Raw genomic sequence first — 84,656 nt, 5'->3', positions numbered from 1 at the left:
TAGCCTGGGCGGTGTCGAGGGGGGCTGCCTGGCGCTGGGCATCTACGGTGGCTGCCTGGCGCGTCATCGCTGTCTGGGGCTGCGGGGTGGCTGCGGGTGCCTGGGCTGCAAGCTGCTGCTTGCGATACTCGTCGGGTACGATCTGCGGCAACGCCCTCGGGGTGTTGTCGTCAGCCTTATAAGGTACGGTAATCTTGTCTGCAAATCGCATCTTGTACTGCAAGAAGGCGTTGAAGATGCCTTGGGTGTAGAGGGTGAGCGCTGCATCGGAGTTGAGGAAACGCTCTTCGTCGGGGGTGGATATGAAGCCGAGTTCCAGGAGGCAGCTGGGCATCGACGAGAGACGCAGCACGGCCAGATTGTTCTGGTGGGCGCCGGCATTGATACGTCCGGTGGCGCGGCACACCTCTCGCTGCATGAGTTTGGCAAGCTCCACACTGCGCTCGCGGTTCTTGTCGGCGATAAACTCAAACATGATGTCGCTCTCGGCAGAGTTCTGGTCTATGCCTTTATACACCTGCTTGTAGTCTTTCTCCATCAGGATTACGGAGTTCTCTCGCTTGGCGACATCGAGGTTTTCCATGATGCCCTTGTTGCCGGTGCTGGCTCCACGGCCCAACGTCCAGGTCTGGAAACCACGTGCCGAGCGGCTGCCTTCGACGGCGTTGATATGGAATGACATGAAGAGGTCGGCCTTGTTGCGGTTGGCGATTTCGGCACGGTCTATCAACTTGATAAACACATCACGCTTACGGGTATAGATGACTCGCACATCGGGGCAACGCTCCTCGACCATTCGGCCGAAGGCGAGGGCATAACGCAGGGTAAGCGTCTTCTCATTGGTTACGGCTCCGGGTGCACCAAAGTCGTGACCGCCGTGGCCGGCGTCAATGACCAGGGTAAATCGGCGCCCGTCGGCCATCATCGGGATGGTAAGGAGCGCCAGCAAGAGAGCCAAGACTGTTCGCTTAATCATATCTACATGAATAACAATGCAAAATTAACAAATATTCATCATAAAACCGCCAGCGGCTGTCAAGTTTTATCATTTATTAAGTGTCTTCGGCGCCGTTACCATAAACCCGACGGAGCCATTAGTTTACAGACATGGCCAAACGCAGCCCGAGATGGCCATATTTTTCCTCTGGGGGCATCCCACCACGAGGGCGATGATATACTTTCAAATAGTCATATTTATCATCTTCCCAGACCGAGCCACCTCTAAAACAACGGCCATCTTTGTATGTACTTCTATCCGGTCCTTGGGGATTGGTAGTGGGACTATGGCGATAATAATCATCGTTATGCTTGTCCTGGCACCATTCATTCACATTTCCAGTCATATCATAAAGACCCAGTTCGTTGGGCTTTTTGGTTCCCACCTCTTTCTTGTCACCCAATGAACTCCAAGAATACCGCTTGGCATTACCTGCATGCCATCCTATTTCATCAAGATTGTAGCTTCCGCTATATCTATAACCACGACTGCGCTTGCCGCCACGTGCAGCATACTCCCATTCGGCCTCTGTAGGCAGACGGAAGTGGCGTCCGGTCAATTCGCTTAGCTTCTCTACGAAGTCCTGACAGTCATACCAGTTCACTTGTTCAACCGGATAGTTGTCTCCCGACGGATACTTTGACGGATTACTGCCCATCACAGCGGTCCAAAGCGCCTCGGTGACCTCATACTTGCAGATATAAAACGAGCTGAGGGTAACTTCATGTGGCACATCTTTAGCGTACTCGTCATTCCTATCCCTATCTGGATTACCCATCATATACGTACCGCCCTCTACCAGCACCATATCGGCCATGAGTTTCTTGAGGTGGGAGCGCAGAGGCTCTGCCAGCGAGTTGATGGGGTCTGCCTTCTTCGGATGGGCAGGCTTGGGCCTTACGGCACTTCTGCCGCGACTCTGGGGTTTCCTTACTGTTGGCTTGGGTTTGGTTGCCGCCGGTCTGCGGATAATTCCCTGCGCAGAGACTGTCACTGCGACCAAACACGACATGAGTATAATGATAATCGATTTCATAGATAAAAGTTTTAGTTTGACTTATATGAGAGTGGAAATGAAAGATGGCGTAGGCGCACCGTAGTCCATGACCGCTTGGGGCACCCCCGCCGCAGAGGCTCTGCTCCCGGCGGTAAACATGGTCATCACGCATGCAGATACAGATGACTCGCACATCGGGGCAACGCTCCTCGACCATTCGGCCGAAGGCGAGGGCATAACGTAGGGTAAGCGTCTTCTCGTTACCATAAAACCCGACGGAGCCATTAGTTTACAGACATGGCCAAACGCAGTCCGAGATGGCCATATTTTTCCTCTGGGGGCATCCCAGTATTGCGTGTATATACTTTCAACTCGTCATACTTCTCATCATCACAGAACGAGCCACCTCTAAAGCAACGGTTATCTTTGTATGTACTTCTATCCGGCCCCTGGGGATTAATGGATGGACTATGATGATAATATTCGATGTCTAATTTGTCCTGGCACCATTCACTCACATTTCCAGTCATGTCATAAAGGCCCAGTTCATTGGGCTTTTTGGTTCCTACTTCCCTCTTGTAGTAATGTGCATTACCTACATGCCATCCTATTTCATCAAGAGCGTAGCTACCGCTATATCTATAGCCACGACTACGCTTGCCGCCACGTGCAGCATACTCCCATTCGGCCTCTGTAGGCAGACGGAAGTGGCGTCCGGTCAATTCGCTTAGCTTCTCTACGAAGTCCTGACAGTCATACCAGTTTACTCGTTCAACCGGATAGTTGTCTCCCAACTTATCTCTTGACGGATTACTGCCCATCACAGCGGTCCAAAGCGCCTCGGTGACCTCATACTTGCAGATATAAAACGAGCTGAGGGTAACTTCATGTGGCACATCTTTAGCGTACTCGTCATTCCTATCCCTATCTGGATTACCCATCATATACGTACCGCCCTCTACCAGCACCATATCGGCCATGAGTTTCTTGAGGTGGGAGCGCAGAGGCTCTGCCAGCGAGTTGATGGGGTCTTCCTTCTTCGGATGGGCAGGCTTGGGCCTTACGGCACTACTGCCGCGACTCTGGGGTTTCCTTACTGTTGGCTTGGGTTTAGTTGCTGTTGGCTTGGGTTTAGTTGCTGCCGGTCTGCGGATAATTCCCTGCGCAGAGACTGTCACTGCGACCAGACACGACATGAGTATAATGACAATCGATTTCATAGATAAAAGTTTTAGTTTGACTTATATGAGAGTGGAAATGAAAGATGGCGTAGGCGCACCGTAGTCCATGACCGCTTGGGGCACCCCCGCCACAGAGGCTCTGCTCCCGGCGCTAAGCATGGTCATTGTCAAAGTGGAGTTCCACACCGGCGCCACCCATATTGGTACCCATAGGCGGGTTGAGCTTGGTGAGCCTGATGTCGAGGCTCTTGATAAAGGCGAAGCGACGGAAGATGCGGTCGGCAATGCGGTAAGCCACGCGCTCGAGCAGATTGCTGGGCACCTGCATCTCCTGTTCGAGCACACGGTAGACATCGGCATAGTTGACGGTGTCGAGCACATTGTCGCTGAGCATAGCTTGGTCGACAGGATATTGCAGGCGCACGTCCATCAGATAGTCGTTGCCCACAATACGCTCCTGCGCCTCCACACCGTGATAGGCGTGAAAGCGCAGGTCTTGCAGATAAATATAACTGGAGTTGAGTTTCATCTTAGTGATTGCTATTATTATATATAAGGTGTCAACGATTATATATAAGGCATCAACCGCAACGGCTGGCACCGCAGTTGGTGCAGATGAGGCAGCCCTCCTGGTAGACAAGGGTTTCCTGTCCGCAGGCGGGGCACATCTGTCCCTTGGCCTGGGTGCCATCGGCGATATACTTCTTGAGCGCGCGCTCCACGCCGTTCTTCCAAGTGTTGATGCTTTCATCATTAAGCTGGAGCGAACCCACAAGTTTGATGACGTGGTCGATAGGCATACGGTAGCGCAGCACACCCGAGATGAGCTTGGCATAGTTCCAGTACTCGGGGTTGAACTTCTGAGACAAGCCCTCGACAGTAGTCTTGTAGCCACGCTTGTTTTCAAACTGGAAGTCATAGCGATGGCTGCCGTCCTCGTTGGTCTGCTTGATTATCTTGCCACGGGTGACGGTCTTGGGCAGCACGATACCTTCCTCATCGTCCTGCAGACCGGTGAAGATTTCATAGGGATAGCCGTCGAGCAGTCCTACAAAAGCCACCCACTTCTCGCGGTTGTTCTGGAAGCGCACCACATCGCACACGAGTTCCTTGGGACGGGTCTCGGTGACAGCCGGACGCTGGCAGGGCGAAGCCGCAGCCTCGGCCTGATGGTTCTTCTCCTTCTTCTTGTCCTTCTTGCTTACCGACATCATCACGCCCGAGCGGCTGCCGTCGCGATAGATGGTACAGCCCTTGCACCCGGAGCGCCAGGCTTCGACGTAGAGACGGTTGACGAGAGCCTCGTCGACCTCGTTGGGCAGATTGACGGTCACGGAGATAGAGTGGTCTACCCACTTCTGGATGGCGCCCTGCATCTTGACCTTCATGAGCCAGTCCACATCATTGGCAGTAGCCTTGTAGTAAGGCGAGCGAGCTACCAGCTGGTCTATCTCTTCCTGCGAGTAACGCTTGTGGATATCCATGCCGTTGACCTCCATCCAGGTGAGGAACTTGCGGTGGTAGACGATATACTCCTCGAAGCTGTCGCCTACCTCGTCTACATAGTCCACATGCACGTCGGCGTCATTGGGGTTGACCTTACGGCGGCGCTTGTAGACGGGCATGAATACGGGCTCGATACCCGAAGTGGTCTGCGTCATGAGCGACGTAGTGCCTGTCGGCGCAATGGTAAGACAGGCTATATTGCGACGGCCATACTTGACCATATCGGCATAGAGCTCGGGGTCGGCCTCACGGATGCGTCCGATGAAGGGGTTGGCTTCCTCGCGGTGGGCATCGTAGATGGCAAAGGCGCCACGCTCGCGCGCCATGTCGACCGAGGCACGATAGACGCCAAGGGCGAGGGTACGGTGTACCTCGACGCTGAAGTCGGTAGCCTCCTGGGTGCCGTAGCGCAGGCCCATGGCAGCGAGCATATCGCCCTCGGCGGTGATGCCCACACCGATGCGACGGCCCTGACCGCTCTTGTGGCGTATCTTTTCCCAGAGATGATACTCGGCCTCCTTGACCTCATCGCTCTGGGGATCATGCTTGATTTTGTCCATTATCTGGTCTATCTTCTCCATCTCCAGGTCTACGATGTCGTCCATGATGCGTTGGGCAGCGCGGGCATGACGACGGAAGAGGTCGAAGTCGAAACGGGCTTCGGGGGTGAAGGGGTTGACCACGTAGCTGTAGAGGTTGACACACAGCAGTCGACAGCTGTCGTAGGGACAGAGAGGTATCTCGCCACAGGGATTGGTACTCACTGTGCGGAAGCCGAGGTCGGCATAGCAGTCGGGGATGCTCTCGCGGAGAATGGTATCCCAAAAGAGCACACCTGGCTCGGCGCTCTGCCATGCGTTGTGTACTATCTTCTCCCACAACTGGCGGGCATTGATGGTCTTTGTCATCATCGGCTGGTCGCTGTCGATGGGGAACTGCTGTACATAGTCGCTCCCGTCGACGGCTGCCTGCATGAAGGCGTCGTCGAGCTTCACGCTCACGTTGGCGCCAGTCACCTTGCCCTCGGTCATCTTGGCGTCGATAAACGCCTCAGAGTCCGGGTGCTTGATACTCACCGAGAGCATCAGCGCTCCACGGCGTCCGTCCTGCGCTACCTCACGTGTAGAGTTGGAGAATCGCTCCATAAAGGGCACCAGTCCGGTAGAGGTGAGGGCAGAGTTGTTGACGGGAGAGCCCTTGGGGCGCAGCTGGCTCAGGTCGTGACCCACGCCGCCGCGGCGCTTCATGAGCTGCACCTGTTCCTCATCGATGCGCATGATGGCGCCATAAGAGTCGGCATCGCCGTCGAGGCCTATCACAAAGCAGTTGCTCAGCGAGGCCACCTGATGGTTGTTGCCGATGCCCGTCATGGGGCTGCCGGCAGGCACTATGTATCTGAAATGGTCTATCACATCGAACACCTCCTGGGCGCTCATCGGATTGTCATAGTTGTTCTCTATTCGCGCGATCTCATTGGCTATTCGCCAGTGCATATCTGTGGGCGTCTGCTCATAGATGTTGCCCGCGCTGTCTTTCATGGCATACTTGTTGACCCATACTCGGGCTGCCAGCTCATCGCCGTCAAAGTAGGCGAGCGTGGCACGGTATGCTTCATCGTAAGAATATGTTTTCAGTTCGCTCATAACAAGTTGGATAATTATTATAATATGTCGGACTACAAAGCTACTACATTTTTTCAACATGAGCGAGCGTTTTCATGGAATTTTTCATAAAAGAAATCGATTATTTGTTTTCCGTTTTGGAAAACTTTAGATAACTTTGTCGCAGAAAAGTTTTCCAAAAAGATGACACAGTTTACTTCCAGGCGTTCCATACGCCGCTATACCCAGCAGCCCATTGACGAGGCGCTGCTCCATCGGCTGCTCAGCGATGCCGAACGTACCCAGACGATGGGCAACCTGCAACTATATTCGGTCGTAGTGACCCGCAGCGACGAGATGAAGGCGCGGCTCGCTCCCGCCCATTTCTCCCAGCCTATGGTGACCCAAGCCCCCGTGGTGCTCACCTTCTGTGCCGACTACAGGCGCACCACCCTGTGGGCAGAGCAGCGACAGGGCCATCCCGGATACGACAACCTGCTGAGTTTCATCAATGCCGCCACCGACGCACTGCTCTACTGCCAGACCTTCTGCAACATGGCAGAGGCCGAGGGGCTGGGGCTCTGCTTCCTGGGTACCACCGTCTACTGCCCCGAGGCCATCATCGACACCCTGCAGCTGCCCCCGCTGGTATTCCCCGTCGCCACCATCACTCTGGGTTGGCCCGACGAGCATCCGGCGCAGACCGACCGTCTGCCGTTGAGCGCCATCGTGCACGAGGAGACCTACGCCGACTATACGCCCGAACGCATCGACGCCGCCTATGCCGAGAAGGAAGCCACCGAGGAGAACCGCCACTTCGTGGAAATCAACAACGTGCAGACCCTCGCCCAGATATTCACCGACATCCGCTACACGCGCAAGGACAACGAGGCCATCTCTGCCACGCTCATCAAGGCGCTACGCCGACAGGGATTTCTCGACGACAGCCAGCCATAACCCAAACCCAGCACCCCACCCCACAAGACACGGGCAAGCCTCTATCCACAGAGACTTGCCCGTGTCTGCTGTTATAGGGAACAGCAGCAGGCGGCAAGGCTGCCAAGGCTGACGGCAATCCATGCATAGTCTTACGCCAAGCCATATCGGTCGCGCCCGAAGCCCATTGACTCGCGCCCGAGAGCTCTTGGCTGGCTCGTATCAGAAGGTACGAGGCCACGTAACGAAAGGCACGGACCCACGTTTCAAACGACACGAGCCCTCGTTTCAATCGATACGAGCCGCCAGAGTTACCCTCCAGCACAGACAAGTTACCCACCAGACCGCCGGAGATAATCTCTGTACTCAAGTGATGACCTTGTGAAAGAAGGAGTATACTAACGGGAATGGCGGAAGCAAATCGGGGCGCGCTGCCGAGGCCCTCCGCGCAACCTGAAGTACGGGATAAAATGCAGAACGCAAATGCCACGGGGGTGGGCATTTGCGTTCTGACTGTTATAGTAAGTTCTGATTCTGCGTATGTCGTGGCCTTAACTGCGGCTGATCTGAAGACCCTTGTCGCTGAGCGACATATCGACGAAGCGGGCATTGGCATTGATACGGTTCTCACGGAGAATCTGCTTGATGCGGGCTGCAGCCTCGGGGTCTTTAGCCACCATGTAGAGGTAACCACCTCCACCGGCTCCGGGCAACTTGTAACCGAGGCAGAGGTCATCGATGAGCGAGGTAAGGCGAGCCACCTCGGCAGGGTTGGTACCGCTGTCGAGCAGCTGGTTCTGCTGCCAGGTCTTGCGGACCAACCGGCCCATCTCATCGAAGTTCTCGCGCTGGATGGCTTCAAACATATCGATGGTATGTTGCTTCATCTCGCGGAGCAACGCCAGTTCGTCGTGCTGGTTGAGGAACATGCGGCGCACAATCTCTGCCAGTATCTTCTTGGCGGTGCGGGTGATGCCCGTATAGTAGAGCAGATGACACGCGCGGTACTCGGGCTGGGTGTAGAGAGATGACGGCAACCAGCGCACTACTGGGTTCTGGTCAAAGCCCTTGCCCGTCTGCAGCAGCTTGATGCCCTGGAGCAGACCGCCAAACTGGTCTTGCCATCCGCCGCCAGTGGTAAGGAGCTGTTCGAGCACAAGGGTGCGGCGGCCAATCTCGTTCTTGTCCCACATGAGACCACAGAAGTCGTTGATGGCACTAAGTACGGTCGACGCCAAGAGGCTGCTCGTGCCCAAGCCCGACCCTGCGGGAATAGCAGAGAGCAGCGTCACCTCGATACCACAGCCGAAGGCGGCAAGCTGCTGCGCCAACGACTGATACTGCTCAGCCGAATACTCGGGCAGGAAGCCCGCCAACGCCAGTGCAGCTTTGGGTATTGAGAACGGACTGCCCACATGGTGGAAGTCGCGCAGCTCTTCAAAAGTGGTGATGACCTCAGAAGCGCCGAGGTCGATACTGCGCAGGATGATATGATGGTCGCGGCAGGGCTTGACATAAGTCTGCAGAGGCGGCTGACCATTGAGCTCGATGGCGAGGTTGATGACATTGCCGCCCTCCATAAGGCAGAAGGGAGGGGTGTCGGTCCAGCCACCGGCGATGTCGATGCGCACAGGGCTGCGACCCCATACTATCTGGTCGGAGTAGACCGAGAGACGGGGATGCTGCTTCTGGGCGAGCACGGTCTGGGTGAGGCCTTCGCGCAGCAGACTGAAGGCGCGGCCCTCGCTCTCGGAGCCGTCCTTACCATTGAGTCGCTGCAACTCGGAGCGGAACATGGCATCGTGGATGCGGGTGAGCAGAGGCTCGTCGGCAGGCAGAGGTGTAGGCTCGGCTATGTGGTTGGCGGCAAACTCATGGGCGGCATCGTCGAGGTCTACCTGGTAGAACACGCTGTGGGCGTAGTTGTGGGAGAGGAACGACCAGTTCTGCGCACGGTTTTCCCTGCGCTGCTCGACGAGACGACGCAGATTGGCCTGGGCCGAAATCTCGTCGGCGCTGAGACGCTGGGCCTCGTTCCATACCACGCGGCCACCCTGCTGATAGGGCTCGTTGAGCATCCATCTCAGCACAAGGCCGGCGTCGTTGATATTGTCGACCACGGGGAAGATGCGGGCCGACTGCAGGTCGTCCTTGCCCTCGATGGCGGCGGCATCGATGCCGCGCTCTTCGGCCCAGCGGGTGAAAGGTTCACCCAAGTATTCGGTCACACCATCGGTGATGTCGCCGCGGAACTTGTCGTTGAAACCATAGGGGCGTATGGCGTAGCTCTCGTCGCCGATGGGCACGATGTCGACACACTGGCCGGGACGGAGTTCTATCTTCCACTGGTTGCGGGGCACACCAGTGATGATATTCTCATGGGCTATGGTCCACTGGGCGCTCACACAGCTGTTTTCAATCCAGAGGTTCTGGTTGTGTTCGGTAATCTTAATCTCCACTTCAGAGTTCTGGGTGAACATGGAGGGATGGGGCTTGAGCGAATGGTGCATAATCTCGCGCTGGTCGTTGACGATATTCTGGATGTCAAGCATAGACGAGACTATCTCATGCGACGTACCGAAGTGATAGAACTCTCCGCCGGGCAGAGGCAGTATGGCCACCTTGAGGTCGTTGACCTCGGGGTCGTCGATGGTGGGGTCGGTGCCGAGACTGCAGCCAAACTCGCCGTACATGTCATAGTTGGTCACCTCGCCGTCGCGCATAGAGCGGCGCATGAGCACCTTGACGGCGCGGTCTGACAACAGCCACACGCCGATGTCGGTCAGATAGAAATGCTCTTTCTGCAGCTGACCCAGCGTCTGCATCGATGGCTTCTGAAGCATACACTTGAGCTGGGTGGGAGTCTGGCGGGAAGAGACAAAGACGCCGTGGTCCTTGGCTATTTCGGGTCCGAGCCACAGGCCATAGCACACCACGTCGGCATCGGGGATGGGCTGGAGCGCCTGGGTAGCGCGGATGTAGACATCGCCGCTGACAATCATCGTGCGCAAACCCTCGGGCGCCTGGTTCATGATGCGCTGATAGAGGGGCACCTGCAGGGAGAGCAGGTCTTGAGACAGGCGCTGGCCGCGCTCCCATCTGAACACGGGAATGGGCGTGAGTATCTTGCCCGAAGGGGCGTATGAGGGCAGTCTTCGGCTCTGTCCGCCGGCATGGAGCAGCAGACGACGGTCGGCAGCGAGCCACTCGTCGAAGCTACGGCCATTGCCATGGGCTTCGTAGCACGCCTGGAGCAGCCAGGTGGTGCCGCCACCCGAGCCGAGCTTGCGGCCCACGGGGTCGTTGGTGCAGAACCATTCGGTATCAGACAGACCGGTTATGTCATGGAAACATCCCACCAGATTGGGGGGCAGGGAGAGCAGTTTCTTCATATCTTATAGAGTATTAATGTGTCGTTTGATTATTCTTCTTGCGGCGCCAGGTGTCGTAGAGTCCGCCCACGATGATGAGCAGCAGCACCACATAAGCCACATAGGCTATGGTCTCAGTGGTATCGACGCTCTTGGGGAAGAAGGCGAGCTTGACCTGATGCTTGCCGGCAGGCACGCGGAGCGCGCGCAGGATGTAGTTGACGCGGCCCAGCTCGGCAGGCTGTCCGTCGATGGTGGCGGTCCATCCGGGATAGTAGACCTCGGAGAAGACGAGCACGCCGCCCTTGTCAGAGCTTACCTCGTAGGTCAGCTGGTTGGGCTCATAGGCGAGGAGTTTGGCCACAGAGTTCTTGTCTTGCGCCACAGCCTCGCCCAGCACGTCGGCAAAGCGCTTGTCGGCCACAGCCTCGTGGCGCAGGTCAATCTGGCCTATGCGCTCTATCTCCTGGTTGGCGTTGTCGGCAAAGGTGAGCCGGTCTACAAACCATGCGTTGCCGTAGGCATAAGGATTGAGCAGAGGCACGGTCTGTCCGCCCTGCAGGGGGACGATGATATACTTGGTGTTGAGCATATTGAGCACGGGGAAGAGCGAGTCGCCGTTGACGCGGGTCATGTCGCCGTCGCTGTCGGCCACTGCCTTCATGATACGCGACATCTGGGGATTGATGTAAGCCTCTATCATCTCCTGGTAGCGGCGCAGCTTGGCGGCATGATAGCCTCCGATGCTCTTGTGGTAGTAAGAGGTCTCGTTCTCGTTGAAGGTATTGGTGGCGAGATTGAGCACACGATAGTCCAGACCCTTGTCCTTGAGGATGAGCTGGTCGGTGTGGCTCATGGGCTGGGGTGCCTCGCGCACGCTCTTCTCTACAAACATGCCGTCATTGAGGTAGCGCTTGTTGACCTGCCACATGTCTACCAGGCAGAGCACTCCCACGCCGGCAATCATGTAGGCAGCCTTGAGCTTGTTGATGCGGTAGAGCAGCAGCATCACCACGCCCACGGTAACAATCCAGAACGAGCGCCAGCAGTCGGCGGTCATCACGGCCTGACGCATCTCGGTGAGATTGGCCATAAGGGCGTGACGATACTCGTCGGGTACCTGGCCGAGCGCCACACGCTCGGACGAAGAGATGAAGTCGTTGAAGAAGAAGCCGGGCATGAGGGCGAAGAGCAGAGCCACGCCGGCGGTGAGGCCGAAGCTCACGTAGACCCAGCGCATATTGCGGGTGAGCACCTGCGGGTCTTCCACGATGCGGCGCAGCGCCATCATGGCGAGCAGAGGGATGGTAAACTCGGCTATCACAAGGATAGACGCCACGGTGCGGAACTTGGCGTAGAGGGGCACGTAGTCGAGGAAGAAATCGGTAAAGGGCATGAAGTTGCGACCCCACGAGAGGAGTACACTCAGCACGGTGGCTGCGAGCAGAGCCCACTTCATGGGCCCCTTGACGATGAAGAGACCGAGGACGAAGAGCATGAGCACAAAGGCACCCACGTAGACGGGGCCGCTGGTACCGGGCTGCTCGCCCCAGTACTGTCCTATCTGCTGGTAGATGGGGTAGAACTCAGGGTTGGCCTTCTCCATAGCGGTCTCATTGGCTGCGAGGGGCACAGAGGCGCCTCCCTTGACATTGGGGATGAGCAGCGTCCATGTCTCGTCGATGCCGTAGCTCCACTGGGTGATGTAGTCGCGGTCCAGTCCACTGCTGGTCTGGTTGGCGGCGTTCTTCTTGACCAGCTCGCTCTTTCCGCGCATGCTCTCCTGGCCATACTGCCAGGTGTGGTAAAGGTTGCTCAGATTGATGCAGATGCCCAGCGCGGCGCCCACGAAGCAGACGGCGGTGGCTTTGGCAAAGCGGTCGAGGCGGTGGCTGCGGATGGCCTCAACGAGGAAGGCTATCACCATGAAGAGGATGATGAACAGATAGTAGTAGGTCATCTGCACGTGGTTGGCCTTGACCTCAAAAGCGGTGAAGATGGCTGTGAGCAGCAAGCCGCTCAGGTAGCGTCCGCGATAGGCCAGCACCACGCCGGCAATCATGGGCGGCAGATAGGCCAGCGCCATCACCTTCCAGATGTGGCCCGCGGCGATGATGATGAAGAAGTACGACGAGAACGCCCAGATGATGGATCCCAGCACAGCCAGCTCCTTGCGGAAGTCGAAGGCGCGCAGCAGGATGTAGAAGCCCAAGAGGTAGGCAAAGACGTACCACACATTCTCGGGAAGCCACAGATGGTAGGCGTCCATGACCTTCTGCAGACCGTTGGTACTCGAATACGACGGCGCAGTCTGATAGGTGGGCATGCCGCTGAATGTGGCGTTGGTCCAGCGCGACACTTCGCCGGTGCGGGCGTGATATTCCGACTGCTCCTGACCAGCTCCGCGACCCGCCGACGAGTCGTGGCGGTAGAGGATGCGGCCGTCAAGGTCGGCAGGCATGAAATAGACAAACGCTATCAGCGCAAACAAAACTACTGCGGCTGCATCGAGCCAGTATTTCTTCAGTATATTCATTGTTGTTGGTATTGTTTACTCCTCGCCCGTTAAGGGCTGTAAGTATTAATGTATTATAAATCGCTGCAAAGATAATGAAAATATGAGAATAAGCCAACATAATCGGCAATTAACGTGACTTTTGCCCTTCTGCCGGCGGCCTGGCGAGCATCCGCTGCCACCGTCGGCGTGGCGGCAGGGGCGACGGGCGGCGACGGCTACCTGTCGGCGAGCAGTTTGTCCATCAGCCGTGGCATGGCGTAGCCCTCGCGCTCGTCGGGGGTGGCCCAGCGATATTCCTTCAGCAGCTGCTCTATCGGCGGGAGGCCATAGGGCAGCGGCTCATGGTCTGTCAGACGGGTGGCATCGATACGGATGAGCTGGGCATAGATGGTCTGGTGGGTGAGCACATGCTTGACCACGCGCCCGGCATCGTCGAGCGACGCGGCGTCGCCCTCTACGAGCACAGGTTCCCACAGCGAGCGCCAGATGTCATCGGTGCCACGGCGGTGGAAGAGCACCTCGTGCGCGCGCGTAATATAATAATAGGTGAAGTAGCGGTCGCGTTGCTTCACGCGGCCCTCCTTGACGGGGAAGGAGGCCGTCTGCCCGAGGCGGCGAGCCTCACACATGTCGGCAAATGGGCAGCTGCCGCAAGCGGGACCTTTGGGTTTGCACTGCAGGGCGCCAAAGTCCATCATGGCCTGGTTCCAGTAGCCTGCCTCGTCGGTCGGGCAGAGCGCGTCAGCCAACTGCTGAAACTCGTGCTTGCCCTGGGTAGAGTCGATGGGAGTAGAGATGGCGAAGATGCGGGCAAGGATGCGATAGACATTGCCGTCGACGGCGGCATGGGGCAGCCCGAATGCCATCGAGGCGATGGCGGCTGCGGTGTAGTCGCCCACGCCCTTGAGGCGGCGTATCTCCTGATAGGTATCGGGAAAGGCTCCGCGCTCCACTATCTGCCGCGCTGCGGCGTGGAGATTGCGCGCCCGCGAGTAGTAACCCAGTCCTTGCCACAGCTTGAGCACCTCGTCTTCGCTGGCGGCCGCCAGGTCTGCCACGGTGGGATAGGCGTGCATGAACCGCAACCAGTACTTCGTGCCCTGGCTGATGCGTGTCTGCTGGAGGATAATCTCGGAAAGCCAGATGGCATAGGGGTCGCCGCATCCGCGCCAAGGGAGTTCGCGCCAGTGGCGATGAGCCCACTTGAAGAGAGCGGCCGAAAATGCTTTATTGTCCATAATCGTCACAAAATTACGCATTTTTTTCACCTTACTGGCGGCTTTCTCGCTTTTTCTGCCTATCTTCGCAGCAAATAATCAGAAAACCATCAAGCGTATGACCACCACCCTCTTCTCGCGCCCGCTATGGGCCATAACCCTCATGTCGGCTCTCGTGCTGACTGGTTGCAAACCCAAGACTTCGGCTGCCGACGCCACACCGCAGGAAAAGCGGGCGGCAGCGGCTCTGGCCCAGCCTGCCACGGAGCAGGAAATCAAGACGCGCTGTATCTCGATAGAGCGCGCCATAGACATAGCCGACCTCATAGAGACGAGCGGCACGGCGGTGAAGGGACTGCGCGAGGCTGGGAAGGTGGACGAGATGATGGGCGAGATGGGCTATGTGCGCAGCGCCATCAACGAAATCTACCAGGTGGGACGCGCCACCATCTACACCCAGGGCTGCGACGCCGACGAGATGGGGAGCATGGTCAACGTAAGTAGCGACAAGGCCACGCTCATAGCCATAGCCGGTGCAGGTCAACCTGCCACGGCTCCGCTCGTGAGTATTTCGATGACCGACGAAGAGGTGTGGAACAAGCTGCGCCACGAGATGGGCGCGCTGGGATTCCAGGGTCCTGAAGGCGAGTTGTCCAACGGCCACGGCTACAAGATTTTCGCCGACCGCTTCTTGAGCGGCAACGGTTTTGTCATCCACTTGAGCAGAGAGCAGTGAGCCGATGACAGAAGCATGAGTAGCCCATCGTGGACGCTACGCACCCCTGGCAACTCTGTAGGAGTTGCGCTTCCCCAGCCCAGGGTTGAGGCGTGCAGCGCCTCTACCCATGACGGCGGTATTATTAGCCCATCGTGGACGCTACGCACCCCCGGCAACTCTGTAGGAATTGCTGCTTCCCCAGCCCAGGGTTGAGGCGTGCAGCGCCTCTACCCTGGGTATTGATACAAAAAAGGATAGCAACGCTGTAAGTGTTGCGCTTAGCCGAAGGCGTTATTCTCAACCTGATAATATCCACCTACCCATTCCTACTCATTATCCTGCTGCGGGTAACGCCTACGGCTAATCGCAACTCCTTCAGAGTTGCCACATTACTTATGCTGCACCCAGGGTAGCTGGCTGCGCCCGCAACCCTGGGCTATGAAATCGCAACTCCTACAGAGTTGCTACTGCTTGTGGAGGTTCCGAGTAGGAGCCCCTCCCCTGCCCCTGTATGGAAGTCCAATTTTGCTGTGTTTAAGGTGATTGTATGACACTCATTCGCCTTGGAAACGGCTGGAATGGGGCCTCTTATTGGCTTCTTCCCCTTGGGATTTTCTGGAATGGGGCTTGCAGGCGGACGCTACGCATCCAACGACAACTCTGCCGAGCATGCAAACAAATGGAAGGCGAAGCATGAAACGGGAAATGCAAACGCGGAAATAGTGGTATCGGTGCATGAAACCGTAAAATCAAACCACGAAATGAGCGCCGAGGGCATGGGCAGGACTTTCTGCCCTACCCCGAAGATGGCGACAGCCGTGGCGGGGCATCCCGACATGGTCAATATGGGTACGGAGGCGGCGGTTAGGGTTATTTAACTATTATTTAGGCCCACATATAGGCTTATTGGCGTAATTTTGCAGAACAAATTAAAGACAGAGATTATGAAGATAGCAATAATCGTGGCTATGGACAAGGAGTTTGCCCAACTGGCAAAACTGCTGGACCACGCCACGACCACAGAGCATCACGGCAGAACTGTGGTGACGGGAGAGATGGGGCGCCACACACTCATACTGCAACAGAGCGGCATAGGCAAGGTCAACGCTGCCATCTGCACGGTGGAGATGATAAACCGCTACAAGCCAGAGCTGGTGATATCGACCGGCGTGGCTGGCGGCGCCGACCCCACACTCGACGTGCAGAACGTGGTGGTGGGCACCGAATATGCCTATCACGATGTGTACTGCGGCGACGACAACGACTACGGTCAGGTGCAGGGCATGCCGACACGCTATAGTGCCGCTGCATGTGTGGCAGAAGCCATAGACAGCACCATGGCAGAGAGCGAGGTGACGCTGCGCAAGGGTCTCATCGTGAGCGGAGACTGGTTTGTGAACAGCCGCGAGAAGATGCGCGAAATCATGGGCCACTTCCCCGAAGCCCAGGCTGTGGATATGGAGAGCTGCGGCATCGCCCAGACCTGCCACATCTATGGCGTGCCCTTTGTCTCGATGCGCATCATCAGCGATGTGCCGCTGCGCGACGACAAGGCTGCCATGTACGTGGACTTCTGGGACCGTCTGGCCGACAACTCATTCGGCGTGACGCGCCGCTTCCTCGACAACATAAGATAAACCACAACAAGAGAAATATGGAGAAGATACCAAGTTTTACGATAGACCACGAGCAGCTGCTGCGTGGCATCTATGTAAGCCGCAAGGACCAGGTGGGCGGCGAGGTGGTCACCACCTTTGACATACGCATGAAGGAACCCAACCGCGAACCGGCTCTGCACGTGGGCGCCATCCACACGATAGAGCATCTGGCCGCCACCTATCTGCGCAACGATGAAGAATGGCGCGATCGCGTCATCTACTGGGGCCCTATGGGTTGTCTTACAGGGTGTTATCTGCTGTTGAGAGGCGACCTGAAGAGCAGCGATATCGTGGGGCTGATGAAGCGCACGTTTGAGTTTGTGGCCAACTTTGAAGGCGAGATACCCGGCGCTGCACCGAGAGACTGTGGCAACTGGCTGCTGCACGACCTGCCGATGGCCAAATGGGAGTCGCGCAAGTATGTGGATGAGGTGCTGACAGACATCAAGCCCGAAAACATGACATACCCTAACAAGTAAGTCGACAGAGACCGCTCCTGACGACCGCGACGCCAGCCGCGCCGTGGCAGGAGGCTGAGAGAGGGTCGGAAAAGAAATATCCGCAATGCCCAAAAGGGAGGCATTGCGGATATTATCGTATAGGGCGAGGCTGTAGAGACCTCGGGAGCGTCGAGTCAGCCCAAGTCGAGGTCTACCTCTACGGGGCAGTGGTCGCTACCCATAATCTGGGTGTGTATCTTGGCTTCTGCCACCTGGGGGGCGAGGCTCTCGGAGACGAGGAAGTAGTCGATGCGCCACCCGGTGTTCTTCTCACGGGCACGGAATCGGTAGGACCACCAGCTGTAGGTCACCTCGTCGGGATGCAGACGGCGGAAGGTGTCGACAAAGCCGCTGTCGAGCAGACGGGTCATGGCCTCGCGCTCCTCGTCGGTAAATCCGGCGTTGCGGCGGTTGGTCTTGGGATTTTTGAGGTCTATCTCCTCGTGGGCCACATTCATGTCGCCACAGACGACGACGGGCTTGTGGGCGTTGAGGCGGAGCAGATAGTCCTGGAAGTCGCGCTCCCACTGCATGCGGTAGTCCAGACGGCGCAGCTCGTCCTGTGAATTGGGCGTATAGACCGTGACGAGATAGAACTGGGGCATCTCGAGCGTGATGACGCGACCCTCGTGGTCGTGCTCGTCGATGCCTATGCCATAGGCGACGCTCAGCGGCTCGTGGCGGGTGTAGATGGCTGTGCCAGAGTAGCCCTTCTTGTCGGCATAGTTCCAGTAGGAGTGGTAGCCATCAAACTGGAGGTCGAGCTGGCCGGCCTGCATCTTGGTCTCCTGCAAGCAGAAGAAGTCGGCGTCCAACTCGCGGAAGATATCTTCAAAGCCCTTGCCCACACAGGCACGCAGGCCATTGACATTCCATGAGATAAGTCGTATCATAACGTAGTGTTTGAGGGTTAGAAACCGCGGCTCTCGCCACGGAGGAGGTTCATAAACTCTTCGCGGGTCTTGGCCTGGTTGAAGGCACCACTGAAGTCGCTCGTGGTGGTGATGGAGTTCTGCTTCTCGACGCCACGCATCTGCATGCACATGTGCTTGGCCTCGACCACGACCATCACGCCCAGCGGGTGTAGGGTCTCGTCGATGCACTCCTTAATCTGCTGGGTGAGCCGCTCCTGCACCTGCAGTCGGTGGGAGAAGATATCGACCACCCGGGCTATCTTGCTCAGTCCGGTAATGTAGCCATTGGGGATGTAGGCTACATGAGCCTTGCCGTAGAAGGGCAACATGTGGTGCTCGCACATAGAGAAAAAGTCGATATCCTTGACGATTACCATCTGGCTGTACTCTTCCTTGAAGAGGGCATCGGTCAGCACCTTCTTGGGGTCCTGCTGGTAACCTCGGGTGAGCACTTGCATGGCTTTGGCCACACGCATGGGAGTCTTCTGGAGTCCCTCGCGCTGTGGGTCTTCACCCAGAAGGGCAAGGATGTCATGATAATGGGAAGCCAGCTCGTCGAGCCCGGGCCGGTATTCTGGTTCTATTGTCATTGTAGTTGTCTGTTAGCAATCAGTATTGGACGGTGATTTTTCCCTTGACGATGGTGGCCGACTTGTAACCCATCTTCTTGAGTTGTCCGAGCATCCACGCCGCTTCCTCATAGTTGCGGTAGTTGCCCACACGGCAAATCCATCGGGGCGAATAGAAATGCACGTAGACGGGTTGGTTAGGGAATTTCATCTTTATGGCGTTGCGGACACGCTCAGCCGCGATGCGGTCTTGGCGGGTGTTACCTCCGGCGTAGGCCTGTACACGGTAACCGTTAATCTTGTAACCGTTGCGCATGACCTTCTTGCTCATATCCACGGCAGGTGTCTCTTCTTCGTTTTCGTTGTGATTGGCGGATGGGCTGTGGGGCGCATCCTTGTGGGGCTTGTCGCCGTGGGCAGCCACGGGCTTGTCGCCGGGCTTACGGGCGTCGGCAGATGTTGTGGGGTGATTGGTCTTGGTCTGAGTCTTGGCGTCGGCAGCTGGCGTCTGAACCTTGCCATTGACGAGCCTGTCTATCTCCTCACTCTGGGTCACGGTGACAGTACCTTTGCCCGCCTCGGTCTTGCGGATATGTTGCATGAAATTCTGCGCGCGGGCAGAAGTCAGCGAGCCGATGATGGCGACGAGAATGATGGCAAGTAATCTACTCATTTATCTAAGGATTAAGTAAAAGGGCATCGGGCTTCCCCCGACCCGTAGGTCATGAAGCCAGATGCCCTGTAATGGTTTAGCGATTATTTCTTCCAAGCGTCGATGATGCCCTTGAAGTCAGCAGCCTTCAGAGAAGCGCCACCGATAAGACCACCGTCGATGTCGGGCTTGGCGAAGAGCTCAGGAGCGTTGGAAGCCTTGCAGCTACCGCCGTAGAGGATTGATGTCTCGTCGGCAACTTCCTGACCGTACTTCTCGGCAACGATAGAACGGATGTAAGCCAGCATCTCCTGAGCCTGGTCAGAAGTAGCAGTCTTGCCGGTACCGATAGCCCAGATGGGTTCGTAAGCCAGGATGATGTTCTTCCACTCCTCAGCAGTGAGGTTGAATACAGAACCGTCGAGCTCGGCCTTTACAACCTCGTTCTGACGCTCTGCCTCGCGCTCCTCGAGAGTCTCACCGCAGCAGAAGATAACCTTCAGGCCGTTGGCGAGGGCGAGCTGTACCTTCTCCTTCAGCATCTCAGCGGTCTCGCCGTAATACTCGCGACGCTCTGAGTGGCCGAGGATAACATACTGAGCTCCGGTAGACTTAACCATAGCGGCAGAAACCTCACCGGTGTATGCACCCTTCTCCTTGTCGGCGCAGTTCTCAGCACCCAGACCCACTACGTTGGCGTCGAGCACCTGGGCTACGCTTGCCAAGTGGATGAAAGGAGTACAGATTACTACATCGCAGTTAGGCTTGTTCTGTACCAAAGCCTCGTTAATCTCCTTTGCGAGAGCTACGCCCTCCTGCAGGTTCAGATTCATCTTCCAGTTACCTGCTACAATTTTCTTTCTCATTTTCTTGTTGTTTTTATTGAAGTTAAAGTATCTCATTTTTGATTCCTTATTTCTCACCCAGCGGCTCCAGGCCCACAGCCTGTCGGCAATGACGAGCAGCACGAGGGGCAGGACAAACCAGGAGAGGATGGAGGCTATCTTGCGCGCCACGCTGACATCGTCCATCTGGCCTATCTCTATCTGGGCGAGCGGGCCGTTGAGTTCTTCCGACTTGGGCAGCCCGTTGTGGCTCCACTTGCGTATCACGGTGCCGTCCTTGATGAGCACCAGCCCCGGGTTGCTGCGTATGACGGTCTTCAGCGTGGTCTCGTCGCTCATGCAGAAGGGGTACTCGGCTCCGGTGATGTCGCGCCAGTGCTGTATGGCATCCTCGCCACTCGCCGTGAGGCAATAGAACGGCACTCCTTGCGCCTGACAGTACTCGTAGAGTTGGTCTATGTCGCCGAAATTGGTATCATCGGCACTCTCGAGATGGGGCGAGACGAGCAGGAAGGTATATCCCTTGTCGTCGAGTATCTGCTGGGTGATGTCGTCACCGGTAGCATTGTCGGTAATGGTAAAGTCGTGGATGGGAGGCACATAGCCTTCTTCCACCAGTTCACTCTTGCGTTCTACGAATGTCCATGTGGAGTCGGGATAGTTGTCGAGGGTAAACTCGCGATGCTCCCCGTTTTTCTCCATCACAAAGGTATTCTCGTAGCGGGGCATCTTGGCGCCCTCGGGTATCTCCATACCCTCGCGGATGTTGGCTCCCACATGATAGGGGCGGAAATCGAAGCGCGGCAGCAGGTACAGGCTGTAGATGCTGGTGGCTACGATATAGATGACGGTATAGTTGACGACTATCCACTGGTTGTTCTCCGACACGAAGCGGAACATACGCTCGCGGCAGCGGCACACCACTACGGCACAGGCCGTGAGCACCACGTTCTTGAGCAGTGTCTGCACATTGGTGAGGGTGATGGCGTCGCCGAAGCAGCCACAGTCGCTCACGGGGTTGGCTATCGCTATCCACACCGTGATGAGGGTCATCACCGCCATAAACGCCAGTATCACCCGGGTGGTAAACCGACGGCGTATGGCGAAGAGGATGAAGATGCCCAGCGCAAACTCGAGAGCTGCCAACGCCACCGACGAACCCAGCGTGAGCCAGTCGGGCACGTAGTCGCCAATCGAAAGCGCCGTAAGATAATCGCGTATCTTGTACTGGGTACCCAGAGGGTCGATGGCCTTGACATATCCCGAGAAGATGAATGTCACTGCCAGCACCGCACGGCAGATATTGGTCGCTATGGTCTTAAGCCTGTTCACTCTCTTTCAACTTGATGGCACCAAATACGGCATAGTTGATTACATCCATATAGTTGGCGTCTATGCCTTCAGACACGAGCACCTGGCCATGCAGGTCCTCGATTTCCTTGATACGTTCTATCTTGGTGAGAATAAGATCGGTATAACTGCTCACACGCATAGAACGCCACGCCTCATCGTAGTCGTGGTTCTTGCGTATCATGAGTTCCAGGGCTTCAGCGGCATAGTGGTCGTAGAGACCGAGAGCCTCGGCGGGGGTGATATCCACGCTGTCGGCAAAACCTCGCGCAAGCTGGATAAGCCCTATAATGCCATAATTGATAAGGGCGATAAACTCCGGACGGATGCCCTCGCCTACCAGCGACTCTTTCTTGATCTCGAGAGAGCGTATGCGCTTGGCCTTGATGTACAACTGGTCGGTAAGCGATGATGGACGCAATATGCGCCATGATGCTCCGTAGTCGTGGAGTTTCTTTTCAAAAAGCGAGCGACACTCGCTGACCGTATCCTTAAACTGGTCTTCTGTATTTACTGCCATATATATATAATAGGTAGTGCAAAGTTACTGATTTATCAAGAAACAGCAAAACTTTGCCGACACGATTTGCCGTGCCCGTATTATTTTTCCTGTTGGCGGCGGTGTATCACGCGCACCGTACCCACAAGCACATCATAGCGCACCTGCAGCGAGTCGCGGCGTATGCCAATGAAGTTGCGCTCGCGGATGGTCTTGGCAGCCTCCATCTCGGCGATGGTCGCCTGGAGAGCCGAGTCGGTGCGGGCGATGTCGGCCTGGGCGATGCGCAACGACGCATCCTGCCAGATGGGGAGCACACGGCGACGGGCCTCAACCTCCTTGGGATAGCGCTGGCGCAGCGAGGTGATAGAGTCAAGCACCGTCTGATACTTGCCATCGGCATAGAGCTGCTCTATCTGGGCCACAAGCGCTGCGGCATTGTCACTCTCTGTGGGGCCACACGACAGCAGCATCACAGCAGCTACTGCCGTCAAAAAGAATACCTTTGCTTTCATACATGCAAACTTACACAATTTTTCTGAGGTGGGGAAACAAATGGCATAAAAGTTTTCGGGCTGACTGCCAAACCAGACCTGGCTGCGCCCAGACCATTCTGCCGACCCGCACGGCCACACCTGCGCCTGCTTCACCCCACCCGGCACAGTCTGTGACCGCAACCAGGACGCCCACAAGCCGACGGGGGCGAGATTTTCAGCCATCCACTTGCGAGGACGGCTTAAAATGAGTAACTTTGCAGTAACCTATCGGCGACGCCAGGTAACGGCGCGCCTCAGCAGACATAGATTATGAGAAATTATACTGACGCTGAGCTGGCTCAGCTACTTGACAAGGATATATTCAAGACCATCGGCCGCGTAGCCGACCACCTGCACATGGAGTGCTATGTGGTGGGCGGATACGTGCGCGACCTGTTTCTGGAGCGGGCTTCCAATGACATCGACGTGGTGGTCGTGGGAAGCGGCATCCGTGTGGCCGAAGAACTCAAGGGCCAACTGGGACGCAAGGCGCATCTGTCGGTATTCCGCAACTTCGGCACCGCACAGGTGAAGTACCGCGACCTCGAGGTAGAATTTGTGGGTGCGCGCAAGGAAAGCTACAGCCACGACAGCCGCAAGCCTCATGTCGAGGACGGAACGCTGGAAGACGACCAGAACAGACGCGATTTCACCATCAACGCCCTTGCCATCTGCCTCAACCACGACCGCTTCGGCGAGCTCGTAGACCCCTTCGACGGCGTGTACGATATGGAGGACGGCATCATACGCACCCCGCTCGACCCCGACATCACCTTCTCTGACGACCCGTTGCGCATGCTGCGCTGCATCAGGTTTGCCACCCAGCTCAACTTCTACATCGAAGACGAGACCTTCGACGCCCTGGGCCGCAATGCCGAGCGCATCAAGATTATCAGTGGCGAGCGTGTCATGGAGGAGCTCAACAAGATTATGGCCACGCCCACCCCGAGCAAGGGATTTGTAGACCTGCACCGCTGCGGCCTGCTCCAGATACTCATGCCCGAACTTACCAATCTCGACATTGTGGAGACGCGCAACGGCAAGAAGCACAAGAACAATTTCTACCACACTCTCGAGGTTCTGGACAATGTGGCGCGCCACTCCGACAACATCTGGCTGCGCTGGGCAGCCCTGCTCCACGACATAGGCAAGACCAAGTCGAAGCGCTGGGACCCTCTGCAGGGATGGACATTCCACAACCACAACTTCATAGGCGCCAAGATGGTGCCCCCGCTCTTCCGCAGACTCAAACTGCCGATGGACGCCAAGATGAAGTATGTCCAGAAGATGGTGGACCTGCACATGCGCCCCATCGTGATAGCCGACGAAGAGGTGACCGACAGTGCCGTGAGACGACTCATCAATGATGCCGGCGACGACATCGACGACCTGATGATACTCTGCGAGGCCGACATCACCAGCAAGAACCATGAGCGCAAGCAGCGCTTCCTCGACAACTTCGCCGCCGTGCGCGTGAAGCTCGCCGACCTCAAAGAGCGCGACTACAAGCGCTTGCTGCAACCTGTCATCGACGGCAACGAGATTATGGAGATGTTTCATCTGCAGCCCAGCCGCGAGGTAGGAACCCTCAAGCAGGCGCTGAAAGACGCCGTGCTCGACAACCGCGTGCCCAACGAGCGCGAACCGCTCATGGCGCTACTCATGGAGAAGGCCCGCAGTATGGGCATCGTCTGACTGGGCCACGGCCCATATATAATAAGGTATAGGAGAACAACAATGCCTCTGCCCCCGTCGGAGCAGGGCTATAGAAAAGACAAGAGGAAACGGACTGCCGTTTCCTCTTGCTTGTTTATATGGGTGATGACAGATGCCGTCGGCACCTCACGCCCCTCACGCAGCCCAAGTCTGCCCGAGCCTCGCCCGAGACCGCTTAGCGCATATACCACACCCCATTGTGGTACACCATGGGCACCACAATCTCCTCGCGGGTGCTGTCGGCGAAGGTGAGCATCACAAAGGCGTTGCCCTGATGGCGCGCAGTGTCGACCAGAGCGCCTACGGCAGCGACGTCACAGATGCCGCCACGCTCCTTCTGCTGCTGGGCCACATACATACGGGCATTGGCGATGAGCTGTTCGCGATAGCTGTCGGGAATACTGTCGGGGCGGTAAGTGCCGTCGACAAAGTGGTCATACCGGCCATGGAGCAGATGGTCGTAATAGACCTTGGCGGTCTGCGCCACCACGTCGTCGGACTTGGGCTCAGGGCCACAAGCCACGAAGAGCACGGCCACTACAGCCGCGAGTGTGAATATCAGTTTGCGCACGTTGACGGTGATTGCATCTTCCCCCGACACAAGGCCGGGGGCAGACTTTGGTTATTATTTCTGGCGTATGAACACGTTGATGGGGCATCCGTGCATAGACCAGTTTTCGCGTATCTTGTTCTCGAGGAAGCGACGGTAAGGCTCCTTGATATACTGGGGCAGATTGGCATAGAACACAAACGAAGGGATTTGCGTGTTGGGCAACTGCGTACAGTACTTGATTTTGATATACTTGCCTTTGGTCGATGGGGGTGGCGTAGCCTCGATGATAGGCAGCATCACCTCGTTGAGCTTGGATGTTACGACATGGGCCTTGCGGTTCTGGTAGACCTCCTTGGCGGTCTCGAGCACGCGGAAGATGCGTTGCTTGGTAAGGGCAGAAGCAAAGATGATGGGGAAATCGACAAAGGGAGCCATACGGTTGCGTATGGCGTTGGTGAAGGTATCGATGACCTTCTGGTCCTTGTCGGCCACGAGGTCCCACTTGTTGACCACCACCACGAGCGACTTGTTGTTCTTCTGGATGAGCTGGAAGATGTTCATATCCTGCGCCTCGATGCCTCGGGTGGCGTCAATCATCAGGATGCAGACGTCGCTGTGCTCGATGGCACGGATGGAGCGCATCACGGAGTAGAACTCCAGGTCCTCAGACACCTTGTTCTTGCGGCGTATACCGGCGGTATCGACGAGATAGAAGTCAAAGCCGAACTTGTCAAACCGTGTGTAGATACTGTCACGGGTGGTGCCGGCAATCTCGGTGACGATGTTGCGGTCTTCGCCGATGAAGGCATTGATGATGCTGCTCTTGCCGGCATTGGGTCGGCCTACGACGGCAAAGCGGGGGATATCGTCTTCCACATCCTCCTTGGCCTCCAAGGGCAGACGGTCGAGGATGGTGTCGAGCAGGTCGCCCGTACCGCCACCAGTGGCGGCGCTGATGCAGAAGGGATCGCCCAGACCGAGGCTGTAGAACTCGGCAGCCTCATAGTATTCAGCACTGTTGTCTACCTTGTTGGCCACAAGGATTACGGGCAGCTTGGCACGGCGCAGGATGAGCGCCACATCCTCGTCCCAGTCGGTGAGACCGGTCTCGACATCTACCAGGAAGAGCACCAGGTCGGCCTCTTCGGTGGCGACGAGCACCTGCTTGCGGATAGCGTCCTCGAAGACGTCGTCAGAGTTGACTACCCATCCACCGGTATCGACTACCGAAAATTCTTTTCCATTCCATGAACATTTGCCATACTGGCGGTCACGCGTAGTACCAGCCGTGTCGCTCACTATGGCGTGCCGGCTCTGCGTGAGTCGGTTGAAGAGAGTAGATTTGCCCACATTGGGGCGACCTACGATAGCTACTAAATTTGCCATTTCTGTGTTTGTTTGTTTTGCTGAAGTTTAACATTCTCCGGCCCTCGCCCTTGGTCGGCGAGAGTACCCCCTACGTCTCATCAGGGGGGAGTGATATATTATTCGGGGTTATACCCGAAGTTGTTCAGTTCGCGCTGGGAGTTGCGCCAGTCCTTGTCGACCTTGACAAAGACCTCGAGGAAGATTTTCTTGTCGAAGAACTTCTCCAGGGCCTTGCGCGCCTCGCTGCTTACCTTCTTGAGCGCCACGCCCTGATGCCCGATTACGATGCCTTTCTGTGAGTCGCGCTCCACATAGATGACGGCATTGATATGTATATTGGTGTCGGTCTCCTTGAATCGCTCCACTGCGACCTCTACTGAGTAGGGTATCTCCTTGTCATAATACAGGAGAATCTTCTCGCGGATGATTTCGGAGACAAAGAAGCGGGCGGGCTTGTCGGTGAGCTGGTCTTTGCCGAAATAGGCGGGCGACTCGGGCAGCAGTTCCTTGATGCGCTTCATCAGCGGGGCGGTGCCAAACTTGTTTTTGGCCGACACGGGCAGTATCTCTGCATTGGGCAGCAGCGCGTGCCAGCGCTCCACGATGTCGCCGAGGGTCTTCTGGTCGCTCTGGTCTATCTTGTTGATGAGCAGCAGCACGGGTATGGTCATCTTGGCCACCTTGGCGAGGAAGTCGGCGTTCTTCTCGGGGTTTTCCACCACGTCGGTGACATAGAGCAGCACGTCGGCATCGGCAAGGGCCGACTCCGAGAAGGCCAGCATCATCTCCTGCATCTTGTAGTTGGGCTTGAGCACTCCGGGAGTGTCGGAGAAGACTATCTGGCAGTCGTCGTCGTTGACGATGCCCATGATGCGGTGACGGGTGGTCTGGGCCTTGAAGGTGGCGATGCTGATGCGCTCGCCTACGAGCTGGTTCATCAGCGTAGATTTACCCACGTTGGGGTTGCCTACGATATTTACAAATCCTGCTTTGTGCATAGTTACATCCAAAATAGACTGCAAAATTAACCATAAATCCTGAGATAGAGGCACTGAGAGGCAAAAAAGTAGTCTGCAAGGGGTCAAAAAAGTGCTTGCCGACGCCTTTGCCCCACCCCTCTGCGCGTCGGGCTCACCCATAGGCGGGCAGAGAAATATCGCCGCTATCGACAAAATAGTCGGGGAGATGCTTGGCAGAGAGGGAGAAAAGAGATAACTTTGCTTGCAGACAACAGAGTGATTATGCAACCTAAGATATGTTTTGTCACCACAGGCGACATACGCGTCAACGCCACCGCCAAGCGCGCGCTGGGCATGGCGCGTCCGCTCGATGGACTGGGATGGAAGGTGGCGGTAGTCCTGGAAGACACCGCCGAGAACCGCCACCGCGCGGCATTGGAGTGTGGTGACGCCACAGAACTGGTGTTCTTCCGCCAGCACTCGGCGACAGACGAGATAAGGACCAAGAGCGCCATCGTAGCCCGTCTGCATCCCGACGTGCTCTACATCAGCGCGCCGGTGGTGCGCAACATGGTAGCCGCGCCGCGAGGCTGCCGACGGGTGGTGGAGCACTCGGAGCTGGCGTCTCACAATGCCGACGTACACGGACTGATGTGGCTCAAGGTGATGGCTATGGAGCTGTGGTCGATAGTCCAGGCCGACGCGCTGGTCTGCGCCAGCCGCTATCTGATGGACATCTTCGGGCGCCGGGCGCACCGCATGCTGTGCCGCACGCCCCGGCTCTACCTGCCCTACGCCTACAACACCGCCGTGTGCCACCCCATGGTTATAGACCGCACCACGGTGGCCGACGGGCGCTATGCCGGGCGATGGATATGCTGCTACATGGGCAGCCTCACCGACAACTATGGCGCGCTGACCATGACCGACGCCATAGACCGTCTGCGCAGCAGCCACCCCGAGGTGCTGCTCATCCTCATGGGTCGCGGCGACGCCGAGGACGAGGTGCGCAGGAGAATACGGGAGCGGGGCATGGAGCGCCACATCATGCTCACGGGATACGTGAGCGAAGAGGAGATAGACTTCTACTTCTCGCTCGCCGACGCCTTCATCTCGCCGATGCACGACACGCCCCAAGACTGGGCGCGGTGTCCCAGCAAGCTCTATATGTATCTGCCCTACGACCGCCCCATCGTCACCTGCCGTGTGGGAGAGCCGCTCGCCACGCTGGGCGACAAGGGCGTATACTACCAGTCTGGCGACGACGACGACATGGCGCATCAGATAGGGAAGCTGATAGACTCTGGCGCGACCAGACTGGGCATCGACGCCAGCCGCCACACATGGCAGGCGCGCGCAGAGGTGTTTGACCGATGGATAAGAAAGGAGACAGGATTATGCGAATAGTGTTCTGGCAAAACTGTATAAGCCCCCACCAGATGCCGTTTATCACCAGGCTCGCCGACGACCCTCGCGTAGACGAGGTGGTGGTGGTGGCAGAGGTCGACGTGCCCCCCGAGCGCCGGCAGATGGGGTGGGACTCGCTCTACGACGCCAACAACCGCTCGTGCCGCATCTATCTGCATCCCGGCGACGACGACATACGCCGGCTGCTGGACCAGAGGGCGGCGGAGAGCTGGCATATATTCATGGGCATCAGAGCCTTCGGCTACGTGTTCCATTGCCTCCGGCTGAGCATGGACTACCCCGTGAGGCGCGCCATGATGTCTGAGCGCCCCAACACCTACGCCCTGGGACTGGCCAACGGCAAGCCGCTGTGGCTGCACCGCCTGCGCTTCATGCTGCGCGACAGGAGATACGCCGGGCATATAGAGCGCGTGTTTGCGATAGGCGCGATGGCGGCCGACTATTTCGGCTCGGCCAGCAAGCATTGGCAGGTGAGCCGGTTCGCCTACTGCACCGAGACGCCCGTCATCGCCACGCCCCCACCCCATGACCAGCGGCTGCGGCTGCTGTTTGCGGGCTCGCTGGAGTGGCACAAGGCTCCGCTCACGCTGCTCAAGAGTCTGCTGATGACCAGAGATGGCGACGCCGCAGTGGTTTTTCATCTCGACATCATAGGCAACGGCAGTCAGCGGCGCAGCTTGCAGCAGTTTATCGCTACCCACTGTCTCGCCAACCGCATCGACATGGTGGGCACGGTGGCCCACAACCGCATGGCAGAGTGGATGGGCAGGAGCGACGTGCTGGTGCTGCCGAGCGTCTACGACGGCTGGGGAGCGGTGGTCAACGAGGCGCTGCTTGCCGGCAGCTATGTCATCGTGAGCGATGCCTGTGGCGCTGCCGACCTGCTGGGCGACAGCAGGTTGGGCAGGGTCTTCCATGCCGGCGACGCCAAAGGACTGGCGCGCATCATCGCCGACTGCCACTGCCGCCTCAACAGCATACGCGCCGACCGTCAATGGCGCCGCCAATGGGCTATAGAGCACATCAGCGGCCCACGCATAGCCCGATACTTCATCGACTGTCTCTGCGGCGATGACATCGAGCCGTTATATTAACTCTTATCACACAAGCAACTGTATATCATGGACATCGAACAACTACGCGACTATTGTCTCTCGCTGCCTCTGGTGACCGAAGACATGCCCTTCGGCGACACCACGCTGGTTTTCCGCGTGAGGGGTAGGATATTTGCGCTCACCGACCTGGAGCGCCCCACGCTGGTGAGCCTCAAGTGCGACCCCGAACTGGCCATAGCCCTGCGCGAACGCCATGAGGGCATAGCCGGCGCCTACCACATGAACAAGAAGCACTGGAACCAGGTGGCGCTCGACGCCCTCCTCCCCGACACGATGATAGAGAGCATGGTGCGCCACAGCTACGGCGAAGTGGTCAAGAAGCTCACGCGCCGCGAGCGCACCGACTATCCCGAGCTGACGAGCATAGACACGAGGGTGGTCGATTAGACTAAGCCCAAAGCCACGCTGATAGCCCCCGCCTGCGCACCGACCATCACCGCCAGCGCACCGACCATCACCGCCAGCGCACTGGCCCTCACCGCCAGCGCACCAATCGTCCTCACCACCACACAGCTCGCAACCACCATACCACAGAATTTTCTACTCAGCGCACCGACCCTCCTCGCCAGCGCACCGACCCTCCCCGCCATAATTCTCAAAAGAGTAAAGTACATGACTGCCAACGCCGTCACCACCCTGACGAGCTCGTATCGGACGACGCGGATGCTCGTATCGGACGGAACGGATGCTCGTATCGGACGGTGCGGATGCTCGTGCCTTCCGACACGAGCCGCCAAAGGTGATCTCGGCGCTCGCCGGGATGGTCATAAATTCTGCAGAGATGGTCACGAGACTGACAAAGGTCATCTGGAGTATCGCAAAGACCATCGGCGTGCTACGCTGCGGCCATCCGCTTGGTTGTGAAGAGCTATGGGGAAAACAGGAAGAAGATGAGGGAACGGGTGCCGCCGACGGCGGCGCTTGGGAACGAAAAAAGCGTGTCGACATTGCCGGTTGGTTTTGTCTACACGCTTTTATGATTGACCACAAAAAGAGTGGTATGCTGTTTACTTCTTTGCTACATCCGAGCCGTTGTAAGCCCACTTGTAGTATGAGGCTCCATGAACGAAGCCGGCACCAAAGGCGGTGAACACAATCTTGTCGCCCTTCTTGAGCAGATGCTCATTGTCCCAAAGGGCCAATGGAATGGTGGCGGCACTGGTGTTGCCATAATGGTCGATATTGATCATCACGCGGTCGAGATTGAGCTCGGCACGCTTGGCTACAGCCTCGATGATACGGAGGTTGGCCTCGTGAGGTACAACCCAATCGACATCCTCGCCCTTGAGGTTGTTGCGCTTGAGTATCTCCAGCACGTCGTCGCTCATGTTGGTTACCGCATAGCGGAACACGGTGCGTCCCTCCTGATAGAGGTAGTGCAGACGATGATCGACGGTGAAATGAGATGCAGGGCAAACCGAACCACCTGCCTTCATGTGCAGGAAGGGAAGGCCCTTGCCATCAGTGCGCAGATAGGAGTTCTGCACACCCACACCTTCCTCTGTAGTAGCCTCGACCAGTACTGCGCCGGCACCATCGCCGAAGAGCACACATGTCTGGCGGTCAGTATAATCAATTAGTGAAGACATCTTGTCTGCACCGATGACGATTATCTTCTTGTAGCGACCACTCTGAATCATCGATGCAGCTACATCGAGCGAGTAGAGGAATCCGCAACAAGCAGCCTCAAAGTCGAAGGCGAAAGCGTTCTTCAGCCCCAACTTGCCTACCACAATCGACGCGGTAGAAGGGAACTTGTAGTCAGGAGTGGTGGTGGTAACGATAAGTGCGTCGATGGTATCAGGATCAACGCCTGTCTTGGCGATGAGCTGCTTGGCTGCCTTGCGGGCCAGATAGCTTGTACCAAGACCTTCCTCGGTGAGGATGCGGCGCTCCTTGATGCCAACGCGAGTCATTATCCATTCATCGCTGGTATCGACCATGCGCGACAACTCCTCATTGGTGAGGATATAGTCGGGCACGTAACCACCAATGCCTGTGATAATTGCGTTTATTTTCTCCATTATTCAGCTGCTTCCTTAACGACAGCTACTTTACCACGATAGTAACCGCAAGTACTGCAAACGGTATGATATACATAGTAAGCGCCACAGTTAGGACATACGGCGAGTGTAGGAGCTACTGCCTTGTCATGAGTTCTTCTCTTAAGTGTACGAGTCTTCGACTGTCTTCTTTTAGGATGTGCCATTGTTGTGTAATTTTTAATTTAATCTTTAATATTCAGTTGCCTAAGGGCCTCCCAACGAGGGTCTACGTTATGCTCTTCATCCTCTTCACCACTTCGGGAGGTGGAAAGTTCATCAAGAACCTTCATCATGGCAGGGTTGCATTTTCCAGGTGCATGCACATGCCTGATAGGGATATTCAGAACGATAAATTCGTAAACAAACCATGCGACATCGAGTATTCCTTCGTCCTCGTTGACAGTCACAAGGTCATCGTCTTCGGAGTATTCGTCCCCAAATTTGACTACGAGCCTCTCGTCACAGGCGACAGGCTGAAGCATGTCGTCGAGACACAGGTCGCAAGGTACTATAACCTGACCTTTTATATCAAACATCAACTCAAAGAAGCTCTCATTCCGGCTGATAGTCAATCGCAAATCAAGCTGACCACGCTTAATGTCCGGGGCCTCAATGGCCTCAAAAAAAGCGTCGTCAAGTTTGATGTCGACGGTGGTCAAACCTTCTTGCAAACCTTTCAAGTCGATTTTCAAAGGTGCCAAATTGTACATTTCGGCTGCAAAGTTACTAAAATTCAGATAAACAGCAAAGGAATTGTCAGTTTATTTTACGCTCCCATTCAGCACTTTAGCATATTCGGCGATGGTCGGCAGCCCGCCATACTATACCTTATTATATATAGGGGGCATGGTTCAGGTAAGGTAGCCCACGATGAGACTGCCATTGTAAATCCACAGCCAAAGGGCGAACATGATGGTGACAGCGCGCACCGCCACGCCCATGCGGCCGTGGGCAGAACGGAGCAGGTAGGCCATGGCGAGGGGGATGATGAAGGCCCACTGGGCGGTCATGATATACACCTCGTTGATGCCGAAGCCCAAGACGATATGGACAAACATGTCGAAGGCGAACCAGGAGAATGCCATCCAGAAGAAACGGCTGCGGCGCGACGCCCAGATGCCCGCTGCAAAGAGCAGGGCGACAAGAGCCTCGACGCAGTAGTAGCCCCAGTGATCGTAGGGGACTATCATAGGACGGTTGTCCTTGAGGATATCCTGGAGGAGGACATTGCGGTGGAGCTGGATGGACTCGCCAAAGAGGTTTTCGACAATGCTCGCCCAGCGGTCGGTACTGCGGTCGGTCCAGGCCATAAATCCCTTCTTGGACATGGGGTCGCCAATCTTGGGATTGGCATGGTTGCGGCGGTATTTCTCCTGAGCCAGACGGCGGAGTATCTTGTTGACTCCCTGCTGGATAAGTCGGGGGTCGTGGGTAGTGGCTGTGTCGGCATAAGCCCTATAGAGGCTGTCGCGGAACGCCTTGTCCTGTGCCTTGAGCTTGGCCTTGGCGGCTATCTCTAAAGGCTCTGCCCAAGTGTGGTGTTCCAACTTGGCGACGCCCCATATCAGCGCCGACGGCAGGGCTATGGCGAGCAGCATGTAGCGCCACCGGAAGAGACGGCGGCCGTTGACGAAGAGCGCCGAGAGAAAGACCTTGACGCCATTGTTGAGCGACACGCCCGCCATGAGGAAGAACATCACCACCGTCTGCCATATCTTCATCGCGGCGCCCGTCTGCAACTGTCGGCCAGCCACATAGAGCACCACCATCATCATGCAGAGGGTGAGGTTGAAATGGTCGGGCACCATCACGGTGAGCATGATATACGCCATCGAGTAGAAGAAGGCCATGAGGAGCCACGCATCGGAGCGGGTGAGCCCCACGATTTCGCGCATGATGCGGAAGAAGAACACGGTGCCGTAGAACCCGAAGAACACCTCGACCACTGCCACCACGATGACGGCACAGTTGACGCCCGTGAGCCAGATGAGGGCCTGGTTGATAAGGTATGGCACGTACATGAAGATGGCAAGCAGCGGGTGGCGTATGATATTATACTGCCAACCGCTCCACTCGGACACCACGGAGTAGCTCCACGCGTCGAAACCTGACATGTGGAACGTGTCGCGAGCCATGTCGTGATAGTTGACACCAAGGGCAGACAACTGCGGGAAATACTGGGCGACGACGAGGGCATTGAGCGTCGCTATCACCACGAAAGCCACCACGGCGACGAGCCGCTCGGTGGGTTTTATCTTGAACATTTTCAGCATAGCATGTATTTGACGATGTGATAACCATTATAGGCATAGAGCCAGAGGGTAAGTGCCACGATGACACCACGGCAGAGGGGACGCCAGCGGGTGGGTCGGGCCAGCAGCGCAGCCATCGCCACGGGGATGACGAATATCCAGTGGGCAGTCATGATATATATCTCGTTGAGCCCAAAGCCTATCCCGACATGGAGCAGCATATCGAGGCCGAACCACGACAGACAGAGCCACAGCAGACGATTGCGCCGACCCATCCAGATGCCTGCCAGAAAGAGCGCGGCGATGATGGCCTCGACGACGTAGTTGACCGCCCAGCGATACTCGATAATCATGGGGCGGAAGCGGCTTTGGTCCTGAAGCAAGTAGTCGGGGTGCAGCTGGATAGACTCGCCGAAGAGATTTTCCACGACCGACGCCACGCGCGGCGAGGTCTTGTCGCTCCACCGCATAAACTCGCCCTGCATAAACGGCTTGCCTTTCTTGGGCTGGTGCTTGGGCTTGGGCTTGGCTGCCACTGGTGCCGGCTGTGCAGGAGACGGCTGCTGCGCCTTGAGCTGTGCCTCCCGCTTCTGCTCGGCACGCTTTTGGGCTATAGCCGCATGGCGGGCGTTCTCGCCGGGAGCCACGAGATAGTGATACTCATAGCGTGCGCCGACCCAGATGACCAAGGCGGGAACCACCACTGCAAGCAGCAGGAACTTGGGGCGGAAGAAGCGGCGGCCGTTGACCACGAGGCCAGAGAGGAAGACCTTCAGCCCGTTGTTGAGGGATATGCCGGCAGTGACCACAAACAGCACTATCGCCGCCGGCAATGACATCTGCAGGCGCCGCGTGATAAGCAAGCCCGAATAATAGAGGACAAAAAGCAGCACGCAGAGGGACAGCACGAAGTGGTCGGGCACCATGGCGGTGACCATGACAAAGGCAAAGGAATAGAGGAAGAACGACAGCAGACGGGCGTCGGTGCGCGCGAGTCCCATCACCTCGACCAGCAGACGGTAGAGGAACAGGAAGGCATACCACGCCGCCGCCACCTGGATGGCAGACATGATGAAGAGCGCACAGTTGATGCCGGTCATCCACATCAGCGCCTGGTTGAGCAGATAAGGTACCCACATCATAAACGCCAACAACGGATGGCGGTACACATTGTATCGCGCGTCCCAGTTGGAGACGACATAATAGGATATAGGGTCAAAGCCCGAGATGTGGAACTTACCGACAAAGAGGTTCCAGTAATGGTCGGTAATCGGGGTGAAGACTCCGTAATAATGGATGATGGTGAGGGCGTTGAGCGCCACCAGCAGCAGCGCCACAGCCAGCATCATCCACCGCTCGTCGCGGCGCAGCCGAAACAGGTGGCTCAGAGATATGGGTGTAGAGATAGGATTATGGGTCATAGACAGTAACGTAAATCTGTGGGCATTACCTCTTGAGAAAAAATCTCACCAGGATAAAGTTGACGGGGACGCAGATGGCAAACATGGGGATGGGTGCCCAACTCTCGTCGACACCGAGCCATATCGCCACATTGAGCACGGCTATCTGCAGGAGATAGTTGACGGCATGGGAGAGGGCGAAGCCGGCGCCATGGCTCACACTGGCCTTGACGCGGAAGGTGTAGCGGGTGGAGGCGGTGAAGTTGAACGCGAAGCTGATGGCATAGGCGATGGTCATGGCCAACGAGGGCGCCAGCCTGGGCAACAAGAGCCAATAGACACCATACTGTATGGCGGTGGCGATGATGCCCACGATGCCAAAGCGTACAATCTCGCCCACCGTCTGGCGTCGGCGGTTATCTGAAGGGCTTGTAGTATCCTTGGTCTGCATAGTCTAACATTTCTTTGTCGCCCCGGCTGTCGCCGAAGGCTGTCAGATGATAATTGTCGCGGTCGGGAAAGACCTCTCTGATACGGCGCACCTTCTCGGGACCATAGCAGTTGGGCGTGGCAAAGCGTCCGGTGAGTCTGCCATCGCGGGTCTCGACCTTGGTGCCCAACACGACAGGCCGGCGGTGGGTTCCGGCGACCTCGTCGAAGAACGGCGCCACCCAGTTGTCGATGCTGGCGCTCACGATGGCCACCTCGGCGCCCTCTGTCAGTGCCCTACCCAACTCGCGGAGTCCCTCTTGGCGCAGCAAATGGCGATGGCTGCGGGCGAAATCGCGGCAGGCGGCATCGAAGCGTGCCTCTTCCCACCCGCCGAAGAAGTGGGCAAAGAGCCTCTGCTTGGCTTTGTAGTTGGGATAGAGGTGCATGAGCATCAGCACTATCCATGGCGAGCAGAGCGCAAAGCCCCACAACATCGCCCATCGGCCACAGGCGTGGCGGATAAAGGCTATCAGCGTGTCGCTATGGGTAAGCGTGCCGTCGAAATCGAAGACAAAGACTTGGCGCATGGGTCAGATATAGATGATGAAGAGGAACGCCAGGAACCACGCAGCCACGATGAGCTGGGTCGAACGGTCTTTGAGTATCACCTTGGTAGGGTCGCCGCTCTTCTTGTCTACCACCGCTATCTGTATATACCTCAACAGACCGAGCAAAACGAAGACACTGGTGAGGTAGAGATAGTCGTTATGGAAATGGGCGAGGGTCTCGGGCGACACGGTGTACATGATATAGCATACCAGCATCACCGAGCCGGTGATGGTGATGGCCTGGTTGATGAAGGTGAGGTTGTAGCGGATGGTATTCTTGCGCGGCGCCACTCCCGTGGCCTCCATACGCAGCACATCGTCGCGCCGCTTGGCAAAGCTCAGGAAGAGGGTGAGCAGGAAGGTCATCAGCACAATCCACTTGCTCAGCACGATGTCGGTGGCGAAACCTCCGGCGAGGATGCGCAGCACAAATCCGAACGCCACGATACACACGTCGATGATGGCCTTGTCCTTGAGGCGTATGCAGTAGAGCACGTTGAGCACCAGGTAGAACACCACTATTCCGCCCACTGCTTTCCACTCGGTGAGCAGCGACAGCATGGCCATAGACAGTGCCACCATCACTCCCATCATGAGGTATGCCTCGCCCACCGATATCGCGCCCGAAGCTATGGGGCGATTACACTTGACGGGATGGGCTCGGTCGGCCTCAACGTCGATGATGTCGTTGAGACAGTAGATGGCCGACGCCGCAAAGCAGAACGCCATCCACGTGACGGCACCTGCGCCGAGCTGGTCGACATCGAAGATGGCTCCACCGAAGAAGATGGGGATGAAGACGAAGAAGTTTTTGACCCAATGGCGTACACGTATGACGCGCAGGGCACCGATAATTTTAGCTCTCATAGCCTAAGGAGTTTGATTACTACATTCAACAACTGATGTATCAGCCACGCCAGGGGTATGGTGATGGCCAGACAGAGAAGGGCGGTGGGCCAGTAGCCCAGCGCCAGCGGTTCTATGTACTTCAAGATGAAGTGGCAGTGCAGGAGGTATATCTCCAGACTTATTCCTCCTACGAATGTCAGCGCCGCAGCTACCCTCTGGGGCAGGCAGTGCAGGTAATGGCAGAGCCAGAGTGTGGCTGCAAGGGTAAGAGGGATATATAGCATGCGTTCGAGGAAGATAGGGAAGCGCCCATGTGCCGTCTGCTCGAGCGCGATGCAGAGTGCCTGCGTGAGCAGGGCGGTGACAGCCACCACGGGCAGCGCGGCGCGGGGCAGGGCATACTGCTCCTTGACCCACTGACCGGCTACGATGCCGATAAAGAAGATGGGCACGCGGCTCCAGAATATCTCGATATGTCCCACGGCTTGATGTACGGGCGGCAGATACTGCACCGCCACACACCAGGCCATCATCAGCACGGGCAGGAGGCTCCACCAGCGGTTGCGCATGACCAGCCTCATGAACCAGGGTGCCCACAGATAGAGCATCAGTGTGGCGGGGATGTACCAGAACGTCAGTTCGTCGTGTATCCAGAAGTCCCAGTTGACGGTAATGTCGCCTATCAGGTCGGGTAATGACGACGAGAACCGCCGCGGTCCGAGATAGTCGGGCAGATAGAACGCCGTCGATGCGAGCAGCCATGCCGGCAGTATGCGCAGCAGGCGGCGACGGTAGAAATGGAGCAATTCGGGACGCTTGGTCCATGCAAACCACAAGCCGATACCGCTCAGGAAAAAGAAGATGTCCACTCCCATGTTGCCCATGCGCTTCAGCCCGAAGAAGGCGCTGCTCCGCGGCAGTGCCACGTGGAAGAGCACAATCATAATGATGGCAATGCCCATCAGCACTCCGCGGTAGCGCGACAGGCTGGCCCACTCTATTCGTCTCGCGTCCATCGTTCAGAGTTTAGGGTTAGGTATCTTGTTCATCAGCAGGCGGAAGAGCCATGCCAGACATATCGAGGCTATCAGGTAGAGCAACAACCCGGTGTAGATGTCGCCGTGGCGACTTATGGGGATAAGCATCTTGCGCACTATGGGGTGACATACGAAGAGTGCTGCTGATATCTGGCCCATCCATTCGAGCCCGTAAAGCACGGGGTGGCCCACTCTCTGCCACCAGCCGGCTATCCACTTGACCATACAGATGGCTCCGACGCAGATGATGGCGGGAGCCACTGCCCACAGGCTGAACAACAGGCTGCAGGCATAGGTGAGCAGACACGACAGGATGAAGCCTGCGCCCCACAATGATGGCGACCAGCGTTCCTGTCGCAGCCCTTCGCCATAGCGGGCATAGAGCAGGCCGAGGCCGAAGGGCAGCATACCGCCCATGAAGTTGTAACGGTAACGGTTGATGGCATCTCCCTCGGGACTCATCATCAACTGCAGTCCCACGCAGACCACCATCAGCGCCACGGTCACGCCCCAGTGACGGCGGCAGAGTACCAGCCGATAGACGATATACAGCTGCAGCATCAGCCCGAAGAACCAGTAGGGTCCGGGCCATATCTGATGGTCGGGGTCGGGCAGCAGGTTGTTGACCATAACCAGCTGGGCCAGCACCTGGGTGACGGTGTAATGCCAGCTGCCGGGGGTGACGGCGTCGACCAGGACAAACGCCACGAAGCCCACGATCATCATCTTCAGCAGTTTCAGGTAATGATAGCGCACAAACTGCCATCTACCGGGCACTCGGGAGCCATCTCCGGGAATGGCGGGAGCCTCATACTTCTTTACCAGACCATAGGCACTGAGGAAGAGGAACACCGGGACGCCGTAGTGACCAAAGAACGACAGCAGATGCACAGGGAGATAGATGTCGGGATGGCTCAGCACCTGGTTGAGCACATCCACATTGTGGCGCACGAAGGTGTATTCGTTCTCCTTGACAATGGGGCTGAGCCAGTGGCAGAAGTTGTGGAGGAAAATGCCAATGATGGCCACACCTCTCAGTACATTGCACTCGGCGCGGGTGAGCAGGGGCTGGGCTGAAGTATTGGATGTCATATTTATCAGTTATTTGAATGGGGTGGAAACAGTGTTGGCTGGTTTCGCAGGCGGCACCAGCTTGTCATAGTCGGTTTTTCCCTTGAGCAGACGGGGGCGCGAGGCGTCGTAGTCATCGCTCAGGATATTGTAGCGGGAGCAGTAATCGGGCGTGGAGATGCCGGCGAGATAGAGCAGCAGATGTGGCAGCGCGTCGGTCATGTATGGACGCTTGCGTGCTTCTACTATCTGCTTGAATATCTGTGGATGACGCACGGCATAACGATGGGTGCAGTAAATCCAGAAGGGTATCTCAAACTCATACTTGGCCAGTCCGTAGTCGATTTCGGCTGAATGGTTGCGGCAGATGATGCCACGGTTTTCCTCGTAGCACTCTTCACCGTGGTCGGGCATATAGATGACGATGGCATCCTGGTTGTCAAAGCGGTGGCAGATAGCGTCGACGATGGAGTCATTATAGAGCACGGCGTTGTCATAGTAGCTCACCATCTTGCGCTGCTTGGCAGAGAGCTCCGGACGCCGTTCCTCATAGTCCGACGCATAGAAGTGGGTGCGCTTGTGGGGATAGCGGTCGCGATAGGCCACATGCTGACCCAAGAGGTGGAAGATATAGAGGTTGCCACGGTTCTTGGCGGTCGAGTCGGCTATCTGGTCATAGTCCGAGAGCAGTCCGTCGTCATACTTGTGCACCTCGGTGTTGCGGGTGTCAAACTGGGCAGCACTCAGCGTGGGATTGTTCAGGAAGAAGCCGCCGCTGAAGTCGTAGACTGCCTCCTTGGCTTTGGGCAGGAATTGGTTGGTGAGGAAGGTGACATGATACCCGGCGCTGCGGAACACCTCGGGGAAAAGGGGATAGTCGCACCACTCGCCCGGCTGCCCCATGACGTGCAGGGAGAAGGTGTTCTTGAACACAAAGCTGGTGAGGTTCCACGGCGACACCACGTCGGTAAACTTCACCAGTCGTCCGCGGCGCTCGCGAGCCGACTGCCGTGGCGTCGTAGGCAGCTCATAGCCATACTGCTGGGAATGGTGCTTGCCGTAGCTTTCACCGATAATCAGCACGATGGTAGGTGAGCGGAAAGAGCAGGTGTCTACCTGTATTTTATCCACGTTCTGCACCAGACGGTTTATCTGCTGTGCGGCGAGCGAGTTGGCATACACGCTGAAGGTGAGCCTCCACAGGGGCGTATAGAGCACGGCGTGCTGCGGGTCGGTGAGCGTATGCTCCACCTCGCCTATCGTACGGGCTGAGAGGAGCTTCGCCAGCGCCGTCTTGTTGTGCCAGCTCGACACCGTGGCCCACACGCCAGCCACCACGACCAGTCCTCCCAACACGGGAGCATACTTCTCGGCTACAGGCAACAGCCGCTGCTTCAGCCAATGGCGCTTCCACACCGCGAGGGCATGAACTCCGATGAGCAGGAACACCCCTCCCACCGGACTGAACACCACCTCGGGCGAGAGGTAGGAGCGCAGAAACTCGCCCGCCTCCCTCGAGTCGGTCTCGTCGACGAGCAGCAGCATCGTGGGGGTTATCGTCGACCGGAATTTCCAGAAGCAATAGATGTCCACGATGGCCACACTGTATACTATTATATATATAAGGCGACGAACCCACATCCTTACCTTGCCTGGAAGGAGCATAAGCAGGGCGCAGACGACATAGATGTCGATGAAGAGTTCGAGATAGAGATTGCCATAGAGGTGTATGCCCTTGATGTTGGGCAGCGTGAGCCACTCGCCCACCACCCCAAGCAGGTACATGGTGACAAAGAATAGGGTGTTGGCCTTGAAGGGGGCAAACAGGAGGGTCAACAGTCTGTCAATGACATGCAATGTCTTCGTTTTTTCTACCATAGATTGCAAACTTACTGAAAAAAAGCCAAACCACGACGGTTATTGCAGAGAAAATTGCTACTTCCGCCGGCTTTATGGCGCTTTCGGGGCATGGCTTAGGCTCCGAAGTCGCCGTGGAGGGTACGGATGATGCGGCGGCGTGCCTTTGCCCAGAACGAGTTGGTGCGGGCATAATAGCGCTCAAACTCTCTACGCGCCTCGAGGTTTTCCTCGATGGGCTCTATCTTCTCCACAGCGAGACGGTGGGGATAGAGCAGCGAGTCGTAGAGCCCTCCGCCACCACAGTTGGTGCCGCTGCCGTCAAAGCCTTCGTTGGCAACGAGCGAGCGACCCACGTTGAGCGACAGGATGTCGGCGAGGAAGAGCGTGGCATTCCAGCGGATGGCCCACGAGTCATTGATACCCTGGGTCTGACGGCGCAGCATACGCGTAAAGCCATACTTGCCGTTGAAGTCAAATCTCCGGGTGAGCCCGCGGGCACGCAGCTCGGCGAGCAGTGCCTTGCCGTCGGGGTTGAAGTGACGCCAGGCGCGCTTCCAAGTAGCCCAACCCCAGCTGCCGGTCCACTTGATGAGAAAGGTATCAGGCAGAGGGGCGTGGGTGAAGTCGCAGGCCTGAATATGGCCCACGCGCTCTTCGTCTTTGTAGGTCTCGAGGGCGTCGTTCATAAACCTCAGGAAGTAGGGAGCCACCACCAGGTCGTCTTCGACCACGATGACGCGTCCGTAGGCGTTGACCACCTGCGTCACACTGTCTATCACGTTGGCGGCGAGACCGTAGTTGCGCTCACGCATCACGAGATGCACCTCTCTGAAGCCATCTACGCTGCGGGCTATCTCCCTCACGCGTTCCACCGGTGCCGGGTCGGTGCCGGGCTTGGCTCCGTCGCAGTAGATGTAGAGGTCCGACTGCGCCGCCTCGGCATTGCGGAGAAGCGAAGCCACCGCCCGCTCCACGTGTTCTGGCCTGTTGTAAGCCAGGAGTATGATAGGGGCTGTTTCCATTATCTGTAATTGTTGATGTCTACGTTGCACGACTCGCTGCGAGTCTTCTCTATCTCGCCCTGCAGGTCTTTGAGCTGGCGCCATATCCTGACAAAACGGCCCAGACGCCACCACTGCAGGGTAATGATGGCCATGAGTTCCTTCTTCCACAGTGCCAGATGGTTTATCCGGTGTATATGCTTGTACTTCTCATTGGGATTGGTCTCCTGCGAGAGGTGATAGACAAACTCGGAATGGATGAAGGCGTCGTGGGTCACCTTGCGCTCTTCGCGGGCATGACTGCCATAGACGCGGGGCAGAAATCCGATGCGGTAGTGATGGTATGCCATGCGGTTGGCCAGGTCTTTGTCTTCGCCGTAGTGCTTGTAGATGGGCGCGAAGAGTCCCACACGCTTCAGGGCAGCCACAGGCATATACCAGATGGCTGCATCGATGAAGGGCACCTGCACCAGCGGAGCCTCGGGTTGGCTGTCCTTGCTCTGCACACCACTGTAGACCGCGAAGCCATGCTCTATCTTGTCGCCGCTGCCGGTGAGGTGGATGGGCGAGAGTATGCCGTAACGGGGATGACGACGGCTCGCCTCAGCCAGTCTGCCTAAGGCGTCGGCGTCTATCCATGCGTCCTGGTTCAGCAGCAGCACGGCGTCGTAGCCATGGTCTATGGCGTAGCACATACCGATATTGTTGGCACGGCCGAAGCCCAGGTTCTCGCTGTTTCTCACGAGCATCACCTGGGGATAGCGTCGCTCTATCTCTGCCACGGTCTCGTCCTTGGAGCAGTTGTCTATCACCATGATGTCGGTGGGAGTCTGCGAGTGGATGAGCGACCCCAGACAGCGATCTACCCACGGCATGAAGTTGTAGGACACGATGATGGTCAGTGTCTTCGTCGCCACGGGCGCAGAGGGCTCCAACTTGTCGGCGGTCGATGCGTCGGTCGCCTCGTAAGGTATCCTGCCGATACATGCCGACGCTGCCGAGAAGGTAGAACGGTGCGAACCGAAGATGCGGCTGGTACGCGAGAGCACATACATCTCGACTACAGCGTTGCGTATGCCGTCGGCGGTAGAGCGGCATGCCTCGGCGTCCATACTGATGATGCGGTCGCCAAACTCGCCACGCATCAGGGTCTTTATCTCTTCCTCGTCGGTGGCGAGATAGAAACGGGTGTCGGCTTGCTGCAGTTCCATACACTCCAGGAAGTCCTCGGTCTTGCTGCCCTGGATAGAGCCGGCATTGTCGGTACGGCGCACGTGCACTCCCACGGTATTGTCGCCGAAGTCGCGGGCTATCCGGTCTATCTCGGCCTGTATCTCTGTCCTGGGGTGGAAGATGTCGTAGGCGTCGACGGGCACGTGGTCCTTGTCGGGGAAGTAGACGCAGCTCGAAATCCACACGTTGTGCGTCTTGCCATCGGCAAAGCAGCGGTCTATCTCGTCCTCGCTCTGCACATTGGCAAACATCCTGACGCCGTGGCTGAGCATGTAGAGGTAGGGGCGGTAGAAGTTCTTGCGGCGGGGACGGTCCCATCGCTTGAGGTCGTCGGCGGTGGCCTCGATGAGTCTCACGCCGTCGGTGTCGATGGGCAGGAAGAGCTGGTCGAAACGGCAGGCCAGTCCGCTGTCCACGACCCAGTAGATGTCGATGTCGCTATGGGTCTGGCGCGCCAGCTTTATGCCGGCACTGATGGCCTTGAGCCGGTTGCCCAGTCCGCCAAAAGGCACCAGGGTGATATGTGAACGGGGTTTCTGTGTCATCGTATTCGTGGTAATGGGATAAACTTGGAGACAAAGGCGCGGCAGGCGGTGAGCAGACGGCGCATGGGGCGTGGGCGCTGGCTCTTGACCATGTTGTGGCGGTACCTGTAGATCTCGGCAGGGCTCCAGTCGGGCTTGTATTGGCTCACCATCTGCAGATAGGTGCCTGCCTCTTCGTGCTTGCCACAGTCGTCCATGCTGTTGGCCATGTCGATGCAGTTGAGGGCGTTGGCGCGACGCAGAATGTCACACACCTCGGGATTGCGGTCGGCGAAGTAGCCGATGAGCAAGTCGCGGTTCTTGCGCGAGATTTCAGCGCGGCGGGCCTTGTCGCCTCCGGTCCAGATGCTGGTGGCCAACTTGCGATAGACAGCCATCACGCGGTGCATGTAGTATACCTTGCCATACTGCAGGGTGAGCAGATGCATCACCAGGTCATAGCTTGTCACGCGGTCCATCCACTCCGGCAGTTCGCCGAAGACGCCGCGACGGTAGCACACCGACACGTTGGTGATGGGGTTGCACAGGGCAATGTCGTTGATGGTCATCTCGTGACGCTGGCCGCCATTGCTCAGACTCTTGGTGCCGTTGGCCTCGTAGTAGTTGACCACCCGGTGGAAGCACATGGCATACTCGGGGTGGCTGTCGAGGAAGTCGGCCTGTATCTGCAGCTTGTGGCGGTCGGTCCAGAAGTCGTCGGCCTCGCAGATGGCGATGTAGCGGCCGGTGGCTTCACGGTAGGTGCGCACGAAGTTGCGCGCCAGACCCACATTGTCGCTATGGTCGAGCAGCCTTATGCGGTCGGGATAGCGCTGCTGCCACTCGCGGCAACGCTCGGCGGTGGCATCGCTGCTGCCATCATCGCCGATGATGAGTTCGTAATCGAAGTCGGTCTCTTGGAGCACCACACTGCGTATGGCCTCATCGACATATTGTTGCTGGTTGTAGGCGAGCATCAGCACGCTCACCTTGACGTCTCTGTTCATAATGTTTCTTTCTTAAGCAGTAAACGGATGGCATCTTTGAGTATCTTGCTGCCGGTGGCATAGGCCAGCAGGGTATATACCGCCGCGCCCACCACTATCTGCAGAGGCAGCAGCAGCCAGGGCTTGTCGACCACCAGACCCACACTCCACACGGCGGCAGCCATTACCATGGCCAGCAGCAGATAGGGAACCGTGTCGCAGAGTTGCGCCCACATGCCATAGCCGGTGTAGCGTTGGGTGTAATATATATTAATAAGGTGTACCACGCCTCTTACCGCCATCAGACCAGCCACCATAGCCAGCACGCTCTCGCGGGCAAGCAGGGCTATCGACACGGCGGTGAGTGCCATCTTGATAATCTCTATGCGCAGTATGCCCGAAGAGCGCCCGCTCACCTTGATGAAGTTGTTGTTGATGGCGGTGAGCACGGTGAAGCAGCCGCCCATGCACAGCAGCTGGAAGAAGGGTTTGGCATCCCACCACTCGCTCTTGAAGAGCAGACGGAAGAGCGCCGGCGCCACCATCACGCCGCCGATGAGCAGCGGGAAGGTGAGGAATGAGGTGAAGCGTATCGACTTACGGTAGGCGTTGATGAGCCTGTCGTGCTGGTTCTGTATGTTGCTGAAGATGGGGTATGTGGCGTTCTGTATGCTGCCGTACACCAGACTCACTATGGGGTCGCATATCTTGTTGCCCTGGGTAAACAGGCCCAGTTCGCGCTTGGGGTAGAGTCGCGGGATGACAAGCGAGTAGACATTGATGAAGACCACGTTGAGCAAGCCCGAGAGCAGCAGACTCGACGCGAAGCCGAAGAGGTCGCGGATGATCGCCATGCTGAAGTAGCACTGGGGCCGCCAGCGGTTGGTGGTCCAGAGCAGCCCACTCTTCACGCCGGCGAGGATTACGGGCTGCCACGCCAGGGTCCACACGCCACAGCCGCAGAGCGCCATCACGATGGCAGCCAGTGATGACACAAGCATCGCCGCCAGATTGACCTTGGCAAGGTGGCGGAACCGTATCTGCTTGTTGAGCAGGGTGGTCTGGATGAGCATGGTGGCGTTGAGGGGCAGACTCAGAAAGACTACCGCCGAGAGTGCCACCAACTGGGGCTCGCCAAAGTATGCCGCTATCCAGGGCGAACAGCCCAAGAGCAACAGATAGAGGGCGCTGCTCATCGCGAGATTGAACCAGAAGACCGATGAGTAGTGGCGGTCGTCGGCATCGTGACGCTGGATGAGGGCGGCGCCAAAGCCGCTCTCGACCACCAGATTGCCCACGGCGGTGAAGATGGCAAGCATGGCCACGAGGGCATAGTCGTCGGGGCAGAGGATGTTGGCTACCACGATGACCATGGCCATCTGCAGGACCTGCTGACCGCCACGGTCGAGCAGGTTCCATATTATGGCTCCTATGGTTTTCTGTTTCAGCGTCTGTGCCATGCTTCAGCGGTGAAGGGAGTTTGGACTCCGGCTATTTCTTGGGATTGAGTATCTTGGCATAGCGCTCGCCGTCGGTGATGAGCTTCATCGCCTCGTCCATCTGCTTGTCGTGGCGCAGCGAGTTCTGGGTGGCACCGCGCTGGAAGTAGTAGGCAGCCATCAGGTCATTGTTGATGATGTTCTTGATGGCCTGCTTGTTGTATTCGAGGTCCTTGGCGACGTTGTGGCTGAGCTTCTTCTTGAGCGCCTCGAACTCGGGTTTGGCGTCGTCATAGTATCCCTCAAAGCGGGTGAGCTGTTCGAGGTCTTTCAGGAATTTCTCGCTGGTGCGGTCATAGGTGAAGCCCGAGTCGAGCACACGCTTCTTGAACTCGGCATAGTCTTCGTCGGAGAGTTCAAAGTCGACAGGCTGAGCCACCGTTGGGTGCTTGGCGATATAGTCTACTTCGTAGTTGAGCAGCACCTCGTTGGAGTCGCGCGCAGCCGCCAGATAGTAGGCGATGTTGGGCAGCGAGTCGCCCTCGACCACCACGTCGGGCGTGATGCCACCGGCATCGAGCACCTCGCGGCCGTTGAGGGTATAGAACTTGCGCTTGGTAGAGTCGGCTATCACCTCCGACGAGCCGCCGTCATTGTGACGATACTTGCGTGCCTGTATGCAGCGGCCGCTGGGTATGTAGTAACGGCTGGTGGTCACCTTCATCTCGCTGTTGTAAGGCAGGTCGATGGGCATCTGCACCAGACCCTTGCCGTAGGTCTTGGTACCGAGCACCACGGCGCGGTCCATGTCCTGCAGGGCACCGGTGACAATCTCTGCCGACGAGGCAGAGTTGCCGTTGACCATCACCACAATGGGTATCACGGTGTCTATGGGCTCGCTGGTGGTCTTGTAGTCGTGGTTGGCACGCTTCAGCTTGCCACGGTTGGACACTACGGTCACGCCCTTGGGCACAAAGAGGTTTACCAGATTGGCTGCCTCGAGTTCCGAACCGCCGCCATTGTTGCGCAGGTCAAGGATAAGTCCCTTAATCTGCTGGTGGCGCATATCGATGAATGCGTTGCGCACAATCTTGGCGCTGTTCTCTGTAAATTCATTGAGCTTGATATACCCTATTCCACCCTGCTGCACGCCGTAATAGGGCACTGCGGGCATCTGGATGGACCGACGCGTAATCTTGAACCGCATCTCCTTGCCTGTAGAGGGTCGGCGTATCTTGAGTTCGAAGGTGGTACCGGCGTCGCCACGCAGATGGTCGCTCACGTAGGCGTTGTCCTTGCCCTTCATTGACTCGCCGTCGATGCTGAGTATCACGTCGCCCTTGCGCAGACCGGCTTCGGCGGCAGGCATGCCCTCATAGGGCTCCTCGATGACCGAGTTGCTGATTTGCGAGTTCCACCTTATTATACTGCCTATGCCCGCATACTTGCCCGTGAGCATGGTGCGCAACTCGTTGGTCTTGTCTTCCGAGTAGTACACCGTGTAGGGGTCCAGACTGCGCAACATGCCGTTGATGGCATTGCCCACCACCTCCTTGGCGTTGAGGGTATCGACATAAAGCAGGTCGAGATGCTTGTATATGGAGTTGAAAACTTCCAAGTTTTTGGCCACTTCAAGATTGTGGTCTTTGTTCTGGGCGTGGACAGAGATGCCCATCGCCAGAAGTATTACTATAAATACCTTTCTCATAATATGCAAAAGTACGAATACCACGGCACATTAGGGCATGAAATGAGCGAAAAAATATTTTTTTTGATGTTTTTGAAAAAAATATGGAGAAATGTTTGGAGGTTTGGGAAAAACCCTGTACCTTTGCACTCGCAATTCAGAAATGATGCACACTGCTTCAATAGCTCAGTTGGTTAGAGCACCTGACTGTTAATCAGGGGGTCGTTGGTTCAAGCCCATCTTGAAGCGCTGAAAGTCCTAAGGAGTTCCTTAGGACTTTTTTGTTATTGGCAGTTCCCGTATCTTCCCCACCGTCCCACTTGCCGGCGCCACCACAGCGCCCACCCGATAAACCAAGGCTCACCCGATAAACCATGGGGATAATTCTGGTCACGGGGCGTGGTGGCGGGCACCGTGGGTGCGGTCGAGTTCTTTGCCTATGTATTTGTAGGGTTGGGTGGTGGCATTGCGGCTGTCGCCCATGAGCGCGCCATAGGGGTAGTAGTGGTTCACCTCCTCCACGTTTCCGTGTGCGTCGGCCACTATGCGGTTGTTGCCCAAGTAGTCCTTGATGTAATAATGGTATGTGGGTTCTCCACTGTCGCCGAAGGACACATATCCACCGTCGAAGAGCAGGCGGCTGAGCACGCCATTCTCATAGACCCTGTTGCCTGCATACTCGCGCCACGTGTGCACCAGCTGGCTGCTGTCGCAGGCTATGCCGAACTCCTCGCCGTCGGGCACGGCCGGGGTGTAGGGATTGAGATAGTAATCTACCCTCAGCTTCTCCCCGTCGGCCGAGTAGGCGTAGTCTATGTGGCTGCCGTCGTCGAAATCTATGCGGCGCGGCAGGCCGTCGCTGCGTGACACGCGTGAGCCGTGCCTGTGCGTCATAACTGTATGCGTACTCCTCCGTGTGCGCATCGCTGCCTGCCCCCATCGCCGTCACCGTCCTGCGCCCCATACGGCCATCGAGGGTGTAGGCGGTCTCCTCCACCACAGCCCTTCCACCGTAGAAGGCCTGCGTGAGCGCCACGCGTCCCTCGGCATCGTAACCCAGCTGTGTCACCCTGCCCCCTGCCGCCCACGGTGCTCACCGAGCCCGTGGCCAGCCCCCTCACGCAGAGCGTATCGGGGATGACAGCCATACCGTCCGGACACAGCGCCTCCAAGAACCCGTATCCGTCGTAATACGAGGCCGTGAGCGCCGGGCGGCCGTAGTAGACGTATGCCGCTATATCGATTGCCATGTGTGCTAGATTTTCATCAATTTTTTTATGATAGTATGAAAAACCATTTTTTATAAGGTGGTGTCATAACTATTTGAATTGTAGTTTTCCAGTTACAAACTCTTCTATATTACTTTTTTATTAACCCGAATTTGGGTTATTATTTATCATGATATATGGTCTGTATTTGCCCGTCATCTTTTTTCAATACAATATGAGCAACACCTCCTTTGGCACTTTTTAGGGTTCCTGTGATTACCCAAAACCTCCCACCCAAAAGGGTTATGCTATAAGGCTTCTCATCATCCATCTCTTTCCTCCCATATTTGGCTGCGAGGATACAATCTGCTATGGTGTATGCCATTTCAGGCGATTCAATCATACCTTTAGTTTGATTATACACGCCTAAGGGATCATAGTCTTTGACATAACTTATGTCTTTGATATTACCCCTGAAATTGATGATATTACTTGGTTTTTCCCCTATATAGACATAGTTTGTTTTGCACCTATTGTTTTTAACCTTTGATATATTGCTTACTAAAACACCGCACCAAAAAGTTGCGAATACGATAATAATGTATATTCCCTTTTTCATAACTCTTGTTAATATATTGTATATTTATTAATATCATTTTCTATTGGTTCAATATAATTGATAGTATTTTCATTCACTCTAGTTGGGTCATTGGGGTCACTTGGCATATCATTACTTACAATTGTTATTTCCCCATTTTGGGGATTGTATTTTTGTAACGACCCATTTGGTGTGACTAAATATGAAACTTTTTTAATTCTATTATCATTTCCTATATCATTATTTCCATTTTCTTTTTTCCGCTCCTCCTTTGATATGAATTTACCGTTTTCGTTCCTCAAGCCAGAAAATTCATTATCATAGTATTTTTTTTCACTATTCACAGAGGATGCCCCATGAGTATGTGCATCTGCTACAACTTCATATAAAGTAGGAAGGCTTGGAGAGCATTCACTTCCGTTTCCTTTATTTGCAAATGTATATGAAAATCCTATGATGCCATTTCTCCCAATTATTTTGTAAATGGAAGAGGCGTATTCTTTTGACTCTCTAATAGATCTTGGATTATAGTATTTTCCGAAATCGGTTGCAGCCAAATCGGCCGATGTAAAAATATCTCCAGGAGCCATCCCATCCGGGTCAACCGCATTTACTGGGTCATCCCCACACGACACGTATGGCGACCATGGGTAATATTTCTCCGCCAAGGCATCCATTACGTTCCATCTTCCCGTCACGGGGTCGTAGTGGCGGGTACCGTGGTCGTACCAGTCCAGTCCGTAGGTGCGGTCGAGCTCTTTGCCTATGTATTTATAGGGTTGCAGGCCGGTGTTGCGGCTGTCGCCCATAACATCGTGCAAAGTTAGTTGGAAACCCTGTGCTTTAGTGCTGCCTTTCACTGAATTCATAAGCATACTTTATTGATATACTTTATTATAATAGCCTCCCATTCTCTTCTGTATCTTTCTCTTTTTTGTGAGGGGGAGTAGCTCTTAGGACTTATCCCCATTTCAAAATAGAATGTACTGCTGTTTTTTTTGTAGATAATTAATTTCTCAAAAAATAGAGGTGGTACGAAATATAAACAATTTTCTTTCATAGTAACTCCACATAGACTTTTTTCCTTATAAGAAAACAGCTCGTCACTTTCTATATTTCCATGTCTTTTTATATATGGATTATTCTCTTTGTTTTCGCAACATTCTGTACACATCCCTTTAGGGCGTGCTATGCACCAATAATCAGTTGCGTCAGCATTCTTGACAAAGACAACTGATGTATATGCATGTGGTCCTTCTGTATATCCTAATGTACAAATAATAAATTCACAGGAATATGAGTTATATAATTTGCAAATACTATCTATTATAGCACTATCCGCTATATTGTACTCTCCTGTTCTTAATTGTACAAAATTGGAAAAATTCTCACTATCCTCTTCACTCCATTGTCTTCTTACAGCCCATGCGCTGTCCCCCCTTGCATCAATGTAGTTCACGGGGTCGTCTCCACACGACACGTATGGCGACCATGAGTAGTATTTCTCCGCCAAGGCATCCATTACGTTCCATCTTCCCGTCACGGGGTCGTAGTGTCTTGCACCGTGGTCGTACCAGTCCAGTCCGTGGGTGCGGTCGAGCTCTTTGCCTATGTATTTGTAGGGTTGGGTGGCGTGGTCATTCTCTCTGCTTCCGGCAATGGCGAAAGCAGGGAGGCTCAGAGTGGTCATGAGCCCCAACAGCATTATGACAATCTGGCGGCGCATGGTCAGGGGTTAAGATGTTTACATTGCAAATATAATAATAATGTACACACGCGCCAAGGAAATCGGCAGGAAAGTGATGGCTGGGGGAGAAAATCGTATGATGCAGCCTGCTCGAGGCCCGATGTGGTCAAGTATATGGCCATCTTCATGTATGGCCCCCTGTTTCGCGCATTTTAACCCAAAACAAAATCCACTCTTCTAAAAAGTTCTAATGATCGATTTGGGTTAAACATGGATAAATCGCCTGCTTGAACACCATATCGTCCCTCGAACTGTAATTAAAAAGGATCTATCGAAGATTTTCTTGGTGAAGCGGTGCCGAAGTCAGGAAAGCGTATCTTGCTTATTCCAAATGGTATTACCATTATCGTATCCATTCTTTGGCTTATTACATATTTCCCATTTTTACGGTCTATATAAACAGCTCTGTAGAGATAGTTACTTAGCTCATTGTCTTGGATATCACCTTTGTAGATATACGTGTCTTGAGTTTTAGCATATTTCCTCTTATAATTCTGAAAACCCTCCCTATAATAGCGTTCGCAATCTCTTAGTGAATCAAATGCCAGCACCACCTTCTTCCCGATTCTCAGAGTATCATGCTTTGTTCGTCGGTCATACAGGGGACGATAACCAGGACCGACAAGAAGACCCTTATAGATATAAGGATATTTATCATAATTCCAGTTCATCAAGATGGGGCGGGTAACAACAAAAGTGTCATAGCGGGAGTGGCTTTCCGTATACGTTTTGATAATTTCACGTAGAGAGCTATCACAGAAAATCTCTTTTATTTCCAAACCTTCTCCTGGCGTACATGCTATGGGGGCTGCAGACATGCCTAAAGAGTGTGTGGACAAGCAGCTAATTACTGAGAGTGTGGACAAGCAGCCAATTACTAATAGGCATGTCACTTTACTTGCAAAAAAAACCTTCGATGTTGATTTAACCATAATGATAATATATTTAATTCATGGAATTTAAGGTCGTTGCCGAATCCAAAACTTTTTCCATCGTTGAAGTCATAATAGAAGCCACGAGTAACCTTGTCCTTTCCTATTACAAGAGCAGGTAGTCCTCCCATTTCTTTTGAGAAAAAACCATCTGCGATCGATGCACGCTCATCGTGCGACCATACGTAGTATTTCTCCGCCAAGGCATCCATTACGTTCCATCGTCCCGTCACGGGGGCGTAGTGGCGGGCTCCGTGGTCGTACCAGTCGAGGCCGTGGGGGCGGGCGAGGTCCTTGCCTATGTATTTGTAGGGTTGGATAGCGTGATTACTCTCTCTGCTTCCGGCAATGGCGAAAGCAGGGAGGCTCAGTATGGTCATGAGCCCCAACAGCATTATGACAATCTGGTGGCGCATGGTCAGGGGTTAAGATGTTTACATTGCAAATATAATAATAATGTACACGCGCGCAAAGAAAATCGGCAGGAAAGTGATGGCTGGGGGAGAAAAACGTATGATGCAGCCTGCTGCCCACCGTTGTGGTCAAATGGCTCAGGTCGACAGGTTTGTGGCGGACGTAGTGGAAAAGGTTACAATCCATATTCATCAAAAAAACCTCGTTGTACTAACTGTAATGGCAAGGGTACTATCAGATGTGGCATCTGTTATGGTTCGTGTACCAGAACTTGTGGCAGATGTAACGGCACTGGAAGAGCGAGGTAGATTTTCGAGGGTATATACAAAAAGGACATAAATCATAAGATTTATGTCCTTTGTCTTTGAGGTACCTAGCAGAGTCGAACTGCTCTACACGGTTTTGCAGACCGTTACCTAACCGATCGGCCAAGGTACCCTGTGCTAAATTGCGAGTGCAAAGATAGTGCAAATAATCGAGCTGTCCAAATTTTCAGCCATGTTTTTTGTGTTTGCTGCTGCATTTGTCGTAAAAAGCGCAGTTCTCACAGCCAGTCTTGTGACATTTCAACACCCTGTACACCCTATACGCCACAAATATGGCGCATAGGGCGAGGATGATGTATGTCGCGATATACTGCATGGTCTACTTAATATTCTTGAAAGTCTTGGCGAGTCCACCTGTACTCGTTTCCTTGTAAAGTGAAGGCAGGTCGTGGCCCGTCTGCTTCATAACCTGTACCACGCGGTCGAAGCTCACGCGGTGCTTGCCGTCGGAGAACGCCGAGTAGAGGTTGGCGTCGAGCGAGCGGGTTGCGGCAAAGGCGTTGCGCTCGATACAGGGTATCTGAACCAATCCGCATACCGGGTCGCAGGTCATACCCAGGTGGTGTTCCAATCCCATCTCTGCCGCATACTCTATCTGTGCCGGGCTACCACCGAAGAGCTGGCAGGCTGCGGCACTGGCCATAGCGCAAGCTACGCCTACCTCGCCCTGGCAACCCACGTCGGCGCCGGAGATGGAGGCGTTCTGCTTGACCACGTTGCCGATAATTCCAGCCGTGGCAAGGGCGTGCAGAATGCGGGTGTCGCTGAACTTGTGGCCTTTGGAAAGATGGTATAGTACGGCTGGCACTACGCCGCAGGCACCACAGGTGGGGGCGGTGACGATGGTGCCACCCGAGGCGTTCTCTTCGCTGGCGGCAAGGGCATAGGCATAGACCAGACCTCGTGTCTGCAGCGACTGCTTGTAGCCTGTGGCCTTGACATAATAGGTCGGGGCTTTGCGGGGCAGATTGAGCGGGCCGGGCAGTACGCCTTCGTGGTTGATACCACGCTCCACGCACTCCTGCATAGTCTCCCATACCTCCTGCAGATAGGGCCATACCACATCGCCTTCGCACAAATCGACGTACTCCCAGTATGAGCGGCCGTTCTGGTCGCACCAGGCAAGAATCTCGTTGAGCGAGTTCATCTCGTAGACTTCAGGTGTATCAAACATATCTTCGGCCTTACCCTCAGAGAGAGCACCTCCGCCTACGCTGTAGACTATCCACTCGTCGGCGCCGTCGGCTGTGAACTTCATGCCGTTGGGGTGGTAGGGCAGGAAGATGTTGGGCTCCCAGTGTATGTTGACTGTGGCGATGGGCGAAAGCACCTCTATGATGGCGGTGTCGGTCATGTGGCCCTTGCCCGTAGCTGCCAGACTGCCATAGAGGGTCACGTCGAACAGGTGGGCGTCGGGGTGGCGCTTGGCGTAAATCTTGGCGGCCTTCTGTGGTCCCATGGTATGGCTCGATGAAGGGCCCTTTCCAATCTTGTATAACTCAGTAAGTGACTTCATTATAGATATAGTAATGTGATAATTAGACAAAGAGTGAACCTATCTGGTAAACCAGCGCAGATACCACCCAGGCCAGCACCGTGGTGTAGCCGGCGGCAAAGAGCGCCCATCGCCATGAGCCCGTCTCGGACTTGATGGCGGCAATGGTGGCAAGACAGGGGAAATAGAGCAGCACGAAGAGCAGGAAGCAATAGGCCGCGAGCGGGGTGATGCCGTCGGCGGCCATCATCTGGTGCAGCAGTTCGTACTTGCGGGTGTTGCCGTCGTCGGAGCCCATCTCGTCGCTGTTGGCGTAGAGCACGCCTATGGTAGATGCCACTATCTCCTTGGCGCCGATGCCCGAGACGAGTCCCACATCGAGTTTCCAGTTGAAACCCTGTGGACGGAAAACGGGCTCGATGGCCTTGCCGATGTGTCCTATGTAGCTCTGCTCCTGCTGTTGCTGGGGAGTAAGTCCTTCATGATGAGGGAAATAACCCAAAGCCCAGACCACTATCGACGCCACCATGATGATGCCGCCCATCTTGCGCAGATACTGCTTGCCCTTCTCCCACGTATGGCGGCCAATGGCCTTCCAGGTGGGGAAGCGGTAAGGTGGCAGCTCCATCACAAAGGGCGTATCTTCGCCCTTGATGACATGGCGGCAGAAGACGCGGCTCAGTATCACCGCCATCACGATGCCCACGAGATAGAGCGACAACATGATGAGCGGCTGGTAGTTCAGCGCAAAGAAGGTGCCGGTAATCATGACATAGATGGGCAGTCGCGCCGAGCAGCTCATCATCGGCAGAATGAGCATGGTGACCAGACGGCTGCGGCGGCTCTCGATGGTACGCGTGGCCATCACTGCCGGCACATTGCAACCGAAGCCCATGATGAGGGGGATGAACGATTTGCCGTGGAGTCCCATCTTGTGCATCAGACGGTCCATGATAAACGCTGCGCGCGACATGTAGCCGCTGTCCTCCATATAGGAGATGAAGAAGTAGAGGATGAGTATCTGCGGCAGGAAGACTATCACTGCTCCCACGCCACCGATGATGCCGTCGGCTATCATGTCCTTGAGCGGGCCGTCGGGCATATACTGTCCCACCATCGTGCCGAGCCAGGCGATGCCGTCCTCTATCCATCCCATGGGTATCTGTCCCAAAAGGAAGGTGGCAGAGAACATCACCAGCAAGAGCAGGATGAAGATGGGGAAGCCCACAAAGCGGTTGGTAATGATGCGGTCTATGAGGTGGGTCACCTGATAGGTGTCCTTCTTGTGTCCGGTAGAGTATTCGGCCTCTTGCAGCGCGCCGTTGATAAATCCGTATTTGGCGTCCATGATGGCTGTCTCGCTGTCGTCGCCCGTTTCCTCCTTCACACGCCGTGCCGCCTCGTCGCGATGGCGCAGTATCTCCTCGGCATCGGGCAGCGTGCGGATATAGCGTTCGGCCTCCTTGTCATTTTCAAGCAACTTGATGGCAAGATAGCGGGTAGAGTAGCGGTGGCGCAGATTGGCTGCCTTCTTCAGGTGCTCCTGGATTTCCTCGATGCCATGTTCTATCTCGTGGCCGTGGTTGATGTGCACATGGCGGTAGTGAGGGTCGTCGTCCTCGTTGCCCTCATACATGCGGATGATGGTCTCGAAGAGTTCATTCACACCACGGCCGTTGGTGAAGACGGTGGGTACCATGGGCACACCGAAGAGGCGTCCCAGACGGTCGGCGTCGACATGGTCGCCTCGCTTCTCGGACTCGTCAAACATGTTGAGAGCGCATACCATGCGCACGTGCATGTCTATGAGTTGGGTGGTGAGATAGAGGTTGCGCTCCAGGTTGCTGCTGTCTATCACGTTGATGATGATATCGGGCGTCTTGTCGATTATCTGTCTGCGTACGTAGATTTCTTCGGGCGAATAGGCCGACAGCGAATAAGTGCCGGGCAGGTCGACGATATGGAAGGTGTAGCCGTCCAGCTCTGCCACGCCCTCCTTGGCGTCTACCGTCACGCCACTGTAGTTGCCCACATGCTCATGGGCACCCGAGATGAAATTGAAGAGCGATGTCTTGCCGCAGTTGGGGTTTCCCACGAGCGCCACATTGATGTCGTGGCTCTTGCGGATGGCAGCGTCTTCCAGCTGCTGGTCGGTGGGCGCCTCGGCGGTATGGGTGTCTGTGCCTGCGTTGGTTTCTATTTCGGGCTTGATATTGGTCTGTGTCTTGGCGACCTCTCCGGCGGTAACCACCTCAATCTGGTCGGCCTCGCTATGGCGCAGAGAAACCTCATATCCCATAATACGGTATTTCACTGGGTCGTGGAGCGGCGCATTGAGCAGCACCTCCACTTTCTTGCCCTTGATAAATCCCATTTCTACGATGCGTTTGCGAAAGCCGCCGTGTCCAAGCACTTTGACGATAACGCCTTTCTCACCGGTTTTAAGTTCTGAAAGTTTCATTCTACTATTGGTTTAATCTGATGCAAAGTTACTCAAAGTAGTGTGTAACACAAAGAATCTGCCCTTGTTTTTATTTGTGCCAGTCAAAAAACTAAGCCATCCCAACGTAATCTCAGCAAGGTGCCGACTCTCCTGCCGATGCCGTGGGATGGCTGGGGGAGAGGAATGGGGAAGAATGGCAGGCTTGTCGTGCCTCTAAACAGGCTCAAATGCTCTCATTCCCCTACTTCTCAGTCCTGACGACGCTGTGCAGATGGTTTCGGCGTCCAGTTCTTGCCTCTGTTTGCTTGTGGCAAGGCTTCCTGTCACATTTATAGACTGTTATAAATAGGATGACGGCATGACAGAACGCCTTATTTTACAGTTTTTACGTCTCCAGAACGCCTTATTTTACAAATTTCTTGCCTTCCGAACGCCTTATTTTACAGTTTTTGCGAGTTTCCTGATGGCCTTTCAGCTCATTATCGAGCCATTTGGTTGTCTTGAGGTTGTGGTTGCTGGTGCGTAACGATTGAAACGTGAGTCCGTATCAAATGTCACGTGCCTACGTATCGTAAGGTACGTGGGCTCGTTTCAAACGGTACGAGCTGGCTAAGCTGGTTTGCGGGATGAAGAACATGCTCTATACAATTGTATGAATGGATATATTTCTTTTCTGGGTAAAACCGCACACTCTCCCCTCGGTTTGCTAAGGAGCGGGGGCGTAATCCTCGCGCATGAAAAATCCCGATGCCCTGGTTGAGGACATCGGGATAATATATATTAATAAGGTGTAATCGCTTAGAAGAAGAGGTAGCGGTTGTCAACAATCTTGGCGTTGGCGTAGAGCTCGCTCATATAACCTGCAGCCATCTGCATGGCTCTCTGGTTGAGCTTGGCCTCCTGGGTCTTGATATCCAGCTTGCCGGGACGCATGGTCTTGCCGGTAACGCTGAAGAGGTATACACCTGCATTGCCCTTCACGGGAGCCTTGCAGAACTTGCCCTTGGCTGTAGCAGCGATGGCTCCACTCAGAGCGGGCTCGGTAGAACCGGTAGCTGTAACGAATACAGGAGCAGCGAAGGTAACCTGGCTGATAGCGGTTACGGTAGCGCCCTTGGCCTTAGCCTCGTTGACAGACTTCACGCCCTTAACCTTCTCCATCAGCATCTCTGCCTTCTTGTCCTTCATTACCTCTGCCTTGACCATGTCCATTACCTGAGCATCGTCGAGATCGCGGTAGCCCTTGGCGTGAATCTTGTCGAGAACGGCTACGAGCAGGTGGTTGTTGTCACCACACTCATACATAGGAGATACTTCCTTCTCCTTGGCCTCGAACAACCACTTCATAGCGTCGCGGGTGCTGTGGATGCCGGCGAGGTTGTGCTGAGCAGTAGTGATGTCGTTGGCCTCTCTTACAGTGTAGCCGGCCTTGGCTGCATTCTTGACAATCTTCTCCTCGGTGTCGTTGGCACTTACAAACGAGCTGAACTTGTTGTAAGCGGCACTGTAAGTATCCTTAGAGAACTCGATGGTCTTCTTGACAACGGCTGCAACATACTTGTTGACCATAGCCTTGCGGTCTACGACCTGAAGCACTACGCTGCCCTGAGTGAAGTTGATGACCTTGGTCTCGTTGGCAGAGAGAGTGTTGAGGCTATTGATAAAGTTCTTGGTGTCCTTGTCCATAGAGGGAGCTGCCTGATACTGGGCAGTGGTTATCCACAGCTTTTCGCCAGTCTGGTTGTACTTCTTGGCGAGTGCCTCGAAGTCGGCACCTGCTGCGAGTGCGCGGTAGATAGAGTCTGCAGTAGCCTTGGATGCTTCGGGAGTCTCGGCTGCCACCTGTATCTGGCGATACTGGATAGAGTCGGGCATCTGGGTCTTAGACACGAGCTTCACGATGTTCATGGTGTTGTCCTGAGCATTGTTGAAGACGCGTGATGTCTGACCTACAGCCATAGAGTCGAGCTGGGCAGCGATGTCCATAGGATATGCAGCCTTGGTCACGGGCAGACCCAGATAGGGGATGAGCGATGCGCTCTTGCGTACCACCTCTGCGGGGTCAGCGGCAGCAACCATGTCGTTGTGATAAGCCTCGAAGTCCTTCTTGATAGCGGCGCGGTCGGCTGCTGAAGGTACTACCTCGATGTCGATATACTTGATGTCGCGGGCTTCAACAAACTGCTCGAAGCGGGGCTTCAGCTCGTTGTACTTGGCCTTGAGGTCTGACTTCTCGATGGTCACCTTGCTGTCATCGATAGAAGAGTAGGGCAGAGCGGCGAGCTCAACCTGAGCCTCTTCGTTCTCCTCCTTGAATGAAGCCTTGGCCTCGATTGCGTTGGAGATGAAGCAGCTGCCAAGCAGTGCCTGGTACTTCTGTGCAAGAGTCTGCTGGCGCAGTGTCTTCTCGATGAAGTTCCAGTATTTGTACAGGCTGTTGTACTGCTGTGCCATCTGGGGATTTACACCCTGCTGGGCCTTGTACTCGGCGAGGAACTTCTGCAGCTGGTTGACGTCGAAGCGTCCAGTCTGCTGGTTGATAAACGGAGTGTTCATGAGCAGTGGGTTGGTACCCTGCTTCAGGATGTTCTGCAACTCGCCGTCGGTAACGGTGAGGCCCAGTTCCTTGGCTTCCTTCTCGATGATTTTGGTCTGAACGTAAGTGCTCCAAACCATATCCTTAACCTGGTTGAGCTGGTCTTCATTCAGGTTTTCAGTACCTTGCTGCATCTTGATGATTTCGGTGTTCTCGTCAACGAGCTTCTGGAATTCCTGAAAATTGATTTTCTCTCCCAATACTTCACCGACCTGCTGACGCTGGTCGTTTTTAGTAGTTTCGCACGAACGAACCATTTCTTCGGCGATGAATGCAAAAAGGCCCAGTGCGATAATACCTATCAGCAGGCCGCCTCTGCTTCTAATTTTTCCTAATGCTGCCATTATTATTATAGTTTTTATTATTATTGTTTTCTCGTTTTTTCTAAATGCCTACAAAAATAGTAAAAAGAAAGCAAACCACGGCACTTTTCGCCGAAAATTTGCTCTCAGGCATTAACTTTTAGTTGTACAAGGACGATTTTGGTCATTGTATTCTTGATAATCTTGAACTCAAACTTGCCGATGGTCACTATCTCGTTGAGTTTGGGTAAACTTTCGTAGTAGTGGAGTATGAGTCCGCTGATGGTCATATATTCGTCGCTTTCGGGGAGTCCCAGGTCAAACATCTCGTTGACTTTGTCTATCTCCAGTCGGGCAGAGAGTAGATATTCTCCGTTGTCGAGCTGCTTGGCGATATACTTGGTGCTGTCGTGCTCGTCTTCGATGTCGCCGAAGATTTCCTCTACGATGTCCTCGAGTGCCACGATGCCGCTGGTACCGCCAAACTCGTCGACCACCACGCCCAGTGATTTCTTCTCCTGCAGGAATGTCTTCATCAGTTTCTGCGCTGCCATGCTCTCAGGTACGAACGGCATCTGGCATACATGCTCTTTCCACTCGGCAGCGTTGCGGAACAGCTCGAGCGAGTGGATGTAGCCTATAATGTTGTCGATATCATCGCGGTAAACGATAATCTTGGAGTTGCCGCTCTCGATGAATTTCTGCTGGAGTTCCTCGATGCTGCAGTCTATGCTTACGGCATTGATTTCGGTACGTGGCACCATGCAGTCGCGCACCCTGATGTCTGAAAATTCAAGGGCGTTCTGGAATATCTTGACTTCGTCATTGATGGGGCTGTCGGCCTTGGCGTTGTCGAGCGACGAGTGGACAAGGTAGTCCAAGTCGACCTTGGAGAACCCTTCGTCGTCGTCTTCCTTTTCCATGCGCTTGCCTACCAGTCTGAGCAGAAATTTGGCAGACAGGGTAGAGAATTTGCTTATGGGCCATAGGATAATATAGAAGAAATAGGCTATGGGCGAAAAGAGCGTAAGCAGCTTGTTGGCATTGTTCTTGAACAGCGTCTTGGGCAGAAATTCGCCGGTGAACAATACCACGATGGTCGAGAGTATGGTGTCGGCAGCTACGCGCATACCGACGTCGAGCGGCTCAAAGAGCGTCTTGTCGAAGAACTTGGCAAACAAGATGCCGTAGACCACCAGCACGATGTTGTTGCCTACAAGCATGGTGCTCACAAAGCCGTTGGGGTGGCTGTAGAATACCGAAAGTAGCTTCTGGGTGAATACACTCTTCTCCTTGTCCATCTCTGCGCGCATTCTGTTGCTGGAGACGAAAGCGATTTCCATGCCTGAGAAGAATGCTGAAAGAACCATGGAAATCAGGATGCCTATAAGTAGCGGTATGTCTATGTTGTCTAACATGATTTAGTGCATAATTGGTATTGACGTGTTGCGGCGCTGGGGCATCGGAGCCGGGCGCAGTTGTGGAGCCACCGAGTCTTTGGCTGTCGTCACTGTGTCGCTCTCGCTGCTGTCAAAGTCGCCTTTCACGAACGAACCCTTGCTGTTGGATATGTAGTATTTCGTCATCTTTTCGTCGCTGCGGAAGTAGCTGCCCTCAATCTCGCGCTCGGGGGTAACCAACTTGGAGTAGACATGGGAGTAGAGCTCGTGTCTGAGTTCATCCCAATAGAGCTGCTCGCTGGAGAAACGCAGTCCGTCGTTGGTAAGAATGTGTACTCTACCGCGCAGTTCCCACAGTCGGCTTTCATCATAATAATACGCAGTGTCGCACTGGATGTAGGACTCTACATGGAAACGCTGGTCAAACTGCTCCAGAAACAGTCCCTTGTCGAATATCCATCGCGAGGGCTTGCGGTTCTGGTTGACCTCCCATCTCTCAGTGACAATGCGGTACTTGATGACGCCCGAGTCGGAAATGAGCGTGTTGACGCCATAGGAAATCATCATCGCCACCGAATCGCGGGGATTGATGGCGGGAGCTGTGTGCTCTTGCTGTTCCTGACAGGAGATGCAGAAAAGGGCTGCAAGCAGCGAGATGATGGTTAAGCGTCTTGACACTGTAAGTCTTTTTATACCTCTATATTAATCAACCTTCCACTTGGCGAACCAACGCTCGTTGAAAGTGAGGCCGATATTGATGCGGAAGATGTTTTCCTTGATGTAACCTGGTGCTGTGGAGCGAACCCACTGGCCACTGATGTTCAGGTAAGAACGGTTGTTGTAGGCGTTGACGATGGGAAAGCCGAAACCAGCACTGACGCTGACCTCCTTGGGGCCGTCCTGGCCGTTGACGGTGACATAGGGTGTGGCGTAGGATGCACCGACGCGATACTTGATGCGCTGGAAGAAGCTGCGGCCATACTCAGCCTTGCAGTATTCGCCACCAACGGTAATCTTCTGGCGGTCTTTGAGCGAATTCTTGAGCGTGAACTGAGACACGCCGTTCTCTACAGAGAACTCGGGGAACTGGATGTCGCCCCAGAGTTGGCAGGTATAATCGACACCCACCTTCCACTGGTTGTCGTGGTTGAAGGCGATACCTACACCGAACATGTCGGGGATAGACAAACCATTGGTGATGCTATAGCGGGTGGTGTCGGCTACGGCCTGCTGGGTGTTGGTCGAGATGACCATGCACTCGGGGTCGGCGTTGAGCTTGTGTCCGGGGCTATAGGTGGCACCTACGGTGAGGGTATTCTTCTTGCTCAGCGGCAGTATGCCCTGCACGCCCAGGTCGAGCTTGTAGCTGCGTATGTCGGCAGAGAAATAACGTGCCAAGGTGTTGGCATACGAGTCGCTGTAGCGGTTTACGAGCGAGCGGTCGTAGTTGCCCCACAGATAAGAGATGTTGGCACCGATGGATAAGTACTTGATGGGGCGCCAACCTGCACCAAAATATGCCTGATGTACACCGCCGCTACCCGAATAGGTGTTGGAAGACATCACGGTCATCTGGTTGCCTACATAGGAGGAAGTGCCGTAGTTGTAACCCACGGTTGTGAAGGGAATGATACCGAAGCTGACGCCGAGGTTCTTGAACGCGCGGAAACCGGCCACGATGTACTCAAGGTCGGCGTTGTTGGCATTTTGCTTCTTGCCATTCTCATTAAAGTTGGTTATCTGGCCTGTTATTCCCACATCGAAGATAAAAGAAAGTGAGTCGATAACAGAGTAAGAGGCGGGGTTGAGATAATTGACCTGATTGTGCTCGCGAAATCCCAGGCCCAATCCGTTCATACCGCGGTTGAATCCGCTCGACGGGTCGGCCAACAAGCCCAATCCAAACTGACTATAAGGAGAGTTGGTGCCACTCTGTGCCGTTATATTCAGTACCGCTAAACCCATAAGGGCTATGCTAAGAATTATTCTTTTCATTAACGTATGTGTTGTATAGCGTGCAAAATTATCGAAAAAAATTGAAATATGATACGAAAAGTCCAAAAAACAAGCTATTTTTGCACTGTGAAACATTTTAATACATTTTTGAAGACCGTGTTGTTGACATTTTTGGTGTCTTTGACATGCGTTACCTGTAGGGCTACAGAGTCTGCCGACTCCGTGGTCATCGCGCTGCTTACCTGTGGGCCGGGCGACGAGGTCTATTCGCTCTACGGCCATACAGCCATCCGTTATACCGACCATCGCACTGGCGAGGATATGGTCATCAATTACGGTATGTTCTCTTTCAATCAGGACTATTTTGTCCTGAGGTTTGTCTTCGGACTTACTGATTATCAGATGGGCATCACGCCTTTTGATTATTTCATGCGCGAGTATCAGTATGAAGGCCGGTGGGTCTACCAGCAGACTCTCAACCTCACCGCTGAGCAGAAGCGTGCCATCAGTGAAGCCCTTGCCCACAATTATCTGCCTGAAAACCGTACCTATCGTTATAATTTCTTCTATAACAACTGTACCACCAAGGCCCGCGATGTCATTGTGGGTCAGTTGGGTTGCGACATAGAATATCCTCAGCGCAACCTTGACGGTGTGACCTTCCGCACTATGCTTCACCAGTGGAATGAAGACTATCCCTGGAGCCGATTGGGCAATGATTTGCTCCTCGGTGTTAAAGCCGATCGTCAAGTCTCTATGGCTGAGCGTCAGTTCCTGCCCGACAGTCTGCGCGAGGATTTTGATGATGCTTATCTGCGGCTTCCCTCTGGCGAGCGTCGCAAGCTGGTCTCAGACAGTCGTATGCTCTATGCACCATCGTTGTCGCAACTGGCTGAAAAGCAAGATGCAGAGTCTGGCTTTGCGGCTGCGATGCCTCCTATGGCTGTGGCCCTTGCGGTGCTGATGGTCGTGATTGTCGTCACCATCATCGAGTGGCGCACCCGCCGCATCCTCTATGGGCTCGACATCCTGTGGCTTCTCGCTACGGGTGTGGGAGGAATCATCCTGACAGCCATGATTTTCTCGCAGCATCCCACGGTGAGCCTTAATTTCCAGATACTGATACTCTCTCCGCTCTGCCTTGTAGCCCTTTGGCCCGTGGCGCGTTCACTGCGACGCCGCCAGTTCAGCAGATGGCTGTGGGTGATAGCCGGGTCACTGGCATTGTCACTTTTTATGGGCATTTGGCAAAAATATGATGCGGCAATATGGACTTTGGCATTATCTTTGCTGTTTAGAGTTGCAGTACTCTATAACTGGTGTAAACGAACAAAACAAACAACCGCATGAATAAATGTCTGACAGCGATATTGCTCGCACTCTCAGCTACCGCCTCGGCCCAGCGGCTGCAGCCGGCGCCCCGCCTCGTGGTCAATATCACCATCGACCAGTTGCGTACTGATTATATACAGGCTTTCGCTCCTCTCTACGGTCCCGACGGATTCAAGAAACTTCTGTCCGAAGGGCGTGTCTATGAGGCCGCAAGCTACGACTTTCTTCCCATTGACCGTGCCTCGGCTGTGGCGTCTATCAGTTCGGGCACTACACCTTATTATAATAATATAGTAAGCTCGCAATGGCTTGACCGAGCCACGCTGCGCCCCGTCTATTGCGTGGCAGACAGCAAGGTGGGTACTTCGCCGCGCCTGCTTTCCACTTCTACCATAGGCGACGAGCTCAAGGTGGCTACTGGCGGCTCTGCGCTCGTCTATGCCCTCGCTTTCAGCCGTGATGCCGCCGTCCTCTCTGCCGGTCATGCTGCCGACGGAGCCGTGTGGGTCGACGACAACCGTGGCGTGCTTGCCACCTCGGCCTATTATCCGCAGAAGGCGCATAAGTGGCTCAATGCCTACAATGCCGTCTATTCGCAGCGCGCGTCGGATGACCGCACCAAGAACCTTGCCGTAGCCCATGCAGCTCAGGCTTGCGTGGTGGAGCAGGCTATGGGGCGCGATGCCGTGACTGACTATCTCGCCGTAACGCTCTCTGCCAAAGGGCGCGGCGCAGCCAACTGGCAGACAGATATGGAGGGCGTGTACATCAAGCTCGACCAACTGCTGGGCGACCTTGTGGCTGGCATCGAGAAACAGGTAGGTAAGGAGCATGTGCTGTTTGTGGTGACCAGCACGGGCTATACCGATGAAGAGAATGTAGATTATTCCAAATACAATGTGCCCACCGGCACGTTCTACATCAACCGTACCGCCAATCTGCTCAACATCTATCTCGGTGCTGTTTATGGCCAGGGTAGATATGTTGAAGCCTGTTATCACAACGAAATCTATCTGAATCACAAGCTGATAGAGCAGAAACGTATCAGCCAGAGCGAGGTGCTGGTGCGTTGTCAGGAGTTCCTTATCCAGAACTCGGGAGTGCGCGATGTCTATACCACCAACAGCCTTCTCAATGCGGGCGGCGATACACGCAAACTGCGTAACGGCCATCATCCCGCCATCAGCGGCGACATTGTGGTCGAGGTGGCTCCAGGTTGGCAGTTGTATAACGAAGACAATCAGGAACGCTACACTTGTCGTGCTTCGTTTGTGCCGTTCCCCATCATATTCTATGGCGCCGGAACCCCGGCAGAGCACATCAATACCCCGGTAAGCGTGGAGCATATCGCACCCACCATTGCCAAGGCCATACGCATCCGGGCTCCCAATGCCTGTAAGTCAGAACCCTTGTTCTGACGTTTTTCCTGCAACCTCTGTCGGCGGCAATGCCGTGACGTCGACGGAGGTTACAGGCTTTGTTTTTCCCTTGTTTATTATAGCCATTCCCAAGGTGCCTTTGCGGGTGCCTGCATCGATAGATATGTAAGTGTAGGCGCTTGAGCCCTTGCAGTATGGCACAAAAATGATTGCAGACATCACTGCGTGTGATTAAAATACGGCAAATAGTGCATAATTGTACGAAAATATTCGTACCTTTGCACATGATTATCAAGATAATAAATAAAATAATATAAGCAATGAATTTCAACAAAATTCTGAAGTCGCTGTTTGGAGACAAGTCCACCCGCGACATGAAACTCATCCAGCCCCTTGTAGAAAAGGTAAAGGAAGCATACCCTGCCATCAAGGCCTTGAGCAACGACGAACTGCGTGCCAAGACCAAGGAGATACAGAAGTATGTGCAGGATGCTGCCCTGACTGAGAAAGAGCAGATAGCCAAGTTGCGTGCCACCATCGAGGAAACTCCTATTGATGAGCGTGAGAAGATTTTCAACAAGATAGACAGTCTTGAGAAGGACGCGCTCGAGAAGTATGAGAAGGCTCTCAACGATGTTATGCCTATTGCCTATAGCATCGTCAAGGATACCGCCCGCCGCTTTGCCGAGAACGAGGAGACTGTGGTTATTGCCAACGACTTCGACCGTGAACTGGCTGCCAATCCCGCCAACGACTTTATCACCATCGATGGCGACAAGGCCATTTACCACAACGAGTGGACGGCCGGAGGTAACAAGGTGAAGTGGGATATGGTACACTACGATGTGCAGATTTTCGGTGGTATCGCCCTCCATCAGGGTAAGATTGCCGAGATGGCTACTGGTGAGGGTAAGACTCTTGTGGCTACTCTGCCAGTATTCCTCAATGCGCTCACCGGCAATGGTGTACACATGGTGACCGTCAATGACTATCTGGCCAAGCGTGACTCCGAGTGGATGGGCCCACTCTATATGTTCAATGGACTTAGTGTAGATTGTATCGATAAGCACCAGCCCAATTCTGAGGCCCGTCGCAAGGCTTATCAGGCTGATATTACCTTTGGTACCAACAATGAGTTCGGCTTCGACTATCTGCGTGACAATATGGCTGTTTCGCCTGCCGACCTTGTGCAGCGCCGCCACAACTACGCCATCGTCGATGAGGTCGACTCGGTGTTGATTGACGATGCCCGTACCCCACTTATCATCTCTGGCCCTATCCCCAAGGGCGACGACCAGATGTTTGAGCAGTTCCAGCCCCTCGTTGAGCGTCTCTATGAAGTTCAGCGCAAGCAGGCTACCGAACTCCTTGCCGAGGCACGCCAGAAAATCAGCGCCGCAGAGAAAGAGGCTGATGCCAAGAAGGCTCAGGAGTTGCAGGCTGAGGGCTTCCTCGCTCTTTTCCGTTCCTTCAAGGCTCTCCCCAAGAACAAGGCGCTTATCAAATATCTCTCTGAGGATGGCATCAAGTCTGGTTTGCAGCGTACCGAGGAGATGTATATGGAGAACAACAACCGCCGTATGCCCGAGGCCGTCAAGCCTCTCTATTTTGTGGTAGACGAGAAGCTCAACAGTGCCGACCTTACCGATAAGGGAACTGCATGGCTCGCCGCCCAGGTCAATGATGACAAGCTCTTTGTATTGCCCGACATCACTTCTCAGATGTCTGCGCTTGAGAGCCAGACCGGTATCTCCGACCAGGAGCGCCTGGACAAGAAGGACGAGATGCTTGCCCACTATGCATTGCAGAGCGAGCGCGTGCATACTCTCCAGCAGTTGCTCAAGGCTTACACCATGTTCAACAAGGATGACGAGTATGTCGTTATCGATGGCCAGGTCAAGATTGTTGATGAGCAGACAGGCCGTATCATGGAGGGTCGCCGCTGGAGCGATGGTCTCCACCAGGCTGTTGAGGCCAAGGAGCATGTCCGTGTTGAGGCTGCCACCCAGACCTTTGCCACTATCACCCTGCAGAACTACTTCCGTATGTATCACAAGCTCTCCGGTATGACCGGTACTGCTTCTACTGAGGCTGGCGAGTTCTGGGATATCTACAAGCTCGATGTTGTCGAGATACCTACCAACCGTCCTGTCGCACGTATCGATATGGACGACCGTCTCTACAAGACCAACCGCGAGAAGTATCGTGCCGTCATCGAGGAAATCGAGGAGATGCGCAACGCCGGACGTCCCTGTCTGGTGGGTACCACTTCGGTAGAAATCTCAGAGTTGCTGAGCCGTATGCTTACCCTTCGCAAGATACCCCACGAGGTGCTCAATGCCAAGAACCACTTGCGTGAGGCCCACATCGTGGCCCAAGCCGGACAGAGTGTTAATGGACTGGGCGCCGTGACCATTGCCACCAATATGGCAGGTCGTGGTACCGACATCAAGCTCTCTCCCGAGGTCAAGGCTGCAGGTGGTCTCGCCATCATCGGTACCGAGCGCCACGAGAGCCGTCGTGTAGACCGCCAGCTGCGTGGTCGTGCTGGCCGTCAGGGCGACCCCGGTTCGTCTGTTTTCTATGTATCTCTCGAAGACAAACTCATGCGCCTCTTCGCTTCCGAGCGTATCGCCAAGATTATGGACCGCATGAAGATTGAGGACGGAGAGCGTATCGAGTCGCCTATCATGTCGCGCGCCATCGAGTATGCCCAGAAGAAGGTCGAGGAGAACAACTTTGGTATCCGTAAACACCTGCTTGAGTACGATGATGTGATGAACAAGCAGCGTACTGTTATCTACGACAAGCGCCGTCATGCACTGATGGGTGAGCGCATCGGTATGGATGTCGCCAACATCATCTGGGACCGTTGCGTGTCTATCATCGAGAACAACGACTACGAAGGCTGCAAGGAAGGCTTCCTTAAGGTTCTTGCCATGGAGTGCCCCTTCACCGAGGAAGAACTTCTCGCCGGCAAGCGCGATGATTTGGCTGAGCGCGCATTCCAGGAGGCTATGGCTTCATTCAAGCGCAAGAACGAGCGTATGCAGAGCATTGCCTACTCCGTAATCAGCGACCTCTATCAGGCCCATGGCGACCGCATCGAGCGCATTGCCGTTCCAGTGACCGATGGCCGCCATATCTACCAGATACCTTGCAACTTCAACGCTGCTTATACCTCTGAGTGCAAGGAGGTGGTCAAGGAGTTTGAGAAGTATATCGTCCTCCATACCATCGATGACGAGTGGAAGGAGCACCTTCGCCAGCTCGACGAGTTGCGCCACAGTGTGCAGAACGCCACTTACGAGCAGAAAGACCCGCTTCTCGTGTTCAAGCTCGAGAGTGCCAAGCTTTGGGATGCCATGATTGACGACCTCAACAACCGTGTGGCCTCAGTCCTTATGCGTGGTCAGGTGCCCGAGTTGCAGCAGCCTGTACAGGAGGCAGCCCCCGAGGAGCGTTCCCAGCGTTACAATGAGCAGAAGATGGACCTCGACGAGCAGGCCCAGCGCAGCGCTGCCCAGCGCGATACCCGTGAGGGAGCCGACCAGGTCAACCACACACCTTTCGTAGCTCAGAAGATGCCACGTCCCAATGACCCATGTCCCTGCGGTTCGGGCAAGAAGTTCAAGAACTGCCACGGACGCAATCTCCGATAATATGATTGAAGCCAAAGACCTGCTGAAGCAATTCGGCGAAAAGACAGCTGTAGACATCCCGTCGTTTGTTATCAACGACGGAGATGTCCTCGGACTCGTCGGCAACAATGGTGCCGGAAAGACCACATTCTTCCGACTCATCCTTGACCTGCTCGACGCCGACCGGGGGTCGGTCACCATCGACGGAGCCAACCCTGCCGAGAGCGAAGACTGGAAAGCGGGTGTAGGAGCTTATATTGACGAGGGTTTCCTTATCGATTTCCTTACCCCCGAAGAGTATTTCGAGTTTGTCGGCAAGGTCAACGGCATGAGCCGCGACCAGGTTGCCGAACGGCTGACTGTCTTTGAGCGCTTTATGGCTGGCGAGGTGATGGGGCAGAAGAAGTACATACGCGATTTCTCTGCCGGCAACAAGCAGAAGGTGGGCATCGTCTCAGCCCTGCTCAGCCGCCCAAAGACCGTCATTCTCGATGAGCCGTTCAACTTCCTCGACCCGTCAAGCCAGATACTGCTCAAGAAACTCCTTGTTGATTATGCCGCCCAGGAGCATGCCACCATACTGGTGAGCAGCCACAATCTGCAGCACACCATCGACATCTCTACGCGAGTGGCTCTCTTGGAGCATGGCCAGATTATCAAGGACTTGCCCAATGAGGGAGGTAGCGCCGAGAGCGAGTTGGAGAGCTACTTTGAAGTGAGCGAATAGCCGTCTTTAGGTTTCACCCTATACCGTTATCCCCATAGATGTAGGTACTTCCTGCCTCTATGGGGATTATAGTTTCTGCATGTTCGACTTCCGAGCATGGATCTACCGGTGCCGAGCATGTCTCTACCGATGCCGAGCATGTCTCTGCCGGTGTCGAGTTCGCCTCTGTGGATACCGAGCATGTCTGCCTATCTGCCGGCACTGTCCTCGCTTTCGCTATTCATGCCTTTGGTTATCTGGCGATTAACGAAGAAAGCCATTCCGACACCGTGATGATGTCAGAATGGCTTTCCTCCTTTTATATGATAAGATGTATTAATACTCTTCTTCGGCTACGTCTTCAGCCTCCATGTTCAGGTCTTCGGGGTCGGTGTCGAAGGTGGTGCGATAGCTTTCTTCCGTGAGCTTGTCCTCGTCATAGCTATCGTCGTCCTCGTCATAGTCCTCGCCGCTGTCCTCGTTGACATCGTCCAATTCCTCGTCGTCCTCATCCTCGTCAAAGTCACGCATTTTCTTGTCGTCCTCGTCAAATTCCGACTTGTAGCGGGGCTTCTCCACTTCGGGTTTCAGTTTGGCAAAGATGGCCTCCACCCACGAGCCTTTGGGTATCTCGAGCACCTCAAAACCGTCGTTCACTTTCTTCTCATACATGCCGCCGGGCTTGTGCAGACGGTTGGCGGGTAGGGTAGTGGTGCTGATGTCAAAACCGCTGAGGATGATATCCTGAATGCTCTGTGAGAGCGATTCCCAACCACCGCCGAAGTTGCGCTCGAGCACCTCCATGAGCTTGGCAGCCGAGATGTGGCGTATATTTTCATAGGTGAGGTCGGTGACTCTGTTGATGGGACGCTTCTTGACAGCCCACTTCTGTACGTGCTTGTCGTCGAGCTTGATTTGTCCGATTTTGAATCCGCGCTCTTCGTATTTCTCGAAGACTTTGGGGTTGTCAATCTTTATCTCTTCCAGCTCAAAGCCACTCTTGATAATATCCATGTAATGCTGCAGGTTGTCTTTGAAATCGGCTTCCTTTTCGCCACTTTCCCAGAGGCGGAAAATGTCGTTTTCTTGGGCGTCCCAGATATTACTCTTGTTCAAAGTTTTGAGTGTCAGAACTTTATGGTCTTGCTTCATTGTTTGTGTAAAGTTTGGAGTTTGTATTGGCTGCAAATGTATACAACAAATCGTTAAGTTGCAAATTTTTATGCAAAAAAAATCGTATCAATATGAAAAATATCATTAACTTTGCAATAATTATGAGTGAACCGTTAGCTGAAAGGATGCGTCCGCGCACCTTGGATGATTATGTAGGACAGCAGCATTTGGTGGGTCCGGGAGCGGTGCTTCGCAAGATGATTGATACGGGGCATATCTCTTCGTTTATTCTTTGGGGACCTCCTGGCGTGGGCAAGACCACTCTTGCCCAGATTGTTGCCAACATGTTGCAGGTGCCTTTTTACACGCTCAGTGCCGTGACCAGTGGAGTCAAGGATGTGCGCGATGTGATAGAACGTGCCAAGAGTGGGCGCTTTTTCAATTCCGCCTCACCCATACTCTTCATCGACGAGATTCACCGGTTTTCCAAATCCCAGCAAGACAGCCTCCTTGGGGCGGTCGAGCGTGGCGTGGTGACGCTCATCGGTGCCACCACCGAGAATCCCTCTTTCGAGATTATCCGCCCGTTGCTCTCCCGATGCCAGCTCTATGTCCTCAAGTCGCTCGAGGCTTCCGACCTGCTCTCGCTTCTTCATCGTGCTGTGACCCAGGATGTCGAACTCTCCAAGCGCCATATCCATCTGCAGCAGACCGATGCGCTGCTGCGCTATAGCGGTGGCGATGCGCGCAAACTGCTCAACATCCTCGAGCTCGTTATCAGTGCCTCTACCGACGACGAAGTGACCATCACCGACGAGATGGTCGAAGAGCGGCTCCAGCAGAACCCCTTGGCCTACGATAAGGACGGCGAGATGCACTACGACATCATCTCTGCCTTTATCAAGAGCATCCGTGGCAGCGACCCCGATGCCGCCCTTTACTGGATGGCGCGCATGATAGAGGGAGGCGAAGACCCCAAGTTCATTGCCCGCCGCGTGGTGATAAGCGCCGCCGAAGATGTGGGACTCGCCAACCCCAATGCCCTGCTCATGGCCAACACCGCCTTTGATGTGGTCAACAAGATAGGATGGCCCGAGGGCCGCATTGCGCTTGCCGAGGCTGTGGTCTATCTCGCCACCAGTCCCAAGAGCAATTCTGCCTATCTCGCCATCGACGAAGCCCTTGCTGCCGTGCGCGCCACTGGAAATCTGCCCGTGCCGCTGCCCATACGCAACGCCCCCACGGCGCTCATGAAGGAGCTTGGCTATCACGACGGCTATCTCTATCCCCACGACTATCCCGGCAACTTCGTTGCCCAGTCCTATCTCCCCTCCGAGTTGGGCAGCCGCCGCTTCTGGCACGCCCAGCACAGTCCTTCCGAGGAGAAACTCTATCAGCGCATGCTGCAATACTGGGGCGACAGATATAAAGATGATAAGTAAACCAACAATGAATATAGTATTATTGGATATGCAAATAGTATTATTAGACGGATATGCGTCCAATCCGGGCGACCTTACCTGGGAACCCCTCAAAGAGATGGGCGAGGTAACAGTGTACGACCGCACGCAGCCTTCAGAGGTAGTCGAGCGTGCGCATGATGCCGAAATCATAGTAACCAACAAGGTGACACTCACGCGGCAGACGCTTGAGCAGCTGCCCAACCTGCGGCTGATATGCGTCTTGGCCACGGGATACAACACCATCGACACCCTGGCGGCCCGCGACTTGGGCATCACCGTGTGCAACGTGCCTGCCTACAGCACCGACAGCGTGGCGCAGATGGTCTTTGCACTGATACTCAACATGACCAACCGCGTGGCCCACTATGCCCGCCAGACCCGCGAGGGACGTTGGTCGGCAGCGCCCGACTTCTGCTACTGGGATTTGCCCGTGAGCGAGCTCGCCGGCAAGACCCTCGGCATCGTGGGCCTCGGCCATATCGGTGCCAAGGTGGCAAGTATAGCCCGCGAGTTTGGCATGGATGTCTTTGCCTTCACCAGCAAGAACTCCATCGACCTGCCCGACTATATCCAGAAGACCACCCTTGAGGGACTCTTCGGTGTGAGCGACATCCTTACCCTCCACTGCCCGCTCACCCCCGATACCCACGAGCTCATCAACGCCCGCACCCTCGCCCGCATGAAGCATGGCGCCCTGCTGGTCAATACCGGCCGAGGCCCTCTGGTCAATGAGGCCGATGTGGCTGAGGCTCTTGCCTCCGGACAGCTTGGCGGCTATGGTGCCGACGTGATGTGCAGCGAACCGCCGGCTGCCGACAATCCGCTCTTCGCCCAGCCCAACGCCTTCATCACGCCCCACATCGCATGGGCATCGGTCGAGGCGCGCCAGCGACTGCTCAACGCCACCTTCGACAACATCCGCGCATTCCAGGATGGCCATCCCCAGAATGTGGTCAATCCCTAAGCGCCATTTGAGATAACCCTTTGCCGTGGGCCTGGTCTGTCTGTCAGATTAGGCCCATTGCTTTTTTGTCTGCCGTCTCGCCCCGTCTCTCCCGATGCCATCCATAATATAGTTGCAAACCACGAAACGACTATTTCCCGTCTTTATACCATTGTTTCCAACCACGAAATAACCATTTCGCACCCCGCAAAGATGTTGTCTGTCATCACGGCCATCATCTCTGCCATCGCCGACATCATTGCAGATTGCTGACAACTTTTCGGCTTAACTGCAAAATAATTGGACATTCGCTTTGAATTGCGGGCGAATTGTGCTAACTTTGTCTCATATATAATAATGTAATAGAAAGTAGAATATGGATTTAGTACAACGGTTTATCAATTATACACAGTTTGACACCCAGTCTGCCGAAGACTCTCAGACTGTGCCAAGCACGGCCAAGCAGCTCGTGTTTGCCAAATACCTGAAGGAAGAGTTGGAGCGCGAAGGTCTCTCTGATGTCGAGATGGACGAGATGGGCTACATCTACGCCACCCTCAAGGCCAATACCAAGAAGGAGGTGCCCACCATCGGCTTCATTGCCCACTACGACACCAGTATGGACTGCTCTGGCGCCAACATCAAGCCCCGCATCGTCGAGAACTATGACGGTGGAGACATCGTGCTGAGCGAGGGCATCGTGTCATCGCCCTCCAAGTTTCCCGAGTTGCTCGACCACAAGGGCGAGGACATCATCGTGACCGACGGCCACACGCTGCTCGGTGCCGACGACAAGGCGGGTATAGCCGAGATTGTCGAGGCGATGTGCTATCTGCGTGACCACGACGAAATCAAGCACGGCGACATCCGTGTGGCTTTCAATCCCGACGAGGAGATAGGCATGGGTGCCCATCACTTCGATGTCGAGAAGTTCGGATGCGAGTGGGCCTACACCATGGATGGCAGCGACCTGGGCAACCTGGAGTATGAGAACTTCAATGCTGCTGCCGCCAAGGTCATCATCAAGGGTATGAGCGTACACACGGGTTATGCCAAGGGCAAGATGGTCAACGCCAGTCGTCTGGCTTGCGAGTTCAACGCCTTCATTCCCGAGACCGACATCCCCGAGACTACCGACGGCTACCAGGGCTTCTACCATCTGCTGGGCATCGACAGCCACTGCGAGGAAGCCAAGCTGAGCTACATCATCCGCGACCACGACCGCGAGAAGTTTGAAGACCGCAAGGACTTCATCGAGTCTATCGCTGCCCGTATGAACGAGAAGTACGGCGAGGGCACGGTCAAGGTTGAGCTGCGCGACCAGTACTACAACATGAAGGAAAAGATAGACCCCAACATGCATGTGATTGACATTGTGCTCAAAGCCATGCAGGAGACAGGCGTCACCCCCAAGGTTGAACCTATCCGTGGCGGAACCGACGGTGCCCAGCTGAGTTTCCGAGGTCTCCCTTGCCCCAATATCTTTGCCGGCGGCGTCAACTTCCATGGCCCCCACGAGTTTGTCTCCATCCAGGTCATGCAGAAGGCTGTGCAGGTCATCACCCGCATCTGTGCCATCACCGCTGCATACAACGACTGATTATCCCCAATAGCGATAGAAGCTGTTCCTTGTTGAGGAGCAGCTTTTTCGCTTTTATCCTATACGCTTATGGCTGAACTTCCGGCTCTGGTCAAGGACCTTGCACTCATACTCATCGTGGCTGGCGGCGTCACACTGCTCTTCAAGCGCTTGCGCCAACCCCTCGTTTTGGGCTACATCGTGGCGGGCTTTCTCGTGTCGCCCCACATGCCCTACACCATGTCGGTGATAGACAAGGCCGACGTGCAGATGTGGGCCGACATCGGCGTCATCTTCCTGCTGTTCTCTCTGGGCCTCGATTTCTCGTTCAAGAAGATACTCAAGATGGGCATGGCGCCCATGATAGCCGCCATCACCATCATCCTCTGCATGATGTTTGCCGGCACCGTGGTGGGCCACCTCTTCGGGTGGGCGCGCATGGACTGCGTATTCCTTGGCGGCATGCTTGCCATGTCGTCCACCACCATCATCTACAAGGCTTTCGACGACCTGGGGCTCAGGCAGCAGAAGTTTGCCGGGCTGGTGATGAGCGTGCTCATCCTCGAAGACATCATGGCCATCGTCATGATGGTGATGCTCTCGGCCTTTGCCACCGGGGCCAACCCCGACGGCGAGCAGATGGTGGCTTCGGTCGTCAAGATAGGCTTCTTCCTCACGGTATGGCTGGTGGTAGGCATCTTCTTCATCCCCATGTTCCTGCGCAAGACGCGTCTGCTCATGAATGACGAGACCATGACCATCGTGGCGCTCGGACTCTGCTGCGCCATGGCGTGCATCTCCACGCTGGTGGGGTTCAGCAGCGCCTTCGGAGCCTTCATCATGGGCAGCATCCTTGCCGAGACCATCGAGGCCGACAAGATTATCCAACTGGTAGAGCCTGTGAAGAACCTCTTCGGTGCCATCTTCTTCGTATCGGTGGGCATGCTGGTCGACCCACATATCCTTGTCGCTTATGCCGTGCCCATCGTCATCCTCGTGCTGACCATCCTCGTGGGCCAGAGTGTGCTGGGCTCGATGGGATTTCTCCTGAGCGGTCAGACACTGCGCAACTCCATGCGCTGCGGTTTCTCTATGGCTCAGATAGGTGAGTTCGCGTTCATCATAGCATCATTGGGACTCTCGCTCCACGTCATCGGCAACTTCCTCTATCCTGTCGTGGTGGCGGTATCGGTCATCACCACCTTCCTTACACCTTATATGATCAAGGCTGCCGACCCCGCCTACCACCAGTTGGAGAAGCGGCTGCCCAAGCGGTGGCTGCGGCGGCTGGGCCATCTGGGTCTTGCCACCCACTCGAGTGCGGTGGAAAGCGGCAACTGGCGACTGCTGATGCGCAAGCTGCTCACCACGGCGCTCATCTACAGCATCCTCACCACCGCCACCATCACCCTCATGTTTACCTTCTTCCTGCCCTTCATCCGGCAGATACTGCCCCACTGGTGGGCCAACGGCGTGTGCGGCCTGGTCACGGTGGTACTCATCTCGCCCTTCCTGCGCGCCATCGTGATGAAGCACAACCACAGCGACGAGTTCAAGGCGCTCTGGACGGGCAACCGCATCAACCGTCTGCCGCTGCTCTTTACCATCGTGGCGCGTATCTTCATCGCCGCGGCGTTCCTCTTCTATATCTGCAACTATCTGGCACGCTTTGCCAATGCCATCGTAATCACTCTGGCGCTCATCGTGATAGCCATCTTTGTGATGTCGCGCAATCTGAAGCGTAGCAGCATACATCTGGAGCGACTCTTTGTGCAGAACCTACGCTCTCGCGACATCGAGGCACAGGTGCGCGGGCGCAAGCGGCCGCTCTTTGAGGGTCATCTGCTTGACCGCGACCTACATATATCCGAGTTTGAGATTCCCCTCAATTCCGCCTTCGCCGGCAAGAGCCTCGCCCGTCTGCAGTGGGGGGCGCGCTTCGGCGTCCTCGTGAGCAGCATCCTGCGCGGTTACCGTCGCATCAACATCCCCGGTGGCTCCACCATCCTCTTCCCCAAAGACAAGATACAGGTCATCGGCAACGACGAGCAGCTGCATGCCTTCGGCATAGAACTCAGCAGCAATCTTGTGCCCGAAGACCCCAATATAGAGAAGCGGGAGATGGGGCTGCACAGTCTCGTCATCCACGCCGGTAGCGCCTTTGTCGGCAAGACGCTCAGCGAGAGCGGCATACGCGAGAACTATGACTGCATGGTCGTGGGAGTAGAAGAGGGGCAGCAGAACCTTACGATGATTAATCCCAAGCGTCCCTTCGAGCAGGGCGACGTCATCTGGGTGGTGGGCGAGCGAGACAGTATTGACCGTCTGCTCCAAGCCTGATGGCGTGGAGATGTGCGTTGCTGTAAAGGTAAAGGGTTGCGTTTAGCCTAAGGTGTTATTACTGGTTTGCCATTATAGCCTACACATTCATGCTCATTATCCTTGCTGCTTGTAACCGGCCGATACTCACATCCGTATCGGCTGAAACTCGCATCCGTGCCGTCCGATACGTATATCCGCATCGTCCGATACGCATCTGCAGAGATGGTCAGCAGAGTTGCCGAGGTACCCTCGGCTCGTGCGGAGGTCATGGCGACGGTGGCGTCTCTTACTATAAACAGAAACAGCAGGCTCTCCCTGATTGGCGGGTGAGCCTGCTGTTGTCTTATGTTTGTGAGAGGGCTGCTGTTGGTGCCCTCGATTCTTGCCTATGGTCTTGCCGTATGTGGTCAGCGCACCACCACCTTGGCACCCTTGACTATGTAGATGCCCGCAGGCACGCTTACGCGCTTGGTGTCACCAGCCTCGGTACTTACGCGATGCACCAGACGGCCGTCGATACCGTAGATGGCCACGGTCTCGGCCTTGTCGGCACGGATGATAATCTCGCCTTCGCCGCCAGTGATTGCCTTGCCGCCGGTGGTCTCAACATGGTCGATGCCTACGGGCTTGCCTGCCACATAGACAATCTGGAGATTGGCTGGCAGTCTGTACCCCCGACTCTCGTCCTCTACAAGCACCAAATTATAGAAGTAGTTCTCCATGTTTACGTACATTAATGGGCTGAGGTTGTTGTCGATATATGACATCTCGATGCCGCCCATCATGAAGTTAAACCCTACCTCTGCTGGGCTCCATGTCTCTTCTACATAGAGTTCGCTACCATCGTTGGGCACATCAATTTGCTTGTAGCCACCTTTCCAATACTTTTTGCTGCCGTCGCTTGCATCCTCGCAATAGATGAAGTATTGCACCTTACCGGCACCACCTATATTTTTGAATTTATACCTGAATAGGGCGTAGTCATCATTTATCTTGGGGGCTTTGACCCTATTGCCGAAACGGAAAGCGTTCTCGGTCTCGTAGTCGCCCGGTGTGACGTTGGTCTCCACGTTCGTAAGTACCAGGACAGGCTTTGTGGTCATTTCGGCAGTGAATTTCTGGGGCACCGATATATCCTCGCCCGCATCGTCCTTGACCCTGAGGTAGAAGTCGCCTTCTGGTACTTCTACAAGTATAGTGATTTGGCGTGTAATCGTCGAGTGGGCAGGCACACTGATGTAGCAGTCGCCTCCGGGGGTGTTATTGTAATCCTGGTCGTTTCTGCCGGAATGTAGCGTTATAAGTCCGATGTAGTCTTCGTTGCCATTGTTGGTCACCTCCACGTTGAAGGTGGCCTTTTCCAGACCGACTATTTTACCTGCGGGTGTTATGGTGGCGCTGAGCAAGGAGTTGGCCTTGGCCAGCTTATCGGTTGTAGCAATTAGGGTAATGGGCTTCATGCCGTTGATATATAAACACTTGTGCCATGTGGTCTCGCCCTTTTTGCAATAGACGCCGTAGATGGTGTAGGTGCCGTTCTTGGGAGCGAAGTTGAAGTTGGTCTCAACAAATTCACCGCTTAAATTGCTCAGGTTCCTGGGATTGCTGATCAGGGTATATCCGCCCTTGCCATCGCTGATGGCGTAGGCAAACTTGCCGTTAAATGGATTTGCACTGGTGGGGAACAGAGCGTCGCCGAAAGACAGGCTGAATGCCTCTGACTCATTGGCACGGGTGTCCTTGGTGATGTTGAAGTACGTGTTTAGATCATCGCTTGTATATTTGTATACCTCCAACGCGGGTGTAAATACCAATGGCTCGTCTACAATGCCATTGTCGGGCTGGATGCCGATAATCATATCGCAGTTGCGGTTGTATCCATCGGGGGCATTGCCCGAGCCGGCGCCGCCCTTTTTGGGATTGAGGATGGTAATGTCGAAGTATCCGTTCTGATATCCGCCCCAGCCCCAGTTGATGTGGTAAAGTCCAGAACCGTTGCTTCCGTCGCATACAAACTGATGGCCGCTGGTGGAAGAGAAACCTCCATAGAGTATAGGACGTCCGGCGCTGAGCTCGCGGTCTATGAGGTCGGCCCATTCGGCTATGCTGTAGTTGGAACGGAAAACATCGGCAAGCAGGTCGGCGTCGTAACCGAAGTATTTGGACAAATGGTAGTAGTTCACTACGGCTCCCGACGTGCTGCCGTAGTCCATCTCTACCGCTGCGCCGCAATGCAGCATCAGCTTGGCTACTGCCTCTGCTTGTTCAATCTTATAGTTGCCTTCTACATATCGTGGCAACATGTTGTCCCAGTCATAAGTCGCGCCTTGGGAGATACCTGGCATGTTGATTTTGTTGGTTCTGGTGGTGTAGGCGGGAATGTCGGCCATGAGTTTCTTGGGATATTTCCAGAACGCCATAATCTGCGCCATGGCAGTGGCTACACATCCTGTCACCGAACGGTCGTTGCCGTTGTATTTGGGACACATCATGTTGTATGGATAGCCCTGGTTCCACTGTATCTGGCCCAACAGAGGTGCTACCTTTGCTGACGCGCGCTTGGGCGAGGCGGTCATGGCGCGGTGCTCGTTGAGCAAACTCAGTGCGGCGGGGTCTCCAGCCTTGACGGCTTCGGCCATAGCTTTGTAACTATCGAGAAACATGGCCATACCCTCGGTCATCTGGTTTTCGTCGTAGGTTCCGCTGTCGGCATAGCCCACGATTTCGGGCATACGGTCATCGCCCGACACGATGGTGAAACCCTTGTCGGCGCCGTTGGGAAATACGTAGTAGTCGACTACCTGCTTGAGGTGGCTGTCAACGCCATTGATGGCTCTGGCCTTGGCTCGTGCCTTGCTGTCTATCACTATGCCGAGTCGGGAAGCCTGGTTCTCGGCAATCTTTTGCGCCTGTACGAATGAGCGTGGACCGGCTATAGCCGCCAGCTTCACAAAGAGCACAAGCATCAGAATGAGTAAAGATTTCTTTTGCATAATGAGTTAGTTTGGTTATAGTCAACTGCAAATATACGATTATTTATATACTTTCTATACCAAATCAGTAAAAAATTTTGAATAATAGCTGCTTTTTTGTATTTGATGATATTTATAATGCCTGTTCCGAAGAAAAAACGCGTGGATAATGTCCTTTCTTCTGAACAGGCATTGTGTATGCTTATGGGGTGTCAATGTGACATCAATACCACTGCACGGCGTTGGAATAACCACTGCGCTTGTCGTATTTGAGCGCGTCGGTAAGCGTGGCGGCATTGCAACGGAACGAGAAGTTATAGCTGGTGTATGGCGCGAGCACCACCTGACAGCTCATGTTGAAGCAGTGCAAATCGCGCTGCAACGAGGCGGTGGTCATGCTTATCTTGTGGTTCTCAAAGTCGTAACCCGACGAGAAACTGATATTCCACCCGTCGCTGATGCGAAGGTTGCCGCTCATGTTGACGGTCTGCGTGAACTTGTAGGGATAGCGCATCTTGTTGTAGTTGAACTTCTTGATGTCGCGGTTCTCGCTCATGGTGACACCATAGCCCACGGTGAGCGACCAGGGCATGGAGAAGAGCATGTAGCCATCGTCGTCGGTGGCAGCCTTTCCGGTGTCCTTGCGCTTCTTGGCTCCGCGCTGTCCTTCTATCATGTCGTCGTCGACATTGCTTTCGATGCCGGTGTCGATGCCTTCCTTCTCTTCTTTGCTGTCTTCTTCGTCGTCACCGCCGTTGAAGAGTTTGCGCAGTTTCTCTGGTGTGAGCGTGAATGAGAAGTTCTGCGACATACCCTGGAAGCGTCCGAAGCGTCCGTAGCCCCACTCTGTGTGGTTGCCCACGTAAGGCCGGCCGTTCTTGTCGAGCTCGTAGGCGTAGGTGGCGAAGACTGCGTGCATGTTGAAGGTATAGTTCTTCCACCATTTCAGACGGATATCCATGCCCAGGTCACTCCAGGGTTTCTCCTTGGCTGCCATGTTGTAAGACATCTGCAGGGCAAAGTTGTCGATGATACTCACCTTCTTGAAGCCGGTACTGTCCTTGTCGCTCTTCATCTTCATCTCGACGTTGTTGGCAAGGCTGAACGACAGGTTGCCGGTCTTTCCGCGTGTGGGGTATCCGAAGGCCGAGCCCTCGTAAGGAGAATACTCGACAAGGTCTACGCTACCGTCGGCATTGGTGCGCTGGTAGGTCTGGTAATAGCCGTAGCGCGCCGCACCGAAGTCTGGGGCGTAGCTGAAGCTGACCTGTGGGGTGAGGACGTGGCGGATGGCCTGTACCTTGTCACCGAAAATCTTGCGGCTGGGCACATAGAAACCATACAACTTGGTGCTGGCGCTCATGGCGAAGTTCCAGTTGTAGACGTTGTGCAGTCCGTTGATGGTATCGTTGACCACGGTGCCGGTGGCCTCGTCCCACGACTTGTTGACCTTACGCAGGTAGGTACGGTCGGTGAAGTTGAACGCCGGGGTGACGTTTATATAATTAAATAAGGTGAAGGTACCCTGGATAGGGATATTGTGCTGCATACCGTTGCGCCAGTCCTTGGCCAGATTGGACGACATGAGTTTGTCTTCCTTGGTGTCGATGGAGTTGGTGATATGTCCGGTATAGCTCATCGAAATCTTCTCGTACCAGCGCTGCTTTCCGGCTGCGTTCTTGCGACGGAAGGGATAGAAGCGGCTGATGGAGATGTTCATGTCGGGCAGCGTCAGTGCGATGGTGGTATCGCGCATGTTCTGGTTGAGGTTCACTGTCGAGCTCAGCGTCATGCCTATGCTCGAGAAAGTGGTGCTCCAGTTGACCGAAGATGTACGCGTGCTCTGCGTCATGGTCTGCGGATTGTACATACTGTACAGGTTGTTGCGCTCATAGCTGCTTGTGGCGAAGTTGACGCTTGCCGACAGCGTGTTGAACGGATTGGCCTTGGCATCCTGACGGTGACTCCACTGTATCTTGAAGCTGGTCTGTCGGGAGTAGTCGGGCATTCCCTTGTCGCCGGTACGTGTGTCCTGGAAGCTACCTAAGAAACTACCGTTGTATTTGTAACGCTTGCGGTAGTTGGAGGCTGCGCTGAGTCCCCATGAGCCCTTGGTATAAATCTCACCCAAGAGTTTGAGGTCCCACTTGTCGCTCATGGCGAAGTAGTAACCGGCATCGCGCAGATAGAAACCACGGTCTTGCTCGTCGCCATAGCTCGGCATGATGAAACCTGAAGAATAGCTCTTGCTGAAGGGGAAGAAACCATAGGGGATGGCCAGCGGCAGAGGCACATCGGCCACCACGAGATAGGCGGGACCGAACACCACATCCTTGCCGGGGCGCACCTTGGCTCGCGACAGCGCGATGTAGAAGTCGGGGTGCTCGGCGTCGCAGGTGGTGTAGCGTCCATGCTTGAGGAAGATTTCTCCCTTGTCGTTGCGCTTGGACAACTGGCTGCTGAGATAGCCTTCCTCCTGGTGGGTGGTCACATTATTGATAAAGCCCTTCTTGGTCTTGAAGTTGAAGGCCATGGTATCGCTCTGGTATTCGGTGTCGCCCATCTTGAATACCGGCTTGTTGCGTATGCCGCCCTTCTCGAGCGAATCGGGGGTACCCACGGCGTGTACCAGACTGCTGTCCATGCTCAAGGCGATGCGGTCGCTGGTCAGGTCCATGTTCTCGTACTTCACATTGGCCTCGCCGTAGATATAGGCACGCTTGGCTTTGGCGTCGTAGACCAGCGAGTCGTTGCCCTTGTAGCTTACCGGTGCGTCGATACCGTTCTTCTTGGCTCGGTTGATAGAGTCGAGGCGTATCGAGTCGTCGATGGCTTTGTTGTGGTGATATATGGCCAGTTGGAGCGAGTCCATCTTGGTGGTATCAATGGCGGGAAGGGTGGGGGTGATGTCTTTCTTAATGGAGTCTTTCAGGGCGATGGTGTCGTTTTTCACCTTCCTGTTTCGCTTCTGACCCGAGGGTGTGGTGGTCTTGGCCATCACAAAGATGATGGCAAACAGGAAGATTACTATAAGCGTTTTAGTCTTCATTAAGACTGCAAAGTTAAAGAATTAATGACTAATTACTATCTGTTTTCTCAATTTTAACGCTATTCGAAGAGATTTTTCCATTCGCGGAAGCGCAAAACGCCCTCTTCTCCGAACTTCTGGAGACTGCGAAGGGCCTCTTCGAAACTCTTTTCGTGGTTGAGATGGGTCTTGGAGTAGAACTTGTCGGCATAGCAGATGACCTTCTCCTCGATGGTTTCGGGCAGAAAGTCCTCTTCGGGCAACGGCAGCTTCTGGCTGATGATGTCGTGCTTGGTAAGTCCGGCTCCAGTGTGGCGCTCGCATACCCGGGCGTGTCGCGGATAACCTTCGGCGCGCATGAGTTCGGCTCCTATCCGTCCATGACAGATGTAGGGCTCGTCGCCCATGCAGTGTATCGACGGCGCATGGCAGCGGAAGATGCCGATGTCGTGGAGCATGGCAGCCTCGATGACAAACTGGCGTTCGATGTGCAGTTCGGGATGGGCATCACAAATGCGCACAGCACGCTGCATAACGAGCGTGCTGTGCGTAATGAGTATATTCCGGAGGTTGTTGTCCTCCGGATAGTATTTGTCTATTATCTGATTATGCATCTGCCTCGGGGCGCTGAAT

Annotated in this window: 69 protein-coding genes and 2 tRNA genes (1 of these 71 cut by a window edge); 19 read left to right on the top strand and 52 right to left on the bottom strand. The window is 55.1% G+C overall.

Going from position 1 to position 84,656, the window contains the following annotated elements:
- From CIK94_RS10220 to CIK94_RS10200, 5 genes are all read right to left on the bottom strand, one after another.
- The coding region (locus CIK94_RS10220; RefSeq protein WP_094422961.1) for an N-acetylmuramoyl-L-alanine amidase at positions 1 to 976 on the bottom strand (976 nt) is incomplete at its 3' end.
- 118 nt (positions 977 to 1,094) lie between these two features.
- A complete protein-coding gene (locus CIK94_RS10215; RefSeq protein WP_094422959.1) occupies positions 1,095 to 2,033 on the bottom strand; it encodes an SUMF1/EgtB/PvdO family nonheme iron enzyme in 939 nt (312 codons plus the stop codon).
- Between the two features lie 245 nt (positions 2,034 to 2,278).
- The gene (locus tag CIK94_RS10210; RefSeq protein WP_094422957.1) at positions 2,279 to 3,214 is read right to left on the bottom strand and encodes an SUMF1/EgtB/PvdO family nonheme iron enzyme; all 936 of its coding nucleotides are present in this window, start codon (positions 3,212 to 3,214) and stop codon (positions 2,279 to 2,281) included.
- A 112-nt stretch (positions 3,215 to 3,326) separates the two neighbouring features.
- Positions 3,327 to 3,704, bottom strand: a complete 378-nt coding sequence (gene folB, locus CIK94_RS10205; RefSeq protein ID WP_094384465.1) for a dihydroneopterin aldolase — start codon at positions 3,702 to 3,704, stop codon at positions 3,327 to 3,329.
- Positions 3,705 to 3,756: 52 nt separating this feature from the next.
- Positions 3,757 to 6,324, bottom strand: coding sequence for an adenosylcobalamin-dependent ribonucleoside-diphosphate reductase (locus tag CIK94_RS10200; protein WP_094384467.1), 2,568 nt, complete (start codon positions 6,322 to 6,324; stop codon positions 3,757 to 3,759).
- Between the two features lie 162 nt (positions 6,325 to 6,486).
- On the opposite strand from CIK94_RS10200, the gene CIK94_RS10195 reads away from it, so the two are divergent.
- The gene (locus CIK94_RS10195) at positions 6,487 to 7,239 is read left to right on the top strand and encodes a nitroreductase family protein (protein WP_094388605.1); all 753 of its coding nucleotides are present in this window, start codon (positions 6,487 to 6,489) and stop codon (positions 7,237 to 7,239) included.
- A gap of 530 nt (positions 7,240 to 7,769) precedes the next feature.
- On the opposite strand, the gene CIK94_RS10190 is transcribed toward CIK94_RS10195, so the two are convergent.
- The 3 genes from CIK94_RS10190 to mutY all read right to left on the bottom strand — a co-directional run bounded on the left by CIK94_RS10190 (position 7,770) and on the right by mutY (position 14,345).
- A complete protein-coding gene (locus CIK94_RS10190; protein ID WP_094422955.1) occupies positions 7,770 to 10,610 on the bottom strand; it encodes a bifunctional fucokinase/fucose-1-phosphate guanylyltransferase in 2,841 nt (946 codons plus the stop codon).
- 13 nt (positions 10,611 to 10,623) lie between these two features.
- Positions 10,624 to 13,125 carry a YfhO family protein gene (locus CIK94_RS10185; RefSeq protein ID WP_094384473.1) on the bottom strand — a complete coding sequence of 834 codons (2,502 nt, stop codon included), beginning with the start codon at positions 13,123 to 13,125 and terminating at the stop codon, positions 10,624 to 10,626.
- 197 nt (positions 13,126 to 13,322) lie between these two features.
- Positions 13,323 to 14,345, bottom strand: a complete 1,023-nt coding sequence (gene mutY / locus CIK94_RS10180; RefSeq protein ID WP_094422953.1) for an A/G-specific adenine glycosylase — start codon at positions 14,343 to 14,345, stop codon at positions 13,323 to 13,325.
- A gap of 97 nt (positions 14,346 to 14,442) precedes the next feature.
- Between mutY and CIK94_RS10175 the strand changes: the two genes are divergently transcribed.
- The 4 genes from CIK94_RS10175 to CIK94_RS10160 all read left to right on the top strand — a co-directional run bounded on the left by CIK94_RS10175 (position 14,443) and on the right by CIK94_RS10160 (position 17,179).
- Positions 14,443 to 15,060 (top strand): hypothetical protein, encoded by a 618-nt coding sequence (locus CIK94_RS10175; RefSeq protein WP_094422951.1) that lies wholly within the window; start codon positions 14,443 to 14,445, stop codon positions 15,058 to 15,060.
- A 560-nt stretch (positions 15,061 to 15,620) separates the two neighbouring features.
- The gene (locus CIK94_RS10170; RefSeq protein WP_094422949.1) at positions 15,621 to 15,920 is read left to right on the top strand and encodes a hypothetical protein; all 300 of its coding nucleotides are present in this window, start codon (positions 15,621 to 15,623) and stop codon (positions 15,918 to 15,920) included.
- A gap of 66 nt (positions 15,921 to 15,986) precedes the next feature.
- Complete coding sequence (locus CIK94_RS10165; RefSeq protein ID WP_094422947.1) at positions 15,987 to 16,679, top strand: 5'-methylthioadenosine/adenosylhomocysteine nucleosidase; 693 nt, start codon at positions 15,987 to 15,989, stop codon at positions 16,677 to 16,679.
- A 17-nt stretch (positions 16,680 to 16,696) separates the two neighbouring features.
- On the top strand, positions 16,697 to 17,179 hold the full coding sequence (locus tag CIK94_RS10160) for an S-ribosylhomocysteine lyase (protein ID WP_094388597.1): 483 nt from the start codon (positions 16,697 to 16,699) through the stop codon (positions 17,177 to 17,179).
- Between the two features lie 155 nt (positions 17,180 to 17,334).
- Here CIK94_RS10160 and CIK94_RS10155 read toward each other — a convergent pair whose 3' ends face one another.
- The 6 genes from CIK94_RS10155 to CIK94_RS10130 form a co-directional block, all read right to left on the bottom strand.
- Positions 17,335 to 18,090 (bottom strand): exodeoxyribonuclease III, encoded by a 756-nt coding sequence (locus CIK94_RS10155; protein WP_094422981.1) that lies wholly within the window; start codon positions 18,088 to 18,090, stop codon positions 17,335 to 17,337.
- A gap of 20 nt (positions 18,091 to 18,110) precedes the next feature.
- On the bottom strand, positions 18,111 to 18,704 hold the full coding sequence (gene folE / locus CIK94_RS10150) for a GTP cyclohydrolase I FolE (RefSeq protein ID WP_094388596.1): 594 nt from the start codon (positions 18,702 to 18,704) through the stop codon (positions 18,111 to 18,113).
- A 19-nt stretch (positions 18,705 to 18,723) separates the two neighbouring features.
- On the bottom strand, positions 18,724 to 19,356 hold the full coding sequence (locus CIK94_RS10145; RefSeq protein ID WP_022309796.1) for an SPOR domain-containing protein: 633 nt from the start codon (positions 19,354 to 19,356) through the stop codon (positions 18,724 to 18,726).
- Positions 19,357 to 19,439: 83 nt separating this feature from the next.
- Positions 19,440 to 21,512, bottom strand: coding sequence for a BT_3928 family protein (locus CIK94_RS10140; RefSeq protein WP_094422944.1), 2,073 nt, complete (start codon positions 21,510 to 21,512; stop codon positions 19,440 to 19,442).
- On the bottom strand, positions 21,499 to 22,050 hold the full coding sequence (locus CIK94_RS10135) for a DUF1599 domain-containing protein (RefSeq protein WP_022309798.1): 552 nt from the start codon (positions 22,048 to 22,050) through the stop codon (positions 21,499 to 21,501). Before CIK94_RS10135 ends, CIK94_RS10140 begins: the two co-directional genes overlap by 14 nt.
- Before the next feature lie 80 nt (positions 22,051 to 22,130).
- On the bottom strand, positions 22,131 to 22,544 hold the full coding sequence (locus CIK94_RS10130; RefSeq protein WP_094422942.1) for a hypothetical protein: 414 nt from the start codon (positions 22,542 to 22,544) through the stop codon (positions 22,131 to 22,133).
- A gap of 291 nt (positions 22,545 to 22,835) precedes the next feature.
- Here CIK94_RS10130 and CIK94_RS10125 point away from each other — a divergent pair, with 291 nt between their 5' ends.
- A complete protein-coding gene (locus CIK94_RS10125; RefSeq protein WP_094422940.1) occupies positions 22,836 to 24,260 on the top strand; it encodes a CCA tRNA nucleotidyltransferase in 1,425 nt (474 codons plus the stop codon).
- Between the two features lie 196 nt (positions 24,261 to 24,456).
- On the opposite strand, the gene CIK94_RS10120 is transcribed toward CIK94_RS10125, so the two are convergent.
- The 3 genes from CIK94_RS10120 to era form a co-directional block, all read right to left on the bottom strand.
- The gene (locus CIK94_RS10120) at positions 24,457 to 24,882 is read right to left on the bottom strand and encodes a hypothetical protein (RefSeq protein WP_254046195.1); all 426 of its coding nucleotides are present in this window, start codon (positions 24,880 to 24,882) and stop codon (positions 24,457 to 24,459) included.
- A gap of 24 nt (positions 24,883 to 24,906) precedes the next feature.
- Positions 24,907 to 26,220, bottom strand: a complete 1,314-nt coding sequence (gene der / locus CIK94_RS10115) for a ribosome biogenesis GTPase Der (protein ID WP_094422938.1) — start codon at positions 26,218 to 26,220, stop codon at positions 24,907 to 24,909.
- A 98-nt stretch (positions 26,221 to 26,318) separates the two neighbouring features.
- The gene (gene era, locus CIK94_RS10110; protein ID WP_022309803.1) at positions 26,319 to 27,200 is read right to left on the bottom strand and encodes a GTPase Era; all 882 of its coding nucleotides are present in this window, start codon (positions 27,198 to 27,200) and stop codon (positions 26,319 to 26,321) included.
- 243 nt (positions 27,201 to 27,443) lie between these two features.
- Between era and CIK94_RS10105 the strand changes: the two genes are divergently transcribed.
- From CIK94_RS10105 to CIK94_RS10095, 3 genes are read left to right on the top strand one after another with little or no spacing between them, the layout of a single operon-like run.
- Entirely contained in the window at positions 27,444 to 28,568 is a 1,125-nt protein-coding gene (locus CIK94_RS10105) for a glycosyltransferase family 4 protein (RefSeq protein WP_144008370.1), read from the top strand.
- Positions 28,559 to 29,683, top strand: coding sequence for a glycosyltransferase family 4 protein (locus CIK94_RS10100; protein ID WP_158216557.1), 1,125 nt, complete (start codon positions 28,559 to 28,561; stop codon positions 29,681 to 29,683). Before CIK94_RS10105 ends, CIK94_RS10100 begins: the two co-directional genes overlap by 10 nt.
- A 27-nt stretch (positions 29,684 to 29,710) precedes the next feature.
- Positions 29,711 to 30,091 carry an MmcQ/YjbR family DNA-binding protein gene (locus tag CIK94_RS10095; RefSeq protein ID WP_094384496.1) on the top strand — a complete coding sequence of 127 codons (381 nt, stop codon included), beginning with the start codon at positions 29,711 to 29,713 and terminating at the stop codon, positions 30,089 to 30,091.
- Here the strand turns inward: CIK94_RS10095 and CIK94_RS10090 are convergent.
- The 17 genes from CIK94_RS10090 to CIK94_RS10010 form a co-directional block, all read right to left on the bottom strand.
- Positions 30,088 to 30,318: a hypothetical protein gene (locus tag CIK94_RS10090; protein WP_094422932.1), complete on the bottom strand. Its 231-nt coding sequence runs from the start codon at positions 30,316 to 30,318 to the stop codon at positions 30,088 to 30,090. The genes CIK94_RS10095 and CIK94_RS10090 overlap by 4 nt on opposite strands.
- A gap of 393 nt (positions 30,319 to 30,711) precedes the next feature.
- Entirely contained in the window at positions 30,712 to 31,728 is a 1,017-nt protein-coding gene (locus CIK94_RS10085) for a beta-ketoacyl-ACP synthase III (RefSeq protein ID WP_094384498.1), read from the bottom strand.
- Positions 31,728 to 31,913, bottom strand: coding sequence for a 50S ribosomal protein L32 (rpmF, locus tag CIK94_RS10080; RefSeq protein ID WP_094388589.1), 186 nt, complete (start codon positions 31,911 to 31,913; stop codon positions 31,728 to 31,730). The genes CIK94_RS10085 and rpmF overlap by 1 nt, the downstream gene beginning before the upstream one ends.
- 18 nt (positions 31,914 to 31,931) lie before the next feature.
- The gene (locus CIK94_RS10075) at positions 31,932 to 32,459 is read right to left on the bottom strand and encodes a DUF177 domain-containing protein (protein WP_094422930.1); all 528 of its coding nucleotides are present in this window, start codon (positions 32,457 to 32,459) and stop codon (positions 31,932 to 31,934) included.
- A gap of 141 nt (positions 32,460 to 32,600) precedes the next feature.
- Positions 32,601 to 34,013: a DUF6080 domain-containing protein gene (locus tag CIK94_RS10070; RefSeq protein WP_094422928.1), complete on the bottom strand. Its 1,413-nt coding sequence runs from the start codon at positions 34,011 to 34,013 to the stop codon at positions 32,601 to 32,603.
- A 2-nt stretch (positions 34,014 to 34,015) separates the two neighbouring features.
- A complete protein-coding gene (locus tag CIK94_RS10065) occupies positions 34,016 to 35,422 on the bottom strand; it encodes a DUF6080 domain-containing protein (protein ID WP_094422926.1) in 1,407 nt (468 codons plus the stop codon).
- Positions 35,423 to 35,447: 25 nt separating this feature from the next.
- Positions 35,448 to 35,852, bottom strand: coding sequence for a GtrA family protein (locus CIK94_RS10060; RefSeq protein ID WP_094384506.1), 405 nt, complete (start codon positions 35,850 to 35,852; stop codon positions 35,448 to 35,450).
- Entirely contained in the window at positions 35,818 to 36,420 is a 603-nt protein-coding gene (locus CIK94_RS10055) for an HAD family hydrolase (protein WP_094422924.1), read from the bottom strand. Before CIK94_RS10055 ends, CIK94_RS10060 begins: the two co-directional genes overlap by 35 nt.
- A gap of 3 nt (positions 36,421 to 36,423) precedes the next feature.
- Positions 36,424 to 37,308 carry a decaprenyl-phosphate phosphoribosyltransferase gene (locus tag CIK94_RS10050; protein WP_094384510.1) on the bottom strand — a complete coding sequence of 295 codons (885 nt, stop codon included), beginning with the start codon at positions 37,306 to 37,308 and terminating at the stop codon, positions 36,424 to 36,426.
- Positions 37,305 to 38,306, bottom strand: coding sequence for an acyltransferase (locus tag CIK94_RS10045; RefSeq protein ID WP_094422922.1), 1,002 nt, complete (start codon positions 38,304 to 38,306; stop codon positions 37,305 to 37,307). Before CIK94_RS10045 ends, CIK94_RS10050 begins: the two co-directional genes overlap by 4 nt.
- Positions 38,307 to 38,309: 3 nt before the next feature.
- Positions 38,310 to 39,419, bottom strand: a complete 1,110-nt coding sequence (locus CIK94_RS10040) for an acyltransferase (RefSeq protein WP_094388581.1) — start codon at positions 39,417 to 39,419, stop codon at positions 38,310 to 38,312.
- A 9-nt stretch (positions 39,420 to 39,428) separates the two neighbouring features.
- Positions 39,429 to 41,276 (bottom strand): phosphoethanolamine transferase, encoded by a 1,848-nt coding sequence (locus CIK94_RS10035; RefSeq protein WP_094422920.1) that lies wholly within the window; start codon positions 41,274 to 41,276, stop codon positions 39,429 to 39,431.
- Between the two features lie 95 nt (positions 41,277 to 41,371).
- Positions 41,372 to 42,280, bottom strand: a complete 909-nt coding sequence (locus tag CIK94_RS10030; protein WP_094422918.1) for a glycosyltransferase — start codon at positions 42,278 to 42,280, stop codon at positions 41,372 to 41,374.
- Positions 42,280 to 44,037 carry a glycosyltransferase gene (locus CIK94_RS14765; protein ID WP_254046194.1) on the bottom strand — a complete coding sequence of 586 codons (1,758 nt, stop codon included), beginning with the start codon at positions 44,035 to 44,037 and terminating at the stop codon, positions 42,280 to 42,282. The genes CIK94_RS10030 and CIK94_RS14765 overlap by 1 nt, the downstream gene beginning before the upstream one ends.
- Positions 44,034 to 45,023: a glycosyltransferase gene (locus tag CIK94_RS10020; protein ID WP_094422916.1), complete on the bottom strand. Its 990-nt coding sequence runs from the start codon at positions 45,021 to 45,023 to the stop codon at positions 44,034 to 44,036. Before CIK94_RS10020 ends, CIK94_RS14765 begins: the two co-directional genes overlap by 4 nt.
- Positions 45,020 to 46,462 (bottom strand): lipopolysaccharide biosynthesis protein, encoded by a 1,443-nt coding sequence (locus tag CIK94_RS10015; protein WP_094422914.1) that lies wholly within the window; start codon positions 46,460 to 46,462, stop codon positions 45,020 to 45,022. The genes CIK94_RS10020 and CIK94_RS10015 overlap by 4 nt, the downstream gene beginning before the upstream one ends.
- Positions 46,463 to 46,493: 31 nt before the next feature.
- Positions 46,494 to 48,149 carry a S41 family peptidase gene (locus CIK94_RS10010; protein WP_094422912.1) on the bottom strand — a complete coding sequence of 552 codons (1,656 nt, stop codon included), beginning with the start codon at positions 48,147 to 48,149 and terminating at the stop codon, positions 46,494 to 46,496.
- 154 nt (positions 48,150 to 48,303) lie between these two features.
- Between CIK94_RS10010 and CIK94_RS10005 the strand changes: the two genes are divergently transcribed.
- Positions 48,304 to 48,377: transfer RNA gene (locus CIK94_RS10005), tRNA-Asn, on the top strand.
- Positions 48,378 to 48,518: 141 nt separating this feature from the next.
- On the opposite strand, the gene CIK94_RS10000 is transcribed toward CIK94_RS10005, so the two are convergent.
- The 6 genes from CIK94_RS10000 to CIK94_RS09970 all read right to left on the bottom strand — a co-directional run bounded on the left by CIK94_RS10000 (position 48,519) and on the right by CIK94_RS09970 (position 52,993).
- Positions 48,519 to 49,022, bottom strand: coding sequence for a hypothetical protein (locus tag CIK94_RS10000; RefSeq protein WP_144008045.1), 504 nt, complete (start codon positions 49,020 to 49,022; stop codon positions 48,519 to 48,521).
- Positions 49,023 to 49,517: 495 nt separating this feature from the next.
- Positions 49,518 to 49,955: a YbbC/YhhH family protein gene (locus CIK94_RS09990; protein WP_022309837.1), complete on the bottom strand. Its 438-nt coding sequence runs from the start codon at positions 49,953 to 49,955 to the stop codon at positions 49,518 to 49,520.
- 8 nt (positions 49,956 to 49,963) lie between these two features.
- Positions 49,964 to 50,803 (bottom strand): DUF4329 domain-containing protein, encoded by an 840-nt coding sequence (locus tag CIK94_RS14440; protein WP_254046193.1) that lies wholly within the window; start codon positions 50,801 to 50,803, stop codon positions 49,964 to 49,966.
- The gene (locus CIK94_RS09980; protein ID WP_254046192.1) at positions 50,800 to 51,624 is read right to left on the bottom strand and encodes an RHS repeat domain-containing protein; all 825 of its coding nucleotides are present in this window, start codon (positions 51,622 to 51,624) and stop codon (positions 50,800 to 50,802) included. Before CIK94_RS09980 ends, CIK94_RS14440 begins: the two co-directional genes overlap by 4 nt.
- Before the next feature lie 314 nt (positions 51,625 to 51,938).
- On the bottom strand, positions 51,939 to 52,460 hold the full coding sequence (locus CIK94_RS09975; RefSeq protein ID WP_094422910.1) for a hypothetical protein: 522 nt from the start codon (positions 52,458 to 52,460) through the stop codon (positions 51,939 to 51,941).
- Positions 52,461 to 52,570: 110 nt separating this feature from the next.
- Complete coding sequence (locus tag CIK94_RS09970; RefSeq protein WP_144008368.1) at positions 52,571 to 52,993, bottom strand: hypothetical protein; 423 nt, start codon at positions 52,991 to 52,993, stop codon at positions 52,571 to 52,573.
- A gap of 76 nt (positions 52,994 to 53,069) precedes the next feature.
- Between CIK94_RS09970 and CIK94_RS09965 the strand changes: the two genes are divergently transcribed.
- Positions 53,070 to 53,366 carry a hypothetical protein gene (locus CIK94_RS09965; protein ID WP_094389076.1) on the top strand — a complete coding sequence of 99 codons (297 nt, stop codon included), beginning with the start codon at positions 53,070 to 53,072 and terminating at the stop codon, positions 53,364 to 53,366.
- Positions 53,367 to 53,394: 28 nt separating this feature from the next.
- Here the strand turns inward: CIK94_RS09965 and CIK94_RS14435 are convergent.
- The 7 genes from CIK94_RS14435 to CIK94_RS09935 all read right to left on the bottom strand — a co-directional run bounded on the left by CIK94_RS14435 (position 53,395) and on the right by CIK94_RS09935 (position 63,584).
- Positions 53,395 to 53,465 (bottom strand) — tRNA-Cys (locus CIK94_RS14435).
- 207 nt (positions 53,466 to 53,672) lie between these two features.
- Entirely contained in the window at positions 53,673 to 54,869 is a 1,197-nt protein-coding gene (locus CIK94_RS09960) for an L-serine ammonia-lyase (protein WP_094384993.1), read from the bottom strand.
- Positions 54,870 to 54,891: 22 nt separating this feature from the next.
- On the bottom strand, positions 54,892 to 57,309 hold the full coding sequence (gene feoB, locus CIK94_RS09955; RefSeq protein ID WP_094422906.1) for a ferrous iron transport protein B: 2,418 nt from the start codon (positions 57,307 to 57,309) through the stop codon (positions 54,892 to 54,894).
- Positions 57,310 to 58,089: 780 nt separating this feature from the next.
- Entirely contained in the window at positions 58,090 to 60,231 is a 2,142-nt protein-coding gene (locus CIK94_RS09950; protein WP_094422904.1) for a peptidylprolyl isomerase, read from the bottom strand.
- A gap of 104 nt (positions 60,232 to 60,335) precedes the next feature.
- On the bottom strand, positions 60,336 to 61,607 hold the full coding sequence (locus CIK94_RS09945; RefSeq protein ID WP_254046191.1) for a hemolysin family protein: 1,272 nt from the start codon (positions 61,605 to 61,607) through the stop codon (positions 60,336 to 60,338).
- Between the two features lie 3 nt (positions 61,608 to 61,610).
- Complete coding sequence (lptC, locus tag CIK94_RS09940; RefSeq protein ID WP_022311643.1) at positions 61,611 to 62,267, bottom strand: LPS export ABC transporter periplasmic protein LptC; 657 nt, start codon at positions 62,265 to 62,267, stop codon at positions 61,611 to 61,613.
- A 24-nt stretch (positions 62,268 to 62,291) separates the two neighbouring features.
- Positions 62,292 to 63,584, bottom strand: coding sequence for a hypothetical protein (locus tag CIK94_RS09935; protein WP_094422902.1), 1,293 nt, complete (start codon positions 63,582 to 63,584; stop codon positions 62,292 to 62,294).
- A gap of 135 nt (positions 63,585 to 63,719) precedes the next feature.
- Between CIK94_RS09935 and CIK94_RS09930 the strand changes: the two genes are divergently transcribed.
- The 4 genes from CIK94_RS09930 to CIK94_RS09910 all read left to right on the top strand — a co-directional run bounded on the left by CIK94_RS09930 (position 63,720) and on the right by CIK94_RS09910 (position 70,624).
- Positions 63,720 to 64,895 (top strand): DUF4105 domain-containing protein, encoded by a 1,176-nt coding sequence (locus CIK94_RS09930; protein WP_254046198.1) that lies wholly within the window; start codon positions 63,720 to 63,722, stop codon positions 64,893 to 64,895.
- On the top strand, positions 64,892 to 66,295 hold the full coding sequence (locus CIK94_RS09925; protein WP_094385003.1) for an alkaline phosphatase family protein: 1,404 nt from the start codon (positions 64,892 to 64,894) through the stop codon (positions 66,293 to 66,295). Before CIK94_RS09930 ends, CIK94_RS09925 begins: the two co-directional genes overlap by 4 nt.
- 281 nt (positions 66,296 to 66,576) lie before the next feature.
- Positions 66,577 to 69,918 (top strand): preprotein translocase subunit SecA, encoded by a 3,342-nt coding sequence (secA, locus tag CIK94_RS09915; RefSeq protein ID WP_094422898.1) that lies wholly within the window; start codon positions 66,577 to 66,579, stop codon positions 69,916 to 69,918.
- Between the two features lies 1 nt (position 69,919).
- On the top strand, positions 69,920 to 70,624 hold the full coding sequence (locus tag CIK94_RS09910; protein WP_022311638.1) for an ABC transporter ATP-binding protein: 705 nt from the start codon (positions 69,920 to 69,922) through the stop codon (positions 70,622 to 70,624).
- 315 nt (positions 70,625 to 70,939) lie between these two features.
- Here CIK94_RS09910 and CIK94_RS09905 read toward each other — a convergent pair whose 3' ends face one another.
- Positions 70,940 to 71,755, bottom strand: a complete 816-nt coding sequence (locus CIK94_RS09905; protein WP_094388062.1) for a hypothetical protein — start codon at positions 71,753 to 71,755, stop codon at positions 70,940 to 70,942.
- 122 nt (positions 71,756 to 71,877) lie between these two features.
- Here CIK94_RS09905 and CIK94_RS09900 point away from each other — a divergent pair, with 122 nt between their 5' ends.
- The 4 genes from CIK94_RS09900 (at position 71,878) to CIK94_RS09885 (ending at position 78,041) form a co-directional block, all read left to right on the top strand.
- Positions 71,878 to 73,158, top strand: coding sequence for a replication-associated recombination protein A (locus tag CIK94_RS09900; RefSeq protein ID WP_094385014.1), 1,281 nt, complete (start codon positions 71,878 to 71,880; stop codon positions 73,156 to 73,158).
- Positions 73,159 to 73,186: 28 nt separating this feature from the next.
- Positions 73,187 to 74,143 (top strand): D-2-hydroxyacid dehydrogenase, encoded by a 957-nt coding sequence (locus CIK94_RS09895; RefSeq protein WP_094422896.1) that lies wholly within the window; start codon positions 73,187 to 73,189, stop codon positions 74,141 to 74,143.
- Between the two features lie 355 nt (positions 74,144 to 74,498).
- Positions 74,499 to 75,722, top strand: coding sequence for a peptidase T (pepT, locus tag CIK94_RS09890; RefSeq protein ID WP_022311634.1), 1,224 nt, complete (start codon positions 74,499 to 74,501; stop codon positions 75,720 to 75,722).
- A gap of 69 nt (positions 75,723 to 75,791) precedes the next feature.
- Positions 75,792 to 78,041 (top strand): cation:proton antiporter, encoded by a 2,250-nt coding sequence (locus tag CIK94_RS09885; protein WP_094385020.1) that lies wholly within the window; start codon positions 75,792 to 75,794, stop codon positions 78,039 to 78,041.
- Positions 78,042 to 78,430: 389 nt separating this feature from the next.
- On the opposite strand, the gene CIK94_RS09880 is transcribed toward CIK94_RS09885, so the two are convergent.
- The 4 genes from CIK94_RS09880 to CIK94_RS09865 form a co-directional block, all read right to left on the bottom strand.
- Entirely contained in the window at positions 78,431 to 81,016 is a 2,586-nt protein-coding gene (locus tag CIK94_RS09880; RefSeq protein ID WP_094422893.1) for a C10 family peptidase, read from the bottom strand.
- Between the two features lie 202 nt (positions 81,017 to 81,218).
- Entirely contained in the window at positions 81,219 to 84,044 is a 2,826-nt protein-coding gene (locus CIK94_RS09875; protein WP_022311630.1) for a putative LPS assembly protein LptD, read from the bottom strand.
- A gap of 59 nt (positions 84,045 to 84,103) precedes the next feature.
- Entirely contained in the window at positions 84,104 to 84,637 is a 534-nt protein-coding gene (locus CIK94_RS09870) for an HD domain-containing protein (RefSeq protein ID WP_094422891.1), read from the bottom strand.
- Positions 84,630 to 84,656 carry the 3' end of a biotin/lipoyl-binding protein gene (locus CIK94_RS09865; RefSeq protein WP_094385028.1) on the bottom strand. The gene runs 1,755 nt beyond the window's last position, so only the last 27 of its 1,782 coding nucleotides appear in the window; its start codon lies off the right edge, out of view — the gene reads right to left on this strand; its stop codon occupies positions 84,630 to 84,632. Before CIK94_RS09865 ends, CIK94_RS09870 begins: the two co-directional genes overlap by 8 nt.

Source organism: Prevotella sp. P4-51, assembly GCF_002251455.1.
In the GTDB taxonomy this organism is placed as follows: Bacteria; Bacteroidota; Bacteroidia; order Bacteroidales; family Bacteroidaceae; genus Prevotella.
This window is presented reverse-complemented; position numbering and strand designations above follow the sequence as displayed.

What these genes read in the sequence shown, in the direction of transcription:
- CIK94_RS10215 (WP_094422959.1), bottom strand. Translation starts at nt 2,033, where the DNA reads ATGAAATCGATTATCATTATACTCATGTCGTGTTTGGTCGCAGTGACA.
- CIK94_RS10210 (WP_094422957.1), bottom strand. Translation starts at nt 3,214, where the DNA reads ATGAAATCGATTGTCATTATACTCATGTCGTGTCTGGTCGCAGTGACA.
- folB (WP_094384465.1), bottom strand. Translation starts at nt 3,704, where the DNA reads ATGAAACTCAACTCCAGTTATATTTATCTGCAAGACCTGCGCTTTCAC.
- CIK94_RS10200 (WP_094384467.1), bottom strand. Translation starts at nt 6,324, where the DNA reads ATGAGCGAACTGAAAACATATTCTTACGATGAAGCATACCGTGCCACG.
- CIK94_RS10195 (WP_094388605.1), top strand. Translation starts at nt 6,487, where the DNA reads ATGACACAGTTTACTTCCAGGCGTTCCATACGCCGCTATACCCAGCAG.
- CIK94_RS10190 (WP_094422955.1), bottom strand. Translation starts at nt 10,610, where the DNA reads ATGAAGAAACTGCTCTCCCTGCCCCCCAATCTGGTGGGATGTTTCCAT.
- CIK94_RS10185 (WP_094384473.1), bottom strand. Translation starts at nt 13,125, where the DNA reads ATGAATATACTGAAGAAATACTGGCTCGATGCAGCCGCAGTAGTTTTG.
- mutY (WP_094422953.1), bottom strand. Translation starts at nt 14,345, where the DNA reads ATGGACAATAAAGCATTTTCGGCCGCTCTCTTCAAGTGGGCTCATCGC.
- CIK94_RS10175 (WP_094422951.1), top strand. Translation starts at nt 14,443, where the DNA reads ATGACCACCACCCTCTTCTCGCGCCCGCTATGGGCCATAACCCTCATG.
- CIK94_RS10170 (WP_094422949.1), top strand. Translation starts at nt 15,621, where the DNA reads ATGGGGCCTCTTATTGGCTTCTTCCCCTTGGGATTTTCTGGAATGGGG.
- CIK94_RS10165 (WP_094422947.1), top strand. Translation starts at nt 15,987, where the DNA reads ATGAAGATAGCAATAATCGTGGCTATGGACAAGGAGTTTGCCCAACTG.
- CIK94_RS10160 (WP_094388597.1), top strand. Translation starts at nt 16,697, where the DNA reads ATGGAGAAGATACCAAGTTTTACGATAGACCACGAGCAGCTGCTGCGT.
- folE (WP_094388596.1), bottom strand. Translation starts at nt 18,704, where the DNA reads ATGACAATAGAACCAGAATACCGGCCCGGGCTCGACGAGCTGGCTTCC.
- CIK94_RS10145 (WP_022309796.1), bottom strand. Translation starts at nt 19,356, where the DNA reads ATGAGTAGATTACTTGCCATCATTCTCGTCGCCATCATCGGCTCGCTG.
- CIK94_RS10135 (WP_022309798.1), bottom strand. Translation starts at nt 22,050, where the DNA reads ATGGCAGTAAATACAGAAGACCAGTTTAAGGATACGGTCAGCGAGTGT.
- CIK94_RS10130 (WP_094422942.1), bottom strand. Translation starts at nt 22,544, where the DNA reads ATGAAAGCAAAGGTATTCTTTTTGACGGCAGTAGCTGCTGTGATGCTG.
- CIK94_RS10125 (WP_094422940.1), top strand. Translation starts at nt 22,836, where the DNA reads ATGAGAAATTATACTGACGCTGAGCTGGCTCAGCTACTTGACAAGGAT.
- der (WP_094422938.1), bottom strand. Translation starts at nt 26,220, where the DNA reads ATGGCAAATTTAGTAGCTATCGTAGGTCGCCCCAATGTGGGCAAATCT.
- era (WP_022309803.1), bottom strand. Translation starts at nt 27,200, where the DNA reads ATGCACAAAGCAGGATTTGTAAATATCGTAGGCAACCCCAACGTGGGT.
- CIK94_RS10105 (WP_144008370.1), top strand. Translation starts at nt 27,444, where the DNA reads ATGCAACCTAAGATATGTTTTGTCACCACAGGCGACATACGCGTCAAC.
- CIK94_RS10100 (WP_158216557.1), top strand. Translation starts at nt 28,559, where the DNA reads ATGCGAATAGTGTTCTGGCAAAACTGTATAAGCCCCCACCAGATGCCG.
- CIK94_RS10095 (WP_094384496.1), top strand. Translation starts at nt 29,711, where the DNA reads ATGGACATCGAACAACTACGCGACTATTGTCTCTCGCTGCCTCTGGTG.
- CIK94_RS10090 (WP_094422932.1), bottom strand. Translation starts at nt 30,318, where the DNA reads ATGTACTTTACTCTTTTGAGAATTATGGCGGGGAGGGTCGGTGCGCTG.
- CIK94_RS10085 (WP_094384498.1), bottom strand. Translation starts at nt 31,728, where the DNA reads ATGGAGAAAATAAACGCAATTATCACAGGCATTGGTGGTTACGTGCCC.
- rpmF (WP_094388589.1), bottom strand. Translation starts at nt 31,913, where the DNA reads ATGGCACATCCTAAAAGAAGACAGTCGAAGACTCGTACACTTAAGAGA.
- CIK94_RS10075 (WP_094422930.1), bottom strand. Translation starts at nt 32,459, where the DNA reads ATGTACAATTTGGCACCTTTGAAAATCGACTTGAAAGGTTTGCAAGAA.
- CIK94_RS10070 (WP_094422928.1), bottom strand. Translation starts at nt 34,013, where the DNA reads ATGTTCAAGATAAAACCCACCGAGCGGCTCGTCGCCGTGGTGGCTTTC.
- CIK94_RS10065 (WP_094422926.1), bottom strand. Translation starts at nt 35,422, where the DNA reads ATGACCCATAATCCTATCTCTACACCCATATCTCTGAGCCACCTGTTT.
- CIK94_RS10060 (WP_094384506.1), bottom strand. Translation starts at nt 35,852, where the DNA reads ATGCAGACCAAGGATACTACAAGCCCTTCAGATAACCGCCGACGCCAG.
- CIK94_RS10055 (WP_094422924.1), bottom strand. Translation starts at nt 36,420, where the DNA reads ATGCGCCAAGTCTTTGTCTTCGATTTCGACGGCACGCTTACCCATAGC.
- CIK94_RS10050 (WP_094384510.1), bottom strand. Translation starts at nt 37,308, where the DNA reads ATGAGAGCTAAAATTATCGGTGCCCTGCGCGTCATACGTGTACGCCAT.
- CIK94_RS10045 (WP_094422922.1), bottom strand. Translation starts at nt 38,306, where the DNA reads ATGGACGCGAGACGAATAGAGTGGGCCAGCCTGTCGCGCTACCGCGGA.
- CIK94_RS10040 (WP_094388581.1), bottom strand. Translation starts at nt 39,419, where the DNA reads ATGACATCCAATACTTCAGCCCAGCCCCTGCTCACCCGCGCCGAGTGC.
- CIK94_RS10035 (WP_094422920.1), bottom strand. Translation starts at nt 41,276, where the DNA reads ATGGTAGAAAAAACGAAGACATTGCATGTCATTGACAGACTGTTGACC.
- CIK94_RS10030 (WP_094422918.1), bottom strand. Translation starts at nt 42,280, where the DNA reads ATGGAAACAGCCCCTATCATACTCCTGGCTTACAACAGGCCAGAACAC.
- CIK94_RS14765 (WP_254046194.1), bottom strand. Translation starts at nt 44,037, where the DNA reads ATGACACAGAAACCCCGTTCACATATCACCCTGGTGCCTTTTGGCGGA.
- CIK94_RS10020 (WP_094422916.1), bottom strand. Translation starts at nt 45,023, where the DNA reads ATGAACAGAGACGTCAAGGTGAGCGTGCTGATGCTCGCCTACAACCAG.
- CIK94_RS10015 (WP_094422914.1), bottom strand. Translation starts at nt 46,462, where the DNA reads ATGGCACAGACGCTGAAACAGAAAACCATAGGAGCCATAATATGGAAC.
- CIK94_RS10010 (WP_094422912.1), bottom strand. Translation starts at nt 48,149, where the DNA reads ATGAGAAAGGTATTTATAGTAATACTTCTGGCGATGGGCATCTCTGTC.
- CIK94_RS10000 (WP_144008045.1), bottom strand. Translation starts at nt 49,022, where the DNA reads ATGACGCACAGGCACGGCTCACGCGTGTCACGCAGCGACGGCCTGCCG.
- CIK94_RS09990 (WP_022309837.1), bottom strand. Translation starts at nt 49,955, where the DNA reads ATGAAAAAGGGAATATACATTATTATCGTATTCGCAACTTTTTGGTGC.
- CIK94_RS14440 (WP_254046193.1), bottom strand. Translation starts at nt 50,803, where the DNA reads ATGAATTCAGTGAAAGGCAGCACTAAAGCACAGGGTTTCCAACTAACT.
- CIK94_RS09980 (WP_254046192.1), bottom strand. Translation starts at nt 51,624, where the DNA reads ATGACCACTCTGAGCCTCCCTGCTTTCGCCATTGCCGGAAGCAGAGAG.
- CIK94_RS09970 (WP_144008368.1), bottom strand. Translation starts at nt 52,993, where the DNA reads ATGACCATACTGAGCCTCCCTGCTTTCGCCATTGCCGGAAGCAGAGAG.
- CIK94_RS09965 (WP_094389076.1), top strand. Translation starts at nt 53,070, where the DNA reads ATGTACACGCGCGCAAAGAAAATCGGCAGGAAAGTGATGGCTGGGGGA.
- CIK94_RS09960 (WP_094384993.1), bottom strand. Translation starts at nt 54,869, where the DNA reads ATGAAGTCACTTACTGAGTTATACAAGATTGGAAAGGGCCCTTCATCG.
- feoB (WP_094422906.1), bottom strand. Translation starts at nt 57,309, where the DNA reads ATGAAACTTTCAGAACTTAAAACCGGTGAGAAAGGCGTTATCGTCAAA.
- CIK94_RS09950 (WP_094422904.1), bottom strand. Translation starts at nt 60,231, where the DNA reads ATGGCAGCATTAGGAAAAATTAGAAGCAGAGGCGGCCTGCTGATAGGT.
- CIK94_RS09945 (WP_254046191.1), bottom strand. Translation starts at nt 61,607, where the DNA reads ATGTTAGACAACATAGACATACCGCTACTTATAGGCATCCTGATTTCC.
- CIK94_RS09935 (WP_094422902.1), bottom strand. Translation starts at nt 63,584, where the DNA reads ATGAAAAGAATAATTCTTAGCATAGCCCTTATGGGTTTAGCGGTACTG.
- CIK94_RS09925 (WP_094385003.1), top strand. Translation starts at nt 64,892, where the DNA reads ATGAATAAATGTCTGACAGCGATATTGCTCGCACTCTCAGCTACCGCC.
- secA (WP_094422898.1), top strand. Translation starts at nt 66,577, where the DNA reads ATGAATTTCAACAAAATTCTGAAGTCGCTGTTTGGAGACAAGTCCACC.
- CIK94_RS09910 (WP_022311638.1), top strand. Translation starts at nt 69,920, where the DNA reads ATGATTGAAGCCAAAGACCTGCTGAAGCAATTCGGCGAAAAGACAGCT.
- CIK94_RS09905 (WP_094388062.1), bottom strand. Translation starts at nt 71,755, where the DNA reads ATGAAGCAAGACCATAAAGTTCTGACACTCAAAACTTTGAACAAGAGT.
- CIK94_RS09900 (WP_094385014.1), top strand. Translation starts at nt 71,878, where the DNA reads ATGAGTGAACCGTTAGCTGAAAGGATGCGTCCGCGCACCTTGGATGAT.
- CIK94_RS09895 (WP_094422896.1), top strand. Translation starts at nt 73,187, where the DNA reads ATGCAAATAGTATTATTAGACGGATATGCGTCCAATCCGGGCGACCTT.
- pepT (WP_022311634.1), top strand. Translation starts at nt 74,499, where the DNA reads ATGGATTTAGTACAACGGTTTATCAATTATACACAGTTTGACACCCAG.
- CIK94_RS09885 (WP_094385020.1), top strand. Translation starts at nt 75,792, where the DNA reads ATGGCTGAACTTCCGGCTCTGGTCAAGGACCTTGCACTCATACTCATC.
- CIK94_RS09880 (WP_094422893.1), bottom strand. Translation starts at nt 81,016, where the DNA reads ATGCAAAAGAAATCTTTACTCATTCTGATGCTTGTGCTCTTTGTGAAG.
- CIK94_RS09875 (WP_022311630.1), bottom strand. Translation starts at nt 84,044, where the DNA reads ATGAAGACTAAAACGCTTATAGTAATCTTCCTGTTTGCCATCATCTTT.
- CIK94_RS09870 (WP_094422891.1), bottom strand. Translation starts at nt 84,637, where the DNA reads ATGCATAATCAGATAATAGACAAATACTATCCGGAGGACAACAACCTC.